Source organism: Phaeobacter gallaeciensis, assembly GCF_001678945.1.
In the GTDB taxonomy this organism is placed as follows: Bacteria; Pseudomonadota; Alphaproteobacteria; order Rhodobacterales; family Rhodobacteraceae; genus Phycobacter; species Phycobacter gallaeciensis_A.
Genome location: NZ_CP015124.1, coordinates 852,451 through 963,758 on the forward strand (window position 1 = coordinate 852,451; position 111,308 = coordinate 963,758).

Annotated in this window: 111 protein-coding genes and 2 tRNA genes (2 of these 113 only partly in view); 49 read left to right on the forward strand and 64 right to left on the reverse strand. The window is 62.1% G+C overall.

Annotated elements, in window-relative coordinates:
• From JL2886_RS04045 to JL2886_RS04075, 7 genes are all read left to right on the forward strand, one after another.
• Positions 1-298, forward strand: partial view of an ABC transporter ATP-binding protein gene (locus JL2886_RS04045; protein ID WP_065270839.1) — the 3' end only. 410 nt of this gene lie to the left of the window's left edge; 298 of the gene's 708 nt are visible here — the last part of the coding sequence; its start codon lies off the left edge, out of view; its stop codon occupies positions 296-298.
• The gene (locus JL2886_RS04050; RefSeq protein WP_065270840.1) at positions 295-1,158 is read left to right on the forward strand and encodes a branched-chain amino acid ABC transporter permease; all 864 of its coding nucleotides are present in this window, start codon (positions 295-297) and stop codon (positions 1,156-1,158) included. Before JL2886_RS04045 ends, JL2886_RS04050 begins: the two co-directional genes overlap by 4 nt.
• 11 nt (positions 1,159-1,169) lie before the next feature.
• A complete protein-coding gene (locus JL2886_RS04055; RefSeq protein WP_065270841.1) occupies positions 1,170-2,225 on the forward strand; it encodes a branched-chain amino acid ABC transporter permease in 1,056 nt (351 codons plus the stop codon).
• Between the two features lie 2 nt (positions 2,226-2,227).
• The gene (locus JL2886_RS04060) at positions 2,228-3,982 is read left to right on the forward strand and encodes an FAD-dependent oxidoreductase (protein ID WP_065270842.1); all 1,755 of its coding nucleotides are present in this window, start codon (positions 2,228-2,230) and stop codon (positions 3,980-3,982) included.
• 9 nt (positions 3,983-3,991) lie between these two features.
• Positions 3,992-4,873: an intradiol ring-cleavage dioxygenase gene (locus JL2886_RS04065; protein WP_065270843.1), complete on the forward strand. Its 882-nt coding sequence runs from the start codon at positions 3,992-3,994 to the stop codon at positions 4,871-4,873.
• Positions 4,870-5,709 (forward strand): 3-keto-5-aminohexanoate cleavage protein, encoded by an 840-nt coding sequence (locus JL2886_RS04070; RefSeq protein WP_065270844.1) that lies wholly within the window; start codon positions 4,870-4,872, stop codon positions 5,707-5,709. The genes JL2886_RS04065 and JL2886_RS04070 overlap by 4 nt, the downstream gene beginning before the upstream one ends.
• Positions 5,710-5,940: 231 nt before the next feature.
• Positions 5,941-6,630, forward strand: coding sequence for a glutathione S-transferase N-terminal domain-containing protein (locus JL2886_RS04075; protein WP_065270845.1), 690 nt, complete (start codon positions 5,941-5,943; stop codon positions 6,628-6,630).
• Positions 6,631-6,743: 113 nt separating this feature from the next.
• Here the strand turns inward: JL2886_RS04075 and JL2886_RS04080 are convergent, their stop codons facing one another.
• The 4 genes from JL2886_RS04080 to JL2886_RS04095 all read right to left on the reverse strand — a co-directional run bounded on the left by JL2886_RS04080 (position 6,744) and on the right by JL2886_RS04095 (position 10,267).
• The gene (locus JL2886_RS04080; protein ID WP_065270846.1) at positions 6,744-7,364 is read right to left on the reverse strand and encodes an inner membrane-spanning protein YciB; all 621 of its coding nucleotides are present in this window, start codon (positions 7,362-7,364) and stop codon (positions 6,744-6,746) included.
• Positions 7,365-7,400: 36 nt separating this feature from the next.
• Positions 7,401-8,303: an EamA family transporter gene (locus tag JL2886_RS04085; protein WP_065270847.1), complete on the reverse strand. Its 903-nt coding sequence runs from the start codon at positions 8,301-8,303 to the stop codon at positions 7,401-7,403.
• A 67-nt stretch (positions 8,304-8,370) separates the two neighbouring features.
• Positions 8,371-9,546: a signal recognition particle-docking protein FtsY gene (gene ftsY / locus JL2886_RS04090; protein ID WP_065270848.1), complete on the reverse strand. Its 1,176-nt coding sequence runs from the start codon at positions 9,544-9,546 to the stop codon at positions 8,371-8,373.
• A 76-nt stretch (positions 9,547-9,622) separates the two neighbouring features.
• Positions 9,623-10,267 (reverse strand): lysoplasmalogenase, encoded by a 645-nt coding sequence (locus JL2886_RS04095; RefSeq protein ID WP_065270849.1) that lies wholly within the window; start codon positions 10,265-10,267, stop codon positions 9,623-9,625.
• 144 nt (positions 10,268-10,411) lie between these two features.
• Between JL2886_RS04095 and JL2886_RS04100 the strand changes: the two genes are divergently transcribed.
• Positions 10,412-11,434 (forward strand): alkane 1-monooxygenase, encoded by a 1,023-nt coding sequence (locus tag JL2886_RS04100; RefSeq protein WP_065273521.1) that lies wholly within the window; start codon positions 10,412-10,414, stop codon positions 11,432-11,434.
• A gap of 43 nt (positions 11,435-11,477) precedes the next feature.
• On the forward strand, positions 11,478-11,867 hold the full coding sequence (locus JL2886_RS04105) for a hypothetical protein (protein WP_237028416.1): 390 nt from the start codon (positions 11,478-11,480) through the stop codon (positions 11,865-11,867).
• A 56-nt stretch (positions 11,868-11,923) separates the two neighbouring features.
• Here JL2886_RS04105 and xseA read toward each other — a convergent pair whose 3' ends face one another.
• Complete coding sequence (xseA, locus tag JL2886_RS04110; protein ID WP_065270851.1) at positions 11,924-13,468, reverse strand: exodeoxyribonuclease VII large subunit; 1,545 nt, start codon at positions 13,466-13,468, stop codon at positions 11,924-11,926.
• Between the two features lie 210 nt (positions 13,469-13,678).
• On the opposite strand from xseA, the gene purD reads away from it, so the two are divergent.
• From purD to JL2886_RS04130, 4 genes are all read left to right on the forward strand, one after another.
• Entirely contained in the window at positions 13,679-14,944 is a 1,266-nt protein-coding gene (gene purD, locus JL2886_RS04115; protein WP_065270852.1) for a phosphoribosylamine--glycine ligase, read from the forward strand.
• A gap of 83 nt (positions 14,945-15,027) precedes the next feature.
• A complete protein-coding gene (locus JL2886_RS04120; protein WP_065270853.1) occupies positions 15,028-15,909 on the forward strand; it encodes a bestrophin family protein in 882 nt (293 codons plus the stop codon).
• A gap of 112 nt (positions 15,910-16,021) precedes the next feature.
• Positions 16,022-16,639, forward strand: a complete 618-nt coding sequence (locus JL2886_RS04125) for a LuxR C-terminal-related transcriptional regulator (RefSeq protein WP_065270854.1) — start codon at positions 16,022-16,024, stop codon at positions 16,637-16,639.
• 17 nt (positions 16,640-16,656) lie between these two features.
• A complete protein-coding gene (locus tag JL2886_RS04130; protein WP_065273522.1) occupies positions 16,657-17,118 on the forward strand; it encodes a GNAT family N-acetyltransferase in 462 nt (153 codons plus the stop codon).
• Between the two features lie 130 nt (positions 17,119-17,248).
• Here the strand turns inward: JL2886_RS04130 and JL2886_RS04135 are convergent, their stop codons facing one another.
• Together JL2886_RS04135 and JL2886_RS04140 are read right to left on the reverse strand one after the other, a co-directional pair.
• A complete protein-coding gene (locus tag JL2886_RS04135) occupies positions 17,249-17,998 on the reverse strand; it encodes a VCBS repeat-containing protein (RefSeq protein WP_237028417.1) in 750 nt (249 codons plus the stop codon).
• 83 nt (positions 17,999-18,081) lie between these two features.
• The gene (locus JL2886_RS04140) at positions 18,082-18,405 is read right to left on the reverse strand and encodes a 2Fe-2S iron-sulfur cluster-binding protein (RefSeq protein ID WP_065270855.1); all 324 of its coding nucleotides are present in this window, start codon (positions 18,403-18,405) and stop codon (positions 18,082-18,084) included.
• A 153-nt stretch (positions 18,406-18,558) separates the two neighbouring features.
• On the opposite strand from JL2886_RS04140, the gene JL2886_RS04145 reads away from it, so the two are divergent.
• From JL2886_RS04145 to JL2886_RS04155, 3 genes are all read left to right on the forward strand, one after another.
• A complete protein-coding gene (locus JL2886_RS04145; protein ID WP_065270856.1) occupies positions 18,559-18,972 on the forward strand; it encodes an OB-fold nucleic acid binding domain-containing protein in 414 nt (137 codons plus the stop codon).
• Between the two features lie 135 nt (positions 18,973-19,107).
• Complete coding sequence (locus tag JL2886_RS04150; RefSeq protein ID WP_237028418.1) at positions 19,108-19,632, forward strand: peptidoglycan-binding domain-containing protein; 525 nt, start codon at positions 19,108-19,110, stop codon at positions 19,630-19,632.
• 108 nt (positions 19,633-19,740) lie between these two features.
• Complete coding sequence (locus tag JL2886_RS04155) at positions 19,741-20,409, forward strand: Crp/Fnr family transcriptional regulator (protein WP_065270858.1); 669 nt, start codon at positions 19,741-19,743, stop codon at positions 20,407-20,409.
• Between the two features lie 284 nt (positions 20,410-20,693).
• Here JL2886_RS04155 and JL2886_RS04160 read toward each other — a convergent pair whose 3' ends face one another.
• From JL2886_RS04160 to rpiA, 5 genes are all read right to left on the reverse strand, one after another.
• Positions 20,694-22,124 (reverse strand): Do family serine endopeptidase, encoded by a 1,431-nt coding sequence (locus JL2886_RS04160; RefSeq protein ID WP_237028448.1) that lies wholly within the window; start codon positions 22,122-22,124, stop codon positions 20,694-20,696.
• A 535-nt stretch (positions 22,125-22,659) separates the two neighbouring features.
• On the reverse strand, positions 22,660-23,541 hold the full coding sequence (gene hflC, locus JL2886_RS04165; protein WP_065270860.1) for a protease modulator HflC: 882 nt from the start codon (positions 23,539-23,541) through the stop codon (positions 22,660-22,662).
• Positions 23,541-24,692 (reverse strand): FtsH protease activity modulator HflK, encoded by a 1,152-nt coding sequence (gene hflK, locus JL2886_RS04170; protein WP_065270861.1) that lies wholly within the window; start codon positions 24,690-24,692, stop codon positions 23,541-23,543. Before hflK ends, hflC begins: the two co-directional genes overlap by 1 nt.
• Before the next feature lie 79 nt (positions 24,693-24,771).
• Entirely contained in the window at positions 24,772-26,127 is a 1,356-nt protein-coding gene (gor, locus tag JL2886_RS04175) for a glutathione-disulfide reductase (RefSeq protein WP_065270862.1), read from the reverse strand.
• 15 nt (positions 26,128-26,142) lie between these two features.
• A complete protein-coding gene (rpiA, locus tag JL2886_RS04180; protein WP_065270863.1) occupies positions 26,143-26,931 on the reverse strand; it encodes a ribose-5-phosphate isomerase RpiA in 789 nt (262 codons plus the stop codon).
• Between the two features lie 180 nt (positions 26,932-27,111).
• Between rpiA and JL2886_RS04185 the strand changes: the two genes are divergently transcribed.
• Genes JL2886_RS04185 through JL2886_RS04195 form a run of 3 tightly spaced genes read left to right on the forward strand, consistent with a single transcriptional unit; the run spans position 27,112 to position 30,184 of the window.
• A complete protein-coding gene (locus tag JL2886_RS04185) occupies positions 27,112-27,819 on the forward strand; it encodes a glutathione S-transferase family protein (RefSeq protein WP_065270864.1) in 708 nt (235 codons plus the stop codon).
• Positions 27,820-29,193 (forward strand): L-serine ammonia-lyase, encoded by a 1,374-nt coding sequence (locus JL2886_RS04190; protein ID WP_065270865.1) that lies wholly within the window; start codon positions 27,820-27,822, stop codon positions 29,191-29,193. It begins immediately after the preceding gene.
• A 55-nt stretch (positions 29,194-29,248) separates the two neighbouring features.
• A complete protein-coding gene (locus JL2886_RS04195) occupies positions 29,249-30,184 on the forward strand; it encodes a DMT family transporter (protein WP_065270866.1) in 936 nt (311 codons plus the stop codon).
• On the opposite strand, the gene JL2886_RS04200 is transcribed toward JL2886_RS04195, so the two are convergent.
• Positions 30,150-30,821 carry a thiamine diphosphokinase gene (locus JL2886_RS04200; RefSeq protein ID WP_065270867.1) on the reverse strand — a complete coding sequence of 224 codons (672 nt, stop codon included), beginning with the start codon at positions 30,819-30,821 and terminating at the stop codon, positions 30,150-30,152. The two genes, JL2886_RS04195 and JL2886_RS04200, sit on opposite strands and share 35 nt — an antisense overlap.
• Positions 30,822-30,960: 139 nt before the next feature.
• Between JL2886_RS04200 and JL2886_RS04205 the strand changes: the two genes are divergently transcribed.
• Positions 30,961-33,117, forward strand: a complete 2,157-nt coding sequence (locus tag JL2886_RS04205) for a hypothetical protein (protein WP_065270868.1) — start codon at positions 30,961-30,963, stop codon at positions 33,115-33,117.
• A gap of 99 nt (positions 33,118-33,216) precedes the next feature.
• On the opposite strand, the gene JL2886_RS04210 is transcribed toward JL2886_RS04205, so the two are convergent.
• The 5 genes from JL2886_RS04210 to nthA form a co-directional block, all read right to left on the reverse strand.
• Positions 33,217-33,456, reverse strand: coding sequence for a DUF2842 domain-containing protein (locus tag JL2886_RS04210; protein WP_065270869.1), 240 nt, complete (start codon positions 33,454-33,456; stop codon positions 33,217-33,219).
• The gene (locus JL2886_RS04215) at positions 33,456-34,769 is read right to left on the reverse strand and encodes an adenylosuccinate synthase (protein ID WP_065270870.1); all 1,314 of its coding nucleotides are present in this window, start codon (positions 34,767-34,769) and stop codon (positions 33,456-33,458) included. The genes JL2886_RS04210 and JL2886_RS04215 overlap by 1 nt, the downstream gene beginning before the upstream one ends.
• A 123-nt stretch (positions 34,770-34,892) precedes the next feature.
• Complete coding sequence (locus JL2886_RS04220; RefSeq protein WP_065273524.1) at positions 34,893-35,228, reverse strand: nitrile hydratase accessory protein; 336 nt, start codon at positions 35,226-35,228, stop codon at positions 34,893-34,895.
• 2 nt (positions 35,229-35,230) lie between these two features.
• The gene (gene nthB, locus JL2886_RS04225; protein WP_065270871.1) at positions 35,231-35,908 is read right to left on the reverse strand and encodes a nitrile hydratase subunit beta; all 678 of its coding nucleotides are present in this window, start codon (positions 35,906-35,908) and stop codon (positions 35,231-35,233) included.
• Complete coding sequence (nthA, locus tag JL2886_RS04230) at positions 35,908-36,528, reverse strand: nitrile hydratase subunit alpha (RefSeq protein WP_065270872.1); 621 nt, start codon at positions 36,526-36,528, stop codon at positions 35,908-35,910. Before nthA ends, nthB begins: the two co-directional genes overlap by 1 nt.
• Positions 36,529-36,743: 215 nt before the next feature.
• Between nthA and secG the strand changes: the two genes are divergently transcribed.
• The 5 genes from secG (at position 36,744) to JL2886_RS04255 (ending at position 40,860) form a co-directional block, all read left to right on the forward strand.
• Positions 36,744-37,112, forward strand: a complete 369-nt coding sequence (gene secG, locus JL2886_RS04235; protein WP_065270873.1) for a preprotein translocase subunit SecG — start codon at positions 36,744-36,746, stop codon at positions 37,110-37,112.
• A gap of 161 nt (positions 37,113-37,273) precedes the next feature.
• Entirely contained in the window at positions 37,274-38,917 is a 1,644-nt protein-coding gene (locus tag JL2886_RS04240) for a CTP synthase (protein WP_065270874.1), read from the forward strand.
• Positions 38,918-39,048: 131 nt separating this feature from the next.
• Entirely contained in the window at positions 39,049-39,381 is a 333-nt protein-coding gene (locus JL2886_RS04245; protein ID WP_065270875.1) for a DUF1992 domain-containing protein, read from the forward strand.
• Between the two features lie 112 nt (positions 39,382-39,493).
• Positions 39,494-40,396, forward strand: a complete 903-nt coding sequence (locus JL2886_RS04250; protein WP_065270876.1) for a fructose bisphosphate aldolase — start codon at positions 39,494-39,496, stop codon at positions 40,394-40,396.
• A gap of 155 nt (positions 40,397-40,551) precedes the next feature.
• Positions 40,552-40,860 (forward strand): DUF4389 domain-containing protein, encoded by a 309-nt coding sequence (locus JL2886_RS04255; protein ID WP_065270877.1) that lies wholly within the window; start codon positions 40,552-40,554, stop codon positions 40,858-40,860.
• 115 nt (positions 40,861-40,975) lie between these two features.
• Here the strand turns inward: JL2886_RS04255 and JL2886_RS04260 are convergent, their stop codons facing one another.
• Both JL2886_RS04260 and JL2886_RS04265 read right to left on the reverse strand, forming a co-directional pair.
• Positions 40,976-42,274, reverse strand: coding sequence for a ferric reductase-like transmembrane domain-containing protein (locus tag JL2886_RS04260; RefSeq protein ID WP_065270878.1), 1,299 nt, complete (start codon positions 42,272-42,274; stop codon positions 40,976-40,978).
• Between the two features lie 86 nt (positions 42,275-42,360).
• Entirely contained in the window at positions 42,361-42,702 is a 342-nt protein-coding gene (locus JL2886_RS04265; RefSeq protein ID WP_065270879.1) for an ArsR/SmtB family transcription factor, read from the reverse strand.
• 31 nt (positions 42,703-42,733) lie between these two features.
• Between JL2886_RS04265 and JL2886_RS04270 the strand changes: the two genes are divergently transcribed.
• Positions 42,734-43,609, forward strand: a complete 876-nt coding sequence (locus tag JL2886_RS04270) for a PhzF family phenazine biosynthesis protein (RefSeq protein ID WP_065270880.1) — start codon at positions 42,734-42,736, stop codon at positions 43,607-43,609.
• The gene (locus JL2886_RS04275; protein WP_065270881.1) at positions 43,606-44,586 is read left to right on the forward strand and encodes an ornithine cyclodeaminase family protein; all 981 of its coding nucleotides are present in this window, start codon (positions 43,606-43,608) and stop codon (positions 44,584-44,586) included. The genes JL2886_RS04270 and JL2886_RS04275 overlap by 4 nt, the downstream gene beginning before the upstream one ends.
• Here JL2886_RS04275 and JL2886_RS04280 read toward each other — a convergent pair.
• Positions 44,576-45,361 (reverse strand): crotonase/enoyl-CoA hydratase family protein, encoded by a 786-nt coding sequence (locus JL2886_RS04280; RefSeq protein ID WP_065273525.1) that lies wholly within the window; start codon positions 45,359-45,361, stop codon positions 44,576-44,578. The genes JL2886_RS04275 and JL2886_RS04280 overlap by 11 nt on opposite strands.
• A 97-nt stretch (positions 45,362-45,458) precedes the next feature.
• On the reverse strand, positions 45,459-46,541 hold the full coding sequence (locus JL2886_RS04285) for an SMP-30/gluconolactonase/LRE family protein (RefSeq protein WP_065270882.1): 1,083 nt from the start codon (positions 46,539-46,541) through the stop codon (positions 45,459-45,461).
• A gap of 137 nt (positions 46,542-46,678) precedes the next feature.
• Here JL2886_RS04285 and JL2886_RS04290 point away from each other — a divergent pair, with 137 nt between their 5' ends.
• A complete protein-coding gene (locus JL2886_RS04290) occupies positions 46,679-47,788 on the forward strand; it encodes a pyridoxal phosphate-dependent aminotransferase (RefSeq protein ID WP_065270883.1) in 1,110 nt (369 codons plus the stop codon).
• Positions 47,789-47,907: 119 nt separating this feature from the next.
• Positions 47,908-48,111 (forward strand): histidinol phosphate aminotransferase, encoded by a 204-nt coding sequence (locus JL2886_RS04295; RefSeq protein WP_065270884.1) that lies wholly within the window; start codon positions 47,908-47,910, stop codon positions 48,109-48,111.
• 65 nt (positions 48,112-48,176) lie between these two features.
• On the opposite strand, the gene JL2886_RS04300 is transcribed toward JL2886_RS04295, so the two are convergent.
• Positions 48,177-49,400: a pyridoxal-phosphate-dependent aminotransferase family protein gene (locus JL2886_RS04300; RefSeq protein ID WP_065270885.1), complete on the reverse strand. Its 1,224-nt coding sequence runs from the start codon at positions 49,398-49,400 to the stop codon at positions 48,177-48,179.
• A 245-nt stretch (positions 49,401-49,645) separates the two neighbouring features.
• Here JL2886_RS04300 and JL2886_RS04305 point away from each other — a divergent pair, with 245 nt between their 5' ends.
• Positions 49,646-51,502, forward strand: a complete 1,857-nt coding sequence (locus tag JL2886_RS04305; RefSeq protein WP_065270886.1) for an ABC transporter ATP-binding protein — start codon at positions 49,646-49,648, stop codon at positions 51,500-51,502.
• Positions 51,503-51,514: 12 nt separating this feature from the next.
• On the opposite strand, the gene JL2886_RS04310 is transcribed toward JL2886_RS04305, so the two are convergent.
• Complete coding sequence (locus JL2886_RS04310) at positions 51,515-52,195, reverse strand: TIGR04283 family arsenosugar biosynthesis glycosyltransferase (protein ID WP_065270887.1); 681 nt, start codon at positions 52,193-52,195, stop codon at positions 51,515-51,517.
• Between the two features lie 99 nt (positions 52,196-52,294).
• Here JL2886_RS04310 and JL2886_RS04315 point away from each other — a divergent pair, with 99 nt between their 5' ends.
• Both JL2886_RS04315 and JL2886_RS04320 read left to right on the forward strand, forming a co-directional pair.
• Positions 52,295-53,035 carry a YgfZ/GcvT domain-containing protein gene (locus JL2886_RS04315; RefSeq protein WP_065270888.1) on the forward strand — a complete coding sequence of 247 codons (741 nt, stop codon included), beginning with the start codon at positions 52,295-52,297 and terminating at the stop codon, positions 53,033-53,035.
• 100 nt (positions 53,036-53,135) lie between these two features.
• Positions 53,136-53,669, forward strand: coding sequence for a hypothetical protein (locus JL2886_RS04320; protein ID WP_065270889.1), 534 nt, complete (start codon positions 53,136-53,138; stop codon positions 53,667-53,669).
• Positions 53,670-53,755: 86 nt separating this feature from the next.
• Here JL2886_RS04320 and efp read toward each other — a convergent pair whose 3' ends face one another.
• The gene (gene efp, locus JL2886_RS04325) at positions 53,756-54,319 is read right to left on the reverse strand and encodes an elongation factor P (protein WP_065270890.1); all 564 of its coding nucleotides are present in this window, start codon (positions 54,317-54,319) and stop codon (positions 53,756-53,758) included.
• A gap of 217 nt (positions 54,320-54,536) precedes the next feature.
• Here efp and JL2886_RS04330 point away from each other — a divergent pair, with 217 nt between their 5' ends.
• Together JL2886_RS04330 and JL2886_RS04335 are read left to right on the forward strand one after the other, a co-directional pair.
• Positions 54,537-54,854 carry a DUF6280 family protein gene (locus tag JL2886_RS04330; RefSeq protein WP_065270891.1) on the forward strand — a complete coding sequence of 106 codons (318 nt, stop codon included), beginning with the start codon at positions 54,537-54,539 and terminating at the stop codon, positions 54,852-54,854.
• A 257-nt stretch (positions 54,855-55,111) separates the two neighbouring features.
• Entirely contained in the window at positions 55,112-56,575 is a 1,464-nt protein-coding gene (locus tag JL2886_RS04335) for a cobyric acid synthase (RefSeq protein ID WP_065270892.1), read from the forward strand.
• 193 nt (positions 56,576-56,768) lie between these two features.
• Here JL2886_RS04335 and JL2886_RS04340 read toward each other — a convergent pair whose 3' ends face one another.
• From JL2886_RS04340 to JL2886_RS04360, 5 genes are all read right to left on the reverse strand, one after another.
• The gene (locus JL2886_RS04340; RefSeq protein ID WP_133245389.1) at positions 56,769-57,836 is read right to left on the reverse strand and encodes a hypothetical protein; all 1,068 of its coding nucleotides are present in this window, start codon (positions 57,834-57,836) and stop codon (positions 56,769-56,771) included.
• 114 nt (positions 57,837-57,950) lie between these two features.
• On the reverse strand, positions 57,951-59,369 hold the full coding sequence (locus JL2886_RS04345) for a TolC family outer membrane protein (protein ID WP_065270894.1): 1,419 nt from the start codon (positions 59,367-59,369) through the stop codon (positions 57,951-57,953).
• Positions 59,370-59,464: 95 nt separating this feature from the next.
• A complete protein-coding gene (locus tag JL2886_RS04350) occupies positions 59,465-60,118 on the reverse strand; it encodes a protein-L-isoaspartate O-methyltransferase family protein (protein ID WP_065270895.1) in 654 nt (217 codons plus the stop codon).
• 104 nt (positions 60,119-60,222) lie between these two features.
• Entirely contained in the window at positions 60,223-60,732 is a 510-nt protein-coding gene (locus tag JL2886_RS04355; RefSeq protein WP_065270896.1) for a PhnA domain-containing protein, read from the reverse strand.
• 104 nt (positions 60,733-60,836) lie between these two features.
• Positions 60,837-61,151 carry a TraR/DksA family transcriptional regulator gene (locus JL2886_RS04360; protein ID WP_065270897.1) on the reverse strand — a complete coding sequence of 105 codons (315 nt, stop codon included), beginning with the start codon at positions 61,149-61,151 and terminating at the stop codon, positions 60,837-60,839.
• A gap of 191 nt (positions 61,152-61,342) precedes the next feature.
• On the opposite strand from JL2886_RS04360, the gene JL2886_RS19320 reads away from it, so the two are divergent.
• The gene (locus JL2886_RS19320; protein ID WP_116560370.1) at positions 61,343-61,480 is read left to right on the forward strand and encodes an entericidin A/B family lipoprotein; all 138 of its coding nucleotides are present in this window, start codon (positions 61,343-61,345) and stop codon (positions 61,478-61,480) included.
• A gap of 13 nt (positions 61,481-61,493) precedes the next feature.
• On the opposite strand, the gene JL2886_RS04365 is transcribed toward JL2886_RS19320, so the two are convergent.
• From JL2886_RS04365 to ribB, 5 genes are all read right to left on the reverse strand, one after another.
• Complete coding sequence (locus tag JL2886_RS04365) at positions 61,494-61,679, reverse strand: CTP synthetase (RefSeq protein WP_065270898.1); 186 nt, start codon at positions 61,677-61,679, stop codon at positions 61,494-61,496.
• A 211-nt stretch (positions 61,680-61,890) separates the two neighbouring features.
• Positions 61,891-62,223 (reverse strand): hypothetical protein, encoded by a 333-nt coding sequence (locus tag JL2886_RS04370; RefSeq protein WP_065270899.1) that lies wholly within the window; start codon positions 62,221-62,223, stop codon positions 61,891-61,893.
• Between the two features lie 201 nt (positions 62,224-62,424).
• Complete coding sequence (nusB, locus tag JL2886_RS04375; protein ID WP_065270900.1) at positions 62,425-62,907, reverse strand: transcription antitermination factor NusB; 483 nt, start codon at positions 62,905-62,907, stop codon at positions 62,425-62,427.
• Positions 62,904-63,455: a 6,7-dimethyl-8-ribityllumazine synthase gene (locus JL2886_RS04380; protein ID WP_065270901.1), complete on the reverse strand. Its 552-nt coding sequence runs from the start codon at positions 63,453-63,455 to the stop codon at positions 62,904-62,906. Before JL2886_RS04380 ends, nusB begins: the two co-directional genes overlap by 4 nt.
• A gap of 1 nt (position 63,456) precedes the next feature.
• A complete protein-coding gene (gene ribB / locus JL2886_RS04385; protein ID WP_065270902.1) occupies positions 63,457-64,584 on the reverse strand; it encodes a 3,4-dihydroxy-2-butanone-4-phosphate synthase in 1,128 nt (375 codons plus the stop codon).
• Between the two features lie 196 nt (positions 64,585-64,780).
• Here ribB and JL2886_RS04390 point away from each other — a divergent pair, with 196 nt between their 5' ends.
• A complete protein-coding gene (locus JL2886_RS04390; RefSeq protein ID WP_065270903.1) occupies positions 64,781-65,833 on the forward strand; it encodes a proline racemase family protein in 1,053 nt (350 codons plus the stop codon).
• A 103-nt stretch (positions 65,834-65,936) separates the two neighbouring features.
• Here the strand turns inward: JL2886_RS04390 and JL2886_RS04395 are convergent, their stop codons facing one another.
• Together JL2886_RS04395 and JL2886_RS04400 are read right to left on the reverse strand one after the other, a co-directional pair.
• Positions 65,937-66,536, reverse strand: a complete 600-nt coding sequence (locus tag JL2886_RS04395; protein WP_065270904.1) for a hypothetical protein — start codon at positions 66,534-66,536, stop codon at positions 65,937-65,939.
• Positions 66,536-67,123, reverse strand: coding sequence for a riboflavin synthase (locus JL2886_RS04400; protein WP_065270905.1), 588 nt, complete (start codon positions 67,121-67,123; stop codon positions 66,536-66,538). The genes JL2886_RS04395 and JL2886_RS04400 overlap by 1 nt, the downstream gene beginning before the upstream one ends.
• Positions 67,124-67,345: 222 nt before the next feature.
• Here JL2886_RS04400 and JL2886_RS04405 point away from each other — a divergent pair, with 222 nt between their 5' ends.
• From JL2886_RS04405 to JL2886_RS04415, 3 genes are all read left to right on the forward strand, one after another.
• Positions 67,346-68,641: a capsule biosynthesis protein gene (locus JL2886_RS04405; protein WP_065270906.1), complete on the forward strand. Its 1,296-nt coding sequence runs from the start codon at positions 67,346-67,348 to the stop codon at positions 68,639-68,641.
• Positions 68,642-68,737: 96 nt separating this feature from the next.
• Positions 68,738-69,871, forward strand: a complete 1,134-nt coding sequence (locus tag JL2886_RS04410) for a polysaccharide biosynthesis/export family protein (RefSeq protein ID WP_065270907.1) — start codon at positions 68,738-68,740, stop codon at positions 69,869-69,871.
• A gap of 7 nt (positions 69,872-69,878) precedes the next feature.
• Positions 69,879-71,894 carry a capsular polysaccharide biosynthesis protein gene (locus JL2886_RS04415; RefSeq protein ID WP_065270908.1) on the forward strand — a complete coding sequence of 672 codons (2,016 nt, stop codon included), beginning with the start codon at positions 69,879-69,881 and terminating at the stop codon, positions 71,892-71,894.
• Positions 71,895-71,904: 10 nt separating this feature from the next.
• Here the strand turns inward: JL2886_RS04415 and ribD are convergent, their stop codons facing one another.
• The 15 genes from ribD to JL2886_RS04490 form a co-directional block, all read right to left on the reverse strand.
• Positions 71,905-72,981 carry a bifunctional diaminohydroxyphosphoribosylaminopyrimidine deaminase/5-amino-6-(5-phosphoribosylamino)uracil reductase RibD gene (ribD, locus tag JL2886_RS04420; protein ID WP_065273526.1) on the reverse strand — a complete coding sequence of 359 codons (1,077 nt, stop codon included), beginning with the start codon at positions 72,979-72,981 and terminating at the stop codon, positions 71,905-71,907.
• A 44-nt stretch (positions 72,982-73,025) separates the two neighbouring features.
• Complete coding sequence (gene nrdR / locus JL2886_RS04425) at positions 73,026-73,490, reverse strand: transcriptional regulator NrdR (protein WP_065270909.1); 465 nt, start codon at positions 73,488-73,490, stop codon at positions 73,026-73,028.
• A 122-nt stretch (positions 73,491-73,612) separates the two neighbouring features.
• Positions 73,613-74,029, reverse strand: a complete 417-nt coding sequence (locus JL2886_RS04430) for a secondary thiamine-phosphate synthase enzyme YjbQ (protein ID WP_065270910.1) — start codon at positions 74,027-74,029, stop codon at positions 73,613-73,615.
• A gap of 53 nt (positions 74,030-74,082) precedes the next feature.
• Positions 74,083-74,520 carry a hypothetical protein gene (locus JL2886_RS04435; protein WP_082995995.1) on the reverse strand — a complete coding sequence of 146 codons (438 nt, stop codon included), beginning with the start codon at positions 74,518-74,520 and terminating at the stop codon, positions 74,083-74,085.
• An 88-nt stretch (positions 74,521-74,608) separates the two neighbouring features.
• Positions 74,609-75,028 (reverse strand): hypothetical protein, encoded by a 420-nt coding sequence (locus tag JL2886_RS04440; RefSeq protein WP_065270911.1) that lies wholly within the window; start codon positions 75,026-75,028, stop codon positions 74,609-74,611.
• A gap of 140 nt (positions 75,029-75,168) precedes the next feature.
• Positions 75,169-75,576, reverse strand: a complete 408-nt coding sequence (locus JL2886_RS04445) for a hypothetical protein (protein WP_065270912.1) — start codon at positions 75,574-75,576, stop codon at positions 75,169-75,171.
• A 159-nt stretch (positions 75,577-75,735) separates the two neighbouring features.
• Positions 75,736-76,029, reverse strand: a complete 294-nt coding sequence (locus tag JL2886_RS04450; RefSeq protein WP_065273528.1) for a hypothetical protein — start codon at positions 76,027-76,029, stop codon at positions 75,736-75,738.
• Positions 76,030-76,181: 152 nt separating this feature from the next.
• Entirely contained in the window at positions 76,182-78,176 is a 1,995-nt protein-coding gene (gene rpoD, locus JL2886_RS04455) for an RNA polymerase sigma factor RpoD (protein WP_065270913.1), read from the reverse strand.
• A 132-nt stretch (positions 78,177-78,308) separates the two neighbouring features.
• On the reverse strand, positions 78,309-80,306 hold the full coding sequence (gene dnaG / locus JL2886_RS04460; RefSeq protein ID WP_065270914.1) for a DNA primase: 1,998 nt from the start codon (positions 80,304-80,306) through the stop codon (positions 78,309-78,311).
• A gap of 1 nt (position 80,307) precedes the next feature.
• Positions 80,308-80,670 (reverse strand): hypothetical protein, encoded by a 363-nt coding sequence (locus tag JL2886_RS04465; RefSeq protein WP_065270915.1) that lies wholly within the window; start codon positions 80,668-80,670, stop codon positions 80,308-80,310.
• Positions 80,671-80,707: 37 nt separating this feature from the next.
• On the reverse strand, positions 80,708-81,253 hold the full coding sequence (locus tag JL2886_RS04470) for a sarcosine oxidase subunit gamma (protein ID WP_065273529.1): 546 nt from the start codon (positions 81,251-81,253) through the stop codon (positions 80,708-80,710).
• On the reverse strand, positions 81,246-84,191 hold the full coding sequence (locus JL2886_RS04475) for a sarcosine oxidase subunit alpha family protein (RefSeq protein WP_065270916.1): 2,946 nt from the start codon (positions 84,189-84,191) through the stop codon (positions 81,246-81,248). The genes JL2886_RS04470 and JL2886_RS04475 overlap by 8 nt, the downstream gene beginning before the upstream one ends.
• A 2-nt stretch (positions 84,192-84,193) precedes the next feature.
• On the reverse strand, positions 84,194-84,463 hold the full coding sequence (locus tag JL2886_RS04480; protein ID WP_065270917.1) for a sarcosine oxidase subunit delta: 270 nt from the start codon (positions 84,461-84,463) through the stop codon (positions 84,194-84,196).
• A 72-nt stretch (positions 84,464-84,535) separates the two neighbouring features.
• Positions 84,536-85,789 (reverse strand): sarcosine oxidase subunit beta family protein, encoded by a 1,254-nt coding sequence (locus tag JL2886_RS04485; protein WP_065270918.1) that lies wholly within the window; start codon positions 85,787-85,789, stop codon positions 84,536-84,538.
• A gap of 317 nt (positions 85,790-86,106) precedes the next feature.
• Positions 86,107-87,537 carry a Glu/Leu/Phe/Val family dehydrogenase gene (locus JL2886_RS04490; RefSeq protein ID WP_065270919.1) on the reverse strand — a complete coding sequence of 477 codons (1,431 nt, stop codon included), beginning with the start codon at positions 87,535-87,537 and terminating at the stop codon, positions 86,107-86,109.
• Positions 87,538-87,879: 342 nt separating this feature from the next.
• On the opposite strand from JL2886_RS04490, the gene JL2886_RS04495 reads away from it, so the two are divergent.
• The 3 genes from JL2886_RS04495 to JL2886_RS04505 are packed head-to-tail and all read left to right on the forward strand — an operon-like array spanning position 87,880 to position 90,668.
• Positions 87,880-89,535, forward strand: coding sequence for a TadE/TadG family type IV pilus assembly protein (locus JL2886_RS04495; protein WP_065270920.1), 1,656 nt, complete (start codon positions 87,880-87,882; stop codon positions 89,533-89,535).
• Between the two features lie 8 nt (positions 89,536-89,543).
• Positions 89,544-90,068, forward strand: a complete 525-nt coding sequence (locus tag JL2886_RS04500) for a TadE/TadG family type IV pilus assembly protein (protein ID WP_237028419.1) — start codon at positions 89,544-89,546, stop codon at positions 90,066-90,068.
• A 3-nt stretch (positions 90,069-90,071) separates the two neighbouring features.
• On the forward strand, positions 90,072-90,668 hold the full coding sequence (locus JL2886_RS04505) for a TadE/TadG family type IV pilus assembly protein (RefSeq protein WP_065270922.1): 597 nt from the start codon (positions 90,072-90,074) through the stop codon (positions 90,666-90,668).
• 69 nt (positions 90,669-90,737) lie between these two features.
• On the opposite strand, the gene JL2886_RS04510 is transcribed toward JL2886_RS04505, so the two are convergent.
• On the reverse strand, positions 90,738-91,229 hold the full coding sequence (locus JL2886_RS04510; protein ID WP_065270923.1) for a hypothetical protein: 492 nt from the start codon (positions 91,227-91,229) through the stop codon (positions 90,738-90,740).
• Between the two features lie 194 nt (positions 91,230-91,423).
• On the opposite strand from JL2886_RS04510, the gene JL2886_RS04515 reads away from it, so the two are divergent.
• The gene (locus tag JL2886_RS04515; RefSeq protein ID WP_065270924.1) at positions 91,424-92,335 is read left to right on the forward strand and encodes a pirin family protein; all 912 of its coding nucleotides are present in this window, start codon (positions 91,424-91,426) and stop codon (positions 92,333-92,335) included.
• A gap of 53 nt (positions 92,336-92,388) precedes the next feature.
• Here the strand turns inward: JL2886_RS04515 and JL2886_RS04520 are convergent, their stop codons facing one another.
• On the reverse strand, positions 92,389-92,976 hold the full coding sequence (locus tag JL2886_RS04520) for a TetR/AcrR family transcriptional regulator (protein WP_065270925.1): 588 nt from the start codon (positions 92,974-92,976) through the stop codon (positions 92,389-92,391).
• 130 nt (positions 92,977-93,106) lie between these two features.
• On the opposite strand from JL2886_RS04520, the gene JL2886_RS04525 reads away from it, so the two are divergent.
• The 5 genes from JL2886_RS04525 to JL2886_RS04545 all read left to right on the forward strand — a co-directional run bounded on the left by JL2886_RS04525 (position 93,107) and on the right by JL2886_RS04545 (position 97,959).
• On the forward strand, positions 93,107-93,373 hold the full coding sequence (locus tag JL2886_RS04525; protein ID WP_237028420.1) for a hypothetical protein: 267 nt from the start codon (positions 93,107-93,109) through the stop codon (positions 93,371-93,373).
• 135 nt (positions 93,374-93,508) lie between these two features.
• Complete coding sequence (locus JL2886_RS04530) at positions 93,509-94,795, forward strand: homoserine dehydrogenase (RefSeq protein ID WP_065270927.1); 1,287 nt, start codon at positions 93,509-93,511, stop codon at positions 94,793-94,795.
• 155 nt (positions 94,796-94,950) lie between these two features.
• A complete protein-coding gene (gene glpX, locus JL2886_RS04535; protein WP_065270928.1) occupies positions 94,951-95,934 on the forward strand; it encodes a class II fructose-bisphosphatase in 984 nt (327 codons plus the stop codon).
• Positions 95,935-96,040: 106 nt separating this feature from the next.
• Entirely contained in the window at positions 96,041-97,786 is a 1,746-nt protein-coding gene (gene recJ / locus JL2886_RS04540) for a single-stranded-DNA-specific exonuclease RecJ (protein WP_065270929.1), read from the forward strand.
• Positions 97,787-97,884: 98 nt separating this feature from the next.
• Positions 97,885-97,959, forward strand: a tRNA-Glu gene (locus JL2886_RS04545).
• A gap of 251 nt (positions 97,960-98,210) precedes the next feature.
• Here JL2886_RS04545 and JL2886_RS04550 read toward each other — a convergent pair.
• Complete coding sequence (locus tag JL2886_RS04550) at positions 98,211-101,147, reverse strand: calcium-binding protein (RefSeq protein WP_065270930.1); 2,937 nt, start codon at positions 101,145-101,147, stop codon at positions 98,211-98,213.
• An 837-nt stretch (positions 101,148-101,984) separates the two neighbouring features.
• Here JL2886_RS04550 and JL2886_RS04555 point away from each other — a divergent pair.
• Positions 101,985-102,059, forward strand: a tRNA-Glu gene (locus JL2886_RS04555).
• Positions 102,060-102,306: 247 nt separating this feature from the next.
• Here the strand turns inward: JL2886_RS04555 and JL2886_RS04560 are convergent.
• The 9 genes from JL2886_RS04560 to JL2886_RS04600 all read right to left on the reverse strand — a co-directional run.
• Positions 102,307-103,806 (reverse strand): tripartite tricarboxylate transporter permease, encoded by a 1,500-nt coding sequence (locus JL2886_RS04560; RefSeq protein WP_065270931.1) that lies wholly within the window; start codon positions 103,804-103,806, stop codon positions 102,307-102,309.
• A gap of 12 nt (positions 103,807-103,818) precedes the next feature.
• On the reverse strand, positions 103,819-104,244 hold the full coding sequence (locus tag JL2886_RS04565; protein ID WP_065270932.1) for a tripartite tricarboxylate transporter TctB family protein: 426 nt from the start codon (positions 104,242-104,244) through the stop codon (positions 103,819-103,821).
• A gap of 61 nt (positions 104,245-104,305) precedes the next feature.
• Positions 104,306-105,253, reverse strand: a complete 948-nt coding sequence (locus JL2886_RS04570) for a Bug family tripartite tricarboxylate transporter substrate binding protein (protein ID WP_065270933.1) — start codon at positions 105,251-105,253, stop codon at positions 104,306-104,308.
• A gap of 163 nt (positions 105,254-105,416) precedes the next feature.
• The gene (locus tag JL2886_RS04575; protein WP_065270934.1) at positions 105,417-107,018 is read right to left on the reverse strand and encodes an acyl-CoA dehydrogenase family protein; all 1,602 of its coding nucleotides are present in this window, start codon (positions 107,016-107,018) and stop codon (positions 105,417-105,419) included.
• A 3-nt stretch (positions 107,019-107,021) separates the two neighbouring features.
• Positions 107,022-107,486: a DUF3237 domain-containing protein gene (locus JL2886_RS04580; RefSeq protein ID WP_065270935.1), complete on the reverse strand. Its 465-nt coding sequence runs from the start codon at positions 107,484-107,486 to the stop codon at positions 107,022-107,024.
• 1 nt (position 107,487) lies between these two features.
• Entirely contained in the window at positions 107,488-108,360 is an 873-nt protein-coding gene (locus tag JL2886_RS04585) for an amidohydrolase family protein (protein WP_065270936.1), read from the reverse strand.
• Between the two features lie 13 nt (positions 108,361-108,373).
• Positions 108,374-110,188 carry a feruloyl-CoA synthase gene (locus tag JL2886_RS04590; RefSeq protein ID WP_065270937.1) on the reverse strand — a complete coding sequence of 605 codons (1,815 nt, stop codon included), beginning with the start codon at positions 110,186-110,188 and terminating at the stop codon, positions 108,374-108,376.
• A 3-nt stretch (positions 110,189-110,191) separates the two neighbouring features.
• The gene (locus JL2886_RS04595; protein ID WP_065270938.1) at positions 110,192-110,674 is read right to left on the reverse strand and encodes a MarR family winged helix-turn-helix transcriptional regulator; all 483 of its coding nucleotides are present in this window, start codon (positions 110,672-110,674) and stop codon (positions 110,192-110,194) included.
• Positions 110,675-110,678: 4 nt separating this feature from the next.
• A protein-coding gene (locus JL2886_RS04600; protein WP_065270939.1) for a crotonase/enoyl-CoA hydratase family protein crosses the window boundary here: on the reverse strand, positions 110,679-111,308 show its 3' portion. 138 nt of this gene lie beyond the right edge of the window; the window shows 630 of its 768 coding nt (coding positions 139-768); the start codon falls outside the window, past its right edge; the stop codon is at positions 110,679-110,681.

Genomic DNA, 111,308 nt, shown 5'->3' on the forward strand with positions numbered 1-111,308 from the left:
CGGGCAACAGCAGATGGTCGCCATCGGCCGCGCCCTGATGAGCAACCCGCGGGTTCTCTTGTGTGATGAGATCAGCCTTGGCCTTGCCCCGGTGGTGATCAAGGACATCTACGCCGCCGTCCCGGCGATCAAGGCGGCGGGCGCCTCGCTGGTGGTGGTGGAACAGGACATCGCCCAGGCCATGGCCGTCGCCGACCGCGTCTACTGCATGATGGAAGGTCGCATCACCCTGTCCGGCACCCCCGAGAGCCTCAGCCGCGAGGCCATCCACGACGCCTATTTCGGAGCAGCCGCATGATCTGGATCGACACGATAATCCAAGGCATCCTTCTGGGTGGCCTTTATGCCCTTTTTGCCGCCGGGCTGAGCCTGGTGTTCGGCATCATGCGGCTGGTGAACCTCGCGCATGGCGATCTGATCGTGATGGGCGCCTACCTGATCCTGTTGCTGGTGACGCTGCTCGGGATCTCTCCCTTTCTCGCGCTGCTCATTGCCATGCCGGTGATGTTCCTCCTTGGCTGGGCCTTGCAGAAGTTCCTGCTGAACCGGACGCTGGGCGATGACATCCTGCCGCCGCTGCTGATCACCTTTGGTCTATCGATTGCGCTGCAAAACGCGCTCTTGGAAGTCTTCTCCGCCGACAGCCAGCGCCTGCCGCCCAACGCGCTGACCACGGCATCGGTGCAGATGGGGCCGATCTCGCTTGGCGTGATGCCGCTGCTGACCTTTGCCTCTGCCGTTCTGGTCATCGTCGGGCTGAACCAGTTGTTCTACCGGACCGAACTGGGGCGCGCCTTCCGCGCCACCTCGGATGATCCGACCACGGCCAGCCTGATGGGGATCAAGCCCGCAAACATCTTTGCGACCGCGACCGGGATCGCATTGATCATCGTCACCATCGCCGCCCTTTACCTGGGCCTGCGCGCCAACTTCGACCCCAACATCGGACCGGCCCGGCTGATCTATGCCTTCGAGGCGGTGATCATCGGCGGGCTTGGCTCTCTCTGGGGCACGCTGGCGGGCGGCATCATCATCGGTGTGGCGCAGACCCTCGGGGCCGCGATCACCCCGGAATGGCAAATCCTGGCCGGGCATGTCGCCTTCCTTCTGGTGCTGCTGATCAAACCGCGGGGACTGTTCCCCCGGGCACACGACTAAAGGGGGCAGACATGACATATACTGTATCCACCCGAACCCCAGTCTCGCGCATCGCGGCAATCCTTGGCCTTGGCGGCACGCTGATCTTGGCGGCCCTGCCCTTCTTTGCCGGGCGCGGAACCATTCAGGACATGTTTTTCATCCTGACGATGCTGGTGCTGGCGCAGTTCTGGAACCTTCTGGCGGGCTATGGCGGTCTCGTCAGCATCGGTCAGCAGGCATTCGTCGGCATGGGCGCCTATGCGCTGTTTGGCGGCGTGATCCTTTGGGGGCTTGATCCGGTCTCGGCCATCCTCTTGGGCGGCATCGCGGCGCTGGTGATTGCGGTGCCCACCGCGTTCTTCGCCTTCCGCCTGAACGGCGCCTATTTCGCCATTGGGACATGGGTCATCGCCGAGGTTGTCCGCCTCAGCGTCGCCCAGTGGAAGACGCTTGGCGGCGGCACCGGCACCTCACTGCCGCGCAGCGCCACCCGCGACATGTGGCTGGTCGAGATGATCGAAGAGGTGCTGGACGTGCGCTCCGCTGCGGCGCGCGATATCCTTGCCTATTGGCTGGCGCTGGTGCTGGCGCTGGCGACGATCGGCGGCATCTACTGGCTGCTGCGCAGCAAGAACGGGCTGGCCCTCGCTGCGGTACGTGACAACACCGAAGCGGCCAAATCCGTTGGCGTCGACGCCGGACGCATGAAGCTGGTGGTGTTCCTGACCTCGGCCTTTGGCACCGGCCTCACCGGGGCGCTGATCTACCTGCAAAAAGCCCGGATTTCGCCCGACGCCGCCTTCAGCGTCACCGACTGGACCGCCTATGTGCTGTTCATCGTGGTGATCGGCGGCATCGGCACCATCGAAGGTCCGATCCTAGGCGTACTCATTTTCTTTGCGCTGCAATCCCTGCTGGCCGATTTCGGCAGCTGGTACCTGCTGACGCTGGGCCTTCTGGCCATTGCCATCATGCTGATCGCCCCGCGTGGGCTCTGGGGACTGATCTCCGAGCGCACAGGGCTGCACCTTTTCCCAATTCGCCGAACCCTGCGGGGCGGCAAACTATCACCATCGGAGGAATAAACATGGCTGACATCACCACAGAGGTTCTGATCATCGGCACCGGGCCTGCAGGGTCGGTCGCGGCGGCACTGTTGTCGAGCTATGGCATCGAGAATGTCGCGATCAACCGCTATCACTGGCTAGCCAATACCCCGCGCGCCCATATCACCAACCAGCGCACGATGGAGGTCCTGCGCGATCTGGGCAAAGAGGTCGAAGACGAGGTCTACCTCAACGCGATGGACCAGAGCATCATGGGCGAGAACGTCTTTTGCGAAAGCCTCGCCGGTGAGGAAATCGGCCGGATGAAATCCTGGGGCACCCATCCCCTGTCCAAGGCCGAGCACATGCTCTCCTCGCCGACCTTCATGAACGATCTGCCGCAGACCTTTATGGAGCCGATCCTCTTCAAGACTGCCTGCAAACGCGGCACCCGGGCGCGGATGAGCACCGAGTACAAAAGCCACGTGCAGGACGCTGAAGGTGTCACCACCACCTGCTATGACCGGATGACCGGGCAAGAGCTGACGATCCGATCGAAATATCTGATCGGCGCCGATGGTGGCAATTCGCTGGTGGCCGAGAATGAAAACCTGCCCTTCGAAGGCCAGATGGGCGTCGGCGGCTCGATGAACATCGTGTTCCGGGCGGATCTGTCGAAATACGTCGCCCATCGTCCTTCGGTCCTTTACTGGGTGATGCAGCCCGGCGCGGATGTCGGCGGCATCGGCATGGGACTGGTGCGCTGTGTGCGTCCTTGGAACGAATGGCTGATCGTCTGGGGCTATGACATCAACGAGCCCGCCCCCAACGTGGATGAGGCCATGGCGACGGATGTGGCCCGGCAGTTGGTGGGCGATCCCGAGCTTGAGATCGAATTGCTCAGTGCCAACACCTGGACGGTGAACGACACCTACGCCACCCGGATGTCGCGCGGACGTGTCTTCATCATGGGCGACGCCGCCCACCGCCACCCGCCGTCGAACGGTCTGGGCTCCAACACCTCGATCCAGGATGCCTTCAACCTGGCGTGGAAACTTGCCGCGGTGGTCAAAGGTCAGGCCGGGGAACGGCTGTTGGAAACCTATTCCGAAGAGCGCGCCCCGGTCGCCAAGCAGATCGTCACCCGCGCCAACCAGTCCATCGGCGAATTCGGTCCCATCTTCGAGGCCCTTGGCATGACCGGCGGCACCGACATTACCAAGATCAAAGCCAACATGGACGCCCGCTGTGACTCCACCCCCGAAGCCGAGGCCCAGCGCGAGGCGCTGAACAAGGCCATCGCCTTCAAGAAGTACGAGTTCGATGCCCATGGTGTCGAGATGAACCAACGTTACCGGTCAGATGCGACCGTGACCGATGGTCAGATCGAGCCGGATTTCAAACTGGATGCCGACCTGCACTACCAGCCGACCACGTGGCCCGGGGCACGCATTCCCCATGCCTGGTTGTTCGACGCGGCAGGTCAGAAGCATTCCACCCTTGATCTGGCGGGCGGCGGTGCCTTCACCATCTTTACCGGCCTTGGCGGCGAAGCCTGGGTCGAAGCGGCCAGCAAGATCGCCAAGGAGTTCGGCATCACGCTCAACGCCCATGTCATCGGCCCGCGTCAGGAATACATGGATTACACCGGCGACTGGGCCCGCGCCCGCGAGGTCGGCGATAGCGGCTGCATCATCACCCGCCCCGACCAGCATGTCTGCTGGCGTCACGATGGCGCGCCCGACAACGCCGAAGCCGAGCTGACCCGCGTCTTCAAAACCATTCTGGCCCGATAGGAGGCGACAATGAGCGATCAGGAACAAGGGTATTTCACCGAAGAAAACTCGGCAGAGGTTGTCATCAGCCGCAATGCCAACGCCAAGAATGAACGCCTCGCCGAGGTCATGGCGGTGGTGACAAAGCATCTGCATGCCGCCGTGAAGGAGATCGAGCCAACGCAGGAGGAATGGTTCGAGGCGATCCAGTTTCTGACCAAGGTGGGCCACGCCTGCAACGACTGGCGCCAGGAGTTCATCCTGCTGTCTGACAGTCTGGGCGTCTCCATGCTGGTCGATGCGATCAACAACCGCAAACCCTCCGGCGCCTCGGAATCCACCGTCCTCGGCCCCTTCCACGTCGAGGATGCGCCCGAACTGCCCATGGGCGCGGATATCTGCCTGGATCAGAAGGGGGAGCCGATGCTGGTCAGGGGCCGCATCACCGGCACCGATGGCCAACCCATCGCCAATGCCAAGATCGACGTCTGGCAGGCCAATGACGAAGGTTTCTACGACGTGCAGCAAAAGGGCCTTCAGCCCGATTTCAACCTGCGCGGCGTCTTCCGCACCGGGGCCGATGGCACCTATCATTTCAAAGGGGTGAAACCGAAATACTATCCGATCCCCGATGATGGCCCGGTGGGGCAGATGCTGACGCAGCTGGGGCGTCACCCCTACCGGCCCGCGCATCTGCACTACATCCTTGAGGCAGACGGCTTTGACACACTGATCACCCATATTTTTGACCCGGATGATCCCTATATCCACTCCGACGCGGTCTTTGGCGTGAAGGAAAGCCTGCTAGCCAAGTTCGATCTGATCGAAGATCCCGCCCGGATCAGCGCAGCCGGGTTCGACCGCCCCTATTACGAGGTCGTGCACGACTTCGTCCTGGCGCCGAAATCATGACGGCGCCCTGCATCATCTGCGTGGCAATCACCGGCAGCTTGCCACGCAAGGAAAACAATCCCGCCGTGCCGATCACCGTCAGCGAACAGATCGAAAGCACCCATGAGGCCTTTGAGGCGGGCGCTGCCATCGTGCACGCCCACGTGCGCAACGACGATGAAACCCCCTCCAGCGATCCGGACAAGTTCGCAGCGCTAAAGGAAGGTATCGAAAAGCACTGCCCGGGGATGATCATCCAGTTCTCCACCGGCGGGCGGTCCGGCGCGGGCAAGACGCGCGGCGGCATGCTGCCGCTTGCACCGGACATGGCGTCCTTGTCGGTGGGATCGAACAACTTTCCCAACCGGGTCTATGAGAACCCGCCGGATCTGGTCGACTGGCTTGCTTCCGAAATGCGCAGCCATCAGATCAAGCCCGAGATTGAGGCCTTTGATCTGTCCCATATCCTGAAGGCCGCCCAGATGCATGCGGCCGGGCAGATCGCTGACACGCCCTATGTGCAGTTTGTCATGGGGGTGAAAAACGCCATGCCTGCAGACAAGGCGGTGTTCGATTTCTACGTCGAAACGGTAAAGCGCCTGTTCGGTGCGGACGCGCCCTGGTGCGCGGCCGGGATCGGGGCAAACCAATCCGTTCTCAATGAATGGTCCGTGGCCGCGGGCGGGCATGCCCGCACCGGGCTCGAGGACAATATCCGGCTCGACAAGGATCGCCTCGCGCCCTCGAACGCGGCGCTGGTGCAGCGGGTGGTGGCCCTCTGTGAACAGAATGGCCGTAGCGTTGCCGATGCCGCCACCGCGCGCCGGATCCTGGGCCTGCGCCAAGGCGCGCAGTAGCGCATCATCGCGCGCAGCTTCCCCGGCCGCCCCAAGCCGACCGGGGAAGTCCTGATTGCGGCGTCCTCTTCGGTGCCGCGCCTTTCGTTCCTCCCCTCCCTCTGCTCCCAACAGCTGCCGCCTGCGATCACAGAGTTGTGCGCGCGCCGCTGGTCGTCTTGCTGCCCCAGGGCGATCTATGATCACATGGCGCAGCCAATCACTGGCGACACCGGATAAGGGAACAGGGCATTGCAGGAACCGATCGATCTTTACTACTGGCCAACGCCGAACGGCTGGAAAGTCTCTATCGCGCTTGAGGAAATGGACCTCCCCTATCGGGTGCATCTGATCAATATCGGCAAAGGCGATCAATTCGCGCCGGAGTTCCTCAAGATAGCCCCCAACAACCGCATGCCCGCGATTGTCGATCCCGCTGGCCCAGGCGATGCTCCCCTCTCCCTGTTCGAAAGCGGCGCCATCCTGCAGTATCTTGCCCGCAAGACCGGGCACTTTTACGGCGCCGACGAACGGACCCGCCTAATGGTGGATCAATGGCTGATGTGGCAGATGGGTGGGGTTGGCCCGATGGCTGGTCAGGCGCATCACTTCCTGAAATACGCGCCCGACGACCTGCCCTATGCCAAGGACCGTTACCGGTCAGAGGTCGCCCGGCTCTATGGCGTGCTGGACCGGCAGCTGGTCGAGAACGAATATGTGGCGGGGGATGAATTCACCATCGCCGACATGGCGATCTGGCCCTGGGCGTCGCTCTGGGAAGGGCAGGAACAGACGCTGGAGGACAAACCGCATCTGGCCCGCTGGCTGGACCTTCTGTGGCAGCGCCCCGGCTTGGTGGCAGGGCGTGCCCTCCACGCCGATCTGCGCGCCGACCGCTCGGACAGCAAGGCGCAGGAAATCCTATTTGGCGGCAAGGACTGACAGCGCCTTCATGATGCCAACCGCAGCGCGCCCTGCGCGCTGCCCGGCCCAAGGCTGTTTGTGGCGCATCCTTGATGCGCCACACAGGCGCGGGAGCCCTGCGCCCCGGAAATTTACGCCTTGGGGTCTTCGACCTCTTCGTCTTCCTCAAGACCGTATTTCTGCAGCAGCGGCCCCTGGGTCATGAAGAACAGGAACATCGCCACCGGCAGACCGAAGGTCTTGAAATAGACCCATGTGTCAGTGGTGAAGAACCGCCAGATCACCTCGTTGGCCACGGCCAGCCCCAGGAAAAAGCCGCAGATCCGTCGGGTGAGGATCATCCAGCCCGCTTCTTCCATCGGCATGACTTCTTCCATCACAACCTTCAGCCAGCTTTCGCCGCGCATCAGCCCGACGGCGAGCAAGCCGCCGAACAAGAGGTAGATCATCGTCGGCTTCATCTTGAAGAACCGCTCGTCGTTGAACCAGACCGACAGCCCGCCGAACAGTACGACCAGAACCAGCGTCGCCAGCTGCATCTTCGACAGGTGCCCGGTCAGTTTCCACAGGGCAGCAGTCGACATCATCATCAGCGGCACAAAGGCAGCCGTCACCAGGATGAAACCCTTGTATTCCTCGCCCCCGATCAGAAAGATCTCATCCTTCAGCTTCAGATAGCCGATGAAAAACAGAACAATGGGGCCGAACTCCAGCACCATCTTCAGGATCGGATTGATTTTCTTGCCAGCCATTGGCGCTCCTGTTCGGTTGTCTTCCGGCGGCCCGCGTCAGCCGCCCACTTCCACAATCACCGCGCCCAGCGCGATCAGGGACATCAGCGCGATACGCCGCGGCCCCACGGTTTCTTTCAGCACCAGCCAGCCGATCAGCGCGGCAAAGACGGTCGAGGTTTCCCGCAGCACCGCCGCTTCGCCCACCTTGTCGAGCCGGGTCGCCAGCATCACCGCCCCGAAGGAGGCAAAGGCCACCAGTCCGCCAAAGACGCCCCGGACCAAAAGCGGCCCCGGATCCGGGCGCTCTGCCATCTTGCGCCAGCGCAGGTAGGCGACCGGAGGCATGGCGATCCCGTCGATCATGAAGAACCAGGCCAGAAAGGTGAACGGGTTCGCGGTGGCGCGGATACCATATGCGTCATAGGTGGTGTAAAGCGCCACAAACAGCCCCGTCAGAACCGCAAGGCCCAGCGCCACCATCAGCGTGTCGCGGTTGGTTTCCAGATAGCGGTAGTTATAGGCCGCCAAACCAAAAATCCCCATGAGCAGCACCGCAACGCCCATCCATTGCATCACCGTGAAGGTCTCGGAGAACAGGTAATAGGCGCCGATGACGGTGAACAGCGGCCCTGTGCCCCGGACCACCGGGTAAACCACGGTATAGCTGCCCTTGGTATAGGCCAGCGCTTGCAGCACCTTGTAGGCGACGTGAATGACCCAGACCACGGCAAAGATCGGCCACATATGCGGCTCGGGCCAGGGCACGACGAAAAGCGCGAACGGCGCTGCCATCAGCCCGTAGGAGGCGTCAATCGCCCCGCGTGACAGCCAGGGATCGTGTCGCCCTTTTTGAAGTGCACCAAAGACCGCGTGCAGGAAAGCCGCCATCAAGGCCAGCATTAATGCAGCCTGGTGGCCCGCCTCGGTGCCCTCCAGCGAGATCAGCCAGTCGCTCATCCGCGGTGGCCCTCAGGGCGCGACGGCGCCGGGACAGTGGACCTCATCCGGCCGACGAACCGGCGGCTCAAGATCGGTCCAGCCCGGTCAGGGCCGCGGCAAATTCTTCCGGATCAAAGGGCGCAAGGTCATCGATCTGCTCACCCACACCGATGGCATGGATCGGCAGGCCGAACTTGTCCGCCAGCGCCACCAGCACGCCGCCCTTGGCGGTGCCGTCCAGCTTGGTCATCACCAGCCCCGAAACATCGGCCAGTTTCTGGAAGGTGTCGACCTGGTTCAGCGCGTTCTGGCCAGTGGTCGCATCCAGCACCAAAAGCGTATTGTGCGGCGCGGTCTCGTCCTTTTTGCGGATCACCCGCACGATCTTGGCCAGCTCCTCCATCAGGTCGGCGCGGTTCTGCAGCCGTCCGGCGGTGTCGATCAGCAACAGATCCGCCCCGTCCGCTTCGGCGCGGGTCATAGCATCAAAGGCGAGGCTCGCCGGATCCGATCCTTCGGGCGCGGTCAGCACCGGCACCCCGGCGCGGTCGCCCCAGACCTGCAGCTGTTCCACCGCCGCGGCGCGGAAGGTATCGCCGGCCGCGATCACCACGTTCTTACCCGCCGCCTTGAACTGGCTGGCCAGCTTGCCGATGGTGGTGGTCTTGCCGGATCCGTTGACGCCGACAACCAGCACCACCTGCGGCCGCTTGGCGTAGATCGGCAGTGGCTTGGCCACCGGCTCCATCACGCGGGCGATCTCGGCCGAGAGCAGCTCCTTGATTTCCTGCGTGGACAGGCGTTTTCCGAACCGGCCTTCAGCCATGTTCGCGGTGACCCGCAGGGCCGTATCCACCCCCATGTCCGAAGCGATCAGCAGCTCTTCCAGCTGCTCCAGCATATCGTCGTCCAGTACCCGGCGCGGCGCAGTACCCCCGGCGCGCCCCATGAGCCGCCCCAGCAGCCCCGGCGATTTCTGCGGCTTTTCAGGCTCCGGTTCGGGAATTGGTTCAGCAACAGGTTTGGGGGCGGCGGGCTTCGGTTCAGGCGCGGTAGGCTGCGGCGTAGGCACCTCCTCCGCAACAGGCTCCGAAACTTGCGGTGCGGCCTCAGGCGCGGCTTCAGGTGCAGCGGCATTCTCGACAGAAGCCTTCTCATCGGCCTTCTCGTCGGCCCCTTCTGCAACAATTGCATCCAGCCCATCCTCCAGTTTCGAAGAGGATTTGAACAACCGGTCCTTGAGCTTTGTGAAAAACGCCATCGGGGTCTCCGCAGTAAGTCTGTAACTCACCTAATGCGGTTTGCTCGCGGTTGCAAAGCGGATGACAGCCCTGAGGTCAGGAAAATGCATACCAAAAGCCAAGCTGGGCGCCCCAATAGAGCGGCCAGACCGCATAGGGGGCAATCCGGCGAAACCGGTGCCCCTCGGGCAGTACGAAGGTTTCAAAGGCCAGAACCACGTCCGATGCGACAAAGGCAAGGGCAGCAGGCAGCGCCCAGACCAACGCGCCCTGCCCGGGCAGGGTGGCGGCAGCCGCCCCCATCGACAGGATGATCGGGATATAGGCCAGCACCGCGCCCTTCAGCGCCCCTGCGCGCGGCGCAAGTACCCGCACCATGATGCCGCCCAGAAGGACCAGAGCGGTCAAGATGAGGAGGCCTGACATCTGCAAGAGCCGCCCGGGATCGCTTCCCGGCGTGCTGAGGAACAGCACAACATAAGCCAGATGCCCGGCGGCAAAGGCCCCGACCCCGGCCATGAAGGCCCCCTCCCCATCGCGGGACAGGCAATAGTCGCCCAGCGCGCAGAGCAGCAGCCCCAGCGCCAGCAGGACCGGTGCCCCGGCAATCAGCGCCAGCACAGCCAGCAAGGCAACAGAGGAGGTTTTCAGAATACTGCGCAGCAGCCCTGCGGGGCGTGCCGTGAAAAACAGATAGGCCAGCGCGCAGCCCGCTGCGGCACTCAACAATAGGGTTTCCATCCTGACCTCTCCCCTGCCTCATCTCGCTGCGGCAGATGCCACGCGTCAATGCCCGCATGCTTGCCCGAGGCGATGGCTTCGGTCAAAGGTAACCAAGGGAAAAGCACCCCCTTCACCCCTTTGCACCTGCACAAGGACCGCCCCATGTTCTGGTTTTCCATTGCCAGCCTGACCCCGCCCGTTCTGATCGGGCTTGCCAGCCTCTGGGGCGGGGTCTGGAGCTGGGCAGCCCTTGGATCCATGTCCGTACTGGTGCTGGTACTGGACCGGATCGGGCAACGGGCGCAGAACCAGACCGGCGCGCGCGGCGCAGAGGCGCTTCAGGTCGCGTTGGCTCTTGCCCATTTTGCCTTGCTGCTGCCGGTGGCCACATCCCTGCCCCGGATTGGCTGGAACGGTGCGATTCCACTGGTTCTGGCGCAGGGGTTGTTCATGGGACAGATCTCACATCCCAACGCGCATGAGCTGATCCACCGCCCAACCCGGGCTTTGCGCCGCCTCGGTGTTCTGGTCTATGCCACCATGCTGATCGGGCACCATGCCTCGGCGCATCTGAAGGTGCATCATGTGCATGTAGCGACCCCACAGGACCCCAATACGGCCCGGCGCGGCGAAGGCTTTTACCGGTTCCTGCCTCGGGCCTGGATTGGCTCTTTTCGCGCAGGGCTGACTGCTGAAAACGCCGCGCGGCAGCGCAAGCAGGTCCCCCCTTCGACCCTCAGCCATCCTTATTTGGCCTATATCGTTATCGCCTTGCTGTGCTGCGCGGCCGCCTATCTGGCGGGAGGCGTCGTTGCACTCATTCTTTTCCTGTTTGCCACAGCCCATGCGCAGATGCAGATCTTTCTGGCCGATTACGTGCAGCACTACGGGCTGCTGCGCCAAACCCGTGACACGGGCCGCCCGGTGCCCGTCGGGCCGCAGCATTCCTGGAACGCACCGCATTGGTATTCTTCGGCGATGATGCTGAACGCACCGCGCCATTCCGACCACCACGTCGTGCCCGCCCGCCGGTTCCCCGAACTGCGGCTCACGCCCGATATGCCGACACTGCCGCATTCCCTGCCCGTGATGGGCGCGATTGCGCTGATCCCCTCCCTCTGGCGGCGCAAGATGGGGCGGGAACTGGCCAAACTAAGCGGCAAGCGGTCCGAAGGCTTGGACTGAGCCCCGCCTGTCTGGCACACTTCACACCATGCGGACCTTGTTGATGATTCCCCTCTGCGCTTTGCTGGCTGTCCCCGGGATGGGCAAAGCCGCTGAGCCGATGGGCGCTGAGGAGTTCGACAGCTACACCCGGGGCAAGACGCTGTTCTATGGCTTTGATGGCACCGCCTACGGGGTAGAACGCTATCTGCCGAACCGCCGTGTCATCTGGTCCTTCCTCGATGGCCGCTGTCAAGAAGGGCACTGGTACCAGCAAGCCGATCAGATCTGTTTCCTCTATGAGGACCGCAATGATCCCCAGTGCTGGCGGTTCTCCCTTACCCCCAACGGTCTCAGCGCGCGGTTCCAGAATGACCCCGAAGCCACCGAGCTTTATGAGGCCGAGGATATCGGCGAAGAGATGATCTGCCTCGGCCCCGACGTCGGGGTCTGACGCGCGCTCACTCCGCGCCGAATAGTGAGGTACGGGTCGGCAGGATCAAATTGCTATCAGAACAGCGATCCCTGCTCCCCATCATCCGGGGTGCTCTTGGGTTTGGCCTTGGGCTTGCTGGCCTTTGGCTTTGCTGCCGACGCCTCACCGCCGCCTGTCTTTGCGGCTGGCGCAGGTGCACCGCCCAGATCAAGCCGTCCGTCTTTGAACTCGATTTCCAATGGCCCCGCTTTTTCGGCCGCGGCGCGGGTGGTGATGACGGTCTGACCGGACCGCACCACCGCATAGCCACGCTCCAGCGTTGCCTTGTAGCTGAGGATCTCAAGCTGCCGCCCCGCCGCCGAAAGCTGTTGCCGCTGCCGGTCAAGCCGTTGCCGCTGCACAGTGTCCAGCCGCTGTCCCAACTGGGTGATCCGATCCTGACGCCGCTGGATTTCCTGCTGGATGGGTCGCAAAGACAGCCGCGATGACAGGTTGCGCAAACGGTCCGTCCGCCCCGCCACAAGCTGCCGCAGGGTGGAGGGGCGCAGGCTTGCTGCCGCCTCGCTCAGCTGCACACGGCGGCGCTGCACCACCGAAGTGAGCGCGCGCGGCAATCCATCGCTGGCCTGATCCAGCCGCTGCCGGGGCGTTTCCAGCAAGGTTTCCGGGCGGGGCAAGGCGCGCGACAGGTCATTCAGGCGTTGGCGACGCAGCTGCACCGCCTGCCCCGCGGCACGCGCCAGCCGGGCACCCTGATTCTCGCTCCAGCCCAGAAGATCCAGCCGTACTGGCACCGCCAGCTCGGCCGCCGCCGTCGGCGTCGGCGCCCTACGGTCCGATACAAAATCAATCAGCGTGGTGTCGGTTTCGTGCCCCACGGCAGAGATCAGCGGAATATCCGAGGCCGCCGCTGCCCGGGCCACGATTTCCTCGTTGAAGCCCCAGAGATCCTCGATCGAGCCACCACCGCGCGCCACGATGATCAGATCCGGGCGCGGCAGGGCGCCGCCCGGGGTCATGCGGTTGAAACCTTCGATGGCGCGGGTCACCTCCGGGGCGCAATTGCTGCCCTGAACGGCAACTGGCCAGACCAGAACCTTGCGCGGGAACCGGTCCCGCAGCCGGTGCAGGATATCGCGGATCACCGCCCCCGAAGGCGAGGTCACGACCCCGATGATTCCCGGCAGATAAGGCAGTGGCTTCTTGCGCTCAGGCGCGAACAAACCCTCGGCCTCAAGCTGTTTTTTGCGTTTTTCCAGCAGCGCCATCAGCGCGCCCTGCCCGGCGACCGCGACCTCTTCGACGTTCATGTTGTACTTGGACTGCGCCCCGAAGGCCGTGAGGCGGCCGGTGACGATCACCTCCAGTCCCTCTTCGGGCACCACCGACAGACCCGCGACCTGACCTTTCCAGGTGGTACAGGCCAGCACGTTCCGGTCGTCCTTGATGTCGTAGTACAGATGCCCCGAACGCGCCTTGAACACCCGCCCGACCTCGCCGCGCACCCGGATCCGGCCAAAGGTGCTTTCGAGGGTGCGTTTCACCTCGCCCGAGATCTCGGAAACGGTGAATTCCGGCGCGTTCTGACCGGGGGTAGGATCGTCGAGCAGGTCGGACATCGGCGGATCTTTCGGACTGTTATCTGGGCAGTTGAGGTGGCGGCAGGCCTGCGATCATACGCAGTTCTTGTTTTACAGGCCCGCGCAGCATAGAACCCGCGACAAGCATGGCAAGCCCCCGGCGCAGGTGTCATTTCCCGCCCCAGACAGGCCGCTGCCGCATGGCGATATACGCTCCGGTTCCGGGGCGGACAGACCGGAGAAGACGCGATGAATATCCTTATCCTTGGCAGCGGCGGGCGCGAACATGCTCTGGCCTGGGCGGTGATGCAGAACCCCAAATGCGACAAGCTGATCGTGGCGCCCGGCAACGCGGGCATTGCCCAGATCGCCGATTGTGCCAGCCTTGATATCGAGCAAGGCGGCGCGGTGGTGACCTTTGCCGAGGAAAACGCCATCGATTTCGTCATCGTCGGCCCCGAGGCGCCGCTGGCCGCTGGCGTTGCCGACCGGCTGCGCGAGGCGGGCATTCTGGTCTTTGGCCCCTCGCAGGCGGCAGCGGAACTGGAAGCCTCCAAAAGCTTTACCAAGGAGATCTGCGACGCGGCCAAGGCGCCGACCGCAGCCTATGGTCATTTCACCGATGCCGAGGCCGCCAAGGCCTATGTGAAGCAACAAGGCGCTCCCATCGTGGTCAAGGCCGACGGTCTGGCGGCAGGCAAAGGCGTCATCGTCGCGATGGATGAACAGACCGCGCTGGATGCCATCGAGGACATGTTCGGTGGCAGCTTCGGCGGCGCCGGCGCTGAGGTGGTGATCGAGGAGTTCATGGAGGGCGAGGAAGCGTCGCTGTTTGTACTGGTGGATGGCGAGGACGTGCTGTCCATCGGCACCGCGCAGGATCACAAACGCGTCGGCGAAGGCGATACCGGTCTCAACACCGGCGGTATGGGCGCCTATTCCCCGGCCCCCGTGCTATCGGCCGAGATCGAAGCCCGCGCCATGGAAGAGATCGTCAAACCCACCATGGCCGAGATGGCCCGGCGCGGCGCGCCTTATCAGGGGGTTCTTTATGCAGGTCTGATGATCAAGGATGGTCAGCCCCGTCTGGTGGAATACAACGTGCGCTTTGGCGATCCGGAATGTCAGGTTCTGATGATGCGGCTTGGCGCCCAGGCGCTGGACCTGATGCACGCCGCCGCCGAAGGCCGCCTGAGCGACGCGCAGGTGAACTGGGGCGATGACCACGCCATCACCGTTGTCATGGCGGCAAATGGCTATCCCGGCTCATACGAAAAAGGCACCGAGATCGGCGGTCTGGATGCCCTGCCCGAGGACAGCAGCAACATGGTCTTCCATGCCGGCACCAAGGCAGACGGCGGCAAGGTGCTGGCCAATGGCGGCCGGGTGCTGAACGTCACCGCCCGCGGCGACAGCCTGGCTGAAGCCCGCGACCGGGCCTATGCGATGGTCGACCAGATCGACTGGAAAGACGGGTTCTTCCGCCGTGACATCGGCTGGCGCGCCCTGTCGTAGCAGGTACAGTTTCCGGGGGCTGCCGACCTGGTCCGGGGCAGCCCTCAGTTGACCACTCCCACCTTTATTTAAGGACCCTGCCGATGATCCTGCGCGAAAAACCCGGCATTGTGGCGTTGCTGTTTGCGGTGCGTGGCTCTGTCCTGCCCCGCATACTGCCGCGCATTCTTGCGGTCTCCGCACTGGCCGCTGTGGTGGTCTGGCTGGACGGAAATATTCTTGCGCTGCCCCACACCAACGCGGCGCCCTTTGCGGTCTTCGGCGTGGCCCTGTCGCTGTTTCTCGGCTTTCGCAACAACGCCGCCTATGAACGCTGGTGGGAGGGACGCTGCCTCTGGGGGCAACTGCTGGCCGATCTGCGGGCGCTTGGCCGCGATGCGGAGCTGTTCCTGCCGCAGCGCGAAGATCGGCAGCAGCTGTTGCGACTGGCGCTGGGGTTCATCCACCTGCACCGGATCAATCTGCGCAAATCATCGGATTTCACCCAGGCAAACGCATGGGCCGGTGAGGATTTCTCGCAAACGCCGCATCCGCCCTGCGCCGTGATGAACCGGATGACGACATTGGCCGCAACATCCGTGCCCGACGGGTTTGCCCGCAAGGCGCTGTCAGAGCGCCTGTCCTCGATCACCCTGGCCCAGGCCGGATGCGAACGGATCGCCGCGACGCCTCTGCCTTACGTCTACTCGCTGCTGGTGTTCCGGACCACCTATCTCTACTGCCTGCTGATCCCCTTTGCGCTGCTGGAAAGCACCGGCTGGATGACCCCCGTCTTTGTCGCCATCGTGGCCTATGTGTTCTTCGGCCTTGCCGAAGTGACCGAGGAATTATCACACCCGTTCGGCGAAACCGTGAACGGCCTGCCGCTGGATGCGGTGTGCCGGACGGCGGAGATTTCTCTTTGCGACCATCTGGAGCAAACCCCGCCCGCGCCGATGACACCGCAGAACTATATCCTGACCTGAGATCGCGCCCATTGCCCGGCCCACCCTGCGGCTTTTGCGCTGTCTATAAGTGTTTTCAGCGGCTTTGCGGTAGGTTACTAACTTGGGTCAAGCCTGGGAGGCACAATGCACAATGGACAAACACCCGGATCCCGCCACGCTGGACAGGCTCTATGCCGACCGCGATCTGGCACAACTTGCCTTTGAATATTCCCCCGTCGGTATCGTGGTGACGGAAAATCGCGTGCTGCGGGAATGCAATCAACGGTTCTGCGACATGTTTGGTTATGCCCGCGAAGAGCTGCTGGACCAGCTGTTTTCCTTCCTCTACCCGTCGGATGAAGAGTTCCAGAACCTGCGAAACCGCGGTGACAAGAGCCTTGGACAGGGCAATCCCTACTGGGACGAGCGGGTGATGAAGCGCAAGACCGGGGATCTGTTCTGGGTGCGGGTGAGGGGTCATACCTTTACCCCGGATGAGCCGCTGGGCCGCGCGGTTTGGAGCTTTGCCGACCTGTCGGGTGTGCGCCCCTATCAACCGCTCACCCGGCGCGAACGCGAGGTCTATTCGCTGCTGCGTGAAGGCAAGACCAGCAAGGAGATCGCCCGGATCCTGACGCTCAGCTATCGCACGGTCGAGGTGCACCGGGCGCGGCTTCTGAAAAAGGTTGGAGCCAACAATACCGCCAGCCTGTTCTCCTCGCTCGGGGATATCGGCGGCGATCACGTGGTGGGCGGCAACAGCCCGTGACTGGCGTTTCCTCACGGCTGACACCGGAGCGCCTGGCCGCGTCGGATGCACGTCTTGGGGCGGTTCTCGACCTGATCCGGCGCAGCTTTGCCTTCATGGAGGGGCGCATTGACCCGCCCTCCTCGATGCGGCGTCTGACGGTAGAGGCGCTGCAGGAACAATGCCGACGCGGCGAGATCTGGATCCTTGGCACGCCGCCCTTGGCCTGCATGTTCCTGACCCCGAAACCGGACGGTCTGTATCTTGGAAAACTGGCGGTGGAGGAAAGCAGCCGCGGAGCCGGTCTGGCGCGCCTTCTGGTGGATCACGCGGCCCAGCGGGCAAGGGAACTGGGCCTGCCCGCCGTGGAGCTACAAACCCGCATGGAGCTGGAGGAAAACCATCAGGCCTTTTCACTGCTTGGATTTGTGCAGGTCGGCGCCACGGCGCATCCCGGCTATGACCGGCCAACCTCGCTGACCTTTCGTCGCCCTGTCTGAGGTTGCCCTGTCTGAAGGTGTATCGTCGCCCTCCCGCCCGCTGAGGCACATTCACGGAATGCTTCCAGCCCTTGGGTCCGGCGCGGCCCGGTGGTGCAGCGCTCCCACGCTCCTCAGCGGGCATGGCGCCTTATTCGCAGGTCAGGGCATCCTCAACCGACTGTGTTCCGGAAAAGGGGCCGATGTCGCGGGACTTGATCCCCGCGACGGTCAGGCGAGAGGCCATGATCCGGGACCAGCTGGCATCGGCGGTCACAATCTCGGGGCCGTTTTCACAGTTGCGAATGCCGGAGGTGATGAAATCCTGCCCGATCCGGTGATTGGTCAACCCCGGCAGGTTTACAACCTCGGTCAGCGTCCTGCCGTCATAGCGCCAGATGCGCAGTGTCTTGGCCAGATGCGGTCGGTCGATATAGGCAAGCTCCACATGGCCATCGTCATCCAGATCTGCAGCGCTGATAGGGGCCAGCCAGCGGTTGCTTTGCCCGATGTGTGGCGTCTCCGCGATCTTCCCACCAGCGCCATAAAGCGCCAGCGCCGCCCCCTGCGCCATATCCGTTTCCACGACCATGACGGCATCGGCACGGCCATCCAGTGACAGATCCACGAGGCGCGGTTTCAGATCCTCGAACACGTGATCCTTGGGTAATTCGATCTCGACACGCATAGCGGTGCCATTCGGCCCTGCGAGCGTCAGGGAGAGGCCGAACCACTCCACCGCGTCCCCCAGAACGCCATGGGCATAGCGTGTGGTCGGGCCGGTATACTCGGCGGACAGGATTTCTTCAGTCCCGTTTGGGGCGCCCTGTCCGTTATCAACTCCGACCACTTGCGCAGAGGCAGAACCGATCGACAGGGAGGTCCCCCACAGGAGCCACATGCATAACACCTGCCCGGTGCGGCGAATGGACCAGGGCCAGGATCGTAACGGCAGACGCCGCGCTCCCATCCCCGGCAACTTCATCAGATCTGCTTTTCGGGCATCTTTACAACGAGACCGTCCAGAGCATCCGTCACCTTCAGCTGACAGGTCAGACGGGAGCGCTCGGGATCGGGCTCAAAGGCGAAATCCAGCATGTCCTCTTCCATGTCGTCCTTGGCGGGTAGCTTCTCGACCCAGGCGGGATCGACATAGACGTGGCAGGTGGAGCAGGCACAGGCGCCGCCGCAGTCGGCTTCGATCCCCGGAATATTGTTATCCCGCGCGCCTTCCATCACGGTCAGTCCGTTGGCCACTTCCACAACATGCTCGGTGCCGTTGTGCTCGACATAGGTAATCTTTGCCATGGTCGTTTCTTCCCCTTCTCGGTCCTTCCCGCCTGTTTATCCAAGGCCCCGCCGCTGCACCAGTGCAATCTGCCCTGACCCGGCCCAGGGGTGGACTTTGACGATGCATGTTCTATTCTTGTTCCTAAATTTCCAAACCACCAAAGCGTCACGATGACACCCGCCCCACCACAGAAAAGCCGCACCGCCCCCGGATGGCCTCGCCCGCCCGCCTGTCTGCAGGCCGACCGGTTGGAGCGGGTGCCGCAACAGGCCCGCGTCACGGTGGCCGGGCTGGTGATCCTGCGCCAGCGCCCCGGCACCGCCAAAGGGGTAATCTTCATCACGCTGGAGGATGAAACCGGGGTGGTGAATGTCATCGTCTGGCGCAAGGTATACGAGGCCTACCGCCGCGCCGTCATTTCCGGGCGGCTTCTGCGGATCACCGGCCGCCTGCAACGCGGCGACGGTGTCACCCATGTGATTGCCGAGGGGATCGAGGATATCTCGGGCATGCTGGACATCCTGCTGAGCCGTCAGGGACGCAGCGAGGATCCGGCCTTTGCGCCAGTGCAGAAAATGGACTAACCTGCGGCAAAACCCGCCGGTCTGCCTGCAGACCCTCAGAGGTCCGAGCATATGATCAGCGCCCCCTTGCCGAGGCTCCAGATACGACAGCTGAAACGCCCGTCGATGCCGCCCCAGATAAGACATCTGGCAGGGTTGCTGCGGCGGCCCCTGCTCCGGTCCTCGGTCATCCTTCTGACATTCGCAGCGCTCAGCGCCTGTACACCGGCCAGTGCTCCCGACACCGGGGCTGATGCGCACTCCCGACCTGCAGCCCCGCCCGGCGCGGCGCCAGACAGTTGCTGGGACCGCCACGTCAGCCCCGCCATCATCGAAACGGTAACTGTCCAGGTTTTGGCCGAGCCGGAACAGCGCGACGCCGAGGGCAAACTTATCCGGCCTGCCGTGTTCCGCACCGAAACCCGGCAGGACATCGTGCGCCCGCGCACCGAAAGCTGGCTGCAGATCACCTGCCCCGTCGACATGACGCCGGACTTCATCGCCTCGCTGCAGCGCGCCTTGGCCGTGCGGGGGCACTACAAGGGCAGCGTCACCGGCAAGCTGGACCGGCCCACGCGGCAAGCGATCCTGCGCTATCAGCAGCGACACGGCCTTGAGAGCCACATTCTGTCGCTGGACAGCGCCCGCCGTCTGGGCCTGATCGCGATCCCGAAATCGTAAGCGCAACAGCAGTTCCCCGCCCGCCATGCCTCTGATAGTGTCTGGCGCAAAAGACCGTACCGGCGCCGGACAACGGCATCCCGGGCAAACCTCTGCGGAGATGACACGATGCGACATGACCGCCTGCCGGACACAGGGTTCCTTTCCGGGGCCTCAGCGCCGCTGCGGCAGATGCTGGAAAGCCAGGCCAGCGACATCCGGCTGTCCCAAGGCGAAGTTCTGTTCGAACAAGGCGATACCGGCGATGCGCTTTATGCCATCATCGAGGGCGCCCTGGAGTTCTCGATCCTGTCCATCGCGGGACGCAAGCTGACGCTCGATCTGATGCGCCCCGGAGCGGTGTTCGGAGAGATCGCCCTGTTTGATCCGGGCGCCCGCACCGCGACAGTCACCGCCAGCGAGCCCAGCCGTATCCGGCGGCTGCGTAACCGGGATGTGCTGGCCCAGATCCAGCAGCACCCGGAGCTGGCCGGAGACTTGCTGCGGCTGGCCGGGCAGCGCATGCGCTGGATGAATGCACAGCTGAACGAACAGGTGTTTCTGCCGATGCCGGTCCGGCTGGCCCGCAAACTGCTGTACCTTACCCCGGACAGCGGCGACGGGCGACTGGGACTGTCGCAAAGTGAGCTTGCCGAATTCGTCGGCGCCACCCGCGAGGCGGTGTCGAAAACACTGTCGAACTGGAAACGCAGCGGCATCATCGAAATCAACCGCGGCGCCCTGCAGATCCTCGATCGCACGGCCCTGGGCCTGCTGGCGGAACCGGAACTAATCTGAGCCAAACGACCCAAAAACACATTTTCTGACATTGGTGTGAACTGGGTCACAGAGCCGGGACCGCTGATCTGCGAATGTCATTTCAAGGGCAGGCATTTACCGTTCCATCCCAATGCCCGCCTGTACCTACAAGAGCCATGTGCCCGCCAGCACATGGCTCTTTTCTATTCGCGCCCAAAGCCCAGCGTGGCGCCACCTGCCTCCGGCACCAAATAGAGAAGGCCGGGACAATGCCCGGCCTTTTGCACGAAGTCCTGCGCCGCGCCCGGCGACAGATCCGTGTATTATTCCGCCAGATTGAGCGCCACGAAACGCGGCTCACCGTTGCGGCGGACCAGCAGCAGGAGCGACTTGCGGCCTGCTTCCTTGGCCTCGTCGATACGGGCCTCCAGATCGCTGATGCCAGAGAGTTTCTGCTGCCCGGCTTCGGTGATCACATCACCTGCGCGCAGCCCCTTCTCCCAGGCTTCCGAGGTTTCGTCGACCGAAAGGATCACCAGACCATTGGTGCCTTCGGGGACATTCAGCTCACCACGTAGCTGGTCGTTCAGAACGCCAACCGACAGACCCAGAAGCTGCTTCTCGGTCTGCTCCTGCGGGGTGTCGTCCCCACCGGCAGGACCGGCCTTGCGCTCGGCATCTTCACGACGACCCAGCGTGACCTTGAGCGTCTCGGTCTTGCCTTCACGGTAGACGATCACGCGCACGGTCTTGCCGACTTCGGTGTTGCCCACGGTGCGCACCAGGCTGCGGGTGTCTTCGACATCGTTGCCGTCAAAGCTGAGGATCACATCGCCCGCCAGCATGCCGGCCTCTTGTGCCGGACCTTCGGGAACGTCTGTGACCAGAGCGCCCTTGGCCTTGTCCATGCCCATCGCCTCGGCCACGTCACTGGTCACGTCCTGGATCCGCACACCCAGCCAGCCACGGCGGGTTTCGCCGAATTCCTTCAGCTGTTTAACCACCTTGCTGACGACGTTCGACGCCATCGAAAAGCCAATCCCGATGGAGCCGCCATTAGGCGACAGGATCGCCGTGTTCACGCCGACAACCGAGCCATCCATATTAAACAGCGGCCCGCCCGAGTTACCCCGGTTGATGGCTGCGTCCGTCTGAATGTAGTCGTCATAGGAACCCGAAAGTTCCCGGTTACGGGCGGAGACGATGCCCGCCGACAGAGAGAACCCCTGCCCCAGCGGGTTACCCATGGCAATCACCCAGTCACCCACACGGGCGGTGTCACTGTCGCCAAAGGTCACGAATTTCAGCGGCATCGGCGCATCGACCTTCAACAGGGCGATATCGGTATTGGGGTCGGTGCCCACCACCTTCGCCGGGAGCGGCTGTGCAGGCTGGCCGTCGCCGGGGAAGAATTCGATCTCGATCTCGTCAGCGGATTCGATCACGTGGTTGTTGGTGACGATATAGCCGTCTTCGGAGATCACGAAGCCGGAGCCAAGTGCCGAAGAGCGGCGGGGACGGTCATTGCCGCCATTGCTTCCATTGCGGTCCTGGAACTCGCGAAAGAAATCTTCGAAGGGAGAGCCTTCGGGGACGATCCCCTGTGGACCAGACCGGCCTTCGATCACGGTCGTGGTGGTGATGTTGACTACAGCAGGGCTGACTTTTTCCGCCAGCGGTGCCAGGCTTTCGGGGCGGGCCTGGGCCATCAGGACCTGGGCCAGTACCATGATGCTACTGATCAGGGCGAGCATCAGAAGCCGCCACGGCGCCCCTGTCCTGTCCTGCGCATCCGAATAAGAAATTGCCTGTGCTTGCACGGCACTACTCCTTGTCATCGCCATTCCGGTTTTTCCTCCTGACCTCTGCCTGCGGTTCCACGCGTGATCGGCAGAAGTACAGGATGGGATTAATGTAGGGACTCTCTCCCTCGCTGCAATGAATGTTGCACGTCTTCGAGGCAAAGTGAAAGCGGTAGAGAACCGGAGCACGCCATTTTCCCCCATTTAATCCGTCACTTAAAGGGCGCCAAGAATCCACCAGGATGCCCGGAGTGGCGATCATCACAAGGTTTTGAACAAAATTGCAGGTTTGGTGCAGCTCAGGGTGTTCCTTGCAGCCCCTGCCTTTTCCCGCCAGACCAAGGCTGGGGAGACTCCGGCAGCGGACGTCAGCCCGGCTGCCCCTCCAACGCGACGCAAGCCACGCAGAGCAAATGAAAAGGGGGCCGACGCAATGTCGGCCCCCTTTTATTTTTGAAACTCTTCGAAACCCTGTGAAACCAGCGCGTTATCGCGTCGAAACTCCACCGGTCGAGGATTTCAGGTAGTTGAAGAACTCGCTGTCCGGCGACAGAACCATCGAGGAATTACCGTCCTGCATCGACCGCGCATAGGCGGTGAGGCTACGGTAGAACTCGAAGAACTCCGGATCGCGGCCATAGGCTTCGGCGAAGATCGCGTTGCGCTCCGCATCCGCTTCACCGCGAATGACTTCGGCTTCGCGTTCAGCTTCGGACACCAATTCGACCTCGGTCCGGTCCGCTTGCGCACGCACCCGCTGGGCGGCTTCCTCACCGCGGGCGATCTCGTCGGCAGCCTCTCGCTCACGCTCGGCGCGCATCCGCGCAAAGGTAGCATCGAGGTTGGCCTGCGGCAGGTCGGTACGCTTCAGACGCACGTCGATCACCTCGATCCCGAAACCGCTGGCCTCGCTGATTGCACCGTTGCGGATGCGCAGCATCAGGGCAGCCCGGTCCGAAGACAGGATGTCATTCGAGCTGACGGAGCCCAGCACCTCACGCGTCTGAGCGCGCATGATCTTGTCCAGACGGTTTTCTGCGCCCGGAATGCCGGAGGCACCCACCGCCTCACGGAATTGACGCAGATCGGTGATCCGGTAGCGGGCAAAGGCATCGACCACCAGACGGCGGTCATCCTCGGGGGTGACTTCCAGCGGGCCAACCTCAAGGCTGAGGATCCGGTCATCATAGGTGACAACTTCGTCGATCAGCGGCACCTTGAAGGCCAGACCGGGCTGTTCCTGTACCGCGACCACACGGCCAAAGCGCAGCACCAGCGCCTTTTCGCGTTCGTCCACGATGAAGACAGCGGACAGGGCCGCGACAACGGCGATCACCAGAATGGGGAGGATAAACGTAGTCTTTTTCATCACTTGCCCTCCGTCCGGCGCAACTCGTTAAGGGGCAGATAAGGCACCACGCCCTGGCCGCCTTCGCCGACGGACGAGTCGATGATGACTTTGTCCACGTTGCCCAGCACCTCTTCCATGGTCTCCAGATACAGACGCTTGCGGGTCACCTCAGGCGCCTTTTCATATTCGGCAAGAACCGCCGAGAAACGGCTGGCTTCACCGCTGGCCTGGTTGACCACCTGAGCACGATAGGCTTCGGCCTCTTCCAGCGTCTGTGCGGATTGACCCCGTGCGGAGGCCAGTTTCCGGTTGGCATAGGCATCCGCTTGTTTTTCCAGACGGTCACGTTCCTGACCGGCGGACTGCACTTCGCGGAAGGCATCCTTGACCGGCTCTGGCGGATCGGCACCATCAAAGTTGACCCTGACGATGTTCACGCCGCTGTCGTAGCTGTCCAGCGTCGACTGGATCAGCTCCTCAAGCCGCGAGGTGATCACACCCCGATCCCGGTTGAGGATCGGTGCCAGTTCGGACTGGGCAATGATTTCCCGCATAGCGGATTCGGCGACAGCCTGAATCGTGGCCCGCGGATCGCGCAGGTTGAACAGGTACTTGTCCGGCTCGTTGATGTTCCAGACGACCTGGAAATCGACGTCGATGATATTCTCATCGCCCGTCAGCATCAGCCCGGCATCAACCCCGCGCGAACCGGCGCCGATGTTCTCGGTCTGCTCGACCAGAACCGGGATCACCTCGTAGGTGACCAGCGGCCAGGGGGCAAAGTTCAGACCGGGCTGGCCGGTATCCCAGTATTCGCCAAGGAACAGTTCGACAGAGCGTTCTTCGGTCTTGACCGAATAGAAGCTGGCCATGCCCCACAAAACCGCAGCGGCAATCGCGCCAATGGCTACGGTGCCTTTGGTGAACAGCGGCGCACCGCCGCCAGAACCACCGCGACCACCACCACCGGAGCCATCACCGCCCCGGCCGCCCATCAGGACCCGGAATTGCTCCTGGCCCTTCTTGAGCAGCTCGTCGATTTCGGGAATCTGAGGATCCTCGGGGCGACGGCCACCGCCGCCGCCACCGCCGTTGTTATCGCCCCGGTTGCCTCCACCGCCACCGGAAGAGCCTCCGCCCCCCCAGGGACCACCGCTATTTCCCGCCATGTGTCTCCTATCCCTTTGCTGCCGCATGGTTGCGGCACATGTTTTCCTGCGACCTAACCTGTGGTCCGAAACCGATAATTCAAGCGGTCCGGACCGGAGTCTTCATCGTCACAAGCTCTTCGGACATGGTCGGGTGTACCGCCACGGTCCGGTCAAAGTCTTCTTTTGTCGCGCCCATCTTGACCGCAATGCCTGCCAGCTGGATCATCTCGCCCGCACCGGGTGCGACGATATGGCATCCCAGCACCTTGCGAGTGGCCTGGCTGACGACCAGTTTCATCAGAACCCGCTGGGCGCGCCCGGCAAAGGCCTGCTGCATCGGCTTGAACGATGTCGCATAGACCTCGATCGGCTCCTGCTTGGCCGCGTCTTCCTCGCTCAGACCCACGGTGCCCATTTCAGGCTGGGTAAAGATCGCCGTCGGGATCAGCTCATGATCCGGGCTGGTTGGGTTGCCGTTGAATACGGTTTCGACAAAGGCCATGCCTTCGCGGATCGCCACCGGCGTCAGGTTCACCCGGTCGGTCACATCGCCAATCGCATAGACAGACGGCACACCGGTCTGGCTGTATTCATCGACCAGGATCTCGCCCTTGCGACCGCGTTCGATGCCAAGACCTTCGAGCCCCAGATCATCGGCATTGGGGGCGCGACCGGTGGCATACATCACCTGATCGAACAGCGCCTCGTCGCCATTGGTGGCCTTGACGCGGATCTTGTCGCCTTCGCGGGCCATCTCGATCACGTTGGTGCCCAGATGCAGGTTGATCCCGGCCTGGCACATTTCATCAGAGACTAGACCGCGGGCCTCGTCATCGAAGCCGCGCAGGATCTGCGCACCGCGGTAGTACTGCGTGGTTTTCACGCCCAGACCGTTCATGATGCCGGCGAATTCACAAGCGATATAGCCGCCACCGACAATCAGGATGCTTTCGGGCAGCTTGTCGAGGTGGAAGATATCGTTCGAGGTAATCGCCAGATCGCTGCCCGGGAACTCCGGTACGATGGGACGGCCACCGGTGGCAATCAGGATGTGCTTGGCGCTTTTACGGCTGCCGTCAGACAGCTCCACGGTATGGGTATCGACCAGTTTCGCGCGCGCATCAAAGCTTTCGACACCGCTGTTTTTCAGAAGATTGCGGTAGATCCCTTCCAGCCGGTCCAGCTCCGCTTCCAGCTTGCCCTTGAAGGCATCCCAGTTGAAGGCGCCCGGCTGAATGTCCCAGCCATAGGCCTGAGCATCCTCGACCATGCCCGAGTATTCGCTGGCAAAGACCATCAGTTTCTTGGGCACGCAGCCACGGATTACGCAGGTCCCGCCATAGCGGTCTTCCTCGGCCAGTGCGACCTTGGCACCACCGCCAGCCGCCACCCGCGCCGCGCGTACGCCGCCGGAGCCACCGCCAATGACAAAGAGATCATAATCAAAACTCATGGAATTTCAGCCTTTTCAGTCCGCCAGATCCGTGAACAGGTTGTCGGTCTCGACAAAGTCGAGCCTGTCCTTCTCCACGGTTCCTTCATTGATATCGCGTGTTTCAACCTCACCATCGCCATAGCCGATGATGACGGTGTCACAAATATCGATAAAGAGTCCGTTTTCAACCACACCGGGGATCTGGTTCAGCACCATGGCAAGCTGTCGGCAATTGCCGATCCGCTTCAGATGCAGGTCCAGAATATAGTTGCCTTCATCCGTCACAAACGGCGCATCACCATTCATCCGCAGCGTCGCTGTACGCCCCAGAACATCCATAGAAACAAGGGTTTCCTCGATCAACGCCTGAGTGGTCTGCCAACCGAAGGGAATCACCTCTGCCGGAAGCGGGAAAGCCCCCAGTGTTTCCACCTCTTTTCCGGCATCGGCGATAACAACCATTTGATCGGATGCGGTCGCGACGATCTTCTCCTGCAACAGCGCACCGCCGCCGCCCTTGATCAGGTTGAGGTCGGCGTCAAATTCATCAGCACCGTCGATGGTCAGGTCGAGCCACTTGGCCTCATCCAGCGAAATCACCCGGATGCCCATTTCACGTGCCAGCTCTGCCGTGCGGGTCGATGTCGGCACCGCCGTGAAACTCAGCCCCTGTTCGCGCACCATCTCGCCAAGGCAGCGCACCAGCCAGGCGGCGGTGGATCCGGTTCCCAGCCCCACGCGCATGCCATCCTCGACCAGATCGGCAGCCCGTTTCGCAGCAACGAATTTTGCCTTGTCGATGGGTGACAGTTCTCCGGCCATAGTAACGGCTCCGTGATAAGGGTTTGATGGCCTTATAAAGAATGTCCCCCGGAAGGGCGAGAAACAATTCCACGGCTTTTGCCATGTATCCTTGGCGGCTGCGGAGCCTTTGGCGTGTTTCCTATTGGAAACGCCGGAAACGGACGTTACCCCTGTGACGAGTATTTCTAAGGTTGCCCCATGACGCCCAGCTACCGCCTTCACTATGCCCCCGACAACGCCTCGCTGGTGATCCGCCTGGCGCTGGAAGAGATGCAGCAACCCTATGAGACGGTTCTGATCGACCGTCGGGGCGGCGCGCTGGACAGCCCGGCCTATCGCAGCCTCAACCCGCAAGGGCTGATCCCGGTGCTCGAAACGCCTGCTGGCACCCTATTTGAGACCGGCGCGATCCTTTTGTGGCTGGCCGACCGCCACGCTGCGCTGCTGCCGATGGCGGATAGTCCGGACCGGGGATGGACGCTGAAGTGGTTGTTCTTTCTGTCCAACACCCTGCATGCTGACCTGCGCATGTTATTCTACCCGCAGAAATACATCGGCGATGATCTGGCGCAGCAGGATACGTTGCACCGTCATCTGACCGCCCGCCTCACCACGCATCTGAGCACGCTGGAGCGCGCAGCCAGCGACGGCGGCATCTGGTTGGCGGCAGAGGATCCGTCGATACTAGACCTCTATCTCGCTTGCCTGATGCGCTGGATGGCGCTGTACCCCATGAGCCGGGATCGCAGCTGGTTCGATCTGGCCGACTATCCGCGCCTCTCTGCCATGCTGCACCGCCTTGAGCAGCGCCCCGCTACGGCTGCCGCCCAGACCGCCGAAGGTCTGGGTTCTGCGCCCTTCACCGCCCCTGTTTACGCAAATCCCCCAGAAGGATCGGCTACCTGAATGTTCCTCTCCGTTTTTGATATGTTCAAAGTGGGCATCGGCCCCTCGTCCTCGCACACCATGGGCCCGATGGTGGCAGCGGCGCGGTTCCTTGACCAGATGCGCGCCTCGCCCTTTGATTTTCACGGGCTGCGCGCCTCGCTGCATGGATCGCTGGCTTTTACCGGCGTTGGCCACGCCAGTGACCGCGCCACCACCCTGGGCCTCGCCGGGTTCCGCCCCGACACCTACGACGACGAAAAGGCCGAAGCCGCCCTGGCGCAGATCCGCGAGAGCGGTCAGGTCAGCCCCGAGGGGCTGGGCACGCTGGCCTACGATCCGAAGACCGACCTGATCTTCGACTACGATCACACGCTTGAAGGCCACGCCAACGGAATGATCCTGATGGGCACCGATGCGCAGGGCGACGTGATCCTGCAGCAGGTGTTCTACTCTGTCGGCGGTGGCTTTGTCCTGACCGAGGAAGAACTGGCGGCAGGCAAGGCGACGGACGAAGGCGCGCCGGTGCCCTATCCGTTCAAATCCGCCGCCGAGATGCTGGAAATGGCGAAGCGCAGCGGCAAAAGCATCGCCGCCATGAAACGCGCAAACGAGGTCTCCCGCTGCAGTGAAATCAGCCTGAAAGAGGGCACCGCGCGGCTGTGGCAGGTGATGAACGACTGCATCAACCGCGGACTGGAGCGCGACGGCATCCTGCCCGGTGGTCTCAGCATCCGCCGCCGCGCCAAGGGGATCCACGAGGCACTGATAGCCGAGCGCGGCATGAACCTGACTGCGCCGCATACGATCAACGACTGGATCAGCGTCTACGCGATTGCCGTCAACGAAGAGAACGCCGCCGGCGGACAGGTGGTGACCGCCCCTACCAATGGCGCAGCCGGGGTACTGCCGGCCGTCATGCGCTATTACCTCGATCACGTCCCTGGCGCATCCGAGCGCAATATCGAGGATTTCCTGCTGACCGCCGCCGCAATCGGCGGGCTGGTGAAATTCAACGCCTCCATCTCGGGCGCCGAAGCGGGCTGCCAAGCCGAAGTGGGCTCCGCTGCCGCGATGGCGGCTGCCGGTCTTTGCGCCGTGATGGGTGGCACCCCCGAACAGGTCGAAAACGCCGCCGAGATCGCGCTGGAACACCATCTGGGCATGACCTGCGATCCGGTCAAAGGCCTGGTGCAGGTGCCTTGTATCGAACGCAACGGTCTGGGCGCGATCAAGGCGGTTTCTGCCGCGTCGCTGGCCCTGCGCGGCGACGGGCATCACTTTGTGCCGCTTGATGCGGTGATCGAAACCATGCGGCAGACCGGCGCCGACATGAATGAAAAATACAAGGAAACATCGCTTGGGGGGCTGGCCGTAAACGTGCCAAATTGTTGATCAGGCAGGATTACCTGTCTTGCCCTTCCCGGGACGCCCGCCTAGCGTGCGTTTCATGACCCAAGATCGTCCCCTTCTCGGCATCCTTCTGATGCTTGGCTTTTGCATCCTCGCGCCGCTGGGCGATGCGGTGGCCAAACTGCTTGGCCAGCATATCCCACTGGGAGAGCTGATTTTTGTCCGTTTTGCCGCACAGGTGATTCTGCTGATGCCGCTGGTCTGGGGGGGCGCCCGCATGTGGCGCATGCGCGGGCGTGTGCTACGGCTGACCTTTTTGCGTACCCTGCTGCATATCGGCGGGATCGGCGCGATGTTTACCGCCCTCAAATACCTGCCGCTTGCGGATGCGGTGGCGATTGCCTTTGTCATGCCCTTTATCATGTTGCTGATCGGCAAGTTCATCCTGCTCGAAGAGGTCGGCCTGCGCCGCATCCTGGCCTGCGTTGTCGGCTTTGCGGGCACCCTCTTGGTGATCCAGCCCAGCTTTGCCGAAGTTGGCCTGCACGCCCTCTGGCCGCTGGCGGTGGCGGTGATCTTTGCCCTGTTCATGATGGTCACCCGGCAGATCGCCAAGGAGACAGATCCGATCAGCCTACAGGCCGTATCCGGCACGATGGCCTGTGTTATGCTGGCGCCGCTGCTGCTGATCGGCGATCCGCTGGGGATCGAGGGTTTGCAGATCGTGGTTCCGGATCTGTGGACCAGCTTTCTGATGCTTGGCATCGGGGTTCTGGGCACCGGCGCGCATCTGCTGATGACCTGGAGCCTGCGCTATGCCCCGGCCGCGACCCTGGCGCCAATGCAGTATCTGGAAATCCCGGTGGCCACCCTGTTCGGCTGGCTGATCTTCATTGAACTGCCGGATGGCCTCGCCGCCCTTGGGATCACCATCACCGTTGCGGCGGGTCTTTACGTAATCCTGCGCGAACAGGCCGTGGCGCGGCAAGCGGCGCAATCTAGCAAGGCGCCGGTGACGCAATCGCCTGCATAAGTGCTGCCAGATAGTGGCGCGGCACGATGCCCAGCAACCCCGGCCCATCCGCTTCGATCCAGACCGGTCCCACGGCGCGGTTGGATGTTCCGATCCGGCTGGTCGGGCACATCTGAAGCCCCTCGATCGGCCAGACCAGCCCACCGGAGCGTCCGGTTACCGGCTGCATCGGGAACAGCGACACCACATCGCCCGCCGCCATCGGCAGGGCAATACGCCGGGTGACGTGAAATACCAGTTCAGTCGCACCGATCAGAATGCAGGGGCTGCGCCCGGGCTGGATCAGCGTGTGAAAGGCCGCCAACTGGTGATCGACGCGCGCCCCAAGAAACCCCGCCCCCAGCACCACCGGCGCCCGGATCGACCGCAGCGCCTTGTCAAAATCCGTGGTGTCCTGCTCTGGAAGATGGAACAGGTTTTCCGCAGGCAACCGGTTTTGTACCGCCTCAGGCAGCGAATCGAAGTCCCCGATCACCGCCTCAGGTACGTGTCCCTGCTCCAGCGCAGCCCCCGCGCCGCCGTCCGCAGCCACGAGCACCGGCGCATGGCGCAACGCCTCATTCAGGTCTTCCAGACCCAGATGACCGCCACCAACCAGGGTTACTGGCGTCATCTCATCAACAATCAGCTTATTCATGCCGGGATTTCTCGCAGATCTGGAAACAGGCCACAATCTAAACACAAAATGATACGATCAATTGCACGGATTCGCGCAGAATTTGACGACCTGATCCATACTGTAAACGTCAACGACTTTGGTGAGGACGCGCAGCCCTATGGTACAAAATAACAAAGTTTTGACCGTTTCTTACGGGACATTCTCCTGCACGCTGGAAGGGTTCGAGGACTCCTTTGGCACCATGAAGGCGATTGCAGAGTATTTTCGTGACCTGGCCTCTGACGACCGGTATTTCGGTGCCGAACCGCCGCAGCCCGACGCAGACATGCTCGCCCGTATTGCGCAGCGGGAGATAGCACGTCAGGTCGAGGCCCGCACCAGCACCGAAGGCATCCATCTGCGCGCCGCCACAGCGCCACAGCCCGCGCCCGCTGCAGACGCAGCGGTTTCAGACGCACCGACTGGAGAAGCGCAGGTTAGAGATACCCAGAAAACAGATGTTGAAGACATTGTCGCTCCGACTAGCGAACAGTCAGAGCCGACAGAACACAGCGCAGCCGAGCCGAGCATCGAAGAACCCCCGGCGCCCGAAGCTTCTGCCGACGAGGCCGCAGAAGAACCCGCGGACGCAACGGATACAGATGAGGCGGACGGCGATGCCGCCCCCCTAACCGAGGAAGGGCAGGCACAGCCCCCGGCTCCTGACGCGGACAAGATCGCCGCCATCTCGGCCGCTGCCGCAGCCCATGACAGTGAAGCCGAGGCTGCAGAAGACGAAGATTCGAAACCCGCGAAAGCAGCTGAAGACGAAAGCGCCGAAGCGGAAATCGCAGAGCCGAAAGCGCCGAAGCGTGACGCCGCTGCCGCCGAAAGCATCGCCGCCAAACTGCGCCGGATCCGTGCCGTGGTGTCCCAGACCCCACAAGAGGATTTCTCCGAAGACGAACACGCCGAAAGCATCCTGTCAGAGGCCGCAAGCGACATCTCCGAAGCCCTGGCCGAGGACGCGGCCGCAGAGGAAGCCAAAGTCGACGAAGACACTTCGGAGGATGACGAGATCTCTCGCGTTCTGGCCCAGCTGGACAAAAGCAACGCCGAAGCCGAGGACAGCGTAGCGGATCAGCCCGTTGTAGAGGCAGCGGTTGAAGCTGAACCTGCGCCCGAGACAGCCCCGGAACAGGAAACCGCGCAGCCAGAGGCACAGGCTGAACCGGAACAGGCTGAACCAGCCGCCGAACTTGACCAGGCCGAGCCGGAAGCGGCTGAGGAGGCGCGCCGTCCGATGCGCGCCCGTGTTATCAAAGTCAAACGGGCCGATCTTGAACAGGTTGTCGCCACAGGTGCCCTGACAAACCTTTCCGACAGCGCCGAGGACGAGCCCGCCACTGCCTCCGCAACCCCTGGCGTCGACAGCAGCCTGTCGGACGAGGATGAAGCCGATCTGATGCGCGAGCTGGCAGAGGTCGAGGCCGAACTCCTCGCCGCCTCGCAAGAGACCGAAGAAGACCGGCAGGAAGAGCAAAAAGCCCAAACCGCGACGGCAGAAGAAAGCACCGAAGCGGCAGCGGCCGCAGAGGATGTTGCCAAGAAACGCCCGGCAGCCCCTTCCGCAGATTTCCCCGACAGCGATGTATCGCGGCTGATGGATGCAGCAGATGCCAAACTCGACGCGCCGGAAACCGCCTCGTCGCGCGAAACCTACGGCCATCTGCGCGCCGCAGTGGCAGCAGCCGAGGCAGATCGCTCTGCCGGTGGCAGCGCAGGTAGCGAAAACAGTGAAGACGCCTACCGCCAGGATCTGGCCAGCGTGGTTAAACCGCGTCGGCCGGTGCCGACCGGTGCCCGCAGCGCGCGCGATCGCAGCAATGCGTCCCGTCCCGCGCCTTTGAAACTGGTGGCGGAGCAGCGCATCAATCCCTCCCCCGCAGCCGAGGATAGCGCCAGCGGCACGGCGCAAGCCACGCGCCCCGTGCGCCCGCGTCGGATTTCGGTGCTGAAGGATGAAGGCTCTGCCTCGGATGCCACTGCCGCAGATTTCGCGGCCTATGCCGCAGAGCGCGGCGCGGTCGAGCTGCAGGATCTGCTGGAGGCTGCAGCAGCTTATATGAGCTTTGTCGAAGGCCGCGATCACTTCTCCCGCCCGCAGTTGATGAACAAGGTGCGCGATGCAGGCGCTGCCGAATTCAATCGCGAAGACGGGCTGCGCTCCTTTGGGCAGTTGCTGCGGGAAGGCAAGATCGAGCGCTCCGAAAACGGCCGCTTTGCCGCAACCAAGGAAACCGGCTTCCGCCCGGCCAAACGGGCCGTTGGCTAATCCGACGCGGTAGGGTTTTGCACCCAAACCATCCAAACGAAAAGGCGGGCCGAACAGCCCACCTTTTTTACATTTGGATATGCTCTTACCGGACCAGGTCTATTCTTCCGGTGGCTGATCCGGGTCGGCCTGGCCGATACCCCGGAACACGAACTTGAACGGTAGCGCCCAGGCGATGCCCAGCACCGCGTAGACCAGCAGTTCAACCACCACCGGCGGTCGGTTCAGCAGGTTGAGGATGGTCACCGCGATGACAATATAAAGCGGCATGCCAATCAGTAGCAGCACCAGCGCCCAGCGACGGCGGGCCTTGTAGCTGAGACGGGGTTTATCCGCCATCAGTCAGCAAACGGGTCCGTCACCAGAATGGTGTCGTCCCGCTCCGGGCTGGTGGAGAGAAGCGCAACCGGGCATTCGATCAGCTCTTCCACGCGTTTCACGTATTTGATGGCATTGGCAGGCAGGTCGTTCCAGCTGCGCGCGCCTTCGGTGGATTCGGACCAGCCGGGCATTTCCTCGTAGATCGGCGTGCAGCGGGCCTGCTGGTCTGCCGCGGTCGGCAGGTAATCCAGACGTTCTCCGTCCAGATCGTAGCCGGTGCAGATCTTCAGCGTCTCGAACCCATCCAGAACGTCCAGCTTGGTCAGCGAAATACCGTTGATGCCAGAGGTGGCACAGGTCTGGCGCACCAGACAGGCATCGAACCAGCCACAGCGGCGTTGACGGCCGGTAGTGGTGCCGAATTCATGCCCGCGGGTGCCAAGGCGTTCACCATCCGCATCGGGTTTGCCATCGGCGCCCAGCAGTTCGGTCGGGAACGGGCCTTCCCCCACGCGGGTGGTATAGGCTTTGACGATGCCCAGAACATAGTCGATGGACCCAGGCCCGATACCGACACCCGTTGCCGCTTGACCTGCAATCACATTGGAGGAGGTCACGAAAGGATAAGTGCCGAAATCGATATCCAGCAGCGCGCCTTGGGCCCCTTCGAAGAGGATCCGCTTTCCGGCCTTGCGCTTTTCGTTGAGAACCTTCCAGACCGGCGCCGCATAGGGCAGGATCTTGGGAGCGATCTCTTTCAGCTGCGCGATCAGCGCGTCGCGGTCGATCGGGTCGACGCCAAGCCCCTTACGCAGCGGATCGTGATGCTGCAGCGCGCGGTCCACCCGGGCCTCCAGCGTGGCTTCGTCTGCCAGGTCGGCAACGCGGATGGCACGGCGGCCAACCTTGTCTTCGTATGCCGGGCCAATGCCACGACCGGTGGTACCGATCTTGGTACCCTTGCTGGCGGCTTCTTCGCGGGCGCGATCCAGTTCACCGTGCAGCGGCAGGATCAGCGGCGTGTTTTCGGCGATCATCAGCGTCTCGGGCGTGATATCGACGCCCTGTTCCCGCACGGTTTCGATCTCCTTGATCAGGTGCCAGGGATCAAGAACCACGCCGTTGCCGATGACCGACAGCTTGCCACCACGCACAACACCAGAGGGCAGCGCGTGCAGCTTGTAGACCTTGCTGTCGATGACCAGCGTATGGCCGGCGTTATGGCCGCCCTGAAAGCGCGCGATCACATCGGCGCGCTCGCTCAGCCAGTCCACGATCTTGCCTTTTCCCTCGTCGCCCCACTGGGCGCCGACTACGACGACATTGGCCATATCCGGTCCTTTATAGCTGTCTGGTTCAAACCCGGGCCGGTATAGCGGTGCCGCAGGCCCAGTAAAACCGCAAATTCGCCGCAGCAGCGGGTCGGCGCCGTGATTCTTGCAGGTTACCCCGTGTTATCCGTCCTGCAGGACCACCGGATGCCCATGCGGAGTTTCCAGATAGGCCTGTTTCCACCCTTCGCGGGTAGTTTCGACCTCCTCGGCGGGGGCGACGCCGTCCTCTGCTAGAATCGCCTCCAGGGTTTCAAGCCAGGCGGTGAAGTAGTCATCGCCGCCGTTGAGGTCTCGCGACACGCCATGCCGGGCCAGGGTGGCCGAGAACCGCGAAACCCAGTCGGCCCAGGTGAAACGACCGCTTTCATTGAGATGCACCGTCAGCGCAAAGGCCTGCGCGTGCCAGGGCTGCTCAAACGCCGGTTCCGGGGCATCATCAGGACGACATATGTTCATGGTCATACAGCCTCCAGATAGCTTTGCCACAGGTCCAAAACCACCTCATCCGCCGGGTCTTCCGGATGGCTCCACAATTCCCCCGCCGGGAAAACGACCGCATAAAGTGGCTCCGGCGCCTCACCCAGACCGTGCGCAGCGCTGTCTGGCAGCACGTGGGTTCCTTGCAGGCGTAGAATGCGGCCCGTCGCGCCGGTGGCATAGGCAGGCAGCCGTGTGTGGCCGCCATCGACCAACCTGCTGCCACCGGGATGGCGCGTGCGCACGCTCTGGCCATCGCTGAAAACCGGCTCCGGCCCGCCGGTACGGGTAGCCGGACCGCCCTTGGCCAGCATTGCGGCCACAGCGTCGGCAGAGAGTTTCCGATCAGCCAGCGGGTGTGGGCCATCCCCTCCCTGCCCGGCCAGATCATCCTCGCTAAGGACACCCTTCTGGACCAGAAGATCCGCGAGCGCAGCAAGCCAGATTTCATAGTAGGAAAACCGGGTGTAATCGAGCGGCGCCAGTTTTTCGCGGGCATGGCGGGAGGTATCGATGTTCCACTGCCCAAGGGCGCCACAGGCCAGCGTCACCGCCAGCGCGCGGGCATGCCACTCTGCCGCAAACACCGGCGCATTCGCCCCCTCCGGCCGTACCGGCCCGTCGCCAAAGCGTCCGCCCATATCATGCAGTCGGGTCATCAGGGTGCCTCAGGCGTTTTCGGCAGGCCGGTGCCCACCATGCTGTCGCGGGTCACAAGCGCAGCAAGCGCATCTTCGTCCAGTCCTTCACTGCCCTCGGGACGCATTGGAAGGACCAGATAACGGACCTCGGCGGTGGAATCCCAGACCCGCACCCGGGTGCCTTCAGGCAGAGTCACGCCAAATTCAGAGAGCACCGCACGCGGCGCCCGCACGGCGCGGGCGCGGTAGGCATCCGATTTATACCAGCCCGGCGGGATTCCCAAAAGCGGCCACGGATAGCAACTGCACAGGGTGCAGACGACCATATTATGTTGCTCGGGTGTGTTTTCGACCACCACCATGTGTTCTCCCTGACGGCCATAATAGCCGAGTTCGGACAACACCGGGTCCGCATCCGCCAGAAGCGCTGCCTTGAAGGCGGGATCACTCCAGGCGCGGGCGACCACGCGGGCGCCATTCTGCGGGCCCACCTTGGTCTGATAGGTGTCGATGATCTCATCGAGTGCAGCCGGGTCAATAAGCCCCTTGCGGGTCAGAATCGTCTCAAGCGCCTTGACCCGCAGTGCGGGATCGGGCGGCAGCAAAGCATGCGGGTGGTCAGAATGATCATGTGGCATAGTCAAACAGTGCCCCCCGGGCGCCAATTCTGTCCAGTCACAAATACCGGAAATTCCGCAGAAGGGCGCGAAAACAGGGCGCTTCCCGCGTCCGGCCCGGTCTCTTTTGGCACATTCGGGCGCGACAGAATGCGGCCCGGCCAACTCGGCCCTTGCCCCTGTCTGCATTCTTCCCTATTTACCGCCCGATACTGAGCCAACCGCCGCAGGGACCCATGGAAAACGTTGTACTGATCATCCATCTTCTTCTGGCTCTGGGCCTGATTGCTGTCGTTCTGCTGCAACGGTCCGAAGGCGGCGGCCTTGGCATGGGCGGCGGTGGCGGTGGCGGCGCAATGACCGGCCGCGCTGCAGCAACGGCGCTGAGCAAAGTGACCTGGATCCTCGCAGCGGCCTTCATCGTTACCTCGATCACCCTGACCGTTCTGGCGGCCCAGAAATCCGCAGGTTCTTCGGTTGCTGACCGCATCGTTGCACCCGCTGGCGATGACGGCGCAGAGACGGCACCGGCGGCGCCCCTTGGCAGCGACCTGCTGCCTCCGGCAGAAGGCGACAACGCACCGCTGGTACCCAGCGCCGACTAACCTACTACAGCTAGAAAATAAAACGGGGACCGTAACAGCATCTTGCGGTTCCCTTGCGCTTATTGCGCGAATCCTTTATACGTAAAGTCCCGTGATGCTGCGGTTTTTACAGGCCGTCGGGCAGCTGAAATCTGACTTCTCACGGGGGCAGCCGAACACTCATGGCGCGATTTATCTTTATCACTGGTGGCGTTGTTTCATCGCTTGGCAAAGGGCTGGCATCTGCAGCCCTTGGCGCATTGTTGCAGGCACGCGGCTACTCCGTTCGCCTGCGCAAGCTGGATCCGTATCTGAACGTCGATCCCGGCACGATGAGCCCCTTTGAACACGGCGAGGTCTTCGTCACCGACGATGGCGCAGAAACCGACCTCGACCTTGGTCACTACGAGCGGTTCACTGGCGTACCGGCGCGCAAGACCGACTCGATTTCATCGGGCCGCATCTACACCAACGTGCTGGAGAAGGAGCGCCGTGGCGACTACCTCGGCAAGACCATTCAGGTGATCCCGCACGTCACCAACGAGATCAAGGACTTCATCTCGATCGGCGAGGACGAGGTCGATTTCATGCTTTGCGAGATCGGCGGCACCGTGGGTGACATCGAAGGCCTGCCCTTCTTCGAAGCAATCCGTCAGTTCAGCCAGGACAAACCGCGCGGTCAGTGTATCTTCATGCATCTGACCCTGCTGCCCTATATCAAGGCATCGGGCGAGCTGAAAACCAAGCCAACCCAGCACTCGGTGAAGGAACTGCGCTCCATCGGTCTGGCGCCTGACATTCTCGTCTGCCGCTCCGAAGGCCCTATTCCGAAGAAAGAGCGCGAGAAGCTCGCATTGTTCTGCAACGTGCGCCCCGACAGCGTCATCGCCGCGCAGGATCTGAAATCCATCTACGAGGCGCCGCTGGCCTACCACCGCGAGGGCATGGATCAGGCGGTTCTGGATGCCTTCGGCATTGCCCCGGCCCCCAAACCCAATCTGATGCGCTGGGACGATGTGGCCGACCGCATCTACAACCCCGAAGGCGAAGTGAAGGTTGCCATCGTGGGCAAATACACCCAGCTGGAAGACGCTTATAAGTCCATCGCCGAGGCCCTGACCCACGGCGGCATGGCCAACCGCGTCAAGGTCAAGATCGAGTGGGTCGACGCCGAACTGTTCGACCGTGAGGACGCCACGCCGCACCTGCAGGGGTTCCACGCGATTCTGGTACCCGGCGGATTTGGCGAACGCGGAACCGAAGGCAAGATCAAGGCGGCCCAATATGCACGCGAGCATAATGTTCCCTATCTGGGGATCTGCCTCGGCATGCAGATGGCGGTAATCGAGGCCGCCCGCAATGTGGCCGGGATCACCGAGGCCGGTTCTGAGGAATTCGACCACGAGGCAGGCAAGAAACGGTTTGAACCCGTCGTCTATCACCTCAAGGAATGGGTACAGGGCAACCACAAGGTCAGTCGCAAGGCCGATGACGACAAGGGTGGCACCATGCGTCTGGGCGCCTATGATGCCACGCTGGCCGAAGGCTCCAAAGTGGCCGAAGTCTATGGCAGCACCCACATCGAGGAACGTCATCGCCACCGCTATGAGGTGGACATCAAATACAAGGACCAGCTGGAAGCCTGCGGGCTGAAATTCTCCGGCATGTCACCGGATGGCCGCCTGCCGGAAATCGTGGAATGGTCCGACCATCCCTGGTTCATCGGCGTGCAGTTCCACCCGGAACTGAAATCCAAACCCTTTGCGCCGCACCCCCTGTTCAAGGACTTCGTGCGCGCGGCCAAGGAAACCTCGCGTCTGGTTTAAAACCAGAGTGACAAACCAAATTCAGCAAACGGCAGACCTAAACGTCTGCCGTTTTGCATTTCACCCTGCACTGTCGCCGCGACACTATACCGTTCTTGCAACTGGCTGCGGCCCACCCCATTCTGCCACTCATGATACGGGCCTTTCGCAAACTCATCGAAGATCAGATCCGCTCGGCCAGTGCCCGGGGACAGCTCTCGGGCCTTGAGGGCGAAGGCAAACCCCTGCCCGACCGCACCGGACAGGAGCTGGTTGACCCCGGCCTTGCGGCGGGATTGCGGGTGATGGCCGAGGCAGGCGCGGTTCCCGAAGAATTCACGCTCAAGAAAGAACTCGACGCAGCCCGGGCAGAATACGCCACCCTGACTGATACAGAGGAGCGCCGCGCCGCCATGGCCCGCATCGCCGATCTGGAACTGCGCTGGGGCATGGCGCGGGATGCGCGCAAATCCTTCTTCCGTTAGCGCAATCGCACACACTGTTAGCGCAACCGTATGACAGGCCAGTTGTTTCTGATCACGGGCACGGTATAGACGGTCTGCAATAGTCCAACAGTATTTGCGGAGATCCCGACCCATGGCGCAAGAGACGTCCACCAAGCAGGAACAGTTTGACCGTATCGCAAAGGGCAAGGGCTTCATTGCAGCTCTGGATCAGTCGGGCGGCTCCACCCCCAAGGCGCTGGCGCTATACGGGGTGATGGAAGACGCCTATTCCAACGACGACGAGATGTTCGACGAAATCCAGAAGATGCGCGCCCGCATCATCACCGCGCCGGATTTCAGCAGCGACAAGATCCTTGGTGCGATCCTGTTTGAAAAGACCATGGACAACGCCATCGACGGCATTCCCGTGCCGGTGTACCTGTGGGAAAAATGCGGCGTCGTGCCCTTTCTGAAGGTGGACAAGGGGCTGGCCGACGAACAGGACGGCGCCCAGATGATGAAACCGATGCCTGATCTGGACGCGCTTCTGGCGCGGGCCGTGGCAGCGGGGATCTTCGGCACCAAGATGCGCTCGGTCATCAAGGAAGCCAACGAAACCGGAATCAAGAATGTGGTCGCCCAGCAGTTCGAAGTGGGCAAGCAGATCGCCGCCGCCGGACTGGTTCCGATCATCGAGCCCGAGGTCGATATCCACTCCGCGACCAAGGCCGAAGCCGAAGCCATCCTGAAGACCGAGCTGAAAGCCGCGCTCGACGCCCTGCCGAGCGGCACCAAGGTTGCGCTGAAGCTGACCATCCCGAATGAAGCCGGTCTTTATGATGATCTGGCCGACCACCCCGAGGTGGTGCGCGTTGTTGCCCTCTCCGGCGGCTACAGCACCGACGATGCCTGCGCGAAACTATCCCAGAACCCCAAGATGATCGCCTCCTTCAGCCGCGCGCTGACCGAAGGTCTGAATGTGTCGATGAGCGATGCGGAGTATAATGCCGCCCTTGGCGCGAATATTTCCAAGATCTATGACGCGTCGCTGTAAGGCGCGCTAACAGCAAAAGATCCGGGCCGCGTCTGATATCAGGCGCGGCCTTTTCCTTTTGTCCCGGATGTGAAATCCTGTTTCTAGTATTGCAGCTCCGGGTAACAGCCACGGGCGTGATGATTTGCAGCAGGAACCATCCAGCGGGATTTACGATGGCACAGAGTGACGACGACAAGATTGATGGCCGTCTGCACGGCGAACAATTTGAACCCGAGGGCGAGGATGGCCTGCTGACACGGCTGATCTACATGCTGATCATCGCCGTCCTGATCTCACTGGCGCAGACGGTGCTAGGCGTGGTGACTGTCATTCAGTTCGTGGTGATGTTGCTCAACAACAAGCAGCCAAACGAACGGCTGGCGGAGTTCGGCACGGACCTTGGCATCTGGGTCGCAAAGGCGGCGCGCTATCAGACCGCCGCCAGCAAGGTCAAACCCTGGCCCTGGACGGATCTGGACTGACAAGGGCGCTCCACCCTATCGCAGGACAAAGACCAGCAGCGCCAACAGGGTCACAATGACCACCGCCCGGATCGCCAGAGCCACCCGGCGCCGCATTGGTCGGTTTCGCAGGAACTCAGCCATAGTCGAACCTTTCTGACAGGATTCGGCCGGATGAGACGCCACATGCGATCAGGTGATCCTCGACCGTATCCATCATGATCGGCGGCCCGCAGAGAACGAACAGCCACTCTGCAAACTCATCATCCGTGAAACTCCCATCCAACAGGTCTGGGCCGATCATCCCGGTCTCCCCCTGCCAGCCCACAGGTGGCTCTGACAGTACCAGAATCGTATCCTCGCGCGGCAGGTCCTCCCTGAACACGATCTGCTCTTCAAGGCGGTTGCCGTAGATCAATCGGACCCGGCGCGAATCCCCGGTCAGGCGCATCTGGTTCAGAATGCTCAGCATCGGTGCGATACCAACGCCGCCCGCGATCAATGCGATCCCTGGCTCTGACCGCCCCTCCACGGACATGCTGCCATAGGGACCATCCAGATAGGCGCGCATACCCGGCTTCACCTGATCCAGAGAGCCAGTGAAATCGCCAAGCTCCTTAATCACGAAAGACACCTCTGCCCCCGCAGCCGGGGCGGAGCTGATCGAGAACGGGTTTTCATCAAGCGAGAAGGCCGAGTGACCAATGCTCAGCCAGGCAAACTGCCCGGCCTTGTAGCGCAGCCCATCGTGCCCTTCCGGCCTCAGGGTCAGGCCCCATTGCCGGGGCGTCAGGCGTTTGATCTTGGCCACCCGCCAGGGCCGCGCCCGCAGCGGCTCAACCACATAGACCCAGACCAGCGACCCCACCGCCACGGCGGTCATCCCACCCCAGAGCCAGACCATGGCAGGGTCAGCACTGTAGCGCCCCGCTGCCAGAGCATGATGCATCAAGGCACCGGCGATCAGCACCGCGCCAACCCCGTGCATCAGGCGCCAGGTCTCGTACTTGTAATCCAGCTGCGTGCGAAAGGCAGCCAGCGCCACCAGTGTGGGCAGCAGCAGGAAGGCGACAATCCCGGTCGACAGGGCGGAAAAATCGGTCGTCACGGTCAAAACCCGCGTCTGGTCCCAGGGCCGTTGCCCGCCGACAAGGCTGCCGCCGTAGAAAAACGGATGCACCAGCGCAAACACCAGCGCCACCCGCGCCATGACCTGATGAAACCGCATGGTCACATCCATACCGATCTCGGACGACACCCGCCTGAACCGGCCAGACAAGACGAATTCGACCAGGATCATGGCATAGGCGAGCATCCCCAGCCCGGTGCCCAGTTCCGCTGCAAAGATTCGCGGCGGAGCCCCAGAGAGCCAAGACACTCCCAGCGGCAGTGTGACCACGAAGATATAAACAAGGATAAGCAGCAGCGGTTTCATGAGTTTTGTCTGATCGGTTTTACTTGGGGCGTCCTTGATCCGTCTCAATATCCCGCAGTGCGATCACTGCCCTGGTGACTTGTGGCCTATTCCGGTTCTTCCCACAGGCGGGCGGTATCGGCCAGAATCGCATCGGCGCGGCTGCGGACCAGTTTGTAGAACACCCAGTTCTTGATCTTCTTGCTGGTCACCAGCCCGGCCTCTTGCAGGACGCGCATATGGTTCGTCACGGTCGGCTGCCTCAGCCCGATCTTTTCGGTGATGAACCCCACACAGACCCCGTCCCTGACCAGATCACCATCCTCCTGCGGCGGGAAATGCTGCTCCGGATCGCTGAGCCAGTGCAGAATCTGCAGCCGGTTCTCATTGGCCAAAGCCTTCAACGCGGTCGCCGTTGACAGCAAATCAGCAGATATATAGTCACTCATCTATATAGATTCTCCGCTATGCAGGTCAGTCATGTCACAGCGCAACCGCTCTTACAACTTTGTCCATTGTGATGTCTTCGCATCCCGCCCCTACTCCGGCAACAGTCTTGCGGTTTTTCCCGACAGTACGGGCCTCAGCGCCGCACAAATGCTGACCATGACGCAAGAGCTGCGCCATTTCGAATCCATCTTCCTGACGGAAACCGAAGGCCGGATCGAAGCGCGGGTCTTTGACCTGAGCGAGGAACTGCCCTTTGCCGGCCATCCGATCATCGGAGCGGCCTGTAGCCTTCATATGCAATGCGGGGCGCCCGGGCAAAAAACCTGGACCTTCGCCCTGCAGGGCGGCCGAACAGTGCGCGTGACCACCATGGCCCGCGCCGGACGCTATTTCGGAACGCTGGATCAGGGACAGCCCGATTTCCTGGGCACCGCGCCGGACGACAGCCGCACCGCCTTCGCCGAAGCCTTCAACCTGTCCACTGGTGACCTGTCGCCCCTGCCGCTTGAAATCATATCGACTGGGTTGAAATACCTGGTGGTCCCCGTGACCGGCGGACTACGTGACGCCCGGATCATGGCTCCTGATCTTGAGGACAGGCTGCGGACCGTTGGCGCCGAATTCGCTTACCTTTTCAACACGGAAACCTTCGAAGGCCGCCACTGGAACAACGACGGTCTGCTTGAGGACGTCGCCACCGGCAGTGCCGCTGGTGTCATCGGCGCCTATGCATTGAAACACGGACTGGCGCAGGCGGACCACACCTTTACCCTGACGCAAGGCCACTACATCGGACGGCCCAGCGCCCTGCTCGTGACCCCCTATGGCACCCCTGATGCCATCAGCCATGTCACCGTTGCGGGCGAGGTTGCCTTTGTAGGAACCGGAGAGATCAGCGCGCCATGATCCCGATCTACACCGCAGAGGATATTCATCCCCATATGTCTGTCGCGGATCTGATCCCCTCCGCGAAACAGGCCTTTCGCGCGCTGTCCGAAGGGACGGCAACAGCGCCTGTGCAGGTGCTCTACCCATCACCGGGCGCAGACATTCATGTGAAATCCGCGACGCTTGCAGGCTGCCGCATTTTCACGGTCAAGATGGCGGGATGGTCGCAGGATCTCGCCAACATCGGCGCACCGCCGTCGAGCGGAATGATCGCGGTGTTCGACAGCCAGACCTGCAGGCCAGTTGCTATCCTGCAAGATGATCATCTGATCTCGGATTACCGGACCGCCGCCGCTGGCGCGGTCGTGGCCGATCTTCTGGTCGCCGACCGGGCGCAACACGCCGTCGTCATCGGCACCGGCACGCAGGCGCGGCTGCAGGTTGAGGCGCTGCTTTTGGTACGTCCCGTGACCTCGGTTCAGGTCTGGGGGCGGGTGCGGGCCAAGGCGCAGGCGCTGGTGGATAAGTTGCAGGCACAATTTGCTGGGGTGCAGTTTGAGGTCGCCGATGATCTGGAACAGGCCGTCCGGTCCTCCGATGTGATCCTGACCGCCACCGGAGCAAAAAAACCGCTGATCCATGCCGATTGGCTCAGCCCCGGCCAACATATCACTTCGGTCGGATCAGACGACGAAACCAAATGCGAAATTGATCCCGTGGCCCTGTCGCAGGCGCAGGTCTTTGTCGATGCGCGCGCGTCAGGCCTGGCTTTTGGCGCGCCGCACCGTGCGATCCGATCCGGACTGATGGCCGCGACAGATCTGACCGAAGTCGGTGCGGCGCTGGAGGCGGGCATCTCCGAAAACCCTGAGCGGACAAGCATCGCCTGCCTGTCCGGGCTCGGGGTTCAGGATCTCACCGCGGTCAATGCCATCTGGCCCAAGCTGTTGCACAAGGCGCCGTTGCCGCCTCAGGGCGCGCCTATCAGTCCTTGAACTGCGGCGGGCGTTTCTGCATCTGCGCCGCAATGGCCTCCATCTGGTTGGGCGTGCCGATCAGGGCCACCTGCTCGCGGCTTTCCTCCATCAGCACTGTGGCCTGATCGGCGGTTTCGGCCACACCGATCAGCCGTTTGGCCGCGCGGATGCCTTCGGGGTTCTTGCCTGCGATCTCTGCCGCCAGCGCCTGCGCAGCGGCAAGGGGATCGTCGGACACTTCGGTCACTAGCCCCCAGTCCAGCGCCTGCGGAGCCTCGAACACTTCGGCGGTATAGGTCAGGCGTCGCAGCACGTCCGAGCGCAACAGCCGGGGCAACAGCGCCATGCCGCCCATATCGGGCACGATACCCCATTTCATCTCCATCACCGAAAACCGCGCATCGGGTGCGGCAATGCGGATATCCGCGCCCAGCGCCAGTTGCAAACCGCCGCCAAAGCAGACGCCCTGCACGGCCGCGATCACCGGCACCGGTACCCGGCGCCAGGCCATCGCGACCTCCTGCACCTCGTTGGCATCGTCAAAACTGCGGGCCATCAGCCACTCTTCGGGATCCATCTGCCCCATCTTGGCAAAGCTCATCAGATCAAGCCCGGCGCAAAACGCCTTACCCTCCCCCGCCAGCACCACGGCCCGCGCCTTGGAGGCTGCAACCTCGTGCCCGGCGGCGATGATCCCCTTGATCATCTCGTCGTCCAGCGCGTTCATCTTGTCCCCGCGCGTCAGCGTCACATGGGCGATGTGGTCTTTGTACTCGACGGATACCCGTGCCATCTGCGGCTCCTCCTGCTTTCGGTTTGCGCCAGACTGCACCGCAACGCCGCCGCGATCCAGACTAACGCCGGGGCAGATTGGACCGAGCCGAACCCGCCTAGGGCCGGATCGGCGGCAGATCCGCAACTGGCAGCCGCGCGAAGCTGTCACTGTCCAGCGTCATCACATAAAGCTGGTCCCCGACAATGCGCCCGCCAGTGGTGATCCCCAGCCCGCCCGCAGGATCCTGAAGGGTGCGTAGAATGTTACCATCCGCATCGAACTGCATGATCATGCCGCGATGGATCGGCGCTGGGCGCACCTTCGGTCCCAGCCGCCACAGCACCTTGCGCAGGAAGGGATAGGGCATCAGCACTTCGGACGGCACGCGCGGGCTTGCAAAGGCCAGCCAGAAGGTGCCATCACCCTGCGCCTCAAGGTTATCCGGATAGCCCGGCAGATTGCCGAGAAACAGTTCCTGCTGCCCGGCGTTGGGACCGGTCAACCACAACCGGTGCACCCGGGCGCGGCCTGTTTCATTGATCAGCAGGAAATCCTCATCCGGCGACAGGGCAACACCGTTGGTATAGACAAACCCGGTGGCGATCTTCTCAACCGTGCCATCAGGTGTGCGGCGGGCCACGTAGCCCGTGTCGGACTGTTCCCAGACGGTCAGCACCGAGGTGGGTTTGGTGCCGCCCATGGTCTCCGCGTCGAACCGGTCCGAGGAATTGGAGAAATAGATCGTGCCATCGCGCGCCACATCCAATTGGTTGGCATAGATCACCGGGGCACCGTCAATCTCGCTCACCAGGGTTTCCAGCGTGCCGGGGCCGTTCCAGCGCATGATGCCACGGAAACTGTCGGCGATATAAAGCGCACCATCCGGCCCGGCCTTCAGCCCCAGCGGCCGCCCGCCCAGCGCCTCCACCAATTCGGGTTGGTCGCCATCAATGCGATAAAGGTTCCCATCCAGATCGGTGGTGTAGACCGTCCCATCCGGCATCACCGCCAGATCTTCGGGACCGATGGCGCCATTGGGCAGGACCACCTTTTGCGCGCCCTCAAGGGCGGTGTTTTCCTCAAACTCTCCGGTAAAACCCGGCCCCTTGGGCGGGTCATAGGACACAGGTTCGACCGGTACCGGCCAGAACAGAAGGTAGGCCAGCCCCAGCGCCAGCACGCCCAGAAAAATGCGCATCGTTAAATTCTCCCAAAACTGGCGCCAGTCTGCGCTGCCCGGGCGCCCTCTGCAAGGCTTGCCACCCGCAGAACCTGCGACATTCGCTGCCGCCATGCCCACTTGATGCGGCGGGCCGGTTCACGTTATCTGCCCGCATGACCACACCTCGTTATACCCCGCTTACCCAGTCCCTGCCTGCAACCGTGCCCTTTGTTGGCCCCGAAACGCAGGAGCGTGAGCGCGGCGCGCCCTTTGCCGCCCGCCTTGGCGCCAATGAGAACATCTTTGGCCCCTCGCCCAAGGCGATTGCCGCGATGCAGGCCGAAGCGGGCGAGATTTGGAAATACGGCGACGCGCAAAGCTATGATCTGCGCATGGAACTCGCGAGGTTCCACGGCGTCGCGCCTGAGAATATTCTGGTCGGCGAAGGCATCGACGGGCTGCTTGGCTATCTGGTACGCCTGCTGGTGACCAGCGGCGATCACGTAGTGACATCGCTGGGCGCCTATCCGACATTTAATTACCACGTCGCGGGCTTTGGCGGCACACTGCATACGGTCCCCTATCGCGACGACCACGAAGATCCCGAGGCCCTGTTTGCCAAGGCGGCGGAGGTCGATGCCAAGCTGGTCTACCTTGCCAACCCCGACAACCCGATGGGCAGCTGGCACAGCGGCGCCGATATCGTTGCCGCACTGGATCACCTGCCAGATGGCTGCCTGCTGTTGCTGGACGAAGCCTATGTGGAATGCGCGCCCGAAGGCACCGCAGCGCCGATCGACATCAACGATACCCGCGTCATCCGCATGCGCACCTTTTCCAAGGCCTATGGCATGGCGGGCGCCCGCGTTGGCTATGCCATGGCGCAGGCGGATCTGATTTCGGCCTTCAACAAGGTGCGCAACCATTTCGGCATGAACCGCATGGCGCAAGCGGGCGCATTGGCGGCGCTGCTAGATCAGGACTGGCTTGCGCATGTGACGAATGAGATCGCAGTGGCCCGGACCCGCATTGGAGAGATCGCCAGTGAGAACGGGCTGACTGCCCTACCCTCGGCCACCAATTTCGTTGCTATTGATTGCGGACAGGACGGAGCCTTTGCCAAGGCGGTACTGGACGGCCTGGTGGATCAGGGTGTTTTTGTGCGCATGCCCTTCGCCGCGCCGCAAAACCGCTGCATCCGCGTAAGCTGTGGTCGGCCCCAGGATCTGGACGCCTTTGCCAAGGCGCTGCCCATCGCGCTGGAGCGCGCCCGACAAGCCTGAGTGAAGGGTATCGCCCAAAACCCTGCGACTGACCGGCCGCAGGGCGCTTTACGCCGCATTCACCGAATTATGTCAGTCTTGAGCCCGAACCACGTCACATCGCGTTTGGGAACTGCACCATGCAACAGGACAAGACCGCACGGAAACGCCCGCATCAGGCGGCAGCGCAGGCACCGGATCTGCTGGAAACCACCCTGCGTTTTGCCGGCATCAACATGCCGTGGATCTTTTTCACCCTCTGGCTGCTCTACGGCATGGTGCCGGTGTTGCTACTGGCCGCGCTGATCAACCACATGATCACGCGCCTCGAGATGAGAACCTGAAACGCGAGCCTGACCTCAGACGGGGACAAGACCCCGCCTGATCAACTTTTTTGGCTCACGCCCTCTCAGGACGCCTGTTGCCCGGCTTCGGACAGAACTGCAGCCGCCGCATCCAGCGCCCCCGCGCCGTGGGGAATATCAAGGGCGCGCAGGCCCGCCTCGATACCACCCAGAAGCCCCATGACCATGTGACCGTTCAGGTGGCCCATATGGCCCAGCCGGAAGAACCCGTGCCATTCCGGGCTGCGCGGCGGCGCCATGCCAAGACCGATCCCCAATGTCAGCCCCAGGGTCTGCTCCAGCCACTCGCGCAGCTGCGTCGCGCGCGATCCGCCCAAACGCAGTGCCGTCACCGCATGAGAACGCAGCGCGGGATCGGTCACGTTCATTGCCATGGGTCCGTCCTGCCCCCAGGCCTCACACGCCGCCCAGATCGCACGGGCCAGCTGCGCATGCCGTGCCCAGACGTTTTCGATACCTTCGGCGTGGATCATGTCGAGCGAGGCCCGCAGCCCATAAAGATGATGGGTCGGCGCGGTGCCGCCGAAATACTGGTAGAACTCTTCCGGGTTGGCGCGCGGGGTCCAGTCCCAGTAGCGGCTGACCCGCGGCATCGCGGCGCGCACCGCAGCGGCCTTGTCGTTGAAGAACACGAAGGCCAGCCCCGCCGGGACCATCAGCCCCTTCTGGCTGCCGGTGACCATGACATCGACGCCCCAGTCGTCCATCTCGAACCGGTCACAGCCCAGCGAGGCGATGCAATCGGCCATCAACAGCGCCGGGTGCTGCTCCGCATCCAGAACTGCGCGCAGGCCGGGTACGTCGTTACGGATCGAACTGGAGGTATCGACATGCACCCCCAGCACCGCCTTGATCTGATGGCTGGTATCCGCCTTCAGCCGCTCGGCCACACGGGCCAGATCCCAGGGCGCATGGTTGCCAAAATCGATGACCTCCACGTCAATGCCCAGCCCCTCAGCCATTTCCGACCAACCGATAGCAAACCGCCCCGAGGACGGGACCAGCACCTTGTCCCCCGGTTGCAGCACATTCGAAAGGGCCGCCTCCCAGGCGCCATGACCGTTGCAGATGTAGATCGCCGCGTGATGCTTCGTGCGCGCCACCCGGCGCAGATCCGGGATCAGTGTCGCGGTCATATCCACCAGCTCACCCGCGTAGATATTGGGTGACGGACGGTGCATCGCCTGCAGCACCTGATCCGGAATAACCGAAGGTCCCGGGATCGCCAGATAGGATCGCCCTGCCGATAGGTTTAAAGTCCCGCTCATTTTTGATCTTCCCTGCAATGGAACCCTGGGCCTGGGGCCGGTTCGCGCTCAAATTTCCGGTACAGTACAATGCGGCAGAGGAAGGTCAATTCCACAATGGGTGCAGCGCAACGGGACTGCCCATCAACCGGGCATGGCGCAAAGCTTGCGCCTAAAGCCTCAGCTGCTTAAATGGCCCGGGTCAAAAACAGAAAGCGCCGCATGACCCGCACATCCTGCAAATACACCAGCCGGAACCGTCCTGCATGACCCGCAAACACACCTCGTCGAAAGAGCTGATCATCTGGCTGTGGCGCGGTTATCTGCGCCATTACATGGGCCTGCTGGGCCTTGCGGTGGTCTTTATGCTGATCGAAGGCGGCACTGTTGGTGCGCTCAGCTACATGATGCAGCCGATGTTCGATCTGGTCTTTGTCGCCGGAAATTCCGACGCCCTGTTCTGGGTCAGCCTGGCCTTTCTGATCATCTTCTCGCTGCGCGGTGTCGCCAGCGTCTGCCAGAAGGTCATTCTGTCGAAGATCTCGCAGACCTCGGCTGCGCATATGCGCAAGGACATGCTGGACCGGCTGATCCGTCAGGATCCAGCCTTTCACCAGGTGCACCCGCCGGGCTTCCTGATCCAGCGTGTTCAAAGCGACGTCATGGCGATCAATCAGGTCTGGCAAGCGCTGATCACCGGTGCGGGGCGCGACATGGCACAGATGGTGGCCGTCCTTGGCGTTGCCATCAGCGTCGACTGGCGCTGGACCGCGATCATGCTGATCGGCCTGCCCCTGTTGTTGCTGCCGATCTCGGCACTGCAACGCTATGTCCGCAAGAAAGCCGCCACCGCGCGCGATCTTGGTGCTTCGCTGGCGACGCGGCTGGACGAGATTTTCCACGGCATCGTGCCGATCAAGCTGAACAGCCTGGAACAGTATCAGGCGCGCCGGTTCAGCACCCATATGGACCAATTCGTACGCTCCGAAGTGCGTGCCTCTTTTGGCACCGCCTCGATCACCGGCATGATCGATATCATGGCCGGTCTCGGTGTCATGGGCGTAGTTCTTTATGGCGGCCAGGAAATCATCACCGGCGAAAAGACTGTCGGCCAGTTCATGAGCTTCTTCACCGCCATCGGTCTGGCCTTTGACCCGATGCGCCGCCTCGCCTCGATCAGCGGCACCTGGCAAAGCGCCGCCGCCGCGATGGAGCGCATCAAGGAGTTACTGGACGCGCCGATCAAGCTGCTGCCGCCGGTGAAACCCGTGGCCGCGCCAAAGGGCCTGCCCGAGGTGCGTTTGGATCACGTCACGCTGAACTATGGTGACACCACGATCCTGAAGGACCTGTCTCTGATCGCCGAGCCGGGCAAGACCACGGCGCTTGTCGGGGCCTCGGGCGCCGGTAAATCCACCATTTTCAACCTGCTGACAAGGCTGGTCGATCCGCAATCCGGACTGGTCACGATTGGCGGCACCCCGGTGGGCGATCTCGCCTTCGAGGACCTGCGCGGCCTATTCTCGGTGGTCTCGCAAGAGGCGCTGCTGTTTGATGAAACCCTGCGGGAAAACATCCTTCTGGGACGCACGGATGTCAGCGAGGAGCGCCTGAAAGAAGTTCTGGACGCCGCCCATGTGTCCGACTTCCTGCCCAAGCTGGCCAATGGTCTTGAGACTCTTGTTGGCCCGCGCGGCTCTGCCTTGTCGGGGGGACAGCGGCAGCGGGTGGTGATCGCGCGCGCCCTGCTACGCGACACGCCAGTGCTGCTGCTAGACGAGGCGACCTCGGCGCTGGACGCGCAATCGGAAAAGGTCGTGCAGCAGGCGCTGGACCGGCTGTCGGGCGGGCGCACCACGCTGGTCATCGCCCACCGCCTGTCCACCATCCGCAACGCGGACAAGATCGTGGTGATGGAGCGCGGCGAGGTGATGGATCAGGGCACCCATGCCGAGCTGCTGGAGCGCGGTGGGATCTACGCCGATCTCTATCGCCTGCAATTCCAGGACGGCAAGACGCTGGTAGAACGCGAAGACCTCAATATGGCGCAGCCTCTGGCGGCGCAGCAGTCTGCGGATCAATCCGGCCTGTTCCGGCGTGTCTGGCGCCGGGTCTTCCGGTAAAGAAGCAGAGGGTTATTTGCGGTAGGCCCGCGCCAGCCGCTCTGGGCTGACGCCAAGGGCATAGCGCGTGAGCGTCCAGAGATTGCGGGCGCCACGCCGCAGCCAGCCGTCGCGCTCATATCGTGCGGCCGAGGTCTGCGCCCGCACCGGGATCTCAACAAGGCCCTTCAGACGCAGCGCCAGAGCGACATCCTCCATCAGGGGCTGATCGGGGTAGCCTCCGGCCGCCTGATAATCGCTGCGGCGCACAAGCAAACCCTGATCGCCATAAGGCAGACCAAACAGACGCGCCCGCAGATTCGCCCAGCCTGCCACCAGCGCGGGGCGCAGCCCACGGGCCCGAAACGCAAGGCGGAAATACCCCGGCCTGCCTTCGCCCTGCTCCAGATGGCGGGACACCTCATCACTCCAGCCCGCGGACAGTCGGGTATCGGCGTGCAGCATCAGCAGCCAGTCGCCTTGTGCCGCTTCGCAGCCCCGGCGCAGCTGTCCGCCCCGCGACGGCGCGCCGCTCAGCAGTTCGGCACCGACCTCTTCGGCGATGGTGGCCGTGTGATCCTGCGATCCGCCATCCGAGATCACCAACTCCCGGATCAGTCCTGAGGCCAACCCCTCCATCAGCGCCTCAAGGCAGCCGGGCAGTTCCGCCTCGGAATTGAGTGTCGGGATCACGATACTGATCGGAGCGGGCATGGGCAGTTTCCTGTTCAACTCGGCTGTGATTTCTATATCACTTGCTGAAACAAGAACATGGTGATCTGCTGATCCGCCCCCATCAACTGGAGAACAGACATGAGTGCCCGCACAATTCTTCGCCTGTCCGGCCCCGACACCCGTGACTTCCTGCAGGGGCTGGTCACCAACGATGTCGCAAAACTGGACCAGAACGTGCTGGTCTATGCCGCGATGCTGACGCCGCAGGGCAAATATTTGGCCGATTTCTTTCTGGCCCCTGACGGTGCAGATGTGTTGCTGGATGTAGACGCGGATCTGGCCGAAGGGCTGATGAAACGCCTGTCGATGTACCGCCTGCGTGCAGATGTTCAGATCGAGGTCACGGATCTGCAGGTGCGCCGAGGCACCGGCCCCGCCCCCGAAGGCGCCTTTTCCGATCCGCGCCACCCGGATATGGGCTGGCGCCTTTATGGCGCCGAGGGCGGCGATGACGGCAGCGACTGGGATGCGCTGCGCATCGCCCATTGCATACCCGAAAGCGGCGTCGAACTGACGCCGGACAGCTATATCCTTGAGGCCGGGTTCGAGGCGCTGAACGGGGTCGATTTCCGCAAAGGCTGCTATGTCGGGCAAGAGGTGACCGCCCGGATGAAACACAAGACCGAGCTGCGTAAGGGGCTGCAGATCGTGGAAATCGAAGGGTCTGCCCCCGTGGGCACCGATATCACCGCCGGAGACAAGGCCGCAGGCACCCTTTTCACGCAAAGCGGTGGCAAGGCAATTGCCTATCTGCGCTATGACCGTGCCAGGGACAAAGACTTGCAGGCGGGCGAGGCCCGGCTCTCCTGGTCCGAATAGGCGGCCCTATAGCACGCAAGCCTCATTTAACCTGTTGGGTTTAGATACTCAGACGTCGGCATGTTATGGCGGCGACGGTATCACTGAGGGAATTCATCACATGCGCGCGATTTTTCTGCTGGCCCTGACCAGCCTGCCCTTGCAGGCAGGTGCAGCCGATTACTGGGAATACAAGGACTGGCGCGTTTGGAGCGAACAGATCGACACTGGCGAAGACCTGCGCCGCACCTGTGCGGCCTCAACCGGCGGCGATGGCGACCCGGTGCTGCGCCTTGAGGTGTCGGACGGCGATGCCGGTCCGCCGGATTTCTATCCATACCCGGTGATCAGCGAAACCGCGCCGCGCCATTACACCACGCAGATGCAGGACGGTCAGGTCATCCAGTTCCGCGTCGACACCGGCACCATCTTTTCCGGCGCCGCCTTCGTCACGCTCACGAATGAAGGTCTTGCGCATGCCGAGGCCGCGATCAACCTGCCCAACAACCGGCCGATCCTGAAGGCCATGAAAAAGGGCAGCAGCATGGTGATCGAGGCGGGTGGACGCACCATCTTCCGCGCCTCTCTCGCCGGGTTCACGGCGGCCTATGGCAAGATGATGGATGTCTGCGGCTTCAGCCTGTCGCTCGACTGACCGCAAAGAACGCAAAAACGTTATGCAAAAGAAAACCCCGCGCAGGACTGCGCGGGGCATTATAGCGTCAATGCAGCAGGGCCGGATCAGGCGCGCTCGGAGTATTCCATGGTTTCGGTGTTCACCACGATCATCTCGTCCTGACCGACGAAGGGCGGCACCATGACTTTGACACCATTATCAAGGATCGCAGGCTTGAAGGAATTCGCAGCCGTCTGGCCTTTTACAACCGGCTCGGTTTCGACGATCTTGCAGGTGACCTTCTGCGGCACGGTGGCGTTCAGAGCTTCGGACTCGTAGAACTCGACAACGATGGTCATGCCATCCTGCAGGAACGGCCGACGATCACCCAGCAGATCGGCGGGCAGTTCGATCTGCTCATAAGTCTCGGTGTCCATGAACACGAGCATTCCGTCGTTTTCATACAGGAATTGCTGGTCTTTCTGCTCAAGGCGCACACGTTCGACCTTGTCGGCGCTGCGGAACCGCTCGTTCAGCTTGGAGCCGTTACGCAGGTTGCGCAGTTCGACCTGAGCAAAGGCGCCGCCCTTGCCGGGTTTGACGTGATCGACCTTCACAGCGGCCCACAGACCGTCGTTGTGCTCCAGAACATTGCCAGGGCGGATTTCGTTACCGTTGATCTTGGGCATCGGAAAAATCCCTCTCGGGTGGTTGATGAACTCTTAACTGCCCCTATATCTGGCGTGGACTCGGCTGGCAAGACAACGATATCTCGTGGGCACCCCCGGCAAGCTATGCACAAATCGCATGAAAGCTATGCATCTACGGGCTATCCGAATCGTCATAGTTCCGTCATAAGGAGCGCCACGCCGAAATTGCAATAGCAAGAACAACAAAGGAAACGGGATGCGAGATTTCGTTGACGGCACCGCTTACAATAACGAGCAAGGCAACCGCGCACGCAAACTTTTTGCCGCCGTGGTGCTGGCCGCATTGGACGACGCCATCGCTGACGACAAGAAATACGGGAACGGCCCCGAGCAGATCGCGCGGTGGGCGCGCTCTCGCGATGGCCGTGAAGTCCTTTCCTGCGCCGGGATCGACCCGAACGAGCGCGTGGTCGAAGGGCTGATGGAATTCGTCGGTCGTGGCGTGCGGACTTCGGTCGCACTGTCGCGTGAAGAAAGCGAGCGCCGCAATGCTGCACAGGCCGAAGCTGCCTGATCTAAGCTGCCATTGAGACACAGAAAAGCGCGTCCTGGGGGGCGCGTTTTTCTTTTGTGGCTCCGCTTTTTTCGCCTGCGCTTTCCGTACACCTCCTGTGCACCTGGTGTGCACCTCCTGCCCCCCAATATCTTCGCACAGCTTCCGCAGGCCCCTGCCCGGCCATCCGATCAGGCAATGCTTTCGATTGCCGTTGACCTGCGCCCGCCCACATTGCAACTGTCTGCGCGAACAAGAGTGAGCAGCAAGGCAGGCGCATGACGGCACGGGCACTGATGATCCAAGGCACCGGCAGCAATGTCGGAAAATCGCTTCTGGTCGCGGGGCTGGCGCGCGCCTATACGCGGCGCGGCCTGCGGGTGGCGCCGTTCAAACCGCAGAACATGTCGAACAACGCGGCTGTCACCCCCGAAGGTGGCGAAATTGGCCGCGCGCAGGCGCTGCAAGCCCGCGCTGCCATGCGCGCGCCGCATACGGATATGAACCCGGTGCTGCTGAAGCCCGAAACCGATACCGGCGCTCAGATCATCGTCCAGGGAAAACGGCGCGGAACCCAGGGCGCCGGATCCTTCATGCGCGATAAATCGGGGCTGCTGGAGGCTGTATTGGACAGCTATTACCGCCTGGCCGTTGACGCTGATCTGGTGTTGATCGAAGGGGCCGGTTCTCCGGCGGAAACCAACCTGCGTCCGCGCGACATCGCCAATATGGGTTTTGCCTGCGCGGCAGAGGTGCCGGTGGTGCTGGTAGGTGACATTCACCGCGGCGGCGTCATCGCGCAGATCGTCGGTACCCAGGCGGTGCTGGACCCTGCGGATCTGGAACGCATCGTCGGCTTTGCCGTGAACAGGTTCCGCGGCGATCTGAGCCTGTTTGACGGCGGGCGCGACGACATCGTGGCCCGCACCGGCTGGCCTTCGCTGGGCATTGTCCCCTGGTTCTGGGACGCCTGGAAACTGCCAGCCGAGGATATGATGGACATCGCCTCCCGCGCGGGTGGGGCCTGCAAGGTGGTGGTGCCACAGCTGGAGCGGATGGCGAATTTCGATGATCTGGATCCGCTGGCCGCCGAACCGGATGTGACGGTCGAGATCGTGCCCCCCGGGCGCGCCCTGCCCGGCGATGCGGATCTGGTACTGATCCCCGGCAGCAAATCCACGATTGGCGATCTCGCCTTCCTGCGCGCCCAAGGCTGGGACATCGACATCCTTGCCCACCACCGGCGCGGTGGTCATGTGCTGGGTCTTTGTGGCGGCTATCAGATGCTCGGCCAGACCATCGATGATCCGAAGGGGGTCGACGGTCGCCCCGGGAAGGAGGCCGGGCTTGGCCTGCTGGACGTGCATACAACCATGGTGGGCGACAAGCGCGTGACCCTGACCGAGGCCACCACGCGGGACGGTAACCTGCCGGTCTCTGGCTACGAGATCCACATGGGACGCACCAGTGGCCCCGATACAGACCGCGCCTGGCTCAGCGTCGATGGCCGGGCCGAGGGCGCGGCGTCACCAGATGGACGCGTGCGCGGTTCTTATCTGCATGGGTTGTTTAGTTCTGACGCCTTCCGCGCTGCCTTTCTGGCCGATCTGGGGCACGAAAGCCGCACCTCCTACGAGGATGGCGTTGATGCCGCTCTGGATGACCTCGCGACGCATCTGGAGCGCTACATGGATCTTGATCAACTGCTTCAGCTGTCACAGCCCGTCAGCGCCCGCACATAGGCGCAGCAGCCCGCGCCAGAGCGCGACCGCGCCGTGCGCAGCGCTGCGCCCGGCCCAACGGGAGAGGGAATTGAAAAATGCCCGATCCGGGCGGGAGCGCTCTGCCCTGATGTTCGGCTTGCGCGCCACTTACACGGGACATGACCTTAACTCAGGAGGCAACCAATGCCACCTAATGCCGTAGCGCAGGAGGTCAGAGCAGGTCTTGTGCTGCCAGCGCCCGGTGGATTTCACGGCGCACCAGTTTACGGACGTTGCGGGTGATGCGCTCACCAAGCGCGCCCTGCAATTCTTCGCGAACGATCTCGGCCACCAACTCGCGCAGGCTGTCTTCGTCCAGATAGCTGTCCTCTTCGGTCAGCGCGTCCAGCGTCTCGGCTGTGATGGCCTCTTCGGCAATGCCGCGTGCTGGGTCTACAAAATCAGCTTCGGTCCCAAAGTCGGCATCTTCACCAGCAGCTTCTGCAGTCGCGCTGTCAGGCCAGGACACAACTTCTTCATGCTGTTCAGCGATCTCCTCAGGAGGCAGATCCTCGTCGTGATGATCCTGCCACTGCAGCGTTTCGACATTGGTACCTGCATAGGGATCGCTGGACCTGCCGTCTGGCTCCCATTGCTCTTCGGAGCGCGCAACCTTGGCTTCTAGCTCAGTAATTTTCTGCACAACGGCGAACACCCGGTCAGCTGGGTCAGTCTCTTCCAGCATTGCATCGGACAGGGAGGCTTCAGACTCCGCCTCTACCTCATCAGAAGCATCCTGAAAGCCTTCAACTCCGGTTACGCCCGCCGCTTGATAGAGGGTCGCCCAGGGATCTTTCCAGGGCGCATCTTCCCCCGCATCAGTGGCATCCTCATCGGAAGTGCTCTGGGCTTCCTCTGCCGGTGTTTCTTCTGCCAGTTCAACGGCCTGCCCCACCGCCCCTGCGGCTGTCTCATCAAAGACCACCGAGGCGAGGTCTGTATCGACGTCCACTGCGGGGATCAAACTGGCGCTGCTGTCGGTAACCTCAGGGGGTACCTCTCGCGCATATGCTGTATCGATAGGGTCGGCCGCCTCTGGCTTGGCCTCTGACACCCGTAGCGCAGGCGTCAGCACAAGTCGCGTCGCCGCCTTCTCGGACCGTGGTTCGGCTGGCTCCGGTGACGCAGGCTCCGCAGACCCGGTGACCCGGGCAGCCCCTTTTCTGTCGTCTTCACTCACGAGACGACGGATAGAGGACAGGACATCTTCGATTTCTGCCTGCGTTACAGGTTCGGACATAATAATCAGCACCACTTTAGCCAGTGACACAACTGTAGCCGCCGAACGGCGGCCACACAACAATTAGGGTAAATTTTCAGTTGTTCCCGGTGGTGTCCGGCGCCAGAACGCGCGTCAGTCGCGGCCCAGAGCCTTCAGGACCCGGTCCAGATCCTTGCTACGCTTGCTGATATGGGCCGGAGCGTCCTTGACCAGATTATAATACAGGGTCGGGTCATAGATCTCGACGGCAAGCCCCAGATGCTCGGCTGTGAGCAGGCCCTGCGCCTGCAACAACTGATAGGCCGCCAGCGCCTGATTGGCTCGCGCCTGCACCCGCGCGGTCTGCGCGCCCAGAAGTTCCTGCTCGGCCTGCAGCACATCCAGTGTCGTGCGCGCGCCCAGCGTGGCCTCTTCGCGGATCCCTTCGAATGCGACCTGCGCCGCCCGCACCCGCTCGACCGAAGACACAAGGCTGGCCCGCGCTGCTTCAAGCGACACATAGGCCGCCGCCACCGATTGGGTCACGGATCTTTGGGTGGAGATCAGCGCGCCCCTTTCGGCATCGAGCCGGGCAATATCCGCCCGCCGCGCTGCGGCAAGACCGCCGCCCGCGTAAAGCCGCTGGGACAGGGTCAGGCTGACACCTGAGGTGTCCGAATCGCCGTTGCCGTTCAGGTCATAGGTATGGCCTGCATCGGCGCGCAGGCGCACGCTGGGGCCAAGGTTCTTTTCAGTGCTGGCCGCAGTATGCTGCGCGGCCTTCACCGAATGCTGACGCGCCAGAAGGCTGGGATGATTGCGCATCGCAACGCTTTCAGCGGCCTGCAAGGAGGCAACCCGCTGCGGCAGCGGCGGTTGGCCTGCAACTACGTTGATCGGGTTGCCGACCACCTCGATATAGGTCGCCTTGGCCTCCAGCAGATCGCCCTGGCTTTCGGTGAGGCTAGCCTGCGCGGCTGCCACACGGCTTTCGGCGAGGGCGACATCGGTGCGGGTCACTTCGCCGACCTCAAACCGGTCCTGAGCGGCGCGCAGTTCTTCACGCAGAAGACGCAGGTTGTTGCCCCGCAAGCGCACGGTGTCCTGCTGCAACAGCACGTTCACATAGGCCTGAACGGCGGAAAACAGAACTTGCTGCTCGATATCCAGCAGGCTTTGACGGGTGGCCAGAACCGTTTCCTGCGCCGCCAGCTGACCCAGCCGCGAGGCGCCGCCGTCATAAAGCAGCCATTCCATCGAGACACCGACATCAAGCCCATTGGTATCGTGGTCGCGGAACCCGAAGGTGGAGATGCCCCGGCTGTAGCGGTGGCTTGCGGTCATCGCAAAATCAACGATCGGGCGCAAACGCGCCACCGCAACAGCGACGCTTTCATCCGTGGCGCGCAGCAGCGCCCTGTTTTGCTCCAGCAATCCGCTGGTTTTGTAGGCGCCTATCATGGCGTCCGACAGGTTGTCCGCCACCGCGGATTTTGGCGCGGCCAGCGCCGCTGCAACTGCGCCGACATATACAAACGTTTTCAAAAAACGGACCGAGAATTTCTTTCGCATCGGTTGCCTTATCGTTTGCCGCGCCGCCAGCCGCGGTTGGTTTGCCTCACCCCGCGCCCCCTGCCCGGGACGCGGGAATATTCTGCCCCGGCGGGTTATAGTGCGAATTCGCGAACCTTTTCAAAGCCCGGCAGTACCGGGGCGCCCGCGTTGAATGCAAAACGCCAGGAAACCTGGCCGCCTGTCTTATGGCCGATCTTCACCTCTCCCAGCGCGCCGGTCATGAAGACCGCGGCGATCCGGCCACCATCGCGCAGCTGTTCGAGCAGCGCCGAAGGAACATCTTCGACACCACCCTGGATCATGATCACATCATAGGGACCATGTTCCGCTGCGCCTTCGGCCAACGCACCAACGTGCACGATGGCATTGTCAGCTCCGGCCTCGGCCAGTTGATCCTGAGCGTCGCGGCCCATGTCCTCGTTCTGTTCAACGCCGATCACCATCTGGGCAACGCGGGCAGCCACAGCCGTGGAATAGCCCAGCCCGCAAGCCACATCGAGCACCAGCTCATCATTCTGGATATCCAGTGCATCCAGAACCTTGGCCAGGGTGCGCGGCTCCAGCAGGACGCGGCTGTCGCCAAGATCGATGTTCTGATCCGCATAGGCGGCTTCACGTTGTGCATCAGGCACAAAGCTTTCGCGAGGTACCGCGAGCATCGCTTCGATAATCGGGTATTTCGTCACATCCGAGGGGCGGACCTGGGTGTCGACCATCATGCGGCGACGTTCGGCGAAGTCAGTCATGTGCTAAACTCGTCTGTTCAGTCTGTTGATATTGCTTGTGCCACATCGCGGAAGGCGCGGCAACGGTGGCTTTGGGAAATTGCTGGGCTGATGCCATGCGGCATCTACTTCTTCTTCACGAATTTCGTGAGGATAACGATCCGCTGACCCTCGACCCGCCCTTCGATGTGTTCGGGGTTGTCCTGAACCAGGGAAATACCGCGCACCGCCGTACCGCGTTTGGCGGTGAACCCGCCCCCTTTGACCGGAAGGTCCTTGATCAAAACGACGTTATCACCTTGCGCCAGAGGCGCCCCGTTGCTGTCCACATGGGCGCTGGCCGCCGGAACATTGTCGGCCCAGGCGCGGGTTTCATCGTCCAGCCACAGCTGCTCGGCCAGATCGCGGGCCCAGTCCTGATCGGAAAGACGTGCAAGAAGACGCGCCGCCAGCACCTGCACGGCAGGCTCTTCCGACCACATCGATGATGACAGGCAGCGCCAGTGGTTGGGATCAAGATCTCCGGCGATCTGCTCTGCACAGGTGGCACAGATCTCAACCCCGGCGCCGTCCGGCCCTCCCGGAACCTCAACAAAGGACAGGGGCGCGTCGGCGGAACAGAGGGCGCAGGGCATAAGGGTATCTCCGTGTCAGAATAGCTATGATCGCTTTAGACCCGGCGCGCGCCAAAGGAAAGCGCCGCCCGACGCCCCGCGCGCCTATGCCCCGGTCACCAGTCTTATTTGGCGCATTTCTTGCAAAAAGGTGTCGCAGGAAGCAGGTCCAGCCGTTCAGCCGAAATGGCATCACCGCAGATCTGACAGAAACCGTAGTCACCGCTTTCGATACGCGCCAGTGCCGCATCGATCTGGCGCAACTCATCCAGTTCAGCCTTGCCAAGACTTTCCAGCACCTCGTCGCCCTGCCGCTCGGACGATCGATCCTCCCAATCCTTGGGCATGGGCGCGTCTAGCGTGTGCTCCACCTCGACCAGATGCCCTGTCAGAGCCTTGCGCCGCGCCTCAAGCGCCTCTTTACGGATCTCAAATGCCATTCGTCTAATCCTCCCGATAGGTCGTGTTCGGTACATGTTGCCACGCGCTTATCCCCGAACACCTAATAGAGAACATTGACCTCCATCAACAAAGCTGTCGAACCGCGCAGCTCGATGAGCAGCGACTTTCCGCCTCTGGCTGCTCTCCTCAGGCGATGCTAGACAACACGCAAAGAACGATGGAGTACACCATGATCAAACATGTCCTGATTGCGCTGAGCCTGCTGAGCCTTGCTGCCTGCGAAACCGCAAAAGGTGCGGGCCGCGACATCAACAAAGCCGGAACCGCCCTTGAGCAGGCGGCCGACGACATTCAGAAGAAACTGTAAGGCTGGGCGCAGGTCAGCGCAGGTTGTAAAGCTTGCGCGCGACCAGCCACGTCACCGGAAAGGCCGCGATAAAGCCAAGCGCTGCCGCGATCAGGATGGGCTGAAGGCTGTCCTGCCCCGTGGCCAAGGCCGCTACCACGGCGCTGCCTGCAAGGGTGGAGCCGATAAATAGATGCAGGATGAAAGCAAGACGATACATGTGATGGCCTTTCCGAATAGATGAATCGGGGTCCTGTCGGTGAACCGGACCCATGCCATCATGTTTCAGAATTTGCTGGTAATCGCCTTGATCTGGGTCAGCTTCGGCGCTGCGCGCACCTGAATGGCAGGCCCCTCACAACATCAAGGCGGACAACCTCACGATTGCCCACCTCAGTCTATATTCAAAATGGTGTGAATTGGGCCAGAGGTCAGTCGCGCGGCTGTTTCCGGCGATCCTGCGGGCGCGGCGCCGCGGCTTTTACCCGGATCGGTTCAAAATGGCTCACCACCGGAGTTCCCCGGCGCGGCCCTGCGTCATCATCGCGGGCCAGTGACATCACCGCCCAAGCGAATTGCACCCCGGCAAAAACAATCCCGTTCATGAACCAAAGAATGCCAATCGCCAAAAGCCCGACATCAGACGTGCTGACCAGTCCCCAAAGGTTCATTACGTTGAACCAGAGCAGCAGCCCGACGAAGACCGCAGCGATTCCGAACCCCAGCGCAACGTTGCGGATATAGAGTTGAATGAGCTTTGGCATGAGATTCCCTCCATAGGCTGCTTCTTAATGTTAGCACCCGGCGGCAGGCGGTCCAGAGAATAAAGCGGAAAATACATGCGATCGGCGGAATTTGTCCTGCATCTCGCCCACGTTCGGAACGAATAACGATACCCACCCTGTAAAAACAAAAACAGGCGCACCGGGGTGCGCCTGATTGCAAAGGTCACCTGAAAAGAAGGTTCAGAACGCCTCGGGACGCGCTTCGCGGGCCATGTGATCCAGAACCGCGTTGACGAATTTCGGCTCTTTGCCTTCGGGGAAAAACGCGCGCGCCACGTCGACGAATTCGTTGATCACCACCTTGGGCGGGGTCTTCGTCTCGACCAGTTCCGAGCCTGCAGCGCGGAACAGCGCCCGCAGGGTCGGGTCGATCCGGGCAATCGGCCATTTCGCAACCAGCGCGCGGTCGGTCATCTGGTCGATCTTGGCCTGATGATTGACGGCGCCTTCGACCAGCTGGCGAAACAACTTGGGGTCACCCTCGGCATATTCATCACCTTCATAGACAGCGCCGAAACGGTGATCCTCGAATTCGACGATCACCTTGTCGTAGGTCTGGCTGCTGTGCTCCATCTGGAACAGCGCCTGCACGGCAAAAAGCCGGGCCGCCGATTTCATCTGAGTCTTGCCGTTGCCCTTCGGGGCGCTGTCTGGGTTGGTCATGCCGTGGTGGATCCGTTGTCTGTGCCAGCCAGCTGGATGGCCTCGGAAGGGGCCTTAAAGCCGACTCCCTTGCTCTGGGCGCTCCACTTACGCGTCAGTGCGATCAGATGCAAGGCCGCAGCCGCAGCGCCTCCGCCCTTATTCTGATCGGCGGGATCGGCGCGCACCTCTGCCTGGGCGCGGTTCTCTACGGTCAGGATGCCGTTGCCGATGCACAGGCCCTGCAGGCCCATCAGCTGGATCGCGCGGCTACTGTCGTTGCAGACCGTATCATAGTGGGTGGTCTCGCCGCGGATCACGCAGCCCAGAGCCACGTAGCCGTCAAAGTTCGAGGTGCGGTCAGCAATAGAGATCGCCGTAGGAATCTCCAGCGCGCCGGGCACTTCGACCAGATCCCAGGTGCCACCTGCGGCCTCGATCTCGGCCTTGGCACCTGCGAGCATATTGTCGGCGATGTCCTTGTAGTAAGGCGCAACCACGATCAGCAGCTTGACCGGTTTGTCAAAGCTGGGACGCGGCAGGATGTAGTGGCTTTCGTGTCCGGCCATATCAGTCTTCCTTCAGAATGGGGCGGCTGCCGACGATGGACAGTCCATAGGCATCAAGGCCCACATATTTGGTCGAGGGGGAATCGGTCAGCAGGATCAGGTCCTTAAGACCAAGGTTAGACAGGATCTGCGCGCCGATGCCGGTCTGCTTGATGGTCACCGTGCGCGATCCGTCATCCTCATAGGCATAAAGCGCGTTGCGCGGCTGACGGAACAGGGTCACCACCCCGCGCCCCTCGGCCGCGATGATCTCCATCGCGCGGGGCAGCTGGCGGGCGGATTTGGGGCCGAGGCCCAGAATATCGGTCGCCTCGTGCAGCGCATGGGTGCGAGCCAGAACCGGCTCGGGCGTGGTGATGTCACCCTTGATCATCACCACGTGTTCAACGCCGTGGGTCTGATCGGTGAACAGGCGCATGTCCCATTCGCCGCCGAATTCGGAATTCACGATCTCCCGTGAGGTTTCCGTGACCAGATTGTCGTTGCGGGCGCGATAGGCGATCAGATCGCTGATGGTGCCGATTTTCTGGCCATGCTCAGCCGCGAAGTCCACCAGATCCGGCAGCCTCGCCATGGTGCCGTCTTCCTTCATGATCTCACAGATCACACCCGAAGGATGCAGCCCGGCAAGGCGGGAAATATCCACGGCCGCCTCGGTATGGCCCGCACGGACCAGAACGCCGCCGCGTTTGGCGCGCAGCGGGAAGACGTGGCCCGGCGTTGCGATTTCCGCCATCGAATTCTGCTCGTTGATCGCGGTCGCGACGGTCAGCGCCCGGTCGGCAGCGGAAATGCCGGTCGAGACACCTTCGCGCGCCTCGATCGAGACGGTAAAGGCAGTCTCATGCCGGGAGGAGTTGTTGACCGCCATCATCGGCAGCCCGAGGCTGTCGATCCGGTCCGCCGTCATCGGCAGGCAGATCAGCCCGCGCCCGTGTGTCGCCATGAAGTTGATGGCATCAGCATCCGCGAATTGCGCCGGGATCACCAGATCGCCTTCATTTTCGCGGTCCTCGTGATCCACAAGGATGAACATGCGACCCTGTCGGGCCTCTTCGATGATCTCTTCAATCGGGCTGATTGCGTCGCGCAGGCGGGCCTCGACCGGCCCCGGTGTTTCAAAGCTCATGTCATGGCCTTTCATGATCCGTGTCGCAGGCCCTCGAATGGCGCTGCCGCGTTGCCAGCGAAATAGCGCAGCCGCGCCCCAAAGGCCAGCCCGCTTGGCTCTCTTGGAATCACGGACGCGACGTTTGCAGATGCGCAGAAGGCTGCTAGCGTTCCAGCATAAAACTAAAATCAGACCAAACGCGAAAGCCAAGCCCATGCGTACTTCCCGTATCCTGCAAGCCGTTGAAGCCCACGCCGAGGGCGAACCGGGCCGTGTCATCACCGGTGGCATGCCGCTGCTGAAGGGCGCCAGCGTGTTTGAGAAAATGCAGGACATGGCGGCCAACCACGATGAAATCCGCCTGATGATGCTGCGCGAGCCGCGCGGCAATCCAGGGCTTTGCGGCAATGTCCTCGTGCCGCCCTGCCATCCGGAGGCGGACGCCGGTTTCATCATCTTCGAGCAGACCGAATACCCGCCGATGTCCGGCTCCAACACCATCTGCGTGGTGACGGTGCTGCTGGAGACCGGCATCCTGCCGATGATTGAGCCGGTGACCGACCTGACACTGGAAGCCCCCGCCGGGCTGATCCGGGTGCGCGCGGAGTGCCGTGACGGCAAGATTACACAGGTCAGCTTTCGCAATGTGCCCGCCTTTGCCGTGCATCTGGACGCCAAGGTCGAAGTGACGGGGCTCGGCACCGTCGCGGTCGATGTCGCTTGGGGCGGGATGTTCTTCGTTCTGGCCAATGCGGACCGGCTGGGCGTCGATCTTTCAGCAGACAACGGCAAGGACATCACCCGCGTCAGCGAGGCCATCCGCCACGCCACGGCCGAGCAGCTGCCCGTCATCCACCCGGAGAACCCCGCGATCACCGGCCCAACAATCACCAACCTCTGGGGCGCACCGATTGCCGAAGGCACCCATGGGCGCGGCGCCATCACCCTCTCCACGGGCCCCTTTGATCCGGACCGCCCGCAAGATGCCAGCGGCATTCTGGACCGCTCCCCCTGCGGCACCGGCACCTGCGCCAAGATGGCCGTGCTGCACGCCCGGGGCCTGCTTGCGCCGGGACAGGACTACGTCAACGCCGGGCCGCTGGGCACCACCTTCACCGGGTGTATTGTCGAGGAAACCAAAGTCGGCCCCTACCCCGCCATCGTACCAACCCTGTCCGGGCAAGGCTGGATCTATGGATTGTCCAGCTACACGCTGGATCCCAGCGATCCTTTTCCTGCGGGCTATACCGTCGGCGATATGTGGTGATGCGCGCCGCGGCAGCGGCGCGCCTGGCCCAACGCCTCGGGCCTGCATCTTCGATGCTGGCTCAGGGGGCCGGAGCCTCCCTGCGGTTCGCCGGATGGGCGCCTCAGGCGGATTGATGCGCGAAATACTCGCTCGCGGTCAGATAGGCAGCTGCGCGCCCGGCGGTGCTCCATTCGCTTTCCAGCGGCGCATCCCCGATCACCACCACCGAGGCGCCGGGCAATCCTTGGCGACGCATCACGTCCTGAACCCGCGCGCGCATCTCGGACCAGCTTTCGCTGAACCGCGGCGCCGCACCTGCATCGTTCAGAACCGGGTGGGCGGCCAAAACCGCCTCGGGTATATTGGGCCGGTGCACCAGCGCCAGTTTGCTGGCGTTCTGCACCGCCTCCAGCGCACGGCGCTCTTGCTCGGGCATATGGGCGCCATAGGCAATGATGCGCAGCGCGTTGGAGGAGAACAGCAGCCCGGTGATGTCCTGCCCAGAGGTCTGCCGCACGCGGGCGTAGGTCGTGTAATCCATACCCAGTTCTGCGGCGCGTTTGATGCGCATCTGCAGAACCAGTTTCGGGATCGTGTTGGGCATCAGCTTTTTCTGGGCACTGCGCCAGGCGTGTACGCGCCAGGCCCGGCCCTGCTCCATGCTGGGGCCGTTGTTGTGGCCGATCCCGGCGGGCGCCGCACCGGATGCCAGACCAGACATCACCCGGCCTCCGCCAGCCGCGCCACGTAGCGGGCCAGCGTATCGATTTCCAGATTAACCTTGTCGCCCAGCTTCACATCCCCCCAGGTGGTCACCTCTTTTGTGTGGGGGATGAAATTGATACCGAAATCACAGCCTTCCACATCGTTGACCGTCAGCGACGTCCCGTTGAGCGCCACCGAGCCCTTGGGGGCGATGAAGCGCGCCAGATCTTTGGGCGCACGTAGGGTCACCCGGGTGCTGTCGCCCTCGTCCGTGATATCGACCACCTCGGCCACGCCATCGACATGGCCCGATACGATATGGCCCCCCAGTTCGTCCCCGACCTTCAGGGCGCGCTCAAGGTTGACGCGTTTGCCCACGGTCCAGGCGCCGATGTTGGTCTTGGACACCGTTTCGGCAGAGATCTGAACATCGTACCAATCCGATCCCAGCTCGATTACCGTCAGGCACACGCCATCCGAGGCGATGGAGGCGCCCAGGTCGATCCCTGCCGTATCATAGCCGGTGCCGATGCGCGCGCGCAGATCGCCCTCTTGTTCCAGCGCCTTGATGGTGCCGACGTCGGTGATGATACCTGTGAACATGGAGCTGCTCCTTGCCAGTCGTCCGAACGGGTCAGGGCCCGTCCTCCATTCCGTGTTGGCCAAGAGGTAGCGCCTGCACCCTGGCTTCACAAGTCCCCGCGCGCGCCCGGCATACGGCCCCGGGCACCGAACCCGTTTGCACGCCCGCCGCCTCAGCCTTAGTTTCGCCCCAGTCATTCGTTAACCGGGAGATGGTACATTCCCGGAAACCCGAGAAATCGCATGTCCGAGCCTGACACAGATCCGCATCGTCGCTTCCTGTTTCTGCAGGGGCCGCATGGGCCGTTCTTCAACCGCCTTGGCGCGATGCTGCGCGCGGCAGGTTGTTCGGTATGGCGGGTCGGCTTCAACGCCGGGGACAGCGCCTTCTGGCGCCACAGGGCCAGCTACATTTCCTATCAGGGCACGCCGCAGGACTGGCCCGCGACCTTTGCGGGGATCTGCGACCAGCACCAGATCACCGATATCGTGCTGTACGGTGACACCCGCCCGATCCACGCCGAGGCGATCAAGGCCGCAAAACAGCGGGGCCTCTGCGTGCACGTCTTTGAAGAAGGTTACATGCGCCCCTATTGGGTGACCTATGAACGGGGTGGCTCCAACGGCAATTCCCGGCTGATGGACATGTCAGTTCCGGATATGCAGCAGGCACTGGCCCTGTCGGATATGGAGGCGCCGCTGCCACCCTCGCACTGGGGGGATATGCGGCAGCATATCTTTTACGGCGCGCTCTATCACTGGTTCGTCATGTTCCGGAACCGGCGTTACCGGAACTTCCGCCCACACCGATCACTGCCGGTGGCACGTGAGTTCCAGCTCTACCTGCAACGGCTCTTGCTGATGCCTGCCCAGGCGCTGGACCGGCGTCTGGCCACATGGCGCATCCGCAGCGGCGGTTTCCCCTATCATCTGGCGCTCTTGCAGCTGGAGCATGATAGCTCGTTCCAGATGCATTCCCCGTTTGAAAGCATGGCGGATTTTCTGGCCGAGGTGATCACCGGTTTCGCCGAAAGCGCGCCGCGCCACCACCATCTGGTGATCAAGGCGCACCCGTTGGAGGATGGCCGTGTCCCGCTGCGCAGCGTGGTGCGCAGACTGGCGCGGGAGCACGGCATCAAGGACCGCATTCACTACGTGCGCGGTGGCAAGCTGGCGCAGCTGCTGAACGAGGCGCGCACTGCCATTACCGTCAATTCGACCGCCGGACAGCAGGTCCTGTGGCGCGGCATACCGCTCAAGGTTTTTGGCCGCGCGGTCTACGACAAGGCCGAGTTCGTCTCGACCCAGAGCCTTGGCGAGTTCTTTGCCACCCCGGCCCGCCCGGACAACCGCGCCTATAAGGATTATCGCCGCTTCCTGCTTGAGACCTCGCAACTGCCGGGCGGTTACTACTCCCGCAAGGGACGGCGGCAATTGCTGCGTCAGGTGGTGGACATGATGCTGGCACCGGACGATCCTTATGATGCGCTGAAGCGCGGCACAGCGGCTCCGCGGCAACAGTTGCGCGTGGTGAACTGAGCCCAGAAGACCGCAAGACTGGATTTCCATTCTCTGCTCCGCTATCCTGTCTGAAAAAATTGAGGCAAAACAATAACAGGTCGAGGAGACCGAGCAGTGACAAACGTCCCATTTCGCTGGGCGCGCCCTATCGCGATTCTCGCCGCAGTATCGCTTGCGGCGTCCTGTGGCTTGCCCAAGGTTGGCCCGAACAAACGCCAGATCTTTGCCGGTTCGGTGCAGAAAGAGGGCGATGCCTTTATCGTTTCCGTGAATGACCGGGTGGCTCGGGCAACCGCTGTGGTGCCCGCGCTTGGCTTTTCATCCGATTTTACCTCGGCCGGCCGACTGACCTCTGACACCATCCGGCCCGGCGACGTCCTGGGACTGACCATCTGGGAAAACGTAGATGATGGCCTTCTGGCCGCCGAAACCTCGAATGCGACCGCGCTTGAAGAAGTGCAGGTCGACGGCGCCGGGTATATCTTCGTGCCCTATGCCGGTCGCCTCAGGGCGTCGGGCAACACCCCGGAGCAACTGCGGGAAGAGATCACCAAGAAACTGGAAGATCAGACCCCGGATCCGCAGGTGCAGGTCCGCCGTCTGGCCGGCGATGGTGCCACGGTCAGCCTGACTGGGGCCGTGGGCGGACAGGGGATTTATCCCATCGAGCGTCCCACCCGCACATTGGCCACCATGCTGGCCCAGGCTGGCGGTGTGACGATCCAGCCCGAAATCGCCCAGGTCACCGTGATCCGCGGGAAGCAGCAAGGCAAGATCTGGTTCCAGGACCTCTATGATCATCCCGAACTCGACATCGCCCTGCGCGGCGGTGACAAGATCCTTGTCGAAGAGGACACCCGTTCCTTTACCGCGCTTGGCGCCACCAGCGCCCAGGCCCGCGTTCCCTTTGAAAGCCAGGACCTGTCGGGGCTTGAAGCCATCGCCCAGGTTGGCGGTCTGATTTCCACCGCTTCGGACCCGACCGGGGTGTTCATCCTGCGCAACGAACCGGCAGAGATCGCCAATCAAGTGCTGGGCCGCGACGACCTGATCGGTGCCCAGCGGATGGTCTATGTGCTGAACCTGACGCAGCCGAACGGGCTGTTCATTGCCCGTGATTTCGTGATCCGCGATGATGACACGCTCTATGTCACCGAGGCGCCCTATACCCAGTGGACCAAGACGATTTCCCTGCTGGTCACGCCCCTTGGATCGCTGTCGAGCGCCGCCTCCATCGCTGGCGGGTAACGCCGCAATGCTAAGGTCGCCGACAGGCATAACGAAAGCCGGGAACGACACATCCCGGCTTTTTGTTTACAACGGCGGTTTCCTGACCCAATCCCGATTGCGTCGGATCCTGTCCCTTGCCGGTTATGACATCCGGCTGGGGCTACCCGGCAATGGGGATCTGGTCGGGGTCTGGGGCAACTCCCCCACTGCCCACCGTGGAAAGGCTATTGCTCACAAATATGGTTCTGCACTGCTGCGAGTCGAAGACGCCTTTCTACGCTCGGTCTATCCAGGCCGCGCGGGTGAGCCACCTCTGGGGCTGCTGCTGGACCGCTCGGGCGTGCATTTCGACGCCAACACGCAATCTGACCTGGAGCAGCTGCTGGCCACGCACCCCTTGGATGACAGCAGCATGATGCGCCGCGCCCGTGATGCCATCGGGCGGCTGATGGATGCGCATCTCAGCAAGTACAACGCCTACGCTGCCGAAGCGCCGGTTCCCGATCCCGGTTACGTGCTGGTCGTGGATCAGGCGCGCGGCGATGCCTCAGTCACGGCCTCAGGAGCAGATGCAGCGCGGTTCCGCGAAATGCTGGTTTTCGCGCAAGAGGAAAACCCCGGCGCCCGTATTCTGATCAAGACCCATCCGGAAACCCGCGCCGGATACCGGCCTGGCTATTTCGGCCCGGAAGATGCCAATGATCGGATAGAACTGCTAACGCGTCCCGTGTCGCCCTGGCCGCTGCTGGAGGGTGCGGTCGCGGTCTATACCGTCTCCTCGCAACTGGGGTTCGAGGCCATTCTGGCAGGCCACAAACCGCGCGTCTTTGGCCAGCCCTTCTATGCCGGATGGGGCCTGACGCAGGACGAGATGCCGCCGCCGCGCCGCAATCGCCGCCTGACCCGCGCACAACTGTTTTCCGCGGCAATGATCCTCTATCCCACATGGTACGATCCCTTCCGCGATCAGCTGTGTGAGCTGGAGACCGTGATCGACGCGCTGGAGGCCCGCGTGCGCGCCTGGCGACAGGATCGCGTCGGCTGGGCGGCCTCCGGCATGCGGATGTGGAAACGGCGGCCACTGCAGGGCTTTTTCGGCAGTGAAAAGAAAATGCTGTTCACCGAGGATCCCGAAAAGGCACGCAAGAGCGGGCGCAACTGGATGGTCTGGGCCTCCAAAGCAGACAAATCCCACGCCGGGGCTTTTCATCTAGAGGACGGCTTTCTGCGCTCCCGCGGTCTTGGCGCCGAACTGGTGCCGCCGATGTCGCTGGTTCTGGACCGTCAGGGGATCTACTACGATCCGCGCCAGCCCTCGGATCTGGATGATCTGATCGCCCAGCGCGAGGACCTAAACGATGCCGAGGCCCGCCGCGCCGAGCGACTGATCATGAGCCTGACGCAGAACAGCCTGTCGAAGTACAATCTGGGCGGCGACATCCCCGATTTGCCCGCGGGGCACCGGATCCTCGTGCCCGGTCAGGTCGAAGACGATGCCTCGATCCTGGCGGGGGCGGGCAAGATACGCAGCAATCTGGATCTCTTGCGCGCTGTGCGCGCCGCCAACCCCAAGGCGGTGATCATCTACAAACCCCACCCCGATGTCGAAGCAGGTCTTCGCAAGGGGCAGATCGTGCCCGAGGATCTGGCCGATGTCGTGGCGCAGAATGCCGATCCGATGGCGCTTCTGGATCACGTGCAGGAGGTCTGGACCATGACCTCGCTATTGGGGTTCGAGGCACTGCTGAGGGGCGTCAAGGTGACCGTGGTCGGATCCCCCTTCTATGCCGGCTGGGGGCTGACCCGAGATATCATCTCCGCCCCGGCCTGGCGCAAGGCCCGGCCAGGCCTTATGGGGTTGGCCCATGCGGTACTGATCGACTATCCGCGCTATCACGACCCGGTCACAGGGCTGCCCTGCCCTGTCGAGGTCGTGGTTGAGCGCCTGATCAAGGGCGAGCAACCATCGCCTGGCCTTGGCAACCGCAGCCTGTCAAAACTACAGGGCCTGTTTGCAACCTACGCCCACCTGTGGCGGTGAGCTGTCGTCCTTAGCTCAGCGCCCGGCGCCAGCGATGCAGGATATCACCGCCCAACGGGCGCACCTCAGCCAGTTCAAAACGGGGCGCCTCGTCCAGCCGCCCAAGGCCAAGCGCGCCAATCGAGGGCAGCCCCTCGGCGCCGATGCCGATCCCGGCGGTAAAGCCGATCAGCTCATCCACCAGATCAAAGGCCAGCAATGAGGCCGCCAGCGCGCTGCCGCCTTCGCAGAACACGCGGGTCAGACCCGCCTGACCAAGCTGCTGCAGGATATCCACCGCCGAGAGCTGCACCCCGTGGCTGGCACAGGGCAGCAACCGGGCGCCCAGCCCTTCCCAGGCGCGCAGCCGCTCGATATCGGCGCCCTGCCCGTGGCACAGCCAGACCGGCACCTCTTGCGCAGTGCGGGCCAGCTGGCTCATCAGCGGCAGATCCAGATGGCGGGAGGCAATCACCCGCACCGGCTGTTTGTCGATGCCCAGATCGCGCACGGTCAGCGACGGATCATCCGCCCGCACGGTTCCGGCGCCGACCATAACGGCATCGTGACTGGCGCGCATCGCGTGCACTGCGCGGCGTGCTTCGGGGCCGGTGATCCATTTGCTCTGCCCCGATCCGGTGGCAATCCGCCCGTCAAAACTGCTGGCCAGCTTCAGTGTAACGAAGGGCCGCCCCTGTTCGGTCTTCAGGAAGAAACCAGCGTGATCGCGGGCGGCCTGTTCTGCGAGAACCCCGGTGGTGACCTCCACCCCGGCATAACGCAGCATTTCAAACCCCTGGCCAGAAACCCGCGGATCACTATCGCCGATGGCCGCGACCACACGCGCCACCCCGGCGTCGATCAGCGCCTGCGCACATGGCGGTGTCGCACCATGATGCGAACAGGGTTCAAGGGTCACATATACGGCAGCGCCACGCGCCGCTGCGCCTGCCTGCGCAAGCGCCTGCGGCTCCGCGTGCGGGCGGCCGCCCGGTTGGGTCCAGCCCCGCCCGACGAGGCGACCATCCTTGACGATGACGCAGCCCACCGCGGGGTTCGGCCAGCAATTGCCATGCCCACGCCGCCCCAGGGACAGGGCCAGCGCCATGAACCGTTCATCCACGGCAATGTCATAACGGCTCATCGGGGTGATCACTCTTCCGGGGGGTGCGGGCGCAATTCGTGGACGAAGTCCTCGAAATCATCGGCGGCCTGGAAATTCTTGTAGACGCTGGCAAAGCGCACATAGGCGACGGTGTCGATCCGCGCCAAAGCCTCCATGACGATCTCGCCGATCTTCTTGGACTGAATATCCGTCTCGCCCATGCTTTCAAGGCGGCGGACAATGCCCGAGATCATCTGATCGATACGCTCGGGGTCGATCGGGCGCTTCTGCATCGAAATGCGGATCGAGCGCTCCAGCTTGTCCCGGTCGAAGTCTTCGCGTTTGCCGTTGGTCTTGACCACCACCAGATCGCGCAACTGCACCCGTTCGTAGGTGGTGAAACGCCCGCCACAGGCCGGGCAGAAGCGGCGGCGACGGATCGACACGTGATCCTCTGCCGGGCGCGAATCCTTGACCTGAGTATCGATATTTCCGCAAAACGGGCAGCGCATCAGCCAGTCCCCTTCATGATCAATGCCTGTAGATTGCGCCTGACCCGGCGCAGTTATCCACAACTATAGGACAGCCTCAACAGTTTGGGTAGAGGCGAAATCACACCGCTAGATCAAGCAGTTCACGCAAGATGCGCCGCAACCTTGCGCCGGTGCGGCGCGTCGCGGTGTTCAAACAGGTAGACCCCCTGCCAGGTGCCCAGAACAGCCGCGCCATCCGTGACCGGGATCGACAGGCTGACCGGCATCATTGCTGCCTTGATATGGGCGGGCATATCATCGGGGCCTTCGTAGGTATGGCGCAGATAAGACATCGACGGGTCCGTGCTGGGCGGCACCAGTCGGGCAAAATAGGCCCGAAGATCCGTCTGCACCTCGGGGTCGGCGTTTTCCTGTATCAGCAGGGAGCAGGAAGTGTGCCGCACGAATAACGTCAGCAACCCCTGCCGCACACCGCAGGACCCAGCCCAGGACTGAATATCGCGGGTGAATTCGTAAAGGCCCTGCCCGGCCGTTTCGATCTGAAATTCGGTTTGCATGAGGACAGCATTGCCGCAGGACGCGCTGCTTCACAAGTGCCCCTATGAAGTGATCAGGGACGCCGGAAGAAAGGATCGTCGAACCGGTCATAGCAATAGTTGCGGGCGGTGGCGGCGTTCAGATTGTAGCCCGGCTTCTTCACTGACAGGGAATACCCTTTTTCCGTACTCGCTCCCGGCGGTGGGGTCAGCGCGAATTTCACCGATTTTCTGCCGGGGCGGTTGATCGAAGGGCCGACACCTTCCCAGACATAGATCCGCTGGGTGGCGCTGGTACGCAGCTGCGATATGGCAAAATCCCCGATCCCACACCAGTAATCCTGCGCCGAGGTGCCGACCCGGCTCACCACTTCCCAGACACCCTCTTCGACAGGCAGCACTTCGTGGCGGTTCCAAGACCACCAGGCCTGCACCGAGACTGATTGCGCGGTAACAGGCTGCACCGCAAGGGCTGTCGCAAAGGCCAAGGCAGGCCAGAACATCGGTTTCATCGGTCTACTCCCCTGTTGCGTCACCAGAAGTATAGCACAGGCCCGCTGTTCGGCGACCTCAGCCGGTTCGCCAGCGCCCGTCAGCGGGTCAGAAACCCGTCGGCAATTGGTGACAGAATGACAGGGCTGCGCGCACCTGCATCGCATCGCCGACGTTCATGCGGTTGATCGGCGGATTAGTGATAGGCTCCGCTCCCGCCAGCATATTCACATCGAGCGTGAACTGCACCGCAGAGCGGCGGTTGGTCGTGTCGCTGGGTCCCATGGCGCGGGACACATAAACCATTGCCGACATCGGCGCGCCAAGCGCACGCACGGCATAATCCCCAGCGCCACACCAATAGTCCAATCCGGTCCCGCCTGCGATCGGAACGACCTCGAACACCTGCTCCGATAACGGGTTGACCCGCGCCGACTTGCGGCTGGTAAAGGCGTCAGCCGCCCCGGCAAGGCCAAGAGCCGCCGAGGCCGAAAAGACGACCACTGCAAATGAAAATCTTCGCGCCATTGCGACACCCTCCAATACCGTCAAGTTCTATTCCTGACACGGTATGATCCTAGGGCCAGCCCCGCTTCGCGCCAGCCCCGGGGCTATCACGCTCTCGTGTATCTGTCGCTTCGAACGTGGCGCGCCCACCGGCCTGCGTATCAGGGACGGATCGGACGCTGGTTGCAATAGGTTCTGGCCTGCTGGACCGACATGGAGTCGCCGGGACGGATGCCAAAGGTGAACCAACCGCGATCCGTACCCAGCCCGGCGACCTGATCAGCCGAAAGGGTGAATTGCACGGCAGACCTCTTACCTGTGGTGACGCTTTCACCGCGCCCACGCAGGACATAAATCGGGTCGCGCCAATCGGCCCCAAGCACACGACGAGCATATTCGGAGGCCCCGCACCAGAATTCCTCAACAGTGCCAGAACTGCGCGGAACGACTTCGAACACCGTGTCACTCACGGCATTCACCTGCACCCCATTGGCAAGCGTGAAGGCCTGCCCGACGGAGGGAGACAGGAGGAAAAGGGCGCACCCGAGGCTGGAAAGAAAATTCTTCATGGCAGGAAATCCGTTGTTTTCTCAAACATAGGGATCCCCGTCGGCAGAACCAAGGGGCGGCGCCCTCACTTAGAGAAGATCAGCAAAGAGCAGCTTTAGCTCGCATTCCGCAGCGGGTACGCGGCCGCCTGCACATCCAGCTCCCCAGACGGGCCGGGATCAGTTGCGTTTGGGAAAGGGAATGATCTGCGCGCTTTGCTGTGTGCCGAGTGTCTGTTCCAGAATGGCCAGAACTTCGGGTTTCGGTGTCTTTCCCTTGGTCGGGCTGAACCGGCTTCGTGCCTGCTCCCGCAGCATGCTGCGCGCGGTATCGCCGTCGATTTCCTGCAAGCGTTCGCCCTGATCCTTCAGAACCTCCAGCATGAACTGGTTGGCCTCGGTCAGGTTCTTGAGATGCAGAAGCTTTTCCTCAAGTTCACTCAGAGCGGCGGTGGTTCCCCGGTTTGCAGACATCATTTCCCCCGAAATGCAAAGTTCCTTAACCAAAAGTTTACGCAGCTCCCCCACCAAGGGCAAGGATCAGGGTAAAGAGATGGTTAACAAGGTGCGCAGGCCCGTCGCCCTTCGGAAGAAAGAAAAAGGCGCCGTGAGGGGCGCCTTTTTGATCACTGGTCGAGGAAGCTGCGCAGCTTGCGGCTGCGGCTGGGATGTTTGAGCTTCCGCAGCGCTTTCGCTTCGATCTGACGGATCCTTTCGCGGGTCACGCTGAACTGTTGACCGACCTCTTCGAGCGTGTGGTCGGTGTTCATGCCAATGCCAAAACGCATCCGCAGGACGCGTTCCTCGCGCGGGGTGAGCGAGGCCAGAACCCGGGTGGTGGTTTCCTTGAGGTTTTCCTGAATGGCGCTGTCCAGGGGCAGCACCGCGTTCTTGTCCTCGATGAAATCGCCCAGTTGGCTGTCTTCCTCGTCCCCGATGGGCGTCTCGAGAGAGATCGGCTCCTTGGCGATCTTCATCACCTTGCGGACCTTCTCAAGCGGCATCTGCAGCTTTTCAGCCAGTTCTTCCGGCGTCGGCTCGCGGCCGATCTCGTGCAGCATCTGACGGCCGGTGCGGACCAGCTTGTTGATCGTCTCGATCATATGCACAGGGATACGGATGGTGCGCGCCTGATCCGCGATACTGCGCGTGATCGCCTGACGGATCCACCAGGTTGCATAGGTGGAGAACTTGTAACCGCGGCGGTATTCGAACTTGTCCACCGCCTTCATCAGGCCGATGTTGCCTTCCTGGATGAGGTCGAGGAACTGCAGGCCGCGGTTCGTGTATTTCTTCGCGATGGAGATCACGAGACGCAGGTTCGCCTCGACCATTTCCTTCTTGGCCTGACGCGCCTCTTTTTCACCCTTCTGCACCTGCTGCACAATGCGGCGGAATTCGCTGATATCGAGACCGACATACTGGCCGACCTGCGCCATGTCAGCGCGCAGTTCTTCCACCTTGTCGGTGGAGCGTTCGATGAACATCTGCCAGCCCCGCCCCGGTTTCGCGGACATATCCGCCAACCAGTTCGGATCCAGCTCGCGGCCACGGTATTCCTCGACGAATTCGCGACGGTTGATCCGGGCCTGGTCAGCCAGCTTCACCATGGCGCTATCGATCTGCATCACGCGGCGGTTGATGCCGTAAAGCTGGTCGATCAGGGCTTCGATACGGTTGTTGTGCAGGTGCAGACCATTCACCAGTTCCACGATCTCGGACCGCAGCTGTTGGTAGGTCTTTTCGTCCTGCGCGCTAAACGATCCGTCCTCATTCAGGGTGGCCGAAATCCGGCTGTCCTGCATTTCGCTCAGCTGAGCGTAATCCGAGGAGATCTGCTCCAGCGTGGTGAGCACGCGATCCTTGAGCGCAGCCTCCATCGCAGCCAGGGACATATTGGCCTGTTCGTCCTCGTCATCGTCGTCATCGCTGGCAATCGGATTGCCGTCGGCGTCGAGTTCGGGCCCCTTGTCTTCCTTGGCGGGTTTGGCGGCATCGGACACCGCACCGGTGTTCACCACCGGTTCGGCAACTTCGCCCTCTTCGTCCATCTGGTTGCCAAAGGTGGCCTCAAGATCGATGACGTCGCGCAGCAGAATGTCTTCGGACAGGAGTTCGTCGTGCCAGATCGTGATCGCCTGGAAGGTCAGGGGGCTTTCGCAGAGGCCCAGGATCATCGTATTCCGGCCGGCTTCGATCCGCTTAGCGATGGCGATCTCGCCTTCGCGGCTCAGCAGTTCGACAGAGCCCATTTCACGCAGATACATGCGGACCGGATCATCGGTGCGGTCCAGTTTTTCCGCAGCCGCCCCGGCCACCGCGACTTCGCGATTGGATTCGGTCGTCACCAGTTCGGTCGAGCCTTTGTTCTGCTCTTCCTCTTCGGCCTCTTCATCCTCGATGATATTGATGCCCATTTCGGAGAGCATCGACATCACGTCCTCGATCTGCTCCGAGCTGACCTGATCCGGCGGCAGGACCTGATTGAGCTGATCGTAGGTGATGTACCCCTTCTCGCGGGCCTCCGCGATCATCTTCTTGACCTGGGCCTGGCTCATGTCCAGAGAGATTTCGGCTTCCTGATCGTCAGGTTTGCGGTCGTCGGTGTCTTTGGCGGCCATTCAATGCTCCTCTAAGAGGCTGGGGCGATTCGGGTATCGCGAATCATTAGCGCGAACTTCTGATTCGTCACCCCGTTTACCCAATTTTCTTTCGCTCTTCCTTAGGAAAACACCCTTTTGTCCAAAGGTGTGTCATTTCTCGGAAAAGCCGATTCGGTCCAGAAGGGCGCCAAATGCATCGCGTTCCTCGCGATCCAGACGGGCGCCGTTCTCGCCAACGTCATATTGTGCCCTGTCTTCATTTTCACTTCGCACGGCCCTGTTCCGCGCCTCGGCGGCCTGCTTCAACCGCCAAGTCAAAGCCTCGTCCGCAAGACCGCTCAGGTCCTCCTCCGCCTCGGCCAGTTCCGCGTCCAGCCCGCGCAGGGCTTCGAGTTTCGGGAACTCTTCGGCCAGTGTCAGCCGGGCAGCCTCGGCATCGCCGGGTTTGCGCAGGCAGGGGATAATTGCCACATGGCGAAGGGCAAAGAGATTTTCAAGAGCGTGCGGGCCTAGGCTGTATTCGATTTCTTCTTTCAGCCGCTCCGGTGCGTCGATGCCATAGCGCAGGACCATGTCGCGCAGGGCCGCCAGATCCGGATCGGTGCACAGCATCCGCTCCAGATTGGTTTCGAACTCATGGACCACCGCAGGGGTGGTGATCACGGTGGCCAGAATGACGGCCTCACGTGCGCGGGCCAGGCCTGCCTCATCCGATCCCGCCAGTAGCGAGCTGCGGGTGCTGGCCAGTGGGGTCAGAACCGCTCCCGGTCCGCGCCAGGGCGGTCGCGCTCCGTCGCGAAAACCGCGTCCGCCCTTGGGGCTGCTGCCCGTCAGGGAAAACCCTTCGCTGCGCTGCGGGCGGTTGCCGCGGAACAGCTGCCAGCGCAACTCCTTGATATCCTCGCCATAGTGCTGGCGGATGGAGGGATCGCGGATCAGTCGGATCTTTTCGCGCAGCGCCTTGTCCAGCGCCGCCTTGCGTTCGGGGCTGTCGAACACCCGCCCCTCGGTTTCGCGCTGCCACAGCAGTTTCACCATCGGCATCGCCTGATCCAGCACCGCCTGCACCGCGGCAGGGCCTTCGCTGCGGATCATGTCATCGGGGTCCTTGCCTTCGGGCATGATGGCAAAGCGCAGGGATTTGCCGGCCTCCAGACGCGGCAGGGCCAGATCGATCAGCCGCATGGCCGCGCGGATGCCCGCCTTGTCGCCATCAAGGGCGATCACCGGCTCGTCCGACATCCGCCACAGCATCTGCAGCTGGTTTTCGGTAATCGCCGTGCCCAGCGGCGCCACACAGGAGGCAAAGCCGCCTTCGGACAGCGCGATCACATCCATATAGCCTTCGGCCACGATCAGCGGTGTGTCCCGCCCAGCGGCGGTGCGGGCCGGGCCGTGATTATACAGGCTACGCCCCTTGTCGAAGAGCTCGGTTTCGGGAGAGTTCAGGTATTTGGCGTTGTCATTCGGGTCCATCGCGCGACCGCCAAAGGCAATCGCCCGTCCCCGCGCATCGCGGATCGGGAACATGATCCGGTTGCGGAAAGTGTCATAGGGTTTGCCGCCCTTGCTTGAGGGCTTGGCCAAACCGGCCGCCATGATCAGATCCTCGGGCACGCTTTTGCCGCGCAGGTGATCCCAAAGCCCCTGCCAGCCATCCGGAGCAAAGCCGATCTGCCAGCGCTCCAACGCCTCCCCGGTCAATCCGCGCCCCGCCAGATAGGCGCGCGCGGCGGTGCCACCTTGGGTGTTCAGCTGCAGGCGGAAGAACTGCACCGCCTGCTCCATCACTTCGGCCAGCTGGCTGCGGCGGTCCTGTTTCTGCTGCGCCTGCGGATCGCGCCGGGGCATCTCCATGCCCGCCTCCCCCGCGAGGATCTCAACCGCCTCCATGAAACCGACGTTTTCGGTTTCCTGCACGAATTTCAGCGCATCACCTTTGGCCTGACAGCCAAAGCAATAATAAAAGCCCTTGCGGTCATCGACGTGGAAACTGGCGGATTTTTCGTGATGAAACGGACATGGCGCCCACATGTCGCCCTTGCCCATGTTGGATTTGCGCTGATCCCACATGACCTTGCGCCCGACCACAGCGGTCAGGCTGGTCCGGGTACGCAATTCATCCAGAAAACCGGGCGGCAGGGACATGTCAGTTCGATTGCAGCTGTTTTTTCATCGCCTGGATCTGATCCCAGTTTTCCAGGCACTGCTCTTCGAAGGTGGCGCCAAGGTCCACCTTGCGCAGATCGCGGCGTTTCATTGAGTAGACATGCGCGGTCAGTTGCGGGATCGCCTTGGAATACTGTTCCGGCCAGTCGGGATTGTCCGCCAGAATCGTCTGTTCCACCTTTTCCTGCCGCACCCGGTCCATCCGCGCCTGCTGCACGGCGGCCATTACCTGCCCTTGATACCTGCAGCTTTCCTCTTTGCTTTCAGCGGCATAGGACGGTGCGGCGAGCAAGGCAGCCAGAATGGCTGCGACAGGGGTCGCGACGGGAAGAATGCGGATCATAGATACGCTCCGGGAATCAGTTGGTGATCCCGGAAGACTACCCCCGCGCGGCGACGGCTTCCATGGCTGTTTTCAGATCGTGCACCAGAGTGCGCGCCAGAGAGCGGAACACCATGATCTGGAAACTGTCCGCGCCAATGCGGGTGACCGAAGCCATCATGTGACGCAATTCGGTACGCGCAGTGTGGCCGCGCTTGAAGCTCTGCACGCGCAGATCGATAGGACACAGCCGAGCCAGGACATCTTCAGCCCCAGCCCCTTCAAGCCGCACCACGGCCCAGGCATCGCTTTGATCCGTCAGCGCGGCATGGTCGGCCAGCGTCGGATCTGGCTGAGGCCCGGCCAGCAGCGCCATGTTCCGACCGAACCAGATGGCTCGGCTGCCCGCCTTGCCGGTGCTGCGTCCCGGCGCTGGCAGTTTCATGCCATGGGCGGCCTCAAGCGCCGCCTCCAATGCCTGATCCTTACCGTTGAACACCGCGATGGTGGTCAGATGGCCCAGATCCTCTTCGCTCAGCTTCAGGGCGCCAACGGTGACCGGCAGCAGACCGTCACAGGGGCTTTTTGCAGTCAGTTCAGCCACGGGCACGCTCTCCTTCCGGGTCATAGAATTGCGGTTCAACCACTTCGCACAGGGTGTCGATGCCACGCATGTGATCGACCAGACGCACGGTATCGCCGATCCGCTTCGCTCCCTTCGTCAGGAAGGCCAGTGCAATGGAATGCCCCAGCGTGGGCGAGAACCCGGCCGAGGTGACATAGCCCTGATCGTGCACCCGCTCGACCGGGTCCTCGGGATTGAACAGATGCGCCCCAGCGGTCAACTGCTTGACCGCGCCGACGGGTTTGAGGCCGACCATCTGCATACGATCCTCTGCCATCAACCCTTCGCGCTGGGACATGGGCTTTCCAAAGAAATCCTTCTTTTTCGACATCATACCCTGCAGCCCAAGGTCAAAGGCCGTCACGGTGCCGTTGATTTCCGCGTGGGTGATAAAGCCCTTTTCGATCCTGAGGACATTGAGCGCCTCCATGCCGTAGGCACCGCCGCCTGCGGCCTCGGCGCGCGAGACCAACTCGCGGAACAGAGCATCGCCATAGCGGGCCGGAACCGCCAGTTCATAGGCTTCCTCGCCGCTGAAGGAGATGCGGAACAGCCGCCCCGCGACGCCCATCACCGAAACCTCACCACAGGCCATGAAGGGCCAGCTTTCGCTGTCGATCTCATTGTCGAGAAGACCATTCAGCAGCGCCCGCGCCTTGGGTCCGGCGACGGCGAACTGCGCCCATTGTTCGGTGACCGAGGCGATGCGCACATCCCAGTCGGGGCGCAGGACCTGCATCACATATTCCAGATGCGCCATCACCTGGCCGGCACCAGAGGTGGTGGTGGTCATCACGAAATGCTCTTCACCCAGCCGCGCGGTGGTGCCATCGTCCATGACAAAGCCATCTTCGCGCAGCATCAGGCCATAGCGCGTTCGCCCGACCTTCAGGGTCGAGAACATGTTGGTATAGACGTAATCCAGCAGCTTGCCCGCGTCGGGGCCCTGAATGTCGATCTTGCCCAGGGTCGACACATCGCAGATGCCCACATGATTGCGCACATATGTGACTTCGCGGTCGCAGGACTGACGCCAGTTGGTCTCCCCGTGTTTCGGGAAATAGGCTGCGCGGTACCACAGGCCGACTTCCAGCTGCTGCGCACCGCGTTCATCGCTTGCCTGATGCGAGGTCAGGTGGCGCTGCGGCTTGAAGCCCTGCCCCTCGGCCCCCGCGCCCATGGCACCGATGCTCACCGGCACGAAAGGCGGACGGAAGGTGGTTGTGCCGGTTTCCGGGATGCTGCGCCCAGTGGCATCAGCCAGTACCGCCAGCGCCGCCACGTTCGAATTCTTGCCCTGATCGGTCGCCATACCTTGGGTGGTGTAGCGTTTCATATGCTCGACCGAGCGGAAGTTCTCCCCGGCGGCCTGTTTCACATCCTTGACGGTAACGTCGTTCTGGAAATCGAGCCAAGCGCGCCCCTTGCCCGGCACCGCCCACAAGGGGGTGATACGATAGGGGTCATCCTCGGCCTGCGGCAGATCCGCAGAGACCACCTTGAGGCCCAGCGCCTCAAGCGCAGCACTTGCCGCTGCAGCGCCTTCGCGCAGGGCGCCGGCAGTGGAGAACTCGCCATTGCAGGCCCCCGCTGTCACCAGACCCGGCACGCAGCCCACGCGCGGCACAAAGGCGGCGATATCGCGGCGCCAGACCGGGCGGGCATTCAGATGGCAAGTCAGATGCACCGACGGGTTCCAGCCGCCCGACATGGCGAGGCAATCTGTCTGGATCTTTTCCTCACCAGCGACAGAACGCACGGTGATATTTTCCAGCCGCTTGCGCCCGCCTGCATCGCAGACCTGCGCGCCCTTCATTACCGGGAAGAGATCACTTCCCGGCGCATCGTGGCGGCTGTCAATCAGCGCCGCAACATGCACGCCTGCCTGCGCCAGATCTCGGGCGGTGCGGTGCGCATCGTCGTTATTGGCAAAGATGGTAACCCGCTCCCCCGGGGCAACGCCCCAGCGGTTGAGGTAGGCCCGCACCGCGCTGGCGGTCATGATGCCGGGGCGGTCGTTGTTGCGGAAGGCAACCGGACGCTCGATCGCGCCGGCCGCCAGTACCGCGTGTTTGGCGGCGATACGCCAGAAACATTCGCGCGGCAGATGGCATTCCTTCAGCGAATGACGGCGCGGCATGTGGTGGGCGACACGCTCCAGCGCGCCATAGGTGCCCTGATCATAGGCGCCGGTCACTGCTGTGCGCGGCATCAGGCGCACATTGTCCATCTCCGACAGCTCTTTCAAAGCGTCCTTTGCCCAGAGGTGGGCAGGCTTGCCGTCGATGTCTTCCTGTTCTGCCAGAAGACGCCCGCCCATGCGGCTGTCCTCTTCGGCCAGGATTACATCGGCGCCCGCGCGCCCCGCCACCAACGCCGCCATCAGACCCGCAGGCCCCGATCCGATCACCAGAAGGTCGCAGAAGGCATAGGCCTTTTCGTAGCAATCCGGATCGGCCGCGCCGCTGAGTGCACCAAGCCCCGCCGCGCGGCGGATCATCGGCTCATACAGCTTTTCCCAGAAGGCTGCCGGCCACATGAAAGTCTTGTAGTAGAACCCCGCGCCCAGGAACGGCGCCGCCAGATCATTGACCGCCAACAGGTCCGTCTCGACCGAAGGCCAGCAATTCTGGCTGCTAGCGCTCAGCCCTTCGAACAGCTCCTGCGTGGTGGCCCGCACATTGGGATCGGCGAATTCGCCGCTGCCCACGGTGACCAGCGCGTTCGGCTCTTCGCTGCCAGCGGTGAGGATGCCACGCGGGCGGTGGTATTTGAACGACCGCCCCACCAGATGCACCCCATTGGCCAGCAAGGCCGAAGCCAACGTGTCCCCTTCGAGCCCCATCATGTGGCGACCATTGAAGGAGAAGGTGACCGGCTTTGCGCCCTCGACCAGCCCCTTGCCGGGCAATCTCATGCTCATGCCGCACCTCCCAGACCCGCATCCGAGGCCAGTGTCACCTCAAGGATCTCATGGCTTGCGGTATTGCGCAGCACCTTCAACCAGGCGCCGCAGCCCATTTCGTGATACCAAAGCTCTTCCAGCGGGCCTGCCGGGTTTTCCCGCAGGTTCACGTGCTGGTGCCAGACGTCCAGATCCGCATCCGCAGCGGGCTGCTCCAGCGCCGCACCGCGATAGTAGAATTCGCGGCGGTCCCGCTCTCCGCAATTCGGGCAGGTGATCCTCATGACTGCCGCTCTCCCGTGGTTCTGATCCGTATTCCGTTCATCTGTGTTGCCGCTGTTCGCCGCGTCGCGGGGTCAATGCAGGTTATGCTGAGCACCGGTCCCCTCCTCATCCATGAGTCCGACGCCGGTGCGGAAACGATCCAGTTTGAACCGGGTTGCCGCACCATGCGGGCGGTCGGTGGCAATAAGATGCGCGTAGACGTTGCCGGAGCCCGGCGTTGCCTTGAAGCCGCCGTAGCACCAGCCGCAATTGAGATAGAGCCCGTCTATGGGCGAATGGTCGATGATGGGTGAGCCGTCCGGCGTCATATCCATGATGCCGCCCCAGCTGCGCAAGAGCCGTGCCTTGCCCACCGCAGGCACCATGGCCATGCAGGTTTCCATAGTGTGTTCCACCATCGGCAGGTTCCCCCGCGCCGCATAAGAGCTGTAGAAATCAAGATAGCTGCCAAAGACCAGCCCGCCCTTGTCGGACTGGCTGATATACAGATGCCCCTCGGCAAAGGTGATGACGTTGTCGATGATCGGCTTCACCCCTTCGGAAACGAAGGCCTGCAAGACGTGGCTTTCGATCGGCAGGGTCAGCCCCGCCATTGCCGCCACCTGACCGGAGCGCCCGGCGGCAGCCATCGCGACCTTCTTGGCCCGGATAGGCCCGCGCGCTGTCTGCACCCCCGTGACGCGTCCGTTTTCAACGTCGATACCGGTGACTTCGCAGTTCTGGATCAGATCGACCCCGCGCATGTCGGCGCCACGGGCAAAGCCCCAGGCCACCGCATCGTGGCGCGCAGTGCCGGCCCGGCGCTGCAGCAGACCGCCCATGATCGGAAAGCGGTTGTTGTCGAAGTTGAGAAAAGGCGCCATGCGGCGCACGCCTTCGCGGTCCAGAAGTTCCGCATCGTCCCCCTGATTGACGATGGAGTTGCCCCGCCGAACGATGGCATCGCGCTGGCCGTCGTTGTGAAACAGGTTGATGATCCCGCGCTGCGACATCATCGCGTTATAGTTCAGCTCCTGCTCCAGGCTTTCCCACAGGCGCAGGGAGTGAGAGTAGAATTCGGAGTTGCCCGGAAGGTAGTAGTTGGCGCGCACGATGGTGGTGTTGCGCCCTACGTTGCCACCGCCGATATAACCACGCTCCAGCACCGCGACATTGGTAATACCGTGCTCAGCGGCCAGATAGTAAGCCGTCGCCAGACCGTGGCCACCGCCGCCGATGATGATCACATCATATTCGCGCTTGGGCTCGGGATCGCGCCAATGCGGACGCCAGCCCTTGTTGCCGGTCAGCCCTTCCTTCAGCACCCGCCAACCCGAAAACCGCATCTGTGACCTCCACCTTTCAGTCCCGCCCTCGCTGCGCATGTATGGCGCCGCAGGCTCTATCGTAGTGCTAGCGATTTTACCGGGCGGCTCCTACCCCTTTTTCGACAGAAAGCCCCGGAACCGCGCATCGCACTGGCCGCAATGCACCCTTTCTGGGCAGGTCTGTCTAGTCCTCAATACGACAGATCGTGACGCAACTGGACCAAGGTGCAAATTCCCACACTGCCGTGGCCGCATCAGTAAGCCCTCCACACACAGAAACGGCGGGCACAGGGCCCGCCGCAAGATTGCGATCAGCTGTTTGCGAGAAATGCCCCTTACAGCCCCTTGGCGCGGTAGCTGGCTGCGACTTTTTCGATCGAGACCAGATAAGCGGCAGTGCGCAGGTCCATCACGTCGTCGCGGTCATGCCAGACCTCGCGCATCGACTGATAGGCGATACGCATGGTATCATCGAGGCCGGAACGCACCAGCTCCAGCTCATCGGCACCGCGCAGATACCTCTGTTTGAAATCCGGGCTTGGCGACCAAGTCTTGCCCAGCGCCTCGCTCAGGCTCTCCATCTGGTCCACCACCAGTTGGTGACGCGCCTCTTCCTGACGGCGCTGCATACGGCCAAAGCGGATGTGGCTGAGGTTCTTGACCCATTCAAAGTAAGAGACCGTCACGCCGCCCGCGTTGGCGTACATGTCGGGAATGATCACCGTACCCTTGTCGCGCAGCACCTCATCCGCACCGGCGGTGACCGGGCCATTGGCGGCCTCAATGATCAGCGGCGCCTTGATGCGGGCTGCATTGGACATGTTGATGACACCTTCCAGCGCCGCCGGGATCAGGATGTCGCAGTCCTGCTCCAAAAGCGCGGCACCATCGGCGGTATGGGTGGCGTCGGGATACCCGGAGATGCCGCCATGTTTGACGATCCAGTTGCGCACGGCCTCCACGTCCAGCCCCTCTTCGCGGTGCAGGGCACCGTCGCGTTCGATGATCCCGGTAATGAGAGCACCATCTTCCTCGCTCAGGAACTTGGCGGCGTGATAGCCCACGTTGCCAAGCCCCTGCACAATGACGCGCTTGCCATCGAGGGTGCCCGACAGGCCCGCCTTGGCAATATCCTCGGGGTGACGGAAGAACTCCCGCAGGGCGTATTGCACGCCGCGCCCCGTTGCCTCGACCCGGCCAGCGATCCCGCCAGCATTGAGGGGCTTGCCGGTGACGCAGGCACGAGAGTTGATATCGGTGGTGTTCATGCGCGCATACTGGTCGGCAATCCAGGCCATTTCGCGTTCACCGGTGCCCATGTCGGGCGCCGGAACGTTCTGGCTGGGGTGGATCAGATCGCGTTTCGCCAACTCATAGGCAAAACGGCGGGTGATCAGCTCCAGCTCGTGCTCTTCGTATTCGCGCGGATCGATGCACAGACCGCCCTTGGAGCCACCAAAGGGCGCTTCGACCAGGGCGCACTTATAGGTCATCAGCGCCGCCAGCGCCTCGACCTCGTCCTGATTGACGCCCATGGCATAGCGGATACCGCCCTTGACCGGCTCCATATGTTCGGAATGCACCGAGCGATAGCCGGTGAAGGTATGGATTTTGCCGCGCAGGCGCACGCCAAACCGCACCGTGTAGGTCGCGTTGCAAACCCGGATCTTTTCCTCAAGCCCCGGCGGCAGGTCCATGATGGAGACCGCCCGGTTGAACATCAAATCGACGCTCTCGCGGAAACTGGGTTCGTTCTGGCTGCTCATGCTCGCTTCTCCGTGCTTTATTGCGCGACTCGTGATGAAACTTAAGGCAACTCTATGCACGGATGTTTAAGGCATGCGACCTTTTTGACCATTCCCATCCAAAAGAATCATCTTCGCAACTTTTGGTCAGCGATTCGCTCTTTGGTCTAATCGGCACTTTTTCCCAAACCGAAACAATCTACCGCCCCTCACCTAGCATTGATTAAGCGGATGGTAACAATTGTTAAGGTTTTACCCCTGTCGTGCCCCATTTCCGCCATCTTCCCCAAGCAATCATAAACGCCAGCCACCAAAATCCGAAGACCGTCGTCCGAAACAGAACGGGCATAGGGGATGTGTAATATGAGTGTGCGTCGCAGAGCCGCAAAAGATATCAGTAAGGACGTCCTGACCCGGCAGATGGCCCGGATGCGCGCCTTTGCACGGGATGACAGCGGTGCCATGGCCGCGCCGACCATCTTCTTCTTTCTGGCGATGCTGGCCGTTGGCGGCATCGGCATCGACCTGATGCGGATGGAGCGCGACCGGACGGTTCTGCAGTACACTCTGGACCGCGCGGTGCTGGCGGCTGCCGATCTGGACCAGCCACTGGCCCCCGAAGTGGTGGTGCAGGATTACCTGAGCAAAGCCGGAATGGAAGAATACTATCAACCGCCTGAGGTGTCGCAGGGGCTCGGCTACAAGAGTGTCGAAAGCACAATCAACACGACCTTCAATGCCCACCTGCTGAAGTTCTCTGGTGGCAGTGACATGCCGATGTACGCAAATTCGCGCGCCGAAGAGACCATCGGCAGCGTAGAGATTTCCATGGTGCTGGATATCTCTGGCTCAATGAACTCGAACCGGCGGCTGATCAACCTCAAGTCCGCCGCGCATAGTTTCATCGATCAGATCACCCAGAACACCAATACAGACAACCTGTCGATCTCGATCATTCCCTATGCCACCCAAGTCAACGCGGGCGAAGCGCTTCTGAGCAAGTACAACGCAGGCTTCGATGACCTTCCGGCAAGCGAATGGAACTACTCGCACTGCGTGAACTTCGTCTACGATCAATACGCCAAGACAACGCTGGACCCGGCCGAGCGGCTGGAGCGCACAGCGCATTTCGACCCGTTCACCTATTCTGAGAACATGATCGCCCGCCCGGTCTGCCCGACACGTGACGGATCGGCCATCCTGCCCTTCACCAACGATCCAACCACCCTGCACAATTACATCGACGGGCTGACAGCCTGGGGCAATACCTCGATCGATATCGGCATGAAATGGGGCTCCGCCCTGCTGGACCCGACCGCGCGGCCGGTGGTCAACGCACTGATTGACGATGGCGAGATCGAAGCGCAGTTTTTGAACCGCCCGACCGAGTACAACAACGGCGACACGCTGAAGATCATCATTCTGATGTCCGATGGCGAGAACACCAACCAATACATGATGAACCCTTCGCGCCGCAGCACCATGTCAGATGTCTGGTACAACGCTGAAACTGGGCGCTACTCCGTCTACCACTCCAATGGCACGAAAAATTACTACTGGCCGCACAAGAACGACTGGTACGACCATCCCTACGGCAATGGCACCCACACTGTATGCGATTACTACTACGGCAATCCCTACAACTGCAGAGATGAGGCGGAGCCCGGTACAGCCGTGCAGCTGAAGTACCATGAGCTGTTCGCGCGGGCCTCGCTCGCATGGAACGCGCGCTACAACTACGAGTTCAGTTCCAGCGCCTGGGCAGACTGGTACAATGCCGGAACGTATTTCCACAATCGCGTAGCCAAAGACCAGCACACCAAGAATATCTGCGACCGCACCCGGGACAAGGGCGTGATGATCTACACCGTTGGCTTCGAAGCACCGCGCAACGGGACTCGCGTGCTGGAAGACTGCGCCAGCTCGCCCGCACATTTCTTTGATGTGGACGGGCTGGAAATCTCCGAGGCCTTTGCCTCGATCGCCACCTCCATCCGCCAGCTGAGGCTGACCCAATGATCCGCCACATGCATACCGCCCTTACGCGTTTCCGCCGTCAGGACGACGGCAGCGCCACGCTGGAATTCGCCATCATCATCCCGGCCTTCCTGATGATCCTGATGTCCACCGTTGAGCTGGGTCTGGTCAATATCCGCCAGTCGCAGCTGGAGCGGGCACTGGATCAGACGGTACGCGAGCTGCGCCTTTCAACGGGCGAACCGGCGCAACATGACGCAATCCGCGACCGTGTATGCGACCTGTCAGGTTTCATCGAGAATTGTGCCACCTCCCTGCGTCTGGAGATGGTCAGCCAGGATCCCTTTAACTGGACCGGCATCAACCCCGAACCCGACTGTGTCAGCCGCATCGAAGACGTGCAGCCAGTGCGCACATTCACAAACGGGCAGTCAAACGAGCTGATGCTGATCCGCGCCTGCATGAAATTCCGTCCGATTTTCTCCGATTGGGGGCTGGGCGGAGATCTGGGCAAGGATGCGGACGGCCGTGTCAGCCTTTTTGCCGCGTCAGCCTTCGTTCAGGAACCGAGGTAAGCCATGTTCAAAGCCCTGCGTCACCGCCTGAAATCCTTCTGTCGCGACAGCGAAGGCTCGGTCTCGGTTGAATTCGCGCTTTATGCGCCGCTTCTTCTGGGAACCTTTGCGGCCTTTTACACCTTCTTTGATGCCTTCCGGCAGGAAAGCATGAACCTGAAGGCGGCCTACACGATCTCAGACCTGATCTCGCGCGAGACCAATTATATCAACGACACCTATCTGGACAGTATGTACGCCATGGCCGGGCTGCTGATCCGCGGTGACAGCTCGCTTGGAATGCGGGTATCTGTCGTGCGCTGGGATGAAGCAGACCAAAGCTATTACGTGGACTGGTCCAAAGTGCGCGGTGGTGGCTACGAGGAATGGACCGATGCCACCATCCATCTGGTTAAGGACGATCTGCCGTCGATGCCCGATCAGGAGCGCGTGATCCTGGTGGAAACCAACAACACAGTGGAACCGGCCTTCCGCATCGGCATTCCGACGATGGACATCAACAATTTCGTCTTCACCCGCCCGCGTTTTGCGCCGCAGGTCGTCTTTATCGAAGACAAGGCCAACGGCAACAGCCATAACGACAATTCGATGGGCCTCTGAACCCGCCTCTGGCCGGAACGGGTTAGTCAGATAACAACAGGAGAGAACGCGCGCTCTGTGTCAGCGCGCTCAGCCCTCTAGGTCAGCACCCATATCGCGCCGGGCGATCATGGCCGCCAGGATTTCCGACATAGCCTTGCTTTGCGAGCCCGGCGTCACCCCACCAATTCCGATCCGGCGCCCCATGCGCCACCAGAGGCCTGGCATCCAGGCGCGGGAACCCGGGGTTTTCCGGCGCATCAGAAACCCGTTCGAAGGCTTGAAGGCAAAGAAACCGCGATCGATGGTTTCGATATCCGCAACCCGTGCAATCTCGGTCCCGTCCGTGCAGCGCAACACCTCTTCAGTGAGCTCGATCCGATAGGCCGTCGCCTGCCACATGCGCACCGCCAGCCACAGGGCGGCGCAGCCAACCACCAGAAGAAACACCAACCATGCTGCCGAGGGCGGCGTGGAAAAGGCCACGTAGATCAGGATAATCCCCACCGAAGCCAGCATCCCTACTCCCATGACACGCCGGGGACCGGATGCCTCGATCTTTGCCACCACCTCGTCATTCATGCGCCTGTCTCCTGCACTGTGCTCTAGCGCGGCATAGCCTGAAATGGCGCAGGCGAACAGCCCTGCGATGCAATGCGACCCTCGGCGGGCCGGTATTGCGCATTTGCGCACAGTGCCTCTCCCACCATCGTGATTTGCGGGCAGCCCAAACCCCTCTATCTGTACATCAAAGCGAAAAGGCCAGGAGACTCCAAATGTCCATCAGACCGATTGTCGAGACCCGCAACGCCATGCCGACCATGGAAGGCGCCGGTGTAAAGCTGCACAGGGCCTTTGGATTTCATGACCCCAGCGAACTGGATCCGTTCCTGCTGTTCGATGACTTCCGCAATGAGCACCCGCAGGACTACATGCGCGGTTTTCCCTGGCACCCCCACCGCGGTATCGAGACCATCACCTATGTGCTCTCTGGCACCGTGGAGCACGGCGACTCGCTTGGTAACACCGGCACGCTGGGCGCTGGTGACGTGCAATGGATGACAGCGGGATCCGGTATCCTGCACCAGGAGATGCCCAAGGGAAACATCAACGGCCAGATGCACGGTTTTCAGCTGTGGGGCAACCTGCCCTCCAGCCAGAAGATGACCGATCCGCGCTATCAGGATGTCGAAGGCAAGGAGATCCCCGAGATCATCGACGATGACGGCACCCGCGTCAAAGTCATCGTCGGCGAATTCTGGGGCAAGACCGGCCCGGTGGATGGCATCGCCGCAGACCCGCAGTATCTCGATATCTTTGTCCCCGCCGGGGTCAAGAAGACCTTCAAGATCGACACCTACCGCCGCGCCTTTGCCTATATCTTCGAAGGTCAAGGCGCCTTTGTGGATGCATCCCGCCCACAGGGTGTTCTGCTGGAAAAAGAAGTGGCAGGCGAAGAGCTGCACATTCGCGACATGTCCGGCGACCGCACGCTGGTGCGTTTTGGCACTGGCGAAGAGATCACCGTTCAGGCCGGTCCCGAAGGGCTGCGCTTCCTGCTTATTTCCGGCGCGCCGATCGAAGAGCCGGTGGCGTGGCATGGCCCGATCGTGATGAATACCCAAGCCGAGCTGCGTCAGGCCTTCCGCGATCTGAACAACGGCACCTTCATCAAACCGGCGCACTGAGCCCGGCCCCTACCCTGCCTCCGATCCATCCGGGGGCAGGCCAAACCGGCGGATCAGGCCGCGACGGCCTTGCGTACCATGTCCCAGTAGATCGTCTCGACCTCCTGCAACGACAGGCGGCCGCCGGTGCGATACCAGGTCATGACACCATTCAGCATCGCGATTACCGCCAGCGTTGCGATCTTGGTGTCAGGGATCCGGAACACCCCCTCCTCCACGCCTTGCTTCAGCACCGCCTCTAGCGCGTCCTCATAGTTGCGGCGCATGGTTTCGATGACGGCGAAGTTCTCATCTGACAGGTTGCGCAGCTCCATGTAGGCGATGAAGACCGCATCTGGCCGCTCCATATGGAAGCGAATGTGAAAGCGCACGAAACGTTCCAACTCCCCCAGCGCGCCCTCCACCGCTGGATCCGCCTGCCAAGCCTCCATCAACTCACTCATGTGGCGCTGCATCAGGCTGAACAGCAGGCTTTGTTTGTCCGGCGTATAGTTATATAGCGCCCCGGCCTGCACCCCGACCTCTGCCGCGATCTGGCGCATCGACACGGCGGCGTAGCCATGCTGTGCAAACAGCCGCAGCGCCGCCGCCTGAATGCGCGGGCCGGTGATATCGGAGTGTGAGCCTTGAGTACGTGCCATGCGTTCAAAGCTAACTGAACATTTGTTCAGATAAAAGCCCCGCTTGTGCCCTTGTCTGCAATTGTGCATCAAGGAGCCACGCGTAAGCGAGAAGGACCCGCCTGATGCTTCAACTCTCCGTGAACCGATGATGCCTCTGCGCCTTGCCCATATCTCCTTTCTTGGCCTGCTGTCTGCAGCAATCGCGGTTGCGGCCTGTACCCGGGTACCGGAAATCGAGGACAGACTGTCGCCGGATATGCGCTCGGCCAGTTATCCGCCGCTCCTGCCCGTAGACCAGTTGGTTACCCCTCTGCCGGTCCCCGAAGAGCAAAGCAGCGATCTGGAGCAGGAGATGGCGGCCCGCACCGCGCGCCTGCAGGCCCGGGCAGAAGAGCTCAGGAAAGCGCAGAACTGAGCCATTTGCGCCTCTGACGCCACCCTTTCCATTTTCTGATACCGCTTTCCGGCGCCACTCGGTCCGGCGCCGTTGCACCGCTGCGCCGAACCCGCTAAGGCGGGGCAAAGATTATGTGACAAAGGATCTCCAGCTATGACAGAGCCGCTTCGCCTTGGGATTGCAGGTTTGGGCACGGTCGGCGTCGGCGTGGTAAGAATCATCCGCCGCCAGGCCGAACTGCTGGAGGCGCGCACAGGCCGCCCTGTTGTGATAACCGCTGTATCAGCCCGTGACGCGACCAAGGATCGCGGCGTTTCGCTGTCCTCCTATGCCTGGGAAACCGATCCCGTGGCGCTGGCAAAACGCGACGATATCGACGTTTTTGTCGAACTGATGGGCGGCCACGAAGGCGCTGCCAAAGAGGCGACGGAGGCGGCGCTGGCCGCTGGCAAGGACGTTGTCACCGCAAACAAGGCGCTGCTGGCGATCCACGGTCAGGCTCTGGCCGAACAGGCCGAGGCCGCAGGCCGCGTGATCCGTTTCGAAGCCGCCGTCGCAGGCGGTATCCCGGTGATCAAATCCCTGACCGAGGGCCTTGCCGGCAACGAAATCACCCGCGTCATGGGCGTGATGAACGGTACCTGCAACTACATCCTGACCCGGATGGAGCATTCCGGCCTGCCTTATGAGACGGTCTTCAAGGAAGCCGACGATCTGGGCTATCTCGAAGCTGACCCGACGCTGGACGTGGGCGGCATCGACGCCGGGCATAAACTCGCCCTGCTGGCCGCGATTGCATTTGGCACCAAACCCGCCTTTGACGATGTGCAGCTGGAAGGCATCCAGCGGATCGCCATCGAAGACATCCGCCACGCCGCCGACATGGGCTTTAGGATCAAGCTTCTGGGCGTCGCGCAGACCTCTGCCCGCGGGCTGGAACAGCGCATGGCGCCTTGCCTGGTGCCCGCGAATTCGCCGCTGGGCCAGCTGGAAGGCGGCACCAACATGGTCGTGATCGAAGGCGATGCCGTCGATCAGATCGTGCTGCGCGGCCCCGGCGCCGGTGAAGGCCCGACCGCCAGCGCCGTGCTCGGCGATATCTGCGATATCGCGCGGGGTCTGCGCATTGCTACCTTTGGTCAGCCCGCCGCCACCCTGCAGGAAGCGCCCTCGGCCATGTCCGGCCTGCCCGCGCCCTATTATCTGCGCATGGCGCTTCAGGACAAACCCGGTGCCCTGGCCAAGGTTGCCGCGGCGCTTGGCGATGCTGGCGTATCTATCGACCGGATGCGCCAGTACGGCCATTCCGAAACAATCGCCCCGGTTCTGATCGTGACCCACAAATGCACCAGCGCCATGCTGGACGATGCCCTTGCCGGTCTGGCAGCCACCGGCGTCGTCGATGGCGCGCCTGTGGCCCTGCGTATCGAAGAACTCTGAGGCGACGCCCTGCCCTCATCCAGAAGGCAGAACCATGAAATACCGCGCGGAATGGCCACGGAACTGGTCCAATCCGCGCGATCATCCCTTGCCCGCAGCGCCCTGCGCGGGGTATCGACAAGCAACCCATACGGATTGACACAGGATTATTGAGTATGACCTCGACCAGCTCTGACGCCCCCTTTCACGACCGCATGCTGTCTCTGGGCCTGGCCCGGGTCGCCGAACAGGCCGCACTGGCCTCTGCCTCGCTGATCGGGCGCGGCGACGAAAAAGCTGCCGACCAGGCCGCCGTGAACGCCATGCGTGAACAGCTGAACCTCCTGGACATCGCAGGCGTCGTCGTCATCGGCGAAGGGGAACGGGACGAGGCTCCGATGCTGTTCATCGGCGAAGAGGTCGGCACCGGCAATGGTCCTGGCGTGGACATCGCGTTGGACCCGCTTGAAGGCACCACCCTGACCGCCAAGGACATGCCCAACGCACTGACCGTGATCGCCATGGGTCCGCGCGGCTCGATGCTGCACGCGCCTGACACCTATATGGACAAGCTGGCCATCGGCCCGGGCTACCCCGAAGGCGTCGTTTCGCTGGATATGTCCCCGCGTGAACGGGTCGAGGCGCTGGCTAAGGCCAAGGGATGCGCGCCGTCGGACATCACCGTTTGCATTCTGGAACGCCCCCGCCACGAAGCGATGATCGCCGAAGTGCGTGAAACCGGCGCTTCGATCCGCCTGATTACCGATGGTGACGTGGCCGGCGTCATGCATTGCGCCGAATCCGAAGTGACCGGCATCGATATGTACATGGGCCAAGGCGGCGCCCCCGAGGGTGTTCTGGCCGCTGCGGCGCTGAAATGCATGGGTGGTCAAATCTTTGGCCGTCTGCTGTTCCGCAACGATGACGAAAAGGGCCGCGCCGCCAAAGCTGGCATCACCGACCTGGACCGCGTCTACACCCGTGACGAGATGGTCACCCAGGACGTGATCTTTGCCGCCACCGGCGTCACCGGTGGTTCACTGCTGCCGCGCATCAAGCGCGAGCCGGGCTGGCTGGAAACCACCACCCTGCTGATGCGGTCGAAAACCGGTTCGGTCCGCCGCATGTCCTACCGCACCCCGGTTGAGGCACAGGGCTGATCCAGCCAACTGTCAGGCCCGAGCACAGCGGCGCGACGGCTCGGTCGGATTAAACTTTCAAAGGGCCGGGTCCGCAGGGCCCGGCCTTCCTGCATGGGAGAGATGCGTGAGCTTTCTAGGGGTTGAACAGTCACTCACCGGACGGCGCTGGCTGGGTCCGGGCATCGATCTGGAACGCGCAGCCGAGGCCATGGCACAGCAAACGGGCCTGCCCGCCGCCGTCTGTCAGGTCCTCGCCCGGCGCGGCGTTCCCGCCCATGAGGCAACCGGCTTCCTGACCCCCGCGTTGAAGGACCTGCTGCCCGATCCCCGGCGCATGAAGGACATGGAAACAGCCGCCGCCCGGTTCCTGGAGGCGGTCGAACAACGCCAGCGCATCGCCATCTTTGCCGATTACGACGTCGACGGCGGCAGCTCTGCGGCGCTTCTCTTGGTCTGGCTGCGGGCCATGGGGCAGGATGCGACGCTCTATATCCCCGACCGTATCGACGAGGGTTACGGCCCAAACGACGCCGCCATGTCAGCGCTGGCGCGCGATCACGATCTGATCGTCTGTGTCGATTGCGGCACGCTGTCCCATGGACCGATCGCAGCGGCCAAAGGCGCCGATGTGATCGTGCTGGACCACCACCTAGGCGGAGAAACCCTGCCCGACTGCGTGGCGGTGGTGAACCCGAACCGGCAGGATGAAGACGGGGATCTGGGATATTTCTGCGCTGCAGGCGTGGTGTTTCTGATGTTGGTCGAGGTGCGACGGCAGGCCCGGGAAAAGGGGCTTGGGACCGGACCGGACCTGATGGCTCTTCTGGATCTTGTCGCCCTTGCCACGGTGGCGGATGTGGCGCCGCTGATCGGCGCCAACCGGGCGCTGGTGCGTCAGGGGCTCAAGGTCATGGCGGCGCGCAAACGCGTGGGCCTGGTGGCGCTGGCCGATGTCAGCCGCATGGATTCGGCGCCCTCCACCTATCACCTGGGCTTTCTGCTGGGACCGCGGGTCAATGCCGGTGGGCGCATCGGCAAGGCGGATCTGGGCGCGCGCCTTCTGGCCAGCGACAACCCGCATGAGGCCGCAGCGCTGGCCGAACGCCTTGACCAACTCAATACCGAACGCCGCGACATCGAAAACGCCGTGCGCGCTGCCGCGCTGGAGCAGGCGGAGGCACGTGGGCTTGATGCACCGCTGGTCTGGGCCGCAGGCGAAGGCTGGCATCCGGGTGTGGTCGGCATCGTTGCCTCGCGCCTGAAAGAAGCCGCAGGCCGTCCGGCGGTGGTCATCGGCCTGGACGGAGACGAGGGCAAGGGATCGGGTCGCTCGGTCAGCGGCATCGATCTGGGCGCAGCGATCCAGCGGCTAGCCAACGAAGGCCAATTGATCAAGGGCGGCGGGCACAAGATGGCCGCCGGTCTGACCGTCGCGCGGGACAGGCTGGAAAAGGCTATGGCGCGGCTGGGCGATCTGCTGGCGAAACAAGGCGCCGGGGACCTTGGCCCGGCAGATGTGAAGCTCGACGGGATGCTGATGCCCGGCGCCGCCTCGATCAACCTGATCGAGCAGATAGAACAGGCCGGTCCATTTGGCGCCGGGGCCCCTGCCCCACGCTATGCCTTTCCCGATCTTGAGGTCCGCTTTGCCAAACGGGTCGGAGAATCGCATCTAAAACTGTCGCTGAGCGACGGGCTGAGCAGCGGCATTGACGCCATCTGTTTCGGCGCCTTCGACACCGACCTTGGCCCCCGGCTGCTGGATCATGGCGGCGCCCGATTCCACTTTGCCGGACGGCTGGAGATCAACACCTGGGGCGGTCGTCAAAGCCCGCAATTGCGCCTGGAGGACGCCGCGCCAGCGTCCTGAAGGGCGCTTTCTCCGGCAGGGAAATATTTTCGCTGAAACCCCGTTTTTTCGCTTGCGGCAACTGACGGGAATATCTAAACACCGCTCACACACAGAGTGGCCCGTTCGTCTATCGGTTAGGACGCCAGGTTTTCAACCTGGAAAGAGGGGTTCGATTCCCCTACGGGCTGCCACTTTTCCCTTCCTGAATAGCGAAAATTTGCCGCCTCGTTCGTCGTGGTATTCACTGATTTGCGCCCAACTGCGTTCAGATCCGCATGTGCGTAGTAATGCTTTTCACAAAGCCGAGGCAGGGCCCCATCAGCCCCTGACGATCTCTGCGCCGTGAGGATGTCGGCCCCGGTGGCCAATTCAGGCACTCCAAAAGAGAAGTGGCCGCAGACCCAAAGGTCCACGGCCGCTTCCAGTCACTATCTGTTCAGGCTTACGCCAGGATCAGCGTATCGTCAAAGACCAGGGTCTCGATGCTGGTCAGAGTATCGACATCACCCGTGGCAATCTCGGTGACTTCCCAGGAGCCGGATCCGTTGTCCACAATGGTGAAGTCGGCTTCGACCCCGTCAAACTTGGCCCGGTCATCACCCAAGCCACCGTCGAGCACATCGCTGCCACTGTTGAACAGGAAGATATCATCACCGCCTTCACCGTAAATGGTATCCACTCCCAGGCCGCCGTTCAGAATGTCGGCACCGGTGCCACCTTTCAGCAAATCGTCTCCCGCACCGCCACTAAGACGGTCATTCTGCCTACCGCCATCAAGGACATCACCTCCGAAACCACCGCGTAGGGTGTCTTCACCCAGACGCCCAACCAGTTTGTCAGCCCCATCATTGCCAATCAGATAATCAGCGCCTTGCAGACCAATCAGTTTGTTGTCAGCGGCATCGCCGGTGAGCTGGTCGTCAAGCATAGAGCCCGTTACGTCTTCAATGTTGCGCAGCACGTCCCCTTCTGCATCGCCGCCCTGTGCCGTTCCCGCATCAAGATCGATCAACACGCCTGCCGCAGATTCGTCATAGGACGCCTGATCAGTTCCGTCTCCACCATTCAGCGTGTCAGCACCTTCGCCACCGATCAGAACATCCTGACCATCCCGGCCGCGGATCAGGTCGTCTCCGCCGCCACCGGTCAGGGTGTTGTCTGCGTCGTCCGAACCAATCAGAGTATCCGCAGCCCCGGAGCCGATGATGTTTTCGATTTCGGTCAGGGTATCGCCGTTCGCCTTGCCCCCGTCACCTGTGCCGTCTTCAAGGTTGACAGTCACACCATTGACGGACGTCGCATAGGTCGCCGTATCAATACCTGTACCACCGATCAGCACATCTGCACCGATACCACCGTCAAGCAAGTCATCACCTGCACCACCGTCAAGCGAATCGTCACCCCGGTTGCCAATGAGTTCATCGTCACCACCAAGTCCCAAGATCGTGTCGTTGCCAGCCAAACCGATCAGAACGTTATTGAAATCATCGCCAACGATATAGTCGTCATCCAGAGTTCCGGTCACGGCTGTATCGCTGCTGCGGTTGATCAGCAGGAAATCTTCCAATTCCAGCTCGGAGGTGACACCGCTCAGCGTTGCGATCTCGTAATCGCCGAGGCTGACGTGCAAACCGTCACCTTCGACGCTTTGCGATACCACATCCTTGAAGTTGACGTCGGTGACGCTGAGATCGATCAGTCCCAGAACATCCTCTCCCTGCTGGAAGTCGGTGATAGTGCTGCTAACGATCTTCGAATAGTCGTTGGTGACACCATAGGAAAGAACGAACAGGTCATCGCCGTCATCGCCGGTCATGGTGTTGCCGCCCTGGCCGACCAGAGTGTCATCCCCGGTGGAACCGGAAACACCTACACCCTTGCCGTTGATGGTGACTTCTTCATAGCTCATGATCAGCTGGGTGTCATAAAGCGTCGCAGGCTTGATATCGCCTTTGACGTAGAAGGCCACGTCGAAATTGTTGGTCATGTTGAGACCGTTGATCGACACCGAACCCGCGTTGTTCTGCCAGCCAGCACTGATCGCCAGCGGCGATACGGGGAATTCCCAGTCCAGAAGGTTGATCACGGTCTGGGTGTCTTCGCCGACTTCGTATTTCACCTGATCGTTGGTGGTCGGCGGCTCCAAGCTCGGGTCGGTCGGAATGACGACGCTGGGCAGATCCTGACCGTATTTATCCGGCTGCAGGCGCCAGCGCGGCCCGACGATGTACTCGGTGCCATCTTCATTCAGCACCGCCTCAAAAGGCTCGCGATCCATGGTGGTGTACCAGGCGTTGGTATAGCCCTCTTCCAGATCTTCCGACATGGCGCCGATCTGATCCAGGGTCGAGCCTTGCGCCGCCGCAGCCAGCGCCGGATCTTTCAGAACGGTGCCTGCCGGATACAGGGTGCCATCACCGCCATAGTAGTCATCGGTGGTAACCCATTTGCCATCCTCAAGGATTTCATAGGTGGGCAGCTGACCAATGGCGGATTCGTTCTCGAAATCCTCGGGGCGGATCTGGTCGTTCGGGTTGTTGGTGATCGTGTGACGGGTGACCAGCTCGGCCTGGGTGATCTGGAACAGCGGGATCAGATCATCATTGTCGGCATCCGGGGTCGACCATTCGTCCGGCAAAGGCAGCTCGGCCTCGATGCGCACATCGTTCGGCTTCTTGATGGTATTGCCCCAACGATAAAGCAGCTTGCCGTCATCCTTCAGCGTCACCGAATAGTCGTTACCGACCGCGATGTTTTCCTGAATGGTGGCTTCGTTGGGCTCCAGCACATCCTTCAGATCCAGAACACCGTCGCCGTTTACATCGCCGACCTGAGGCAGCACGTCCGCCACATATTGACCGTCGTATTCGCCGCCAACAATCCACAGATTGTCGTCCAGCTGGTATTCTGCATCCGGATCACCGGGGAAACGCTGATCCGACAGCACCTGCTGCATCACCACATAGTGTTCGGTCGAGGCTTTGACCGTGTTGCCACCAAGGCCAGCCAGCCAGGTGCCGTGAACTGCCGGGGTCTGAAAAACATCGGTGGGGGCGTTCGAAACCACCAGCCCCAGATGCTCTCCGCCCTCGCCGGACAGATCGCCAACGAAGCCTTCTTCGTATTCCGGATCGTCGAAAAAGTCTTTTTCAATCGCTTGGTCGAAATCAATGACGTTATAGCCAAATTCGCTGTTTACCGGATACAGCGCGACGCCCTCTTTGGTGATCACCGGTTCGGCGGAAAAATCCACAACGGCAGGATCACCGTCTTGGACGTCGCCCTGTGTCAGCCCACCGAAGGTACCAGTCACATCATTTGTGCTGAAGGTGTGTGTCACTGTATACGTGGGTGTCTGGTTGAGCACTTGATCTGCCATGATGGGTCCCCCGGCAATACGCTTCAAAGTTTCAAAATCTTCCGCCCGCAAAAGACCGGCTCGGCATCATGTGTTCGCGCGCCTTCACATGCGGATGTCTTGATGTTTACAAACCGCGGATCAAAAGTCTTTTGATCTTGATCAAAAGACGCAAAAAAGACTGAGGACGAGGCTCCCCGCCCCATATTAAGCCCGCTGCACGCCGCCTGACGCGCACCGCAAAAGATGAATGCAAATAATTGAATTTATTTTACAAAAACGAACATAAAGTATGAAATCTCATAGTGAGCCGCCAATCGTTTTCAAGACCGATGGCGACAGGCGATTTTTTGCCGACAGCCCCTGTTTTCGCGAGGGAAAGCACCACACCCAGACGTAACCCCGCCCGGAAATTGCGTTTTTCGCATAAGGTTCAGCGCAGCAGAATGTTGATTTTCCGAAAACTTGATTCTCCTGACTGCGGCCTGACCTACCCTTCCCGCCTCTCTTCACAAGCCCAGAGGCCGCGCGCGATGCGCCGAAAACGCTCAGCGCCTAGCCCGCACCGCTTTCAATCGATATTTAGGCCAGTTTTCACAGCCGGAACCAAGACAACCATAAAGCGTTGTGGAAAATCAGGGAGTGATACGCAAAGAAGAGGCTGGCCCACGACATATCAATGTGGAGAAAACCTTTGACCGAATTGCAGCGCAGGCCTTCTGACGCCGCTTTTGGGGGGACGCGAACTGCCCATGAAACCACCCGGAACACCCGCCTCGAATATTTCTTCCCAAATGAGCAAAAATCACTCTTGCGCCCACTCACCTGACTGAGTACATAGCGCCTCACGCACAGAGTGGCCCGTTCGTCTATCGGTTAGGACGCCAGGTTTTCAACCTGGAAAGAGGGGTTCGATTCCCCTACGGGCTGCCACTTTATCCCATATTGATATCTTAGCCTGGCATGCGGTTTGCGGTCCTGTTGCGCTGTTCGAGCTAGTGAAACCCAGCCGCAGCGCCGCCCGGGTCCAGCCCATTAATCCTTACCCTATCGGCTGCCCTGATCAGGCTTCATCCGTTCAAACCGCCGTAGGCCTCCCTCTCGAAGGGCAAAAGGGAACTGCCCTCTCGGGCAATTCCCTCTGTTCATGCTGCTCTGACCTTCGGCCGAGCTCAGATAGTCACAGCTCGGCCTCCCGGCTGCGGGCCAGGAACCACACGAAAGACACCACCGACAAAAGCAGCAAAGCGACGGCAACCGGGCTTTTCAGAACCTGGGTCAGATCCCCGTTCGTCAGCGCAAGCGATTGTGCGATGGATTTCTCGAATCTTGGTCCCAGAAAGAACGCGATGATGAAGATCACCAGCGGATAGCCAAAACTGGACATCAGGTACCCGATCACCGCGAAGATCAGCATGATCGCAACGCCGAACAATCCGTTGGTTGCCATCGACACCCCGACAAAACACAACAGAACCGCCGAGGAAAAGATGATGGACTCCGGCGCCGACACCACTTTGACCCAAAGCCGCAGCCCGACCTGCCCGATCCACAGGTTGATGAAATTCGCCATGATCATGGCCCCGAACAGCCCGTAGACAAGCCGCCCCTGATTTTCGAACAGCAGCGGTCCGGGCTGCATGCCGTGGATCATGAAGGCACTGATGATCAGCGCCGCGCTAACACTGCCCGGAATGCCCAGCGTCAACAGCGGGATCAGGTTAGAGCCGACAACCGCAGAATTGGCGGATTCGGCTGCGGCGATGCCATGCAGGTTGCCCTTGCCAAAGCTTTGCGGATCTTTTGAGCGGGCCTTGGTGAAGGCATAGGACATGAAGGCGGCAGCGGTCGAACCGATCCCCGGTAAGGCGCCGAAAATGGTTCCGATGGTGGCACCGCGCAGCATGGTATAGCGACAGGACCAGTATTCCGCCCAGGTCACCCGACGGTCGTCCGGGTTGCCGGTATCCTCCATGATGATGGCGGAACGGACGCTGCCATGGGCATCGGACATGCGGCGCAGGATTTCCGAAATGGCGAGCATGCCAATCGCAACTGATGGCAGGGGCAACCCGTCGAACAGATCCCAATAGCCAAAGATGAGCCTAGGTGTGTAATGCTCCGGATCGGTCCCGACCGAAGCCACCAGCAATCCCAGCGCCGCTGCGATGATACCCTTGGTAAGGGAATTGCCGATCAACCCGGCCAGAACGGAAAAGGCAAAGATCATCAGCGCGGCGATCTCAATCGGGCCCATGCGCAGGGCCAGAACCGCCAGCGGCGCCGACACGGTAATCAATACGATGTCGCTGAAGGTATCGCCTGTCACCGAGGAAAACAGCGCCATCTTGGTGGCCTTGAGGGGCTTACCCTTCTTGGCGAGCGGGTAGCCGTCCATCGCGGTTGCCGCGGCATCGGGGGTGCCGGGGGTATTCATCAGAACCGCAGGCACCGCGCCGCCAACCAGTCCGCCCTTGTTGACCCCCACCAGAAAGGAAATCGCCACCAGCGGATCCAGCGCAAAGGTAAAGGGAATAGCAATCGCCATGGCCATGATCGGGCCGATGCCGGGCACCGCGCCGACGAATTGCCCCAGGATCACGCCGCAGATGACGAACAGCAAGTTGATCAGGGAAAAGGCATCGCCAAATCCGGCCAGTATTGTTGAAAAATCCACCATGGTCACACTCCCTCAGGGCAAGGCGCGGCCAAGCGCGTAGGTCACCAGGAACCAGATCAGCGCAGGCATGACGATGACGCCCGCCGCCAGCCAGGCCGGGCGGCGTTCCCCGATCATCCACATGATCGCGAGGGCCAGCGGCGGGGCGACATATTCAAAACCGAACAGTGACATCGCGTAGATTCCGCCCGCCAGAACCGCCACATAGGCGCCTGTAATCGCAAAGACATGCGGTCTTTGGGTGCGGTGACCGGTCGGTTTCAGCATCAGGAACGCGCCACTAACGGCGATCACAATGGAAATCAGATTGGGCATCGTATCCGGTGACAGATTTCCCCCTTCGACCCGCTCCACATAGGAGGGGATGACCAGGAAATAGAGCACAAGACCAAGCAGAAGAAAGAACGCGCCCGAAGCACGGTCGGCAGACAAACCCATGGAACCCTCCCAAGTTCTGAAACCGCCCTGCGCGCGAACACGCGCAGGGCGGTTTGCGGTTTTATTTCGCGAACAACACGGCTGCGTTTGCCAGACCGTCGGTCATCATCTTATGGGTACCCTCGGGTCCCATGTTGATCGGCGCGCCCTTGACCGCGTTCTGCACGATTTCAGCCATTTCGGGAGAGGCAACCGCTTCATCGATCGCGGCCGCGATGGCCTCGACCGCGGCAGGATCGGTGCCTTTTGTGGTCGCCAGATAGAACACCGGATCGACATAGGCGTTGATGCCGGATTCCACGAAGGTCTTGACCTCCGGCGCATAGCTCAAGCGCGACTGGTTGGCGCCAGCGATCACCTTCATGTCGCCGGATTCTAGATAGGGAAACTGCTCTCCCGATCCGAAACCCGCAAGCACCTGACCGCCCAGGATCAGCTTCATCACCTCGGCACCGCCATCGGCGGTCACCAGGTTGAAATCCGCCCCGGTGGTCTTGGTCGTTGCCTTCATCATCAGAACCTGCGGCGGCGCCATGGTGGCAACCGCCAGCTGCCCCTGCTCCTTGGAGTAGGCGATCAGGCCCTCCAGATCGTCAAAGGGCGCATCGGCGCTGGCCACCAGCGCAAGCTCTGCCTTGGCGACGGTGCCAAGGTAATCAAAGCTGTCGACATCAAACGGCAGCTGATCGCCGCGCTGAACCAACTGGACCAGAACGGGGATGCTGACCCCCATGCCAACGACCTTGCCCTGCGGGGGGCGCTGCGACAGGCCGGTGAACATGGCAACGCCGCCGCCGCCAGGCTTGTTCTCGACCACGATGTCCCAGCCGGTGTTTTTCTCCATCACGCTGGCCAGCACGCGACCCATGGTGTCTGTCGATCCGCCGGCACCAAAACCGACCTGAATGGTCAGCGCTCCATCGGGTTTCCAGCCCTCTGCGGCCAGCGGCGCGGCAAGCGTCATCATCGCGGCGGCGCCAAGCGCCAGAATCCGGGATTTAAGTGTCATGTGATTTCCTCCTCTTTGTTGTCTTTCCTCCGTCACCCACAAACAGGCGCGACGGGTCTCCTCCTGGAAAGTTACTTAACCAGAAAACTATTTACCTCTCCCCTTGATCAACAGTGAATTTCCTCGGCCAGACGGCGCAGATCTCCTCACCTGCGCCGGATGGTTATGCCCCGGAGGTTTGCGCAACTCCCAGCAACGCCAGCCGCGCCGGACGCATTGCGGCAATCACTTCCAGCTGGCGCGTGGCGACCCGCGTCAGCCGCTGCGGATCCGAATGGGCCGATGCGGCCCGCAGAACCCGGCTCCACAGCGCCGTCAAAAGCGTATCGCGGGTCAGCAGATAGAATTCATGCGCAAAGGCGGTTGGGTCAGGGTTGTCCAGCAACTGTTTTCGCGCAAGGTTCCAGCCTTCCAAGGCAGCAGCAACGGCCTCGGCCTCCTTGCCCTCTGCCGCCATAAAGGCGGCAAAGGCCTCCGCCGGGGGTGTACCCAGCAAACGTGTCGCCAGCATGCGCTCGTGAATGCCGTTAGCCCCTTCATAGATCGCGGTGATGCGGGCATCGCGATAGGTCTGCTCCAACCGGTATTCGCGCAGATACCCATAGCCGCCCAGCACCTGCACCCCCAGTTCGGCGCCGCGGATACCGGCTTCGGTGCCGCTGACCTTGGCCAAGGGGGTCAGGAATTCCACCAGATCGGGATTGTCGCCCTTCTCCATGGTGACAAAGGCCAGATGCGCGATGGCGCGAGCGCCCAGTGCCCCGGCGTCGATCTCATCCAGCATCCGGCGCACATCCGCGTGGCCATCCAGCGTCACCGGCTGTCCATCCGCGCCGCGTCCCTGCTGGCGCTCAGCCGCGTAGGATGCCGCAACATCATGGGCGCGCGCCGCATGGGCCACGCCCTGAAGCGCCACGTCAGAGCGGGCGTGGTTCATCATCGTGAACATCGCCATCAACCCCTGCCCCTCGGCGCCAATCAGTTCGGCCTCGGCGCCATCAAAGGCCAGCTGGCAGGTGGGCGAGGCATGCAGGCCCATCTTTTCCTCGATCCGGGTGACGGTGACAGCGTTGCGACTGCCATCGGCGCGAGTGCAGGGACACAGGAACAGAGAGAGCCCTTTGATCCCGTTATCCGAGGTTCGCGCGAGGACCAGATGCAGGACCTTGTCGCTCATGTCCTGGTCGCCACCGGAGATGAAGATCTTCTCACCGGTGATCTGCCAGCCATCCCCATCAGCGGTAGCACGACAACGCACGCGCGAGAGGTCCGATCCCGCTCCGGGTTCTGTCAGGCACATGGTCGCCAGCGTCTCCCCCGAAGCCAGCGACGGCAGGTAGCGGGCCTGCTGATCCGCCGTGCCGAACCGCGTCAGAGTGCGCGCAGCCCCCGGAACCAGCCCGGTGACCATCTGCATGGAATGATTGGCGCCTGAGAAAATCTCGGATGTGATCGCCAGCATCATCGCGCCCATGCCCTGGCCTCCGAAGTCCTCGGGGATGGTGAGGCCCGGCCAGCCCTGTCCGGCATAGGAGTTGTAGAGGTCCTTGAAGCCAGCGGGCATCGCAACGCGGCCATCCGTCAGCGTGCATCCCTCAAGATCACCGGGTTCATCCAGCGGCGCGATCTCACCTTCGGCAAAGGACGCGAAATGTCCGGCAATCTCGGATGCAAATTCCGCATCCCAATCCGGCAGATCCGCTGTGCCCACCACATGGTTCAGCGTGAACAGAATGTCCTCAACAGGGGCGGCAAAAGGCTTCATTGGTTATTCCACTGCATAATAGTCGATTTCAACGGCAGAGGCCCGGCGGATACCGGAGCAGACAAAGAGCATGTGATTGACCCAAGCATAGCGGTCATCGCCGGTCTCCAGCCGCGCGGCGGTGCGCATGTAATAGCTGGTGGGGTCCACATCCTCGCCCTTGGCCAGCCGCGCAATCACATCAGGCGGGCCGTGACGGCTGCCGACGTTGACGATCTCGATCACCGCGCCGTCTTCGGTTTTCACCGCATAGCGCGTATCAAGATGGGCGGCGCCATCGCTGTAGATGGTCTGCCAGTCGGCCCCGAGGTTCAGCACCTCGCCGGTCAGATCGGGGCCAAGCGCCTTGCCCCCGATGATCTGTATGATCCGCCGCACACCCGCGCGTCCCTGCCCCATTTCAATCGGGGCACCCAGTTCCACCCGCAGGCGGAAGGCATGGCGTAGCTTTGGTGCGGGGATCTCCATCTCAGTCGACCCCAAGCAGACGCATGGCGTTGCCCTTGATGATGTCTTCGCGCAGGTGGTCCTTAATCGCAATTTTCTCGAAATCAGACAGCCAGCGCTCCGGCGTGATCATCGGCCAGTCGGATCCGAACAGCACCTTCTTCTTCAGGATCGAGTTGCAGTATTTCACCAGGATCTCCGGGAAATACTTGGGCGACCAGCCGGAGAGGTCGATATAGACGTTGGGCTTGTGCTGAGCCACCGACAGCGCCTCTTCCTGCCAGGGGAAGGACGGATGCGCGAGGATGATCTTCATGTCCGGGAAGTCCACCGCCACGTCATCCATGTACATCGGGTTGGAATACTTCAGCCGCATACCGTTGCCACCGCGCATACCGCTGCCGACGCCGGTCTGACCGGTGTGGAACAGGGCGATACCGCCTTCTTCGGCAATCGCTTCATACAGGTCGTAGGCCATACGGTCATTGGCATAGAAGCCCTGCATGGTCGGGTGGAACTTGAACCCCTTGATGCCAAAATCCTTGATCAGGCGGCGCGCTTCGCGGGCGCCCATCTTGCCCTTGTGCGGGTCGATGCTGGCAAAGGGGATCAGAACGTCGTCATTCTCGGCCGCCAGTTCGGCAACCTCTTCGTTCTTGTAGCGGCGATAACCGGTTTCACGCTCGGCATCGACCGGGAAGATCACCGCGGCGATGTTCTGCTCGCGGTAATGAGCAGCGGTCTGCGGCACGGTGGGCGGATGCTGCCAGGGCGCGCCGAAGTAGCTGGCCATGGTGGCCTGCAGTTCATCATAGCCGTCATCGGCATGGCAGCCGCAGGGCTCTTCGGCGTGGGTGTGGAAGTCGATCGCGCGGACCTTGGAAAAATCTACCATCGTTGTGTTCCTATCAGAGTTTCGCAATGCCGCTGGCAGCGTCGTCATAAAGCCGCTCCAGCAGATCTGCGCGGCGCGTCAGCACCTTGCGGAAGTTGAGGTTGCCCTTGGCGGTGATCTCAGCATCGGTGAGCGAAGGCGGCTCGGCCAGCACAATGGCGCGCACCACCCGGGTAGAGGAGCCGGAAACCCGCCCGGCGCGCTCGTTCAGCCGGTGATGAATGTCGGACAGAAGCTGCGGACAGACCAGCGCGCCGCCGTCTTCCTCCAGCGTGAAGCCTGCTGCCTCGATCGCCTCGCGGTTGGGGAAGATCATCACGCCGATCTCGTTCTTGTCCTGCCCGGTCACCACCAGATCGGCGGCCAGCGGTGCAAGGGTCGAGAGCATTTCGATCCTGAGGCCCGCCGCCCGCACCCAGGTGCCGGTCAGCAGTTTGAAGTCCTCGGAAATCCGCCCGTCAAAGCGCATGCCCTTGTTGATGTCGTCCTTGTCGACGAACACCATGGCATCGCCGGTGATGAAATAACCTTCCTCGTCAAAGGCCTCGGCGGTCTTTTGCGGGTCTTCGAAATAACCGGGCATCACGTTCGGTCCCTTGACCCGCACTTCGCAGCGCATGTCGTCATCCGGGATCAATTTCAGGGTCACGCCGGTCATTGGCACGCCCACCACGCCCGAGCTTTCCGTCGGCTCCTGCTGGATCATGGTCGCCGGGGCGGTTTCCGTCAGCCCCCAGGAGGAGGTCATCAGCGGCACCTCGCCCTTGATCTCCATCGCCATGGTCTCGAAACCCGACCAGACCTCCTGCGGCAGTGAGGCACCGGCGTAAAAGATCATGTCCAGCTCTTCAAAGAAACGCTGACGAAGCCCGGCGTCCTTTTCCAGTGCCTCCAGCAGCATGGCAAAACCCATGGGCACGTTGAACACAAGGCTGCCGGTCACCATCGACAGGTTCTCGACGGTGCGATCGAACAGGCCCTTCACCGGCTTGCCATCGTCGATGTAGAAACTGCCGCCATTGGCCAGCATCATGTTGAAGTTATGCGAGCCGCCAAAGACATGATTCCAGGGCAGCCAGTCCACGATGCGCGGCGGGCGCGCCCGCAGGAACGGCAGGCTGTCGGCGAGTTGGGTCTGATTGACGCACATCATCCGCTGCGTGGTCAGCACCCCCTTGGGGTTCGAGGTCGACCCGCTGGTCATCAGGATCTTGGCGACGGTATCGGGCGTCACCTTGGCAAAGCCTGCATCCACATCGATGCCCGCATCGCCTTTCAGAAGGTCCGCAAAGGCCGTGACATCGGCGCCGCCGGTGCGGGTCGCAACGATCTCAACACCCTCAAGGGCATCCAGTTTCAGCGCCTCGCCGTACTGATCGGCATCGACAACATAGGCCATCTTTGGCCGCACCAGTTCGATGGCGTGGCGCAGTCGGCCATGGGCGCCGTGGATCAGCGAATACTGCTCGGCCACCGGTACGGTCGGCACACCGGCGTATTGCGCGGCCAGCGACAACAGCCCGTGATCGACGCCATTGCCCGACATAATCAGGATCGGCGTATCCGCCCCCATGCCCCGCGCCAATAGCGCCGCCGCAATGGCGCGCACCTGCTGCAGGGTCGCCGCATAGCTTTCCTCGCGCCAGCCCGCGCCACTGCGCTCGGCCAGAAACACCCGCTCGGGCGCCTCTTCGGCCCAGCGGTGCAGCCAGTCACCAGTCCGCTCTGTTACCGGCCCCAGATCGTATTCAGACCGCAACAGCAGGCTGCCATCGGGGCGATCCTCGCGCGTGACGGCGTGTGGCAGGAAATTGGACGTCCGTTTCATGGTCTATCCTTTCGACAGGCTCTTCTGGATCAGCTGCATCGCCGCGATCACCGTGTCGCGGGTCGTTGCATCCATGTTCTCCAGCAAGCGTTGTTCATGGGCGGTCACCGCAGCAACCGCTTTTTCACAGAGCTGGCGACCGGCCAGCGTCGCCTTCAGCGCATAGGCCCGCCGATCCGTCGGCACCCGGTCGCGCACGATCAGCTCGCGCCGTTCAAGCTCGTCTATGATCACGACAAGATTGGGCCGTTCCACATCCATCGCATCCGCCAGCTGCGACTGGCGCAACCCCGGATTGTCGACGATCAGCACCAGCGCCGTGTAGGTCAGCATCCGCAGATCAAAAGGCTTCAGCGTCCGGGCTAGATCGGTCTGCACGACGTTGAACGCACGCTTCATGTGATAGCCGACAAACGCGCGCAGTGTTTCATCGCTGACGTGAGAAACGCCCATTTCAGGCTCAGGCTCTTTGATGACGGTCTTCATCGGATCACCGGAACTTAGGTGCGCGTTTTTCAAGGAAAGCACGCAGGCCTTCCTCGGCGTCCGGCGTGGTCTGGGACAGTGCCGCCGCCAGCGATTCCGTAAACAGGCCATCGGCCTGCGACATATCGTTGATGCGGGCAATCGACTGGATCATCAGATAATTCGACAAGGGCGCATTGCGGGCGATCTTGCCTGCCAGCGTCTGCGCCAGCTCCAGTGCCTCACCCTCACCCACCGCATAATGGGCAAGGCCAAGCGCGACACCGGTTTCGGCATCGTATTTGCGCCCCGTCAGCATCATTTCGGTCATCCGGTCCGCGCCCAGAAGACGCCCGACCCGCGCGGTGGCGCCGCCGCCCACGAAAATACCGCGCCGCCCTTCAGGCAACTGGAAGATGGTCGAAGGCTCCGCAATCCGCACATGGGTCGAGCTTGCCAGCTCCAGCCCGCCGCCGATCACCGCCCCGAACATGGCGGACACAACAGCCAACCCGCCGAATTGGATCTTCTCCATGACCTGGTGCCACTGGCGCGAGTGATAGAGGTTTTCCTCGGCCGAGCGGTGCACATGTTCCGACAGATCCAACCCCGAGCAGAAATGCCCTGCGGTGCCGGTCAGGATGACCACGCGCAC

What these genes read in the sequence shown, in the direction of transcription:
- JL2886_RS04050 (WP_065270840.1), top strand. Translation starts at nt 295, where the DNA reads ATGATCTGGATCGACACGATAATCCAAGGCATCCTTCTGGGTGGCCTT.
- JL2886_RS04055 (WP_065270841.1), top strand. Translation starts at nt 1,170, where the DNA reads ATGACATATACTGTATCCACCCGAACCCCAGTCTCGCGCATCGCGGCA.
- JL2886_RS04060 (WP_065270842.1), top strand. Translation starts at nt 2,228, where the DNA reads ATGGCTGACATCACCACAGAGGTTCTGATCATCGGCACCGGGCCTGCA.
- JL2886_RS04065 (WP_065270843.1), top strand. Translation starts at nt 3,992, where the DNA reads ATGAGCGATCAGGAACAAGGGTATTTCACCGAAGAAAACTCGGCAGAG.
- JL2886_RS04070 (WP_065270844.1), top strand. Translation starts at nt 4,870, where the DNA reads ATGACGGCGCCCTGCATCATCTGCGTGGCAATCACCGGCAGCTTGCCA.
- JL2886_RS04080 (WP_065270846.1), bottom strand. Translation starts at nt 7,364, where the DNA reads ATGGCTGGCAAGAAAATCAATCCGATCCTGAAGATGGTGCTGGAGTTC.
- JL2886_RS04085 (WP_065270847.1), bottom strand. Translation starts at nt 8,303, where the DNA reads ATGAGCGACTGGCTGATCTCGCTGGAGGGCACCGAGGCGGGCCACCAG.
- ftsY (WP_065270848.1), bottom strand. Translation starts at nt 9,546, where the DNA reads ATGGCGTTTTTCACAAAGCTCAAGGACCGGTTGTTCAAATCCTCTTCG.
- JL2886_RS04095 (WP_065270849.1), bottom strand. Translation starts at nt 10,267, where the DNA reads ATGGAAACCCTATTGTTGAGTGCCGCAGCGGGCTGCGCGCTGGCCTAT.
- JL2886_RS04100 (WP_065273521.1), top strand. Translation starts at nt 10,412, where the DNA reads ATGTTCTGGTTTTCCATTGCCAGCCTGACCCCGCCCGTTCTGATCGGG.
- JL2886_RS04105 (WP_237028416.1), top strand. Translation starts at nt 11,478, where the DNA reads ATGATTCCCCTCTGCGCTTTGCTGGCTGTCCCCGGGATGGGCAAAGCC.
- xseA (WP_065270851.1), bottom strand. Translation starts at nt 13,468, where the DNA reads ATGTCCGACCTGCTCGACGATCCTACCCCCGGTCAGAACGCGCCGGAA.
- purD (WP_065270852.1), top strand. Translation starts at nt 13,679, where the DNA reads ATGAATATCCTTATCCTTGGCAGCGGCGGGCGCGAACATGCTCTGGCC.
- JL2886_RS04120 (WP_065270853.1), top strand. Translation starts at nt 15,028, where the DNA reads ATGATCCTGCGCGAAAAACCCGGCATTGTGGCGTTGCTGTTTGCGGTG.
- JL2886_RS04125 (WP_065270854.1), top strand. Translation starts at nt 16,022, where the DNA reads ATGGACAAACACCCGGATCCCGCCACGCTGGACAGGCTCTATGCCGAC.
- JL2886_RS04135 (WP_237028417.1), bottom strand. Translation starts at nt 17,998, where the DNA reads ATGTGGCTCCTGTGGGGGACCTCCCTGTCGATCGGTTCTGCCTCTGCG.
- JL2886_RS04140 (WP_065270855.1), bottom strand. Translation starts at nt 18,405, where the DNA reads ATGGCAAAGATTACCTATGTCGAGCACAACGGCACCGAGCATGTTGTG.
- JL2886_RS04145 (WP_065270856.1), top strand. Translation starts at nt 18,559, where the DNA reads ATGACACCCGCCCCACCACAGAAAAGCCGCACCGCCCCCGGATGGCCT.
- JL2886_RS04155 (WP_065270858.1), top strand. Translation starts at nt 19,741, where the DNA reads ATGCGACATGACCGCCTGCCGGACACAGGGTTCCTTTCCGGGGCCTCA.
- JL2886_RS04160 (WP_237028448.1), bottom strand. Translation starts at nt 22,124, where the DNA reads ATGCTCGCCCTGATCAGTAGCATCATGGTACTGGCCCAGGTCCTGATG.
- hflC (WP_065270860.1), bottom strand. Translation starts at nt 23,541, where the DNA reads ATGAAAAAGACTACGTTTATCCTCCCCATTCTGGTGATCGCCGTTGTC.
- hflK (WP_065270861.1), bottom strand. Translation starts at nt 24,692, where the DNA reads ATGGCGGGAAATAGCGGTGGTCCCTGGGGGGGCGGAGGCTCTTCCGGT.
- gor (WP_065270862.1), bottom strand. Translation starts at nt 26,127, where the DNA reads ATGAGTTTTGATTATGATCTCTTTGTCATTGGCGGTGGCTCCGGCGGC.
- rpiA (WP_065270863.1), bottom strand. Translation starts at nt 26,931, where the DNA reads ATGGCCGGAGAACTGTCACCCATCGACAAGGCAAAATTCGTTGCTGCG.
- JL2886_RS04185 (WP_065270864.1), top strand. Translation starts at nt 27,112, where the DNA reads ATGACGCCCAGCTACCGCCTTCACTATGCCCCCGACAACGCCTCGCTG.
- JL2886_RS04190 (WP_065270865.1), top strand. Translation starts at nt 27,820, where the DNA reads ATGTTCCTCTCCGTTTTTGATATGTTCAAAGTGGGCATCGGCCCCTCG.
- JL2886_RS04195 (WP_065270866.1), top strand. Translation starts at nt 29,249, where the DNA reads ATGACCCAAGATCGTCCCCTTCTCGGCATCCTTCTGATGCTTGGCTTT.
- JL2886_RS04200 (WP_065270867.1), bottom strand. Translation starts at nt 30,821, where the DNA reads ATGAATAAGCTGATTGTTGATGAGATGACGCCAGTAACCCTGGTTGGT.
- JL2886_RS04205 (WP_065270868.1), top strand. Translation starts at nt 30,961, where the DNA reads ATGGTACAAAATAACAAAGTTTTGACCGTTTCTTACGGGACATTCTCC.
- JL2886_RS04210 (WP_065270869.1), bottom strand. Translation starts at nt 33,456, where the DNA reads ATGGCGGATAAACCCCGTCTCAGCTACAAGGCCCGCCGTCGCTGGGCG.
- JL2886_RS04215 (WP_065270870.1), bottom strand. Translation starts at nt 34,769, where the DNA reads ATGGCCAATGTCGTCGTAGTCGGCGCCCAGTGGGGCGACGAGGGAAAA.
- JL2886_RS04220 (WP_065273524.1), bottom strand. Translation starts at nt 35,228, where the DNA reads ATGAACATATGTCGTCCTGATGATGCCCCGGAACCGGCGTTTGAGCAG.
- nthB (WP_065270871.1), bottom strand. Translation starts at nt 35,908, where the DNA reads ATGACCCGACTGCATGATATGGGCGGACGCTTTGGCGACGGGCCGGTA.
- nthA (WP_065270872.1), bottom strand. Translation starts at nt 36,528, where the DNA reads ATGCCACATGATCATTCTGACCACCCGCATGCTTTGCTGCCGCCCGAT.
- secG (WP_065270873.1), top strand. Translation starts at nt 36,744, where the DNA reads ATGGAAAACGTTGTACTGATCATCCATCTTCTTCTGGCTCTGGGCCTG.
- JL2886_RS04240 (WP_065270874.1), top strand. Translation starts at nt 37,274, where the DNA reads ATGGCGCGATTTATCTTTATCACTGGTGGCGTTGTTTCATCGCTTGGC.
- JL2886_RS04245 (WP_065270875.1), top strand. Translation starts at nt 39,049, where the DNA reads ATGATACGGGCCTTTCGCAAACTCATCGAAGATCAGATCCGCTCGGCC.
- JL2886_RS04250 (WP_065270876.1), top strand. Translation starts at nt 39,494, where the DNA reads ATGGCGCAAGAGACGTCCACCAAGCAGGAACAGTTTGACCGTATCGCA.
- JL2886_RS04255 (WP_065270877.1), top strand. Translation starts at nt 40,552, where the DNA reads ATGGCACAGAGTGACGACGACAAGATTGATGGCCGTCTGCACGGCGAA.
- JL2886_RS04260 (WP_065270878.1), bottom strand. Translation starts at nt 42,274, where the DNA reads ATGAAACCGCTGCTGCTTATCCTTGTTTATATCTTCGTGGTCACACTG.
- JL2886_RS04265 (WP_065270879.1), bottom strand. Translation starts at nt 42,702, where the DNA reads ATGAGTGACTATATATCTGCTGATTTGCTGTCAACGGCGACCGCGTTG.
- JL2886_RS04270 (WP_065270880.1), top strand. Translation starts at nt 42,734, where the DNA reads ATGTCACAGCGCAACCGCTCTTACAACTTTGTCCATTGTGATGTCTTC.
- JL2886_RS04275 (WP_065270881.1), top strand. Translation starts at nt 43,606, where the DNA reads ATGATCCCGATCTACACCGCAGAGGATATTCATCCCCATATGTCTGTC.
- JL2886_RS04280 (WP_065273525.1), bottom strand. Translation starts at nt 45,361, where the DNA reads ATGGCACGGGTATCCGTCGAGTACAAAGACCACATCGCCCATGTGACG.
- JL2886_RS04285 (WP_065270882.1), bottom strand. Translation starts at nt 46,541, where the DNA reads ATGCGCATTTTTCTGGGCGTGCTGGCGCTGGGGCTGGCCTACCTTCTG.
- JL2886_RS04290 (WP_065270883.1), top strand. Translation starts at nt 46,679, where the DNA reads ATGACCACACCTCGTTATACCCCGCTTACCCAGTCCCTGCCTGCAACC.
- JL2886_RS04295 (WP_065270884.1), top strand. Translation starts at nt 47,908, where the DNA reads ATGCAACAGGACAAGACCGCACGGAAACGCCCGCATCAGGCGGCAGCG.
- JL2886_RS04300 (WP_065270885.1), bottom strand. Translation starts at nt 49,400, where the DNA reads ATGAGCGGGACTTTAAACCTATCGGCAGGGCGATCCTATCTGGCGATC.
- JL2886_RS04305 (WP_065270886.1), top strand. Translation starts at nt 49,646, where the DNA reads ATGACCCGCAAACACACCTCGTCGAAAGAGCTGATCATCTGGCTGTGG.
- JL2886_RS04310 (WP_065270887.1), bottom strand. Translation starts at nt 52,195, where the DNA reads ATGCCCGCTCCGATCAGTATCGTGATCCCGACACTCAATTCCGAGGCG.
- JL2886_RS04315 (WP_065270888.1), top strand. Translation starts at nt 52,295, where the DNA reads ATGAGTGCCCGCACAATTCTTCGCCTGTCCGGCCCCGACACCCGTGAC.
- JL2886_RS04320 (WP_065270889.1), top strand. Translation starts at nt 53,136, where the DNA reads ATGCGCGCGATTTTTCTGCTGGCCCTGACCAGCCTGCCCTTGCAGGCA.
- efp (WP_065270890.1), bottom strand. Translation starts at nt 54,319, where the DNA reads ATGCCCAAGATCAACGGTAACGAAATCCGCCCTGGCAATGTTCTGGAG.
- JL2886_RS04330 (WP_065270891.1), top strand. Translation starts at nt 54,537, where the DNA reads ATGCGAGATTTCGTTGACGGCACCGCTTACAATAACGAGCAAGGCAAC.
- JL2886_RS04335 (WP_065270892.1), top strand. Translation starts at nt 55,112, where the DNA reads ATGACGGCACGGGCACTGATGATCCAAGGCACCGGCAGCAATGTCGGA.
- JL2886_RS04340 (WP_133245389.1), bottom strand. Translation starts at nt 57,836, where the DNA reads ATGTCCGAACCTGTAACGCAGGCAGAAATCGAAGATGTCCTGTCCTCT.
- JL2886_RS04345 (WP_065270894.1), bottom strand. Translation starts at nt 59,369, where the DNA reads ATGCGAAAGAAATTCTCGGTCCGTTTTTTGAAAACGTTTGTATATGTC.
- JL2886_RS04350 (WP_065270895.1), bottom strand. Translation starts at nt 60,118, where the DNA reads ATGACTGACTTCGCCGAACGTCGCCGCATGATGGTCGACACCCAGGTC.
- JL2886_RS04355 (WP_065270896.1), bottom strand. Translation starts at nt 60,732, where the DNA reads ATGCCCTGCGCCCTCTGTTCCGCCGACGCGCCCCTGTCCTTTGTTGAG.
- JL2886_RS04360 (WP_065270897.1), bottom strand. Translation starts at nt 61,151, where the DNA reads ATGGCATTTGAGATCCGTAAAGAGGCGCTTGAGGCGCGGCGCAAGGCT.
- JL2886_RS19320 (WP_116560370.1), top strand. Translation starts at nt 61,343, where the DNA reads ATGATCAAACATGTCCTGATTGCGCTGAGCCTGCTGAGCCTTGCTGCC.
- JL2886_RS04365 (WP_065270898.1), bottom strand. Translation starts at nt 61,679, where the DNA reads ATGTATCGTCTTGCTTTCATCCTGCATCTATTTATCGGCTCCACCCTT.
- JL2886_RS04370 (WP_065270899.1), bottom strand. Translation starts at nt 62,223, where the DNA reads ATGCCAAAGCTCATTCAACTCTATATCCGCAACGTTGCGCTGGGGTTC.
- nusB (WP_065270900.1), bottom strand. Translation starts at nt 62,907, where the DNA reads ATGACCAACCCAGACAGCGCCCCGAAGGGCAACGGCAAGACTCAGATG.
- JL2886_RS04380 (WP_065270901.1), bottom strand. Translation starts at nt 63,455, where the DNA reads ATGGCCGGACACGAAAGCCACTACATCCTGCCGCGTCCCAGCTTTGAC.
- ribB (WP_065270902.1), bottom strand. Translation starts at nt 64,584, where the DNA reads ATGAGCTTTGAAACACCGGGGCCGGTCGAGGCCCGCCTGCGCGACGCA.
- JL2886_RS04390 (WP_065270903.1), top strand. Translation starts at nt 64,781, where the DNA reads ATGCGTACTTCCCGTATCCTGCAAGCCGTTGAAGCCCACGCCGAGGGC.
- JL2886_RS04395 (WP_065270904.1), bottom strand. Translation starts at nt 66,536, where the DNA reads ATGTCTGGTCTGGCATCCGGTGCGGCGCCCGCCGGGATCGGCCACAAC.
- JL2886_RS04400 (WP_065270905.1), bottom strand. Translation starts at nt 67,123, where the DNA reads ATGTTCACAGGTATCATCACCGACGTCGGCACCATCAAGGCGCTGGAA.
- JL2886_RS04405 (WP_065270906.1), top strand. Translation starts at nt 67,346, where the DNA reads ATGTCCGAGCCTGACACAGATCCGCATCGTCGCTTCCTGTTTCTGCAG.
- JL2886_RS04415 (WP_065270908.1), top strand. Translation starts at nt 69,879, where the DNA reads ATGCTAAGGTCGCCGACAGGCATAACGAAAGCCGGGAACGACACATCC.
- ribD (WP_065273526.1), bottom strand. Translation starts at nt 72,981, where the DNA reads ATGGCGCTGGCCCTGTCCCTGGGGCGGCGTGGGCATGGCAATTGCTGG.
- nrdR (WP_065270909.1), bottom strand. Translation starts at nt 73,490, where the DNA reads ATGCGCTGCCCGTTTTGCGGAAATATCGATACTCAGGTCAAGGATTCG.
- JL2886_RS04430 (WP_065270910.1), bottom strand. Translation starts at nt 74,029, where the DNA reads ATGCAAACCGAATTTCAGATCGAAACGGCCGGGCAGGGCCTTTACGAA.
- JL2886_RS04435 (WP_082995995.1), bottom strand. Translation starts at nt 74,520, where the DNA reads ATGAAACCGATGTTCTGGCCTGCCTTGGCCTTTGCGACAGCCCTTGCG.
- JL2886_RS04440 (WP_065270911.1), bottom strand. Translation starts at nt 75,028, where the DNA reads ATGGCGCGAAGATTTTCATTTGCAGTGGTCGTCTTTTCGGCCTCGGCG.
- JL2886_RS04445 (WP_065270912.1), bottom strand. Translation starts at nt 75,576, where the DNA reads ATGAAGAATTTTCTTTCCAGCCTCGGGTGCGCCCTTTTCCTCCTGTCT.
- JL2886_RS04450 (WP_065273528.1), bottom strand. Translation starts at nt 76,029, where the DNA reads ATGTCTGCAAACCGGGGAACCACCGCCGCTCTGAGTGAACTTGAGGAA.
- rpoD (WP_065270913.1), bottom strand. Translation starts at nt 78,176, where the DNA reads ATGGCCGCCAAAGACACCGACGACCGCAAACCTGACGATCAGGAAGCC.
- dnaG (WP_065270914.1), bottom strand. Translation starts at nt 80,306, where the DNA reads ATGTCCCTGCCGCCCGGTTTTCTGGATGAATTGCGTACCCGGACCAGC.
- JL2886_RS04465 (WP_065270915.1), bottom strand. Translation starts at nt 80,670, where the DNA reads ATGATCCGCATTCTTCCCGTCGCGACCCCTGTCGCAGCCATTCTGGCT.
- JL2886_RS04475 (WP_065270916.1), bottom strand. Translation starts at nt 84,191, where the DNA reads ATGAGATTGCCCGGCAAGGGGCTGGTCGAGGGCGCAAAGCCGGTCACC.
- JL2886_RS04480 (WP_065270917.1), bottom strand. Translation starts at nt 84,463, where the DNA reads ATGAGGATCACCTGCCCGAATTGCGGAGAGCGGGACCGCCGCGAATTC.
- JL2886_RS04485 (WP_065270918.1), bottom strand. Translation starts at nt 85,789, where the DNA reads ATGCGGTTTTCGGGTTGGCGGGTGCTGAAGGAAGGGCTGACCGGCAAC.
- JL2886_RS04490 (WP_065270919.1), bottom strand. Translation starts at nt 87,537, where the DNA reads ATGAGCAGCCAGAACGAACCCAGTTTCCGCGAGAGCGTCGATTTGATG.
- JL2886_RS04495 (WP_065270920.1), top strand. Translation starts at nt 87,880, where the DNA reads ATGAGTGTGCGTCGCAGAGCCGCAAAAGATATCAGTAAGGACGTCCTG.
- JL2886_RS04500 (WP_237028419.1), top strand. Translation starts at nt 89,544, where the DNA reads ATGCATACCGCCCTTACGCGTTTCCGCCGTCAGGACGACGGCAGCGCC.
- JL2886_RS04505 (WP_065270922.1), top strand. Translation starts at nt 90,072, where the DNA reads ATGTTCAAAGCCCTGCGTCACCGCCTGAAATCCTTCTGTCGCGACAGC.
- JL2886_RS04510 (WP_065270923.1), bottom strand. Translation starts at nt 91,229, where the DNA reads ATGAATGACGAGGTGGTGGCAAAGATCGAGGCATCCGGTCCCCGGCGT.
- JL2886_RS04515 (WP_065270924.1), top strand. Translation starts at nt 91,424, where the DNA reads ATGTCCATCAGACCGATTGTCGAGACCCGCAACGCCATGCCGACCATG.
- JL2886_RS04520 (WP_065270925.1), bottom strand. Translation starts at nt 92,976, where the DNA reads ATGGCACGTACTCAAGGCTCACACTCCGATATCACCGGCCCGCGCATT.
- JL2886_RS04525 (WP_237028420.1), top strand. Translation starts at nt 93,107, where the DNA reads ATGCCTCTGCGCCTTGCCCATATCTCCTTTCTTGGCCTGCTGTCTGCA.
- JL2886_RS04530 (WP_065270927.1), top strand. Translation starts at nt 93,509, where the DNA reads ATGACAGAGCCGCTTCGCCTTGGGATTGCAGGTTTGGGCACGGTCGGC.
- glpX (WP_065270928.1), top strand. Translation starts at nt 94,951, where the DNA reads ATGACCTCGACCAGCTCTGACGCCCCCTTTCACGACCGCATGCTGTCT.
- JL2886_RS04550 (WP_065270930.1), bottom strand. Translation starts at nt 101,147, where the DNA reads ATGGCAGATCAAGTGCTCAACCAGACACCCACGTATACAGTGACACAC.
- JL2886_RS04560 (WP_065270931.1), bottom strand. Translation starts at nt 103,806, where the DNA reads ATGGTGGATTTTTCAACAATACTGGCCGGATTTGGCGATGCCTTTTCC.
- JL2886_RS04565 (WP_065270932.1), bottom strand. Translation starts at nt 104,244, where the DNA reads ATGGGTTTGTCTGCCGACCGTGCTTCGGGCGCGTTCTTTCTTCTGCTT.
- JL2886_RS04570 (WP_065270933.1), bottom strand. Translation starts at nt 105,253, where the DNA reads ATGACACTTAAATCCCGGATTCTGGCGCTTGGCGCCGCCGCGATGATG.
- JL2886_RS04575 (WP_065270934.1), bottom strand. Translation starts at nt 107,018, where the DNA reads ATGAAGCCTTTTGCCGCCCCTGTTGAGGACATTCTGTTCACGCTGAAC.
- JL2886_RS04580 (WP_065270935.1), bottom strand. Translation starts at nt 107,486, where the DNA reads ATGGAGATCCCCGCACCAAAGCTACGCCATGCCTTCCGCCTGCGGGTG.
- JL2886_RS04585 (WP_065270936.1), bottom strand. Translation starts at nt 108,360, where the DNA reads ATGGTAGATTTTTCCAAGGTCCGCGCGATCGACTTCCACACCCACGCC.
- JL2886_RS04590 (WP_065270937.1), bottom strand. Translation starts at nt 110,188, where the DNA reads ATGAAACGGACGTCCAATTTCCTGCCACACGCCGTCACGCGCGAGGAT.
- JL2886_RS04595 (WP_065270938.1), bottom strand. Translation starts at nt 110,674, where the DNA reads ATGAAGACCGTCATCAAAGAGCCTGAGCCTGAAATGGGCGTTTCTCAC.